Genomic DNA, 115,343 nt, shown 5'->3' on the forward strand with positions numbered 1-115,343 from the left:
CGCAGCCGGTAGTGCGCGGCGAGCGCGTCGTAGTCCCAGTCGCGCCTGCGCGCGACGTTCATCCCTTCATCCATGTGCGTGCCTCGAAATCGATCGCTAGCGTGGCGCCGCCGCCGATGCGACGGAAGGCATCCGGACCGACGCCGAGCAGCGCGGGCACGCCCGCCGCGGCACAGCGGATCGCCATGTGCGAATTGGGCCCGCCGAACGCGGTGAGCAGCGCGCGCGGCTGGCGCTGGAAGATCCAGTCATAGCCGGGGTCCGCGCTCGCGATCGCAACGATCGAGCGCAGCGGCACGCTCGCCGGATGCGTCGTCGCCTCGATGCGCGCGACGCGGCCGTGGATACGGCCGTGGCCGACGTAGTTGGGCTGGCCTGCGGCGTGGTGCACGACGTCGAGGCGCGTACCGTCGATGAGCAGCGGCATGCGCACGCCGGCTTCGACCGCGTGTCGGCGGCGTGCCGCGGCGACCGCGGCGTGCAGGTGGTGCGGATCGGCGAACGGGTCGAGCAGCGCGTCGAGTTCGAGCCAGCCAGCGTCGTCGCGCGCGATACCGCAGATGCGTGCGCGCTCGCCGAGCGCGTCGAGGCCGAGCGAGACCGCGCGCGCGAGCGCGAACTTGCCGAACTCGCGCGTGCGCAGCACGTCGACGTAGTGCGCGCACAGCGCGTGCGCGTCCGCCTCGACGCCGAGCCCGCGCAGGGCCGCGGCAAGGCGCGTCGCGACGGGCGCTCGCGGTGGCGGCGCGGGACCGGCCAGCGCGGGCGCAGCCGCCACGAGCCTCCATTCGCGTCGCGTCGGCGCGGCGATCTCGAAGGTACCTGCACGCACGTGGTCGTCGTCGCCGTCGCCGACGCGGCCGGCCGTCGCGCCGGACCTCAGCTGGCGCAGGATGGCCGCGTCGAGCAGTCCGTGCTCCACCGCCGAGCGCATCATCGCTTCGAGCATGAACGCCTGCCGCGCGGCTTCGGCGAAGCGCGCGGCCGTGCGCAACTCGAGCCGGCCTAGCCAGCGCGCGAGTGCCCCGTCATGCGCGGGAGGTGCCTGCAGCCGCAGGTCGCGCTCGAAACTCGCATGCAGTCGCGCCGTGCGCGAGCGGTCGAGCGCGCGACGCATCGGCTCGCGCAGGGCGCAGGCGAGCGCGGCGACGTCCACGGCGGCGAACGCGCCGGCGTAGCGCGCGGCGAACCACGCGTCGAAACCGAAATGGAGCGCGGCCGGCATCACCTCGAACTCGACCTTGTCGTGCAGGTGCGGCTGCGCGCGCAGGCGCGCGCAGGCCGCGTCGACAAGGCGCGCGCCGAGGTCCGCGTCGAGCGACGCGGGCAGCAGCGAATGGAAGCTCGTGCGCACGTCGACGTACGGGCGCCCCGCGTGGAAGCGCAGCAGGTCGCGTCCACCGCCGGCATGGCCGAGCGCCGCGCGGCCGATCGACCACGCGCGGCGCGTGACGAGGCGGTCGAACAGGGTGCGCGCGAGCGGACGCGGATGCTCGCCCAGCAGTTCGGCCGGATTCCAGTCCGGCATCATGCCGAGCAACGGCGGCGCGACCTCGCGCGCGAGCGCGGATTCGACCGCATGGCGCGCGGTCGTGGTCGCGTGCGCGTCGTGCCGCGGGCATGCGAGTGCGCGCGCCTGCAGTAGCCATGCGCTGCCGCCCACGTCGAGCGCGAGCTCGATCTCGCACGGCTGCATGCCGGTGATCGCTTCGACTTCGCGCAAGGCATCGAGGCAGTCGCGCACCGCGCGCGGCAACGTGACCGCTGCGGCGCGGTCGCGCGCGACGTACCAGGTGTCGACGTCGGCGTCGCCGCGCGTGACCGCGTCGGTGCGCGGGCCCGCGGCGATGCTCACCGCGTAGTACGGCGCGGCGTCGGGCAGTGCGTGCGTGAACGCCACGCAGGCATGGCGCACGGGCGCCACCTGCAGTTGCACGAACACTTCGTCGCGCGGATCGGAACGCGCGTAGCTGGCGAACACCGCATCGATCGCTCGCGCGACCGCGTCGCCGTCGGCGGCGTCGACCGCGAGGACGCTGCGATGGCGCCCCGCGTCGGAGCCGCCGGCCGCGTCCTCGTCGGCGGCGTCGCTGCGCACGGCGATGCGCGCGCCGGCGAACCGGCGTGCGATCGTGTCCAGCGTTTCCCCTCGCGCCGACCGCCAGGACGTGCGCGCCACGCCGATGCCGTCGGCGACGAGGCTGCGTCGCGTCCTCGGTCGCAGCCATTCGAGCATGGCGCGCTTGCCGCGCCAGCGGATGGCATCCGCGGCGTCGCGGGTATCGGCGGTTGCTTGCATGCGCAGGGGTCGGGTCGTGCGTCGGCGAGTCTAGCAGGTGGCGACAATGTACTTTTCTTGCACTTGGGTGACCGCGTGCGGCGTCGTTCGTTCCGGCGCGCCGCTCGCGTGCGCTTCCGACGGATCAGCGCGTCGTATCGTCGCTTCGCGGCGGCGGCCGGCTTCCCCGTGGCGGTCCGTCGCGCGCGCTGTCGACGAAATGGTGCAGCAGGTGCGCGCCGGCGATGCGACCATCGCCGTCATGGTCGAACTCGGGATGCCATTGCACGCCGAGCACGAATGCGTCGGCGTCCGCGCGGACGGCCTCGATGCAGCTGTCCGCCTCGCAGGTCGCCTCGACGACGAGGCCATCGCCGAGGCGTGCGACCGCCTGGCGGTGCGCGGAGCTGACGCGACCGCCGGCGATGCCGTACAGCTGCGCGAGCCGGCCGCCTTCGCTGAAGGACACGCGATGCGCGTGCGCCGCGTAGGCGGGCGGATCGCTGTGGTGCTTCGCCTCGGTCGCGTCGAGGTCGCGCAGCGTCCCGCCGTAGGCGACGTTGATGAGTTGCAGGCCGCGGCAGATGCCGAGCACGGGCTTGCCGAGCGCGCGGAACGCCTCGAGCAGGGCGAACTCGAACGCGTCGCGCGCACGGTCCAGCGGCGTGAGGTCGTCGGCCGAGCGGGCGAGGTTGGTGCCGCCCTGCAGGAGCAGCCCGTCGCAGCATTGCGCATACGCGATCGCCGCGGACGTCGCGCGTGCCGGCGTCGCGGCGAGGCCGGTGCCGACGACGAGTGCGCCCACGTCGGCGAGGCGATCGAGCAACGTGCGCTCGAAGAACACCTGCTGGCGTGTCCACGCACCGCCGGCGGCGGCATCGCCGCCGAACAGGCGCGGCGCCACGGCGATGCGCGCGGCAGGGATGTCGTCTCGTGCTTGCATGGCCGCCTCCGGCGTCGGCGGATCATAGCGCTGCGCGCGCGTCCGGCTCAGAACAGTTCACCCTGCGGCGACGCCGCGCGCGGCGGCGCGAACCGCGACGTGTCGAGGCCGAGCTCGCGTTGCGCGTTGATGCCGTGGCGACGGCAGGCGAGCCGGAAGCGCTGGCGCACGAGCTCGGCGAACTCGCCTTCGCCGCGCATGCGCGAGCCGAAGCGCGCGTCGTTGTCCTTGCCGCCGCGCATCTGGCGGATCAGGCTCATCACGTGCTCGGCGCGTTCGGGCACGTTCAGCGCGAGCCAGTCCTTGAACAGGTCCTTGAGTTCGTGCGGCAGGCGCAGGATCGTGTAGCCCGCGTGGCGCGCGCCGGCCACCGCGGCGCGCCCGAGGATCTGCTCGATCCAGCGGTCGGTCACCATCGGGATGATCGGTGCGACCATCACGCCGCACGGCACGCCCGCCGCGTTCAGCGCGGCGACGGCTTCCAGGCGCCGGTGCGGCGCACTCGCGCGCGGCTCGAGCGTGCTCGACAGGCGGTTGTCGAGCGAGGTCACCGAGACGAACGCGTGCACGAGGCGCGCCTTCGCCATCGGGACGAGCAGGTCGAGGTCGCGCTCGACCAATGCGTTCTTCGTGATGATCGTGCACGGGTGATTGCACTCGGCCAGCACTTCCAGCACCGAACGCGTGATGCGGTAACGACGCTCGATCGGCTGGTACGGATCGGTGTTCGCGCCGAGGTTGATCGGCGAGCAGGCGTAGCCGCGCTTGGCGAGTTCGACGCGCAGGAGTTCGGCGGCGTTGGTCTTGGCGAACAGCTTGGTCTCGAAGTCGATGCCGGCCGAGAGGTTCAGGTACGCGTGCGACGGGCGTGCATAGCAGTAGACGCAGCCGTGTTCGCAGCCGCGGTACGGATTGATCGACTGCTCGAAATGGATGTCGGGCGAATCGTTGCGGCTGATGATCGAGCGCGCGCGCTCCGCGGTGACGACCGTGTCCGGTCGCGGCGCGGGCTCGTCGTCGCGATGCCAGCCGTCGTCCTCGCGCGTCTTCGCGACGCCCTCGAAGCGGCCTTCGGGGTTCGACGCCGCGCCGCGGCCCTTGATGCGTGCGGGCGCATCGAGGCGGTTCGGGTCGGTCGGCGGTCGCGGTTTCATCGCGGCGAGTATGCGCCGGCGCGTCTCAGCGGGTGCGATCGCACGGGGGCGAGGCGGGCGCACCACGAAGGTGAGCCAGGCGCCGATCGCCGCGAAGGACGGCACGGACTGACGGGAGGCGCCCGCCTGCCGATCGCTTTCGGCGCGCTAGTCGCGTGCGTCGCCCGCGCGTGCGTCGCGCGCATCCGCCCGACGCAGGATGCCGTGGCGGCCGAGGTCGGCCGGCTCCTCGCCGACCAGTCCATGCATGAAATCGAGCGCGCGCGCGACCACGCCGCCGACCGGCTCCCAGTACGCCGCGTCGCGCACGCGCACGCGCAGCACCGCGAGATGCGGGTCGTCCTTGCCCTGCGGGAAGAACACGCGTTGCGGCAACGTCCACAGCTCGTCGACCGTCGCGCGCTCGCGGTCGACGCGCGCGCTGCCGCGCACCGACACGTAGCGCTGCCGGCGCGGATCGGAGAACGCGAGGTTGACGTCGGCGTGCTCGTCGAGCTGGGCGACCTTGAAGCTGTCGATCGCCGTGAAGAACACGAATTCGCCGCCGGCGTCGAGTTTCAGTACCTGCAGCGGACGGCTCACCATCGAGCCGTCCTCCGCGTGCGTGGTCATCATCGCGACGTCGATGCCGTCGACGAGTTCGGCGAGCCGGCCGAGCTCGACCGTCCGCTGGTCCTCGATCTTCATGGCCTGCTCCCTGGATGGATTCGCCGCCACCGTCCCACCTTTCGCGTTAATCGCGCGTGACCGGCGCGCCGCCGCGCGCGCGCCGTTCAACGTCGATCAAGGTGCGCTTGCGCGTCAGGCCCCAGCGGTAGCCGCCGAGCGCGCCGTCGCCGCGGATCACCCGATGGCACGGCACCAGCACGGCGACGCGGTTGCTCGCGCAGGCGGAGGCGACCGCGCGCGTCGCGCGCGGTGCGTCGATCGCGGCCGCGGCTTCGGCGTAGGAGACGACCTCGCCGTACGGGATGCGGCGCAGGTAGTTCCACACGCGCACCTGGAACGCGGTGCCGCGCAGGTCGAGCGGCAGGTCGAGATCGGGCGTGCGCCCTTCGAGGTGCTCGTTCAGCGCGATCATCCAGGCGTCGAACGCCTGCCGTGCCTCGTCGCGCATCGGCGCGAGCCGCGCCTGCGGGAACTCCGCGGCGAGTGCGGCGAGCAGCGCGTCGCGGTCCTCGCCGAACTGCAGGAAGCAGATGCCGCGATCGGTCGCGCCGATGCAGGCGAGTCCGAGCGGCGTGCTGCCGGTCGCATGCGAGATCTCGAGGCCGGCGCCGCCGCTGCGGTACTGCTTCGGCGTCATGCCGAGCGAACCCGGCGCGCGCTCGTACAGGCCGCGACTCGAGCCGAGCCCGGCATCGTAGATCGCGTCGGTGACCGAGGCGGAATGGCGCAGCGCGTGGCGCACGCGGCGCATGCGCGCGTTCTCGATGTAGTCGCCGGGCGTGATCGTGAGGTAACGCTTGAACAGGCGGTTGAGCTGGAACACGTCGCGGCCGGCCGCCTGCGCGAGTGCGGCACCGTCGGGGAGTTCGTCCGGCGCGGCGTCGATGCGCCGGCACAGCGCGAGCAGCAGCGCGACTTCGGGGTCGTCCTGCCAGCGCTCGAGCGGGCGGCAGCGCTTGCACGGGCGCAGGCCGGCCGCGGCGGCCGCGGCAGGGTCTTCGAAGAAGCGCACGTTCTCGCGGCGCGGCCGGCGCGAAGCGCAGGACGGCCGGCAGTACACGCCGGTGGTCGTCACGCCGTAGACGAAGCGCCGGTCCATCGTGGCGTCGCGCTCGAGCACCGCCTGCCATTTCATCGTGTCGTTCATGCCGTCTCTCCATCGGGTCGATGGGGGCATGCTCGCGCCGGCGCAAGCCGCCGGCCATCCGCGCCTTGCGCCGCATGTCGGCCGCCGTCACCGATGCCGCGCAAGGCGCGGATGGCCGCGCCGGCCCGCGTTGGCGATGCTGCGGCATCCTTCCACGGAGTGCCGCCATGCTCACCCTGTACGACTACCTTCCTTCGCAGAACGGCTGGAAGGTGCGCCAGCTGCTCGCCCACATCGGCCTGCCGTATCGCAGCGAGTTCGTCGCGATCTTCGACGGCGAGGGCCAGTCCGCGGAGTATCGGCGCATCAATCCGACCGGCACCGTCCCGGCGATCCGCCTCGACGACGGCCGCACGCTCGCCGAATCGAACGCGATCCTCGCCTTCCTCGCCGAAGGCACGCCGTACCTGCCCGGCGACGCCTTTGGCCGCGCCAAGGTGCTGCAGTGGCTGTCGTTCGAACAGGAACGCGTCGAGTCGACGATCGGCGCGCTGCGCCACTGGCGCCTCACCGGCAAGCTCGCGCGGCGCCCGCCCGAGCTCGTCGCGATGAAGCACGACGCTGCGCTGCGCGCGCTCGCGATCCTCGACGCGGAATTCGCCACGCGAGCATTCGCTGCCGGCGACGCCTACACGATCGCCGACATCGCGCTGTTCGCCTACGCCGCGCATGCCGAACAGGCCGGTTGCGCGCTGCAGCCGTTCGCGCATTTCCGGGGCTGGCTCGCGCGCGTGCGCGCACAGCCGGGGCACCTGGCAACGACGCACGCGTACGCGATCGATCCGCATTCGACGCGCGAGCTGCCGCGTGCGCCCTTGCCCGCCGAGGTCCTCGCGCACGAAGTGGACATCGCCGTCGCCGGAGCGGGCTGAGGTTCAGGCGCGCGCGACGCGCGCGAGCAGGCGGTCGAGCTGGTTCGCGAACGCGCGCGCATCGCGTGCGTCGTACGCGGACGGCCCGCCCGTGTCGACGCCGGCGCCGCGCAGGCTGTCCATGAAGTCGCGCATCGACAGCTGCTGGCGCACATTCTCGGCGGTGTAGAGCTCGCCGCGCGGATTGAGCGCGGTGATGCCCTTGTCGACGAGGTCGGCCGCGAGCGGGATGTCGTGGGTGACGACGAGGTCGCCCGGCTCGGCCCAGCCGGCGATCGCGCGATCGGCCGCGTCGAGCGTGCGCTCGACCGTGCGTCGGCTGATCAGCGCCGAGCGCGGCACCGCGATCGGCTGGTTGGCGACGAGCACGAGTTCGATGCGCAGCCGTTCGGCGGCGCGATAGAGGATGTCCTTGACCGCGCGCGGGCACGCGTCGGCGTCGACCCAGATCTTCATGCTTCCCGCCGCATTTCGCTTTAGGATGAGTATGCCCTGCCGCGCGGCGCGTGGTTCGGGAGCGGTAAAGCCAGGCTCTGCTACTCACGCAAGGCCGCGCGGATCGGTGTGCGGCCCGGTTCACGAACAGCGAGGTACCGACATGAAGCGAGTCGCATCGAAGAAGTCCGCGGCGAAGAAGGCGGTGAAGAAGGCCGCGAAGAAGTCCGCCGCCCGCAAGGTCGCGAAGAAGGCGGCGAAGAAGGTCACGCGCAGCCCCGCGCGCGTCGCGGCGAAGAAGGCCGTGAAGAAGGTCGCCCGCAAGGCGGCGAAGAAGGTCGTGAAGAAGGCGGTCGTGCGCAAGCCCGCGCCGAGGAAGGCCGCCGTGAAGAAGGCCGTGAAGAAGGCGGCACCGAAGAAGGTCGTCGCGAAGAAGCCGGTCGCGAAGAAGGCCGTCGTCGCGAAGAAGGCGGTCGTGGCAGCGAAGCCGGCACCGGCCGCACGCCCGATCGCTGCGCCCGTGGTCAAGCCTGCGGCGCCGCCGGCACCCAAGCCCGCGATGGCCGCGCCAGCGCGACCGGTCGCGGCCGCGCCGAAACCCGTCGCACCCAGGCCGGCCGCTGCCGCGGCGCCGAAGCCCGCGCCGATGCCGAAACCGGCGCCACCCGCGCCGCCGGCTGCGATACCGCCTGCGCCGAAGCCGGCCGCGTCGTCGGCCATGCCTGCCGCCGCCGGCGCCGCCGCAGGCGCGATCAGTGCCGAGGTCGCGATGCAGCACTTCCGCGACGCGTTGCGCGCCAAGCAGGAACGCGTGCGCCAGGGGCCGGTCTATCCCGCACCGAATGCGTACACCGGCCGCCATGACACTGCGACGACCGGCGAAGGCGACGACGGCGACGAGTGAGCTGCGTCGATCGGGCCTGGCGGTACCTGCCGCGCGCCGGCGGGTACCGAAGCGACCCTGACCCGCGTTCGATGTCCAGGCACGTCCACGCGGGGACTTGTATCCGGTCGCGGCGTCGCCACGTCGGGGCGACGCCCGGGCCGGCGTGATGCCGGCGCCGCGTCCACCCCGCCGAGGAGCCCCGCATGACGCTGTCGATGTACGAAGCTTCGATCCCCGTGTTCAAACGAGCGCTGACCCAGCTGTCGGCCGTGCTGCACAAGGCCGCGGCGCATGCCGAGGCGAAGAAGTTCGATCCGGCGGTGCTCGTGAACGCACGCCTCGCGCCGGACATGCTGCCACTGTCGCGGCAGATCCAGATCGCCTCCGATCACGCGCGCGGCGCGGCCGCGCGCCTCGCCGGGCTCGCACGCCCGCCCGTGCCCGACAACGAAACCACGCTCGACGACCTGCAGGCGCGCATCGCCGCGACGCTCGCCTACATCGACGGCTTCACGCCGGCGCAGATCGACGGCAGCGAAGCGCGCGAGATCACGTTGCCGCTGCGCACCGGTGAAGTGAAGATCCAGGGGCAGCCGTACCTGCTGCACTTCGCGTTCCCGAACTTCTGGTTCCACGTGACCGTCGCCTACGCGATCCTGCGCCACAACGGCGTCGACATCGGCAAGCAGGATTTCCTCGGCCCGCTGCCGACCTGAGCCCACGAAAAACGACGCCGCGCGCGAGCGCGGCGTCGTCGGGCGCATCGGGCGGCTCGACTACTGCTTGAGCTTGCTCGCCGCCGTCTCGGTATTGTCGAGTTCGGACTTCGCATGCTGGCGCTGCGCGTCGGCATTCGCCTTCGCCATGTCCTTGCACGCGCCCTGCTGGGCGTCCGGCAGCGTGCCGCACTTCTGCACGGCGACGTTGTAGTCGGCGTCGGCCTGGGTCAGCGCGACGTCGTAGCGCGCCTTCGCGTCCTTGATCATCGCGTCGGACTGCTCCTCGGCGACGTCCTGGCCGGTCTTGCGTTCGACCTTCTCGGCGGCCGCGCTCGCGTCGTTGATCTTCGCGCCCGCGTCGGCATTCGCCTTTTCCACTTCGGCGTTCGCCTGCGCGCGCGCCGCGTCGACCTTCTGCCGGGCCTCGGCCGAGACCTCGGCGGCCTTCTGCTGCGCCTTGGCGACGTCCTGCGCGGCCTTGTCCTGCGCCTTGGCGACGTCCTGCTGCGCCTCTTCCGGAGACTTGCCGCAGCCGGCGAGCGCGACCGCCCCGCCGAGCACCATGAGCCAACCGAATCTGTTCATGCGCACACCTCATCCATGCCGACACGTTCGGCGACGATGCATCGTTGAAGCCAGGCGCTTTACGCGAAATGAACACCTCCTCGGCATGCCGGCCAGCGTTCAGCCGCGCCCGTGCGCCCGCTAGAATGCGCGCATGGTCGCCTTCTGGAACTCGCTCGTCGACGGGCTCAACGCACACGCGGTGACACCGTTCCTCGCTTTCGTGCACCTCACCGGGCTCGCCGGCGATCCGCGCGAGATCGCCGAGGCGCTGCTCATCGCGGCCGCGCAGGTGCTCGTCATCGGCCTCGTGTTCCGCCCGCTCGAAAGCCTCGCGCCGGCCGAGCGCTGGCCCGATCGCCGCCTCGCGCGCATCGACCGCACCTACACGCTGCTGATGCTGCTCGGCCTCAACCCGTTGTTCGCCTACCTCGTGCTCACGCCGTTCGCGAACGCGTTCGGCGGTGGCGCCAGCGAGGCGGTCAGCGGCCTGCCGGCGTGGATCCCGTGGTTCCAGCAGCATCCGCTCGCGCTGTTCCTCGCCTACTACGCGATCTACGACTTCGCCTACTACTGGATGCACCGCGTGCAGCACTGGATCCCGTGGTGGTGGGCGCTGCACAGCATGCACCACAGCCAGCGCCAGATGAGCTGCTGGAGCAACGACCGCGGCAGCTACGTCGACGGGTTCCTGCAGTCGATCTTCCTCGCCACGGTCGGCCTCGTCGTCGGCGTCGAGCCGGACCAGTTCGCGCTGCTCATGTTCGTCGGCGAACTCGCGCAGAACTGGTCGCACGCGAACGTGCGGTTCGGCTTCGGCCGCGCGTTCGACAAGCTGTTCGTCGACCCTAAGTTCCACCGCCTGCACCACATGATCGTCGATCCGGAGCGGCCGCGGTTGCACAATTGCAACTATGGACAGGTACTGTCGGTGTGGGACGTGCTGTTCGGCACCGCGCTGTACGGTGAACCCGCGCGGCCGACCGGCGTCGGCGACCCGATGGTGGACGCCGACAACGGCCGCGGCGTCGTCGCGATGCAATGGGGTGCGTTCCGCCGCTTCTGGGGCGCGCTCTGGTGCGCTGCCGGCTGGAAGCCCGGCGACGTCGCGTTCGGCCCGGACCACGTCCCGGTGCCGACCCGCCACATGGACCTGCACCGCTTCGACCGCCCGGCGCAGCTCGCCGACGGGGCGCCCGCGGATGGGCGCGGCGCCGGCGGCGGGCTCGTCGGCGAACCCGCGCGCGAACCGGCTTGAGGCCGCCGGCATGCGGCGTATGATGGCGGCGTGGGATCCGGCATCGCCGCCCCGCGTCCGGTCGCCTCGCGCCGGCGCGTCCGATATCGTGTCCCCGCACGGAAAACGGGATCGAGGATGATCGACGACCGCTCCAGCGCGGCGCTGCAGCGTCTCCAGGGGGAAATCCTGGAAGCGGTCGCGCGCGGCGAATCGTTGCTGCGCGTCGCCGACCTGCTGTGCCGCCGCGTCGAGGTGCTCGCGCCGGACGTGCTCTGCTCGGTGCTCGCCGTCGACGCCCAGGGACGCGTGCATTCGCTCGCCGCGCCGAGCCTGCCCGAACCGTATTCGCATTCGCTGGACGGCATGTCGATCGGGCCCGTCGCGGGTTCGTGCGGCACCGCGGCCTGGCGTGGCGAGCCGGTCGAGGTCGTCGACATCGAGCGCGATCCGCTGTGGGCCGACTATCGCGACCTCGCGTTGCCGCTCGGCCTGCGCGCGTGCTGGTCGAGCCCGATCAAGTCGCGCGACGGCCGCGTGATCGGCACGTTCGCGTTCTACTACCGCACGCGCCGCGGGCCGGCGGCGCTCGAGCGCGCGATCGTCGAGCGCTGCGTCGATCTCTGCGCGATCGCGATCGAGCACGACGCGGTGCAGGCGCACGTGCACCGCCTCGCGTTCCACGATCCGGTCACCGGCCTCGCCAACCGCTCCGCATTCACCGAGCACGCGTCGCGCACGCTCGCCGCGCTCGCGCCGGGCGAGTTCGTCAACGTGCTGTACATCGACCTCGACGACTTCAAGGCGGTCAACGACACGCTCGGCCATCGCGTCGGCGACCAGCTGCTCGCCGGCGTCGCGCAGCGCCTCGCCGCGTGCATGGGCAGCGATGCGTTCGTCGCGCGCCTCGGCGGCGACGAATTCGCCGTGCTGCAGCCGTGCCGCGAGGCGGAGGCGGACGGGCACCAGCTCGCGGCGAAGATCAAGGCCGTGCTCGACGATCCATTCGAGGTCGACGACCAGCGCGTCACGATCGGCGCGAGCGTCGGCATCGCGAACGCGGCCGCGCCCGGACTCGACCTCGACGAACTCGCGCGGCGCGCGGACATGGCGCTGTACGAGGCGAAGGCCGCCGGCCGGCGCACGCACCGCTTCTTCGACGCGGCGATGGACACGCACGTGCAGATGCGCCGCAGCCTCAAGCAGGACCTGCGCGCAGCGATCGACGCGGGCGCGTTCACCCTCGTCTACCAACCGATCATCGCGCTCGAGACGGGCGAGCCGGTCGCGGTCGAGGCACTGCTGCGCTGGTCCCATCCGGCGCGCGGCAACGTGCCGCCGGCGGCGTTCATCCCGGTGGTCGAGGAGATGGGGCTGATCGCCCCGCTCGGCGACTGGGTGCTGCGCGAAGCCTGCAACGCCGCGGCGCGCTGGCGGCGCGAGATCAAGATCGGCGTCAACCTGTCGCCGCTGCAGTTGCGCAAGGCCGGCTTCGTGCTCGACGTGGTCGGCGCGCTGCAGCAGTCGGGCCTTCCCGCCGAGCGCCTGGACCTCGAGGTGACCGAGAGCGCGCTGCTCGCGAGCGACATCGCCACGCGCACCGCGATCAACGAACTGCACGACCTCGGCGTGCGCCTCTCGCTCGACGATTTCGGCACAGGCTACTCGTCGCTGCAGCTGCTGCGCGCGTTCCCGTTCGACAAGATCAAGATCGACATGTCGTTCGTGCGCGACATCGGCATCGACGCCGATTCGGAAGCGATCATCCGCGCGGTGATCCGCCTCGCGCGCGACCTCGGCATCCGCACCGCCGCCGAAGGGGTCGAGACAGCGGCGCAGTACGACTGGCTCGCGCGCCATCGCTGCAGCGAAGTGCAGGGCTTCCATTGCAGCCGCCCGCTGGCGGAACCGGAGCTGCGCGGGCTGCTCGAGCGCGGCATGTCGCGCGAAGCCGCCGCGGGGGCGGGCCTGCGGCCGTCATCCTGAGGCGACGGCTCAGACGACGCCGGTCGCGTGGTACAGCGCGATCACGGCGAACACCGCCAGCGTCTTGATCACGGTGATCGCGAAGATGTCGCGGTACGACTGCCGATGGCTGAGCCCGGTCACCGCGAGCAGGGTGATCACCGCGCCGTTGTGCGGCAGAGTGTCCATGCCGCCGGACGCCATCGCGGCGACGCGGTGCAGCACGTCCATCGGGATGCCGGCCGCCTGCGCGTTGTGCGCGAACGTGTCGGCCATCGCCGCGAGCGCGATGCTCATGCCGCCCGAGGCCGAGCCGGTGATCCCGGCGAGCGTCGTCACCGACACCGCTTCGTTGACGAGCGGGCTCGGGATCGCCTGCAGCGCGTCGGCGACGATGCGGAAGCCGGGCAGCGCCGCGATCACCGCGCCGAAGCCGTACTCGGACGCGGTGTTCATCGAGGCGAGCAGGGCGCCCGCGACCGCCTCGCGGCTGCCGTCGGCGAACGTGCGCGCGATCGTGCGCCACGCGCAGGCGAGCACGCAGGCGATGCCGAGCAGGAGCGCGCCCTCGACCGCCCAGATCGCGGCGAGCTTCGACACCTCCTGCACGACCGGCTTCGCCTCGCCGATCACCGCCGGGACGAAGCTCTGCGTCGCGCCGTACCAGCGCGGGATCGCGTGCGTGAGCGCGAAGTTCGCCGCGCCGACGAGCACGAGCGGCAGCAGCGCGAGCAGCGGGTGGGCGAGGCGCACGCCGTCGAACGCGCGCGGCTCGTTGCGCATTGCGTCGCCGTAGCCTTCGCCCGCGGCGGCCGCGGCGCGCCGCCGCGCATCGAGCCAGGCGAGGCCGGCGACGAGCACGCACAGCGCGCCGAACGTGCCGAGCCAAGGCGCCGCCCACGCGGTCGTGCCGAAGAACGTCGTCGGGATGATGTTCTGGATCTGCGGCGTGCCGGGCAGCGCGTCCATCGTGAACGTGAATGCGCCGAGCGCGATCGTGCCGGGGATGAGGCGCTTGGGGATGTCGGCCTGGCGGAACAGCTCGGCCGCGAACGGATACACCGCGAACACGACCACGAACAGCGACACGCCGCCGTAGGTGAGCAGCGCGCAGACGATCACGATCGACAGCATCGCGCGGCCGCGTCCGAGCACGCCGATCGTCGCCGCGACGATCGACTTCGAGAATCCGGACAGCTCGATCAGCTTGCCGAACACCGCACCGAGCAGGAACACCGGGAAGTACAGCTTGAGGAACGCGACCATGCGGTCCATGAACAGGCCGGTGAAGATCGGTGCGACGAGCGACGGATCGGTCAGCAGCACCGCCCCGAGCGCGGCGACGGGCGCGAACAGGATCACGCTGTGACCGCGGTATGCCGCGAGCATGAGGAATGCGAGCGCGGCCAGTACGACCAGCAGAGCCATCGATGGGTCCTTCGACTGCGGTGCCGCGGGCGCCGGCGGCCACCATGGCCCGCGTCGCGCGATCCTTCGGCACGAGTATGCGCAGCGCGCCGGCGCGGCCCACTGTACGAAGGTACAAGTGCTTGCGCGCGCGCCGGCGCCTAGCCTTGCCGGCATCGCATGGCCGGTGGCCGGCTCGATGCTGGAGGGGACCCGATGAAGCGCCAGAAGCTGTTCGTTGCGATCGCCTGCGCGTTCGCGTTCGCCACCGCGGCCGTCGCCGCCGAGCCGACCGACGCGGCCACCGACGCGGCCGCCGCCGATGCCGCGGATGCGCCCGGCGACGACGCGGCCACCGACCCGACGCGCCTTGAAGGCGTGACCGTGACCGCGCGCAAGCGCGAGGAAACGCTGCAGGACGTGCCCGTAGCGGTGACCGCGTTCACCTCCGACCGGCTCGACACGCTCAACGTGCAGGACCTTTCCGGCCTCGCCGGGCAGGTGCCGAACACGACGATCTACGCCGCGCGCGGCTCGACCAGCACGGTCACCGCCTACATCCGCGGCATCGGCCAGTCCGATCCGCTGTGGGGCGTCGACCCGGGCGTCGGCATCTACCTCGACGACGTCTACATCGCGCGTCCGCAAGGTGCGCTGCTCGACGTGTTCGACGTCGAGCGCGTCGAGGTGCTGCGTGGCCCGCAAGGCACTCTGTACGGCAAGAACACCATCGGCGGCGCGATCAAGTACGTATCGCGCAAGCTCGACAAGGACTTCGGCGGTTACGCGCAGGTCACCGCGGGAACCGACGACGAACTCGACGCGAAGGCCGCGGTCGGCGGGTCGTTCGACGCGAACGGCATGCTGCGTGCGCGCCTCGCGGTGGCGAGCCTCAACCGCGACGGTTTCGGCGAGAACCTCTACACGCGCCAGCCGGTCAGCGACAAGCAGATCGACGCCGCGCGCTTCAACCTCGGCCTGTACGCGACCGAGACGTTCGACGTGCAGTTCGCCTACGACTGGATGAAGGACCAGTCCGGCGTGCGCGGCGCGCAGATGCTCGCGGCCAACCCGCTCGCGCCCGACTACGCGCCGCTCGACGACCGCTACGACATCCGCAGCGCGATGCCGAACGTCAACGACACCGACATGAAGGGCACCTCGCTGACCGCGAACTGGATGCTCGGCGACGCCTGGTTCCTCAAGTACGTGTTCGCGCACCGCACGTCCGACACCGACACCAACATCGACTTCGACACGACGCCGCTGCCGCTCGTCGACGTGCACGCGTTCTACAGCGACAGCCAGAACAGCAACGAGCTGCAGCTCAACTACGACGGCGGCGGCCGTGCGCGCGGCGTGATGGGCGTGTACGCGTTCAACGGTCGTGCCGGCGGCCAGGTGCTCAACCACTTCGAGAACCCGCTGCTGCCGGCCACCGCGACCAACCCGCTGTTCGGCGACACCCAGGGACGCGTCTACACGAGCAGCATCGCCGCCTACGCCGACTGGACCGTCGACCTCGCCGAGGCGTGGAAGCTCGACCTCGGCGCGCGCTACACCGACGAGGAGAAGCACGCGATCGCGCTGAACCGCTTCTACACCGACGGCAGCTACGCCACCGCGTGGGCGACGGCGGCGAACTTCGACAAGAAGGTCAGCTTCAGCAACGTCTCGCCGAAGGCGTCGATCGACTGGCAGGTGACGCCGGACGCGCTGCTGTACGCGTTGTACTCGAAGGGCTTCAAGTCGGGCGGCTTCAACATTCGCGCCAACACCACCGCGGTGCCGCGCTCGGGCGAGCCGTTCAAGGACGAGACCGTCGACAGCTTCGAGGTCGGCAGCAAGCTGTCGTTGCTCGACCAGCGCATGTTCCTCAACGTCGCACTGTTCCACAACAAGTACAAGGACATCCAGCTGTCGGTATTCACCTCGTACACATTGCCGGACGGCACGCAGAGCTTCTTCGGCGACTTCACCAACGCCGGCGCGGGCACGATCAACGGCGCCGAGGTCGAATACCAGTTCCTGCCGACGCCGAACTGGCTGATCAGCGGCAACATCGCCTGGCTCGACGCGAGCTACGACGAATTCTTCGACCGCGGCGTGAACGTCGCCGACAGCCAGCGCTTCACCAACGCGCCGCGCGTGTCGGGCGGCGTCAACGTCGAATACCGCACGCCGCTCGCCAACGGCGGCAATCTGTCCGCCCGCATCGGCTACACGTACCAGAGCGAGGTGTGGCCGACCACCGACCTCAGCCCGGCGATCCGCCAGAAGGGCTACGGCTTGCTCAACGCGGGCGTGATCTGGAAGATCGACGACGCCTGGTCGGTCGCGCTGCAGGGCACGAACCTGACCGACAAGGCGTATCGCACGACCGGCTACAACATCGCCGCCTACGGCGTGCTGACCGGCTTCTACGGACCGCCGCGCCAGGTCACCCTCAGCGCGACCTGGCGCTTCTGAAGGAATCCGCGATGAACCGCCGCATGCTCGCAACGATCGTCCTCGGTGCCGCCGTCGCATCGGCGACGGCGGCGCCATTGCCCACGCTCGAGCTCGACGCGTCGCGCACGACGGTGTCGGGGCTGTCGTCGGGGGCGTACATGGCGCACCAGCTGCACGTCGCCTACTCCGACCACGTCGCCGGAGCCGCGCTGATCGCCGGCGGACCGTACCATTGCGCGGCCGGCGCGCTGCAGACCGCGCTCGCGAGCTGCATGATGCCGGCCGACGACAAGCGTCCCGACGTCGCCGCGCTCGCCGCGCACGCGAAGGACGCGGCGAAGGCAGGACGCATCGCAGCGCTGGCGGGGCTCGCGGGCGATCGCGTGCTCGTGCTGCACGGGCGCGCCGACAAGACGGTCGCCGAATCGCTGAGTGCGGACACGGCCGCGCTCTACCGCGCGCTCGCCGCCGCTGCGAAGAAACCGCTCGATCTGCACGAGGATCTTGCCGGCGCGTACACGCACACGTTCCCGACGCTCGACGCCGGCGCCGCGTGCGACGTGTCGACTGCACCGTATGTCGGCAAGTGCGGCTACGACGCGGCGGGCGCAATCTTCGCCGGCCTGTACGGCAAGCCGAGGCACGCGGTCGCGGCGACGGCTGCGGGCGAGCTGCGCACGTTCGACCAGGACGCGTACCGCGTCGACGGCGTCGATGCGCACCTCGCCGCGACCGGCTACGTCTATGTCCCCAAGGCATGTGCCGCGGGCGCGCGGTGCGCGCTGCACGTCGCGTTCCACGGTTGCCAGCAGAACGCGGAAACCGCCGGCGAGGCATTCGTGCGCGATGCCGGCTACAACCGCTGGGCCGACGCCTACGACACGGTCGTGCTGTATCCGCAGACGCACGCGACGATGGCGCCGCTGAACCCGAAGGGTTGCTGGGACTGGTGGGGCTACGGCGGCGAATCGTACGACACGCGCGACGGCGCGCAGCTGCGCCAGGTCGCCGCGATGGCCGCCGCGCTCGGCGCGCCGCTGCGCTGAAACTTGGCTGGGGTGGATCGAACGCGCAGGGCGGGTCGAGCGCACTGCGCGACTCCCGCATGCCGTGACGCGCTCGATCGCGCGGCGAACCGGCGGCGCGTGCGTCGCGCGTACCGCCCTAGGAGCATCGCGGCGACGCGCGCCGGCGCATCAGGCCTTCTTCACGAATTCCGATTTCAGCTTCATCGCGCCGATGCCGTCGATCCTGCAGTCGATGTCGTGATCGCCGTCGACGAGGCGGATGTTCTTCACGCGCGTGCCGACCTTGACCACGAGCGACGAGCCCTTGACCTTGAGATCCTTGATCACGGTCACGCTGTCGCCGTCGGCGAGCACGGTACCGTGCGCGTCCTTGATCACGCGGTCGTCGGACGCGTCCGACGCGTCGCTGGCGCCGGGCGTCCATTCGTGCGCGCACTCCGGGCAGACCAGTTGCCCGCCGTCCTCGTACGTGAACGTCGACGCGCATTTCGGGCAGGGTGGCAGCTCGCTCATCCGCATTCCTCGTTCGTCTTCGCCGTCGCGCGGTCCGCGACGGGGCGGCGATTATATGCGCCGCGACCTGCCGCCCGTCCGCCCGCGGCGGCTTCGTGCTTCAATCCGCCGCACGCATCCCCGCGCGGGCAACGCATCGGCGCATGACTTATCCGTCCGTCCTCGTCGCGTTCGCGGGCCTCGTCTGGCTCGCCCTGCTGTTCGCGGTCGCGCTGTACGGCGAGCGCCATCCGCAGGTGCTCGCGCGCCGCTGGAACCTCGTCTACGCGTTGTCGCTCGGCGTGCACTGCACCTCGTGGACGTTCTACGGCACGGTGACGCAGGCCGAGCGCTCCGGCTGGTGGCTGCCGCCGACGTTCGTCGGCCTGATCGGGCTCTACCTCGTCGCGGGCGGCGTGCTGGTCAGGCTCGTGCGGCTCGCGCGCGAGCATCACGCGAGTTCGCTCGCCGACTTCGTCGCCGCGCGGCTCGGCCGCAGCGCGGGCCTCGCTGCGCTCGTCACCGCGGTGACCGTGGTCGGCATCGTGCCGTACATCGCGTTGCAGCTGAAGGCGGTCGCGATGAGCTACGCGCTGCTCGCGCGCGGAAACGACCCGACCGCGCCCGCATGGCAGGACAGCGCGCTCTACGTCGCGATCGCGATGGCGTTGTTCGCGATGCTGTTCGGCACGCGCCGCGCGCCGGCCGCCGCGCACAACCGCGGCCTCGTGCTCGCGCTCGCGTTCGAGTCGGTGTTCAAGCTCGCCGCGATGCTCGCGATCGGCGCGCTCGTGCTGCAGCTGCCCGACGTCGAGGCGGCCGCGCGCGCTTCGCCGCGCGACACCAGCGGTTTTCCCGCGCTGATCCTGCTCGGCGCGCTCGCCGCGTTCACCCTGCCGCACCAATTCCACGCGGGCGTGGTCGAATGCCGCGATCCCGCGCACGTGCGCAGCGCACGCTGGCTGCTGCCGCTCTACCTGTGTGCGATCGCGCTGCCGGTGTTGCCGCTCGCCCAGGCCGGCGCGACGCGGCTCGCGCCGCTCGGCGTGTCGTCGGACCTGTACGTGCTCGCGCTGCCGCTCGCGCAGGGCCAGCGCGGCCTCGCCGTGCTCGCGTTCCTCGGCGGCCTGTCCGCGGCGACCAGCATGGTCATCGTCGCGACGCTCGCGCTGAGCCTGATGATCGGCAACCATTGGCTCGCGCCGCTGCGCGTGCGCGCGGACTGGGCGCGCGGCGAACGCGGCGACCTGCGCCCGGCGGTGCTGCGCCAGCGTCGCGTCGCGATCCTCGCGGTCGTGCTGCTCGCGTGGGGCTATTCGCGCGCACTCGCGGGCGGCAACGCGCTCGCCGACATCGGCGCGCTGTCGTTCTCGGCGCTCGCGGGCCTGATGCCGGCAGTGCTCGTCGCGCTGTACCGACCGGCGATCGGCGCGCGCGCGGTCGCCTGCGGCCTCGTCGCCGGCAGCGTGGTCTGGTTGTACGTGCTGCTGCCGAGCCTGTCTCCCGCACTCGCGCCGGCGCTGCGAGCGGGACCGTTCGGCTTCACCGCGCTCGCGCCGGCGACGCTGTTCGGCCTCGGCGGCTGGAGCGAGCTCGCGCGTGCGCTCGGCGCGAGCCTCGCGGTCAACCTCGCCGTGCTCGCGTTCGTCGCGCGCCTGCACCGCTCGCGCGACGGCGATGTCGCCCACGCCGGCGAACTCGCGGTCGACGAACTCGCCGCGCTCGCCGCGCGCTTCCTGCCGGACGAGCGCATCGCCGCGCTCGTCGGTGGACGGCAGGGCCGCGCGGACGCGCCGCTGGTCGCCGCGGTCGAGCACGAGCTCGCCGCGGTCATCGGCGCGGCCTCGGCACGCCTGCTGCTCGAAGTCGCGCGGCGCGAGCGCAGCGGGCAGCTCGACACGGTCGCCGCGATCGTCGGCGAGGCGAGCCAGGACCTGCGCTTCAACCAGCGCGTGCTCGAGGCCGCGCTCGAGAACATGAGCCAGGGCATCTGCGTCGTCGATGCGAACCTCGATGTCGTCGCCTGGAACCGCCGCTACGCCGAACTGTTCGACTACCCGCCCGGGATGCTCGCGATCGGCCGACCCGTAGCCGAGCTCACGCGCCACAACATCGCGCGCGGACTGGTCGGCGACGGCGACATCGGCGCGCGCGTCGAGCGCCGCCTCGCCTGGATGCGCTCGGGCTCGGCGCACCTGTCCGAGCGGCGCCTCCCCGACGGCAGCGTACTCGAGATCCGCGGCAATCCGATGCCCGGCGGCGGCTTCGTCGCGACCTTCACCGACGTCACCGCGTTCCGTGAAGCCGAGCGCGCGCTCACCCGCGCGAACGAGACGCTCGAGCAGCGCGTCGCCGAGCGCACCGGCGAACTCGCGCGCGCGAGCGCCGCGGCCGAACGCGCGAACCGCGCCAAGACGCGGTTGCTCGCCGCGGTCAGCCACGATCTCGCCCAGCCGCTGCACGCGGCGCACCTGTTCACGCACGCGCTCGCGCAGCGCATCGGCGACGCGCCCGCGCGCGAGACGGTCGCGCACATCGACGGCGCCCTGGGCTCGGCCGAGGCGCTGCTCGGCGGCTTGCTCGACATCTCGCGCCTCGACGCCGGCGGCATGCGCGCCGAGCCGCGCGCGTTCGCGGCCGCCGACCTGCTGGTGAACCTCGCCGCCGAGTTCCGCGTGCTCGCCGAGGCGAAGGGACTCACGCTGCATTGCGTGCCGACGCGTGCATGGCTGTGCAGCGATCCGCAGCTGTTGCGCCGCGTGCTGCAGAACTTCCTCTCCAACGCGATCAAGTACACGCGCAACGGCGGCGTGCTGGTCGGTTGCCGCCGCCGTGGCGCGAACCTGCGCATCGAGGTGTGGGACTCGGGCGCGGGCATCGCCGAGGCCGACCGCGCGCTCGTGTTCGAGGAATTCCGCCGGCTCGACCGCGGCGGCACCGGCCTGGGGCTCGGCCTCGCGATCGCCGAACGCGTCGCGCGCCTGCTCGGCCACGCGCTCACGCTGCGCTCGTGGCCGGGTCGCGGCAGCGTGTTCGCGATCGAGGTGCCGCGCACGGCGCCGGTGGGCGCGACTGCGGTCGTCGACGTCGACACGCGCGCCGCGCCCGCGCAGCGCGTGCTCGTCGTCGACAACGACGCGGCCGTGCTCGCCGCGACACGCGCGCTGCTCGAGGGCTGGGACTGCGAAGTCGCGGTCGCGGGCGATGTCGACGCCGCGCGCGCCGCGTGCACCGCGGCGACGCCGGACCTGCTCATCCTCGATTACCACCTGGACGAAGCGACCGGCCTCGAGCTGCGCACCGCGCTCGGCGCGCGCGTCGCCGCGCTGCCGTGCATCGTCGTCACCGCCGACCACGGCGAAGACGTGCGCCGCGCGGTGCTCGCCGCCGGCTGCCGGCTGCTGCACAAGCCGCTCAAGCCGCTCGCGCTGAAGTCGCTGATGGCGGGCCTGCTCGCCGCGCGCGAGCAGGCGTGAACGGAGGCGGGTGACGGCGACCCGACCACACATCGCCGCGCGAGGACGCGTTGGTTCGACCGACGGTCACGGCTCCCATAGCGGCGCGCTGCCGCTGTGGAATATGCCCTCCTCGACGAGCGCCTGCTGTGCGGGCGTGACGTCGGCCGTGACGACGATCTGACCGCAGGACGCGCCTGGCGCGTTCGCGTCCGCCGCGACGACGAGAAAATAGGCGCCGGAGTCGAGCGGGGAGAGATCGATCGTGCCGGCGGTACCGGGGCCGCTCCACGCAGCCGCGCTGCACGGCGCGTCGTCGGCGCACCGCGCGTGGAAAAGAAATGCCGTGGGCGCGTAGTTCGCATCCATCGACTGGATCGAGACGCGACCCTCCGGATACGGCAGATCGAGCCGCACGATCGTCGCCGGGCCCGCGAGCGGCACGACGCCGCAGGCGAGCGCGAGGGACGACTCGCCCTGGCAGGTGTCGAAAGCGATGGGCGTATTGCTGGTGATCGCCGACGGCGACGCGCACGTCTGCGCCGCCGCATGGCCGCAGGACAGTGCGCACGCCGTGGCGCAGCACAGGGACGGGAGATGCACGATGAGCCTCCTGGAACCGGCGGCCTCGGGGCGCGTGGCGGCCATGGTCACGCGCCTTCGAATCCGTTGGCGAAGATCACGTCGTTCGATTCGACCGCGCCGACGTCGGCGGCCGTGCCCACGACGCGTGCAAGACCGCGCTGGTCGACATCGAAGCCGTGCGCGGCGCCGCGGTCGATCGCCGGACTGTCCGGCAGCGGCAGATGGGTCAGGGTGGGGCCGCCGTTGTCCTGCAGCGGACCGAGCCGCGGGTCGGATTCGAAAACCGTGTCGATCGGCACCGGACGATGCGTCCATCCGACGATATCGGTGTCGCCGACGATCGTGAGCGAGGCCGGCCCGTCGATGTCGTCGGCGGCGTAGGGCGGGTCGCCGTCGTCGAAATAGTTGCCGGCGGCGATCGTGCCGGACATCGACACGGCCACCGCATCCTGGCCGAACACGATGCCGGCGCCGAACTTCATCGGGACCTGGTTGGTCTCGCTGTTCGCGGTGATCGTGCAGTTCGTGATCGTGCTCGTGGCCGTGTTCAGGTAAGCCGCCCCGCTGAGCCATTGCGAGGACGCCTGGCTTACGTTGCCGGACATCGTGCTGCTGTAGATGCGGGCCGCCGTATTGTTGTGACCGAGCATGACGATGCCTGCGGTGCCGCCGGACGAGGTATTGCGCGAGACCGTAGAGCGCAGCAATACGCCGCCCTCGCCGACCCAGGCGGCGCCACCGTCGCGCGAGGAAACGTTGCCGTCCAGCGTGCTGTCTTCGATCCAGACGGAACCGTTGGTCAGCAAGCCTCCGCCGGCCACGCTGGCCCCGGCCTGGGCCGAAGACACCCAGTTGTTGGTGATCGTGCTGCGGTACATGGCGACGGAGCCCTGCGCATACACGCCGGCGCCTACCGCGATCCCATGGTCGGTCCGCGCGATGTTGCTGTCGATCGTCGAGTCGTATAGGCGGACGTCGCCGGTTCCATAGGAGGCGATGGCACCGCCGCGCGCGTCGCCGTATTGTCCGACCGGCGTGACCACCGAGCAGGTGCGCATCACCGAGTTGCGAATGCGAAGGTTGCCACCGACCGACCGCAGGCAACCGCCGCCCTTATCGCCGACCGAGGCGTAATGACCGCCCTGGATCGTGACGCCGCTGACGTCGAGGCTGCCGCCTGCGCCGGCATGGTTGAAGATGCGGTGTCCCTGGTTGCCGGTGCCGTCGATCACGAGTTGCGCGGCGCCGGGGCCGGTCAGCTCGACGTCGTGCAGCGTGATCGCACCGGAGGTCACGGAGATCGTGCTGCAGGCGAGTCCGCCCAGGTCGATGCCGTCGCCGCTGTTCGCGTGTGCGGCGGCGTCGCGCAGGCTGCCCGCGCCGGCGTCGTCGCAGTTCGTCACCGGCCAGAGCAGGGACCCGTCCGGTCGCGTCGGAACGGACGCGGCTGCACGGTCGCCGGCGGCGTTCGCCCCGATGGCGACCGCCAGCGCGAGCGCGAGCGGCTGCATGCGCGAGCTCGATGCGGGTGACCGCGGATGCTTCGTAGGGAGGTGCGGCATGGTGGTTTCCTCGCCGGATGGAACGGTTTCTTTCGCCAGGGCGAATCGTGCGCAAGCCCGATGGCGCGCGGCGATGGCAAATGGATTCATGGCGTGCGGCGATCTGCGGTGCGCTGCTCGTCGCACCGAGGCTGCGCCATGGTGCGAGCGAATGCTTGAGGTTTGCATTGGAGATGCGTGAGGCCGCCGCGTGAGGTTTGTGAGGGAGCTGTCCGGACCGCGGCGGAAACGGAGTTTTGCGAGTCACCGCACTACGGAGCACAATCGTGCTGACTGGCCTGGACTACGCGATGGACGACGGCAAATCCGGCCCGACCCGTTACCGTTGCGGCGACATCGAAATCGACACGGGCCGGCATCGCGTGCTGCGTGGCGGAACGGAACTCGCGCTCGAACCGAAGGCGTACGGCGTCCTGCTGGAGCTGGTGCGTCGGCGCGGCGCCGTGGTCGCGCGCGATGCCCTGCTCGATACCGTTTGGGGGCATCGCCATGTCACGCCGGCGGTGCTGAACCGCATCATCGCCCTGCTGCGGCGCGAACTCGGCGACGAGGCGGACCGTCCGCACCTGATCCGCACCGTGCACGGTGTCGGTTACGAATTCATCGGCATCGCCGCTGAAACGAATGACACCGAGCCGGCACGCGCCGTCGAGGCGGTCGCGGGCCCGGCTGCGCCCATGGTCGGTGCGAGCGCGGCGCTGCCGGCGTCCACCGTCGCGATATCGCCGCGAGCAGCCCGTTCGACGCTGTCGAGGACCGCACGCAGCCTGACGCTGGCCCTGCTGCTCCTGGCGGTATCGCTGTTCGTCCTGCTGGCCTGGCCGCCATCGCCGCACTCGCAGTCCGGTGCGGCGGATACCGCGCCGGCCCCGGCGCGCAGCGTGGCGGTACTGCCGCTGGTGAATGTCGGCGGCGAGGCGGATCACGCGTTCTTCGCGGACGGCATTTCCGAGAATCTCATCACCACGTTGTCGCAGTACGAAGGCTTGAAGGTCATCGGGCGCGGCTCCTCGTTCCTGTTCCGCGACAGCACGGAAGATGTCGCGGCGATCGGCGCAAAGCTCGGCGTCGCGCACCTGGTCGAGGGCAGCGTGCAACGCATCGGCGACGACGTGCGCGTGAGCATCGAATTGATCCGCAGTGCCGACGGCACCGTGGCGTGGACGCGGCGCTTCGATCGCGCCTACAAGGACCTGTTCGCGCTGCAGGACGAGATCACGCTGGCCGTCGCCGGTGCATTGCAGGTGAAGCTGCTGCATGCGATGCCGTCGATGGTCGAGGCCGGGCGTCCGGCCAGCGGCAACCTCGATGCCTACGAAGCCTACCTGCGCGCCGCCGCGGAGATGAGCGTCGACGCCAACCCGAGCCGCAAGGCGATCGACGATTTCGAACAGGCGACGCGGATCGATCCCCGTTACGCACAGGCGTGGGCGTGGCTGGGCTTCGCGCGCACGGTGTACGCGCGCGGCAACACGGATCGCGACGCCGTGCGCGCGGCCTACGCGCAGGCGCGCGAGGCCATCGACACCGCGCTGCGACTGCAGCCGGAGTTCGGACAGGCACACGCGATCCGAGCCAACTGGCTGGGCGCGGCCGAGCACGACTGGAACGGCGCACTGGGGGAATTCCGCAATGCGCTGGCGTTCGTACCGGACAATGATCCGACGCACGGTGCGGTGAGTCGGCTGCTGGCCACGTTGGGCAGGGTCGACGAAGCGATCGCCGAGCGCCGCAAATACATCGATGGCGATCCGCTGGGGGCGTTCGCCCGCATCTATCTCGCGGAACTGCTGGCGAGCCGTGGCCGGCTCGACGAAGCCGCGGCGAGCCTGCGCGAAGCGGACGAACGAATCATCGATCCGGCCGCGACCGTGCGCGACTGGTCTACCGACGAAGGTGCGTACCTCGCCATCCTGCGCGGCGACGCGGCATCCGCGCTGGCCGCGGTCGACGCGACGAAGCCGGGCGCCTGGCGCGAGCGCTGGCGCGCGCTCGCCTTGCAGGTCGGCAGCGACCGGACCGCCGCCGACGAGGCGCTGCAGCGCCTCGTCGAAACCGACGAGCGGAGCAAGGGCGAGGCCTACGCGATTGCGCGCGTCTACGCCCTGCGCGGCGATGCCGGCCATGCGTTCGAATGGCTGCAACGCGATCTGGATCGCGGCGGCACCGCCGTGCACTACGCGCTGTTCGATTCACTGCTGCTGCGCTTTCGCGGTGACGCGCGTTTCGCGGCGTACTGCGCGCGCGCCGGCCTGCCGTCCCCGCTAGCCAGCGAAGCCTTCGGCCTCGACGCCATCCGTACTTCGCTCGCCCGGCGCTGAGCCGACGCCGCCGCCGTCGCGCAAGGCCGTTCGCGTGTCGTGTCAGCGCGCGACCGCGTCGGCGTCGCGCGCGAGCGCCGAGCGGACCTCCTCGAGCGCCCCGGCGTCGTCGAGCGTTGACAGGTCGCCGGCATCGCGCGCTTCGGCGAGCGCCTGGATCGAGCGGCGCAGCAGCTTGCCCGAACGCGTCTTCGGCAACGCGGCGACGAGGTAGACGCGCGCCGGACGCGCGATCGCGCCGAGTTGCTCGCACACGCACTGCTGCAGCGCCGTCGCCGTGGCCCGCCGCGCATCGCCTTCGACGGCAGCCTTGAGGGTCGCGAACACGTACGGTACCTGGCCCTTGAGTTCGTCGCGCACGCCGATGACCGCCGCTTCGGCGACCGCCGGGTGCGTCGCGACCGCTTCCTCGATCTCGCGCGTGCCGAGGCGATGGCCGGCGACGTTGATGACGTCGTCGGTGCGGCCGAGGATGAAGGTGTAGCCGTCGTCGTCGCGGATCGCCCAGTCGAGCGAGCTGTACAGCAGCTCCTTGAAATGGCCGAAGTAGCCGCGCAGGAAGCGCGCGTCGTCGTTCCACACGGTCGTCAGGCAGCCCGGCGGCAACGGCGGCTCGGCGACGAGCACGCCTTTCTCGTTCGGCGCGGCGTCCACGCCGGTGACTTCGTCGATGACGCGCAGCTTGTAGCCGAAGTTCGGGAAACCGGGCGAGCCGTAGCGCACCGGCTTCATGTCGAGCCCGGGTTGCAGGCAGAGCACGGGCCAGCCGGTTTCCGTCTGCCAGTAGTTGTCGATGACCGGCTTGCCGAGTCCGTCGGCGATCCAGCGCGCGGTCGGTTCGTCGAGCGGTTCGCCGGCGAGGAACAGCCAGCGCAACGCGTGCAAGTCGTGCCGCCGCAACCACGCAGGATCGTGCTTCTTCAGCACGCGGATCGCGGTCGGCGAGGAGAACATCGTGCGCACGCCGTACTCGGCGCAGAGCTGCCACCAGATGCCGGGATCGGGATTCACCGGCGTGCCTTCGTAGAGCAGCGAGGTCGCGCCGACGAGCAGCGGCCCGTAGATGTTGTAGCTGTGGCCGACCGCCCAGCCGACGTCGGAGGTCGAGAACATCACCTGGCCCGCGCCGACGTCGAACACCGTGCGCATCGACAGCGCGAGCGCGACGGCGTGGCCGCCGACGTCGCGCTGCACGCCCTTCGGCTTGCCGGTCGTGCCGGAGGTGTAGAGCAGGTAGCTCGGCTCGTTCGACTCGAGCCACGCGACCGGCACGTCGGTGCCGGCATGACGCGCGCGCAAGGTCGCGTAGTCGACGTCGCGGCCGTCGACGCGCGCGGGTTCCGGGTCGAGTCCGCGCGAGACGATCAGCACGTGGCGCGGCGGATGCTGCGCCTGTGCGAGCGCCGCATCGACGAGCGGCTTGTACGGGATGACCTTGCCTGCTCGCATGCCGGCGTCCGCGCAGACCAGCAGCGACGCACGCGCATCGTCGATGCGCAGCGCGAGGTTGTGCGCGGCGAAGCCGCCGAACACGACCGAGTGGATCGCGCCGATGCGCGCGCAGGCGAGCACGGCGAACACCGCCTCGGCCATGTTCGGCATGTAGATCACGACGCGGTCGCCGCGGCCGACGCCGAGCGCGACGAGCACTGCGGCGAAGTCGTTCACCTCGCGATGCAGTTCGCGGTAGCTGAAATGGCGGCGCCGGCCGGTCTCGGTCGAGATCGCGGCGAGCGCGAGCTGGTCGCCGCGTTCAGCGAGATGCCGGTCGACCGCGTTGTGGCAGAGGTTGGTCTCGCCGCCGGCGAACCAGCGCCGGAACGGTGGCCGCTCGTACTCGAGCACGCGCGTGTACGGCCGGTGCCAGTGGATCGCCTGCGCCTGCGCGTCCCAGAACGCCTCGGGCTGCTCGATCGACTGGCGGTACAGCGTCTCGTAGTCCATGGCCACTCCGCGCGCGACGCCCACGGCAGGCTAGCGGATGTCGCGCAGTGGCGGGTTGCGACTTTGGTCGAGACGCACGGGCGAGGTGATCCGCAGCGCCGGCGTCGCGGCGCGAGCCTCAGGCGTTCGCAGCGGGTTCGAGCGTGCGCAGCAGCACGCTCGCCTGCGTGCGGTTGCGCACGCCGAGGCGCTCGAAGATCGCGGTCAGGTGCGCCTTCACGGTGCGTTCCTGCACGTCGAGGCGATCGGCGATCTGCTTGTTGAGCAGGCCTTCGGCGACGAGGCCGAGCACGCGCATCTGCTGCGGGCTCAGCGAAGCGAGCCGCGCGGCGAGCGCGCGGTCGTCCGGACCCGGCGCGGCGGCGACGCGGTCGCGCATGTGCGGCGGCAGCCAGGTGCGGCAGTCGAGCACCGTGCGCAGCGCTTCGCCGAGCTCGTCGAGGCCGGCGCGCTTGGAGATGTAGCCGGCCGCGCCGCAGGCGAGCGCGCGCCGGATCGTCCCGGCGTCGTCCTGCGCCGAAACCATCGCGACCGCGATAGCCGGATGCTCCGCGCGCAGGCTCGCCAGGCCGATCAGCCCGTGGCTGCCGGGCATGTCGAGGTCGAGCAGGACGAGATCGGTGTCGGCGTGCGCGGCGAGGTCCGCGCGCGTCTCGTCGAACGTCGCCGCCTCGGCGAGCTGCGCCTCCGGTGCGGCCGCGCGCACCGCCTGCGCGAGCGCGAGGCGGAACAGCGGGTGGTCGTCGGCGAGCAGGATGCGCACGGTCGCACTGTAGCAGCGCCGCCGCTCGCCGCACCGCACTGGACTTTCGTACGATGACGCGCGCGTCCGCACCGCGCTAGGCTGCGCGGATGCGCCGACTCGTGTTGCCGTTCCTGTCCGTCGTGCTCGCCGCGTGCGCGACACGCCCCGTGCCGGAGGTTCCGATGACGATGAGCGAATTCGTCGGCGAGGTCCGCGAAAGCGTGCACCGCGGCCACGACGACCTGCTCAGCGCCGGGCTCGGCCTCGACGGCCTGCGCGCGAAGTCGCCCGCGTTCGCCGATGCCGCCGCGCCGACCGCGGACGAGCTGCGCCGGCGCGCGATCCACGCGAGCTGGAACGGCATCGCCGATCTCGGCCCGCTCGGCGGCTACGGTCGTGTCTACGGTGTGGTGCCGAACGTGCCCGGCCGCGAATACCAGGCGTTCGCGCGCGTGCCGGGTGCGCGATCGCCGCATCGCGTGCTGCTGCAGGCGCCCGATGCGTTCGACGCGCGCGCACGCTGCCTCGTCGTCGCCGCGTCGTCGGGTTCGCGCGGCGTGTACGGCGCGATCGCGCTCGCCGGCGCGTGGGCGCTGCCGCGCGGCTGTGCGGTCGCCTACACCGACAAGGGCGCCGGCTCGGGCTACTTCGACCTCGACAGCGACACTGGCGTCGCGCTCGACGGCACGCGCGCCGCGCGAGGCACCGCGCCGCTCGAATTCGAGCCTGCGCGCATCGCCGCTGCGCGCGGCGTTGCGATCAAGCATGCGCACTCCGGCGACGACCCGGAGGCGGACTGGGGCCGCCACGTGCTGCAGGCCGCGCGCTTCGGCCTCGCGATGCTCGACCGCGCCTATCCCGCGCAGGCACCGTTCACTGCGGCCGACACGCGCGTGATCGTGACCGGTGTGTCGAACGGTGCGGGCGCCGCGCTGCAGGCGGCCGGCCTCGATGCCGACGGTCTCGTCGACGGCGTCGTCGCGCTCGCGCCGAACGTGCACGTCGACGGCGGCCGGCCGCTCTACGACGTCGCGAGCGAAGCGGCGCAGCTGCTGCCGTGCGCGCTCACCGACGCGCGCTTCGACGCGACGCCGTTCGCGCGCACCGAAGGCGCGCCGCCGCCGGCGTGGCTCGCGCGTTGCGCGCACCTGCGCGAACGCGGCCTCGTCGACGGTTCCGATCGCGTCGCGCAGGCGCGCTCGGCGCTCGACCGCCTGCGCGCGGGCGGCTGGGACGAGCGCGCGATCGAAACCGCGGCGAGTTCGACCCGCTTCGACCTCTGGCGCGCGATCGCGGCGACCTACGCCGCGTCGTACCTGCGCGCGACGCCGGCGACGATACCGTGCGGTTTCCACTACGCCACCGTCGACGCGCGCGGCGCACCGGTCGCGGCGGACGCGCCGACGCGCGCGGCGTGGTGGTCCGATGCGAGCGGCATCCCGCCCGGCGCGGGCGTGTCGCTGCTCGGCGGCGTCGACGCGTCGGCGGACCCGACCGCCCTCGGCATCGATTGCCTGCGCGCGCTGTGGAACGGCGACGGCGCAGCCGCGCATGCGCTGCGCGCATCGGTGTCGGCGACCGCAGCGAAACTCCCGCGAGCGGACCTGCCGTTGATCGTCGTGCACGGCGAGGACGACGGCCTCCTGCCTGACGCATTCCATGCGCGCGCCTACGTCGGCGCGCTCGATGCGGCTGCGCGCCACCCAGCCTACTGGCGCGTGCCGAACGCGCAGCATTTCGACGCGTTCCTTGCGCTGCCCGGATTCGGTGATCACTACGTGCCGCTGCTGCCGTATGGCTACGCCGCGCTCGACGCGCTGTGGGCGCGACTCGTCGACGGTGCGCCACTGCCGCCGTCGCGGCGATTCGCGACGACCCCACGCGGCAGCGGCGCGCTCGAACGCGCCGCGCTCGGCCTCGAGCGCTGAGGTTCAGAGCTCCGCGCGCGGCGCCGCGACCTGCAGCCGGTGCGTGTCCTCGGCGAGCAGCTCGGCTGCCGCGGCGTTGATGCGCGCCGCGTCGATGCTCGTCCACGCACGCGTCGCGTCGCCGCCGAACAGGCGCGTGCGCAGCTCGCGCACGATGCGCGCGTTGGCGTGGCTGTGCGGCACGCCGCGATCTTCCGAGGTGTTGCCGCCGAACGCGTCGAGCAGGTCGAGCAGGGTCGCGTGCGCGCTCGCGATCTCGACGAGCTTCGCGCGGTACTCGAGTTCGGGTTGCTCGAGCGTGGGGAAGTGCGTGTTGTCCCAGTAGTGCTCGGCTTCGTGCGCGAGGTAGCTCACGCTGAACTTCTCGCTCGCGGTGTCGTACGCGCCGCGCACCGCGTAGAGTCCCTCGGGCTTGGTCCAGCCGCCGCTGTGCACGCGGTCGCAACTCGCGAAGCCGGCCCAGCCGAGGCTCGCGAAGTCGTCCATGAACACGACCGTCACCGGCTGCGGCCCCTGCGGCAGCGCGACGTCGTAGGGATGCCTGGTCTCGCTCGACCACAACATGAACTCGCGCAGCGGCAAGGTCTGGCCGAACAGCGCGTGGCGGCCGTGCGCCTCGATGCGCCTGTGCAGCAGCGGCTCGACGTCGCCCATCGAGGCGGCGGCGCTGCCGCCGTCGGCGACGACGAGCGCGTTCAGCGCGGCGAGCAGCTGCGCTTCGTTGTCGGCCGCGGGATGCTCGGCACGCAACGACCGCAGCCAGTATTCGCGATACGCCGCGAGCACCGAAGCCGCGAACGCGTCGTCGAGCGTGATCGCCGGCACATGGCGCGCGTCGAGGCGGTCGAGCATGCAGGCGCGCAGCGCACGCGCCGGTTCGGCGAGCGTGGCGGGATCGATCGCCTGCAGTTTCGCGACCGCGTCGCGACCGTCGCCCTGCAGCACCGCGGACATGGCCGCGCGCATCGCGTCGGTGAGGGGGGCAGGCGTCGCTTCCGACGCCGTACCCGCCGCGGGCGGTGCGGTCGACGCGCTGCAGCCTGCGAGTGCCGCCAGGGTGGCGGCCAGCACGGAACGAACGAGGGTGCGCATGGTGGGTGCTCCGGGAAACCGAAACCGTGCTTCTAACAGAAACCGCGCGTGCGCGCGCGCACGCCGGCCGTACCGCGCTCGAGCCGGCAACGCGGGCGCGGCGATCGCGCAGCGGACGCGCCGCCGAGGTCGCATGGCGGCGGCGCCCGGATTGGCGATAATCGCCGTCCTTCCACGAGGCGACCGTGTGACCGCGACACGCAGTGACGACGCAGCGAACCCCGACGACCGCGAGCGCGGACTGCCCGCGGCCGCGCTGCGCCTCGCGCGCGACGCGGCCGCGGCGATCGTCGCGGGTCGCGCAGCCGACGCCGATCGCCTGCTCGGCGACGCGCTGCGCCTCGCTCCCGCTCACGCCGAGCTGCAGCGCCTGCGCGGCGTCGCGCTGAACCAGCTCGGCCGCAACGCCGACGCGGTCGCGCTGCTGCGCGGCGTGGCCGCGCAGCGGCCGCTCGACGGCCTCGTCATCGCCAACCTCGGTTCGGCGCTCGCGAAGGGGGGCGATCTCGATGCGGCGGAACAGGCGTTCCGCCGTGCGAGCGAACTCGAGCCGGGCTTGCTCGATCCTTGGCTCAACCTCGCGCGCGTACTCATGCTGCGCGGCGACGTCGCCGCCGCCTGCGTGGCGTACGACGCCGCGGTCGAGGTCGCCCCGCATCGCACGGCGACGCGCATCCTGCGTGCGGATGCCTTGAAGACGCTCGGCCGCCTCGACGAGGCGGAGGCGGAGCTGCGCGCATTGCTCGACGACGAGACCGCGGCGCCGTCGGCGTGGATCGGCTTGTTCAACCTCAAGGCGATCCGACCCGGTGGCAGCGACGACGCGGCGCTCGCGCGTGTCGTCGCGAGCGGCCGCGGCACGCCCGCGCAGCGCATCGCGCTCGGGTTCGCACGCGCGAACCTGCTCGAAGCGGAACAACGCCATGCCGAGGCGTTCGCCGCGTTCGCCGACGCGAACGCGGCGCGGCGCCGCGAGATCCGCTGGAGCGCATCCGCGGTGAGCGCGCTCATCGACGCGATCCTCGCCGCGTTCTCCGCGCCGCCGCCGCTGCACGACGACGACGCCGGCGGCGGCGACCTCGTCTTCCTCGTCGGCATGCCGCGTTCGGGTTCGACGCTCGTCGAGCAGATCCTCGCCGCGCACCCCGACGTCGTCGGCGGCGGCGAGACCAACCTCGTTGCGCAGGTGCTGCAGGAAGAGTCCGTGCGTCGCGGCGTGCGCTTCCCGCAGTGGGTCGGCGACGCCGATGCGCGCGAATGGCGGCGCCTCGGCGACGACTACCTCTCGCGCATCGCGCCGATGCGGCGCGCGGGCGCACTGTTCACCGACAAGACGCTGCCGAACTGGCAGGTGCTCGGCGCGATCCTGCGCATGTTCCCGGGTGCGCGCATCGTGCATTGCGTGCGCGACCCCCTCGAGACCTGCTGGAGCTGCTGGAAGCACAACTTCGGCGAGGCGCAGTTCTTCGCCTACGACTTCGCCGAACTCGCCGCGTTCCACCGTGACAGCCTGCGCGCGATGGCGCACTGGCGCACGCAGGCACCGGCGTCGATCCACGCGCTCGTCCACGAAGCGCTGCTCGACGCACCCGAGGCGGGCGTGCGCGCGCTGCTCGCGCACTGCGGCCTCGCCTTCGACCCGGCCTGCCTGCGCTTCCATGAAGTCGAGCGCAACGTGCACACCGCGAGCGCCGCGCAGGTGCGCAGACCGTTGCGCCGCGACACCGCCGTCACGGCGGGTTACGGCGCGCTGCTCGATCCGCTGCGGTTGCTGTTGCGCGACTGAAGAGCGAAAGATTGAAACACGGAGCACACGGAGGAAGGACGCTGCACGACGTGCTTGCTCGTTGTTGCATTCTCCGTGTGCTCTGTGTGCCCCGTGTTTCAGGCTTTCCCGCTCTCCGCCGCTGACGATCCTGCCGCGGCGATCGTCTGCAGTCCCGCGGGGCTCCAGCGCGAGCCGGGCAGGGTCCACATCGGCGGGAGCTGGGCGAACGGCGGGCGGCGGTGCACCGCGAGCGCAGCGCCGAGGCGGTCGTCCACGCCGAGTTTCTCGAACACCTGGCGCACGTGGCTCTTGACCGTGTCGAGGCGGATGCCGAGCAGGCGTGCAATCGCTTCGTTCGATTTGCCGTCGGCGATCCAGCGCGCGACGTCGCGCTGGCGCGGCGTGAGGTCGGGGCAGAGGTGGATCAGCCGTTCCACCGGCGGCATCGCCTGCGCGGATCGCTCGAGCGCTTGGCGGTAGACGCGCGCGATGTGCGCGCGCAACGCCTGCATGCGGTCGCGCTCGGCATCGGTGAACGCGGGCGCGCCGAGCACGCGGTGCGCGGAAACCGACAGCGCATAGCCTTCGTGGACGATGACGAAGGCGATCTGCCGATGCGCGCCGCTCGGCAGGAACGCCTCCTGCGCGATCGGCAGCGCCATGAATTCCTCGTCGCTGAAGAAATCCGATTCGCGCAGCGCGCGCTCGCCGAAGAACGCCGGGTCCTTGCTCCAGAACGGATGACTGCGCGAGTGGCGAAGGTACGCCGCGGCCGAACGCGCGCGGCGTTCCGGGTCGGGGTCGATGCGCGAGAACTCGGCACGGAACTCGCCCGTGCCGAGGTGGAATTCGGTGTACGCGACCATGTCGTTGGCGGCGGTCGCGTCGACGCAGCCGAACACCTCGCGCGGCAACCTGTGCAGGTCCGGCTCCGCGGCGTACAGCTCGACCAGCCGGCGCATGAAGCCGGTTTCCGCAACCTCGGCGTCGGCGAGCAGCGTCATCGGATCACTCCAAAGTGTGATTGCGGGAATTTCGCACAGGCTTACGCTGCCGTGGTGGCGCCGCATGCGTGCTCCTTCACAGTTTCATCAGCGCTCCAGCCGAGCGGCAAGGGAGCGCGCGTGCCGGACGCGGAACCGATCGGCGTGAGGCGCCTCTGTCGGTGTCGACCTCGGCCTGCACGCTCGACTTCACGTTCCAGCCTCGGAACGTCCGGCGTTCGCGACGATGCGGCGATCGTGATCTTCCGCGACGGCTTGGACTGCGCCAACGAACAATCCCGGACCTCACCATGAAACCGAACATGCTCCTGCGTCTCCTCGTCGCGTCCGCGGCGTGCGTCGCCACGCCCGCGTTCGCCGACTACGTGATCGCGCCTGCGGGCGGCGACATCACGGGTGCGCGCTTGTCGGCGCAGCTCGCCAGCGGCGACGTCAACCTCGAGGCCGCGTCGGGCGACATCGTCGTCGACGACACGGTGAGCTGGGGGGCGCATACGCTCACGCTCTCGGCGCCGTCGGGCAGCGTCAAGGTGAACGCGGTGATGACCGCCTCGGGTTCGGCCGGCCTGTCGCTTGAAACCGACGCGTCCGTTGCCGACGGCGGCATGGTCATGGCGCTGACGGCCGGCGGCTTCACCGGGCGCGTGGATTTCACGGGAACGGGGCAAAGCTACCGCGTCAACGGCACGGCCTACACGCTGATCCACACGCTCGCCGAACTGGAAGCGATCCGTCCCCCCGCCAACGGCACCATCACCGCCGCCTACGCGCTGGCGGCGGATGTGGACTGGAGCGGCGCGGCCAGCCAGACACCGCTTGGTTTCCTTGGCGCCAGCGGTCGGTTCGACGGCCTCGGCCATCAGCTGCTCGATCTCGTCATTGCCGGTAGCGTCGACGATACCGGACTGTTTTCCTACAACTCGGGCGGCGTGATCCGCAACGTCGGCGTGCGCGGCGGCAGCGTGTCGGGCGGCGGGTGGGTCGGCACGTTGGTCGGCGACAACTTCGGCGTCATCGCCCACGTGTATTCCACGGCCGACGTCTCGGGCACCCTGTTCGTCGGCGGTCTGGTGGGCTTCCACAACGGCAACGGCAGCCTGATCGCCGATGCCTGGGCCAGCGGCAACGTGATCGGCACGGGTGCGGTCGGCGGCCTCGTGGGTACCACCCAATCTGGCGGTGCCGTCAACAACGTCTGGGCGAGCGGCAACGTAACGGGGCAGGACAGCATCGGCGGGCTGGTGGGAGTCACCCAGACCAATGCCACCGCCAGCGAGACCTTGCGCAACGCCTATGCCACCGGCAACGTGACGGGCAGCATCCAGGTCGGCGGCCTCGTGGGCCACAACATGAGCCCCGTCGAGCACGTCTTTGCCACCGGCAGCGTTTCGGCCAGCAGCAACAGCTATGTCGGCGGTCTGGTGGGTCTCAACGATGCCGGCCCTGGCGGCAGCGTCAGCGACGGCTGGTTCGCCAGCGACACGGCCGGCGCGCACCCGGACAATGGCGTCGGCACGGCGATTTCGCTGGTGAATCTGGTTTCGGCGTTGCCGGGCAGTTTCGACGCGGCCGTGTGGGACAACCAGAACCGCAAGACCACGCCGTACCTCAAATCCCTGCCCGGCGCGGTGTACGTGAAGGCGGAAAGCGCCACGCCGGCCGGCGCGCTGGTCTACACGCCGGTGACCACGCTCGATCAGTTGCAGGCCGTCGGCGCCAACCTTGCCGGCAACTTCGCGCTGTTCAACGACATCGACGCCAGCGCCACGGCGAACTGGAACGGCGGCGCGGGCTTCGTGCCGATCGGCAATTGCGCCGGCGGCTTCAACGGTCGCTTCGACGGGCTCGGGCACGTCGTCATCGATCCGACGATCAATCCCGGCGGCAGCAGCCTGTGCGTGGGTCTGTTCGGCGGCCTCGGCATCGGCAGCGTGTTGCGCAACGTGGGCGTGGACGGCGGCTCGGTTACGGGAGGCAACGCGGTGGGCGGCCTGGTGGGCTACAACGACGCGGGCGCCATCAGCAACGCGTTCGCGACCGCACGCGTTTTCGGAACCAACGACTGCGGCGGCTTGGTGGGCTTCACGACCGGCGACGTGAGCGACGCCTACGCCACCGGCAGCGTGACGGCCAGCGGCGGCGGCGCCGGCGGCCTGACCTCCGGCAGCCGCGGCGCGATCCGCCACACTTGGGCCAGCGGCAAGGTGACGGGCAGCGGCAGCAATGTCGGCGGCCTCGTCGGTCTGGCCATGGACGGCACCGTCGAGGACAGCTACTGGGACAGTTTCAGCACCGGCCAGGCCGTCGGGGTTGGCGTCGTCGTCGCCGGCAACGCGACCGTCACCAATCTCAACACCGTCACCAGCAATCCCGCGCAAGCGGCCGCGACCAACTACGCGTTCAAGCAAGGTGCCTACGCCAGCCTCGATTTCGGCAGCACCTGGACGGCCTTCGACGGCACACGCCCGTTCCTGCAAGGCGAATGGCAGACCACGCTCACCAACGCACACCAGCTGCAATTGATGAGCCTGAAGCTGGACGCGGACTACATGCTCGGCAGGAACATCGACGCCGGCGAAACCGGCCGCAACGACGGCACGGCCGCGAACAGCAACGGCATGTGGGCGCAGACGGGCTTCATGCGCGTGGGCACCGATGGTCCTCGCTTCGTTGGCAGCCTGGACGGGCAGCACCACGTCATCAGCGGCTTCGCCATCAACCGGCCGACGATCGACAGCTGGGTGGGCCTGTTCGGCAAGACCGGCGGAGCCGTCGTGAAGAACCTGGGCATGGCCAACGTTTCGATCGTCGGGTCGAGCGCCGTCGGCGGCTTGATCGGCCTGAGCCAAGGCGGCAGCGTCAGCAACGTCTACGTTACCGGCAGCGTATCCGGCGCCGGCGCGGTCGGCGGCATCGTGGGCGGGATGCAGGGCGGCAGCCTCGACAACGCCTACGCGAGCGTCGGCGTGTCCAGCGCCGGCAACGACGTCGGCGGCGTGACGGGCGGCAACCAAGGCGCAAGCATCAGCGACGTCTACGCCAGCGGCAGCGTGTCGGGCCAGAACGCCGCAGGCCTCGTCGGCTACAACGCCGACGCATCGGGCGCGGTCATCAACGACGGCTTCTGGAATACCGACGTGATGGCGCAGGGCATCGGCACCGCCGATACCCCGGGCGGCCTGAGCAATGGCGTCACGGGCCTGTCCACGCTGCATTGGCTCTCGCAAGGTCCGGCCGCGACGGGGCTGTGGAACACGGCCAACGGCTGGGTCACGGGCTATCCGTATCCCGTGCTGAAAGGGTTCCCCTACGTGCTCGTGGTCGCGCAGGGCACGCACGTGACGCAAGGCGTGCCGGCGGTGACGGTCGATTCGTACGCCGTGATCGACCAGGACGGCAATGACGCCAGCGCGCTGGTCGACGGCACGCCGACGTGGTTCGCCGACCCCGGCCTCGCGATCGGAGCGACCGCCAACGTCGGCGGAACGGGCGTGACGATGCTGGATCCGTCCTACCAGTTGACGTACGTCGGCTCGGGCGTGGTGCAGGCGCCGGTGCAACCGAACCTGACGCTCGCGTTGACGCAAGGCGGTCCGGACTACGTGACCTACGGCCAGATCGTCGACTACGTCGTCACGCTGTCCAACAACGGCAACGCCGCGGCGACGAACTACGCCGTGAGCGCGAGTTACGGCGGCGGCGCCGACGTCGGCGCGACGACGTGGCAGTGCATCGCCGGCAGCATCGACGCGAGCTGCGCGGCCGCGGGCAACGGACCGATCGTCGATCACGTGACGGTTCCGCCCGGCGTCTCCATGACCTGGCTGATCCACGTGCCGGTGTCGCCTTCGTCGCCCGCCGGCACGCTCGATTTCGACTTCAATGCCGACGGCCTCGCGCCCCTTTCCGACCACGTCACGATCGTGATCTTCCGCGACGGTTTCGACGGCGCCGGCGCATCGATGGAGGGAACACCCCGATGAAGGCAATCTTCCGTGTCGCACGCGTCGCACTCGCCGCGAGCACGTGCGCATCGGCTGCGACGACGGCCTTCGCGGGTCAGGGTGCGCTCGTGCTCGAGGCGAACGACAACCATGCCTACGCACGCTACGGCCAGACGCTCGCTTACGTCGTCACCTTGACCAACAACGGCACCGTTACCGCGACGGACGTCGCCGTCGCCGCCGTGCTGTCGCCCGCCTGGGACGCGCCGGGCGCGAGCTGGACCTGCTACCCCGGCACCGACGGTGCGACCTGCACCGGGAGCGGCAGCGGGCCGCTCGACGACGTCGCGACCTTGCCGCCCGGCGCGCGCGTGACCTGGGTGCTCGAACTGCCCGTGCGCATCGACGCCACGGACGTCACGGCGACGCTCGACGTGACCGCGACCGGCGCGGCGCTCGTGGCCGATACCAACGAACTCGTCATCTTCAAGGAAGGCTTCGACGTGCCCTACGGCGACGGTACGCAAGGCTCGTCGGAAACTGCCGATGCGTGGCCGCAAGGCGACTGAAGATCAAGAGATAGAAACACGGAGCACACGGAGCACATCAGACGACCGGATCACCCGGCGCGGTCGCGAGCGCCGCGCGCGACCGTCGCTCTTCCTTGCGCTTGCGTCGCCGCTCGCTCATGCGCGCGAAGATGAGATAGATCGCCGGCGTCGACAGCAGGGTCAGGCTCTGCGAGACGATCAAGCCGCCGATCATCGCGATGCCGAGCGGGCGGCGCAGTTCCGAGCCGACGCCGAAGCCGATCGCCAGCGGCAGCGCCGCGCAGATCGCGACCATCGAGGTCATCATGATCGGGCGGAAGCGCACCAGCGACGCCTCGCGGATCGCCTCGAGCGGCGCGAGGCCGTGCTCGCGCTCGGCGACGAGCGCGAAGTCGACCATCATGATCGCGTTCTTCTTGACGATGCCGATCAGCAGCACGATCGCGATCATCGACACGACCGAAAGCTCGGTGCCGGTGACGATCATCGCGAGCAGCGCGCCGACGCCGGCCGACGGCAAGGTCGAGAGGATCGTGACCGGGTGGATCAGGCTCTCGTAGAGCATGCCGAGCACGATGTAGACCACGATGATCGCGCCGAAGATCAGCAGCGAACTGTCGCCCTGCTGCTTCTGGAAGTTGCGGAAGTCGCCGGCGAAGTCGAGACGGATGTCGCCGGGCAGGCGCATGCCCTGGATCGTGCTCTCGATGATCTTCTGCGCCTGGCCCATGCTCACGTCGGGCGCGAGGTTGAAGCTGAGGCTCATCGTCGAGAACTGGCCTTCGTGGCTCACTTCGGTCGGCGCGATGCCGTCCTGCATCTTCGTCACCGCGGTGATCGGCACCATCGCGCCCGAGTTCGAGCGCACGTACAGGCGCTCGAGCGAGCCCGGGTCGGTCGCCTGGTTCGGCAGCGCGCTGAGCACGACCTTGAACTGGTTGACGTCGGAGTAGATCGTCGACACCTGGCGCTGGCCGAACGCGTCGTTGAGCGCGCTGTCGACCGCGGCGACGCTGATGCCGAGTCGCGAGGCGCTGTCGCGGTCGACGACGAGCGTCTGGCGCGGCCCCGATGCGTCGATGTCGCTGCCGACGTCGCGCAGCTGCGGGATCTTCTTCAGCGCTTCGACGAGCTTGGGCGTCCATTCCTGCAAGCTCGCGATGTCGTTGCCCTTGAGCGCGACCTGGTACTGGCCGCCGCTGCCACCGCTGCCGCCACCGCCGCCGCCGCTCGGCAGGTCCTGCACCGGGCGCAGGCGCATCTGCACGCCGGGCATCGCCTCCGCGGCGCGATTGAGCCGCGTCATCACCGCGAACGTCGATTCGCCGTGGCGTTCGGCGAGCGGCTTGAGCGTGATGTAGAGCTGGCCGGAACCGCCGCCGCCGCGGCCGAAGCCGCCGCCGAGGCGCGAGCCGACGCTGTCGACCGCGGGATCCTGCAGCACCAGCCCGGCGAGCTTGCGCGTCTGTTCCATCATGCGCGGCGGCGAGATGTCGGCGCCCGCGCTGATGCGTCCCTGCAGCATGCCGGTGTCCTGCTGCGGGAACAGGCCGCTCTGCAGGAAGCGCATGAGGAACACGGTCAGCACGATCAGCAGCAGCGGCTGCAGCGCGGTCAGGCGCGGCCAGCGCAGCGCATGGTCGAGCAGGCGGCGATAGACGTCGAGCATGCCCGCGTGGAATGCGTCGATGCGCGCGCCGAGGCGCGACGGTTTCGCTTGCGCGTGCGCCGACAGGAAGCGGCCGCACAGCGCGGGCGTCAGGGTCAGCGAGACGACCGCGGAGAACAGGATCGCCGCGATCAGCGTGATGCTGAACTCGCGGAAGAACTGCCCGGTGATGCCGCTGGCGAACATCACGGGCGCGAACACCGCGACCAGCGAGGCGGTGATCGAGACGATCGTGAAGCCGATCTCCTTCGCGCCGACGAGGGTCGCCTCGAGGCGCGACATGCCGGCGTCGACGTGGCGGATCACGTTCTCGATCACCACGATCGCGTCGTCGACGACGAAGCCGATCGCGATCACGAGCGCCATCAGCGACATGTTGTCGAGGGTGAAGCCGAGCACGTACATGACGATGAACGCACCGGCGATCGACAGCGGCACCGCGGTCGCCGCGATCAGCGTCGGCGCGAGCCGGCGCAGGAACAGCGCCATCGTGACGATGACCATGCCGAGGCTGATCAGCAGGCTGACCTGAACTTCGTCGATCGACGCGCGGATGATCGGCGTGCGGTCGAAGAACGGCGTCAGCGCGACGCCGGCCGGCAACCAGGTCTGCAGCAGCGGGATCTCCGCCTTGACGCTGTCGACCGTCGCGATCACGTTCGAATCGGCCTGCTTGCGCACGAACAGCAGGATCGCGCGGCGCGTGCCGTACCAGGCGGCCTGGTACTGGTCCTGCTGGCCGTCGCGCACGCTGGCGACGTCGCTGAGGCGCACCGGCACGCCGTTCTTCACCGCGATGACGAGTTCGGCGAACTCGGCGGCGGTGTGCAGCGAATCGTTCGCCGACACCGCCATCGTCGTGCGGCCGTCGGAGAGGAAACCCTGCGGCGATGTCACGTTCGCCGCGGTCAGCGCGTTGCGCAACTGGTCGGGCGACAGGCCCATCGAGTTGAGCGCGCGCAGGTTGATGTCGACGCGCACGGCCGGCGTCGCCCCGCCGGCGACGTCGACGTCGCTGACGCCGGGCAACTGGCGGATGCGCTGGGCGATCAGCGAGTCGGCGTAGTCGTACAGCTTGGACAGCGGCTCGGTGTCGGAGGTCAGCGCGAGCGCGAGCACGGGCTGGTTGTTCGGGTTCGCCTTGCGGTAGGTCGGCGCGTTGGTGAGCCCGGTCGGCAGGTCCGGCGCGGCGGCGTTGATCGCCGCCTGCACGTCGCGCGCCGCGTCGTCGACCTTGCGACTGCCGTCGAAGATGAGGATCACCGACGCGCTGCTCTCGCTGCTGGTCGAGTTGATCGTGTCGATGCCGGGAATCTGCCCGAGGTGGCGTTCGAGCGGTGCGGCGACGGTCGCCGCCATCACGTCGGCGCTGCCGCCGGGCTGGCTCGCGCTGACGAAGATCACCGGCGGCTCGAGGTTCGGCAACGCGGCGATGCCGAGCAGGAAGTAGCAGATCGCGCCCGCGGCGAACAGGCCGATCGCCAGCAACGAGGTCGCGATCGGGCGGCGGATGAACGGCGCGGAGATGTTCATGGGGCGTGTCCGTGCGTGGCAGCCGAACGCGTCGGGGGCGCGACGGAGCATCCGGGCGTCGACGCCATCATGCCGGTCTCGCTCGCGCGAGCGTGCGTGCATGGGCCTCGCGGCGGTCGCGCACCCATGCCGACAGCCGCTCGAAGTACAGGTAGATCACCGGCGTCGTGTACAGCGTGATCAGCTGCGAAAGCAGCAGGCCGCCGACGATCGACACGCCGAGCGGCTTGCGCAGTTCCGAACCGATGCCATTGCCTAGCGCGAGCGGCAGCGCGCCGAGCAGCGCGGCCGCGGTCGTCATCATGATCGGGCGGAAGCGCAGCAGGCAGGCGCGACGGATCGCGTCGTGCGGCTTCATGCCGTCGCGCTGCGCCTCGATCGCGAAGTCGATCATCATGATCGCGTTCTTCTTGACGATGCCGATCAGCAGCACGATGCCGACGATGCCGTCGACCGACAGGCTCATGCCGCAGACGATCAGCGCGAGCAATGCGCCGACGCCCGCCGGCGGCAGGGTCGAGATGATCGTGATCGGGTGGATGTAGCTCTCGTACAGCACGCCGAGCACGATGTAGATCACGACCACCGCGGCGAGCAGCAGCAGCGCCTCGTCGGTGAGCGAGGCGGAGAACTCGGCCGCCTTGCCGACGAACTGGCCGCGCACCTGCGGCGGGAACGCCTGCTCGGCCTCGACCGCGTGGATCGCCTCGACGGCGTCGGACAACGAGTAGCCGCGCGCGAGGTTGAACGAAATCGTCACCGCGGGCAGCTGGTCCTGGTGGCTGACCACGAGCGGCGCGTTCGTCTCGGTCGCGCTCGCCAGCGCCGACAACGGGATCGCGCCGCCCGCGCCGACCGCGATGCCGACGTTGCCGGCGCTGCCGATGCCGGACGGGGTCGCCGAATTGCTCGACGTAGCCTGGCCGAGCGTGGTCGCGTTGCTGCCGGTCAGCGCACCGTTGCCGTTGCCGCGCACGGTGAGCTGGTCGAGCAGCGCCTTGCTCGTGCGGAACTCGGGCGCCACTTCGAGCACGACGCGGTACTGGTTGAGCTGGGTGAAGATCGTCGAGATCTGGCGCTGGCCGAACGCGTCGTAGAGCGTGTCGTCGATCGTCTGCACCGGCACGCCGAGGCGGCTCGCCTTCTCGCGGTCGATCACCAGGTGCAGCGCGTTGCCCTGCGTCGCGAGGTTGTTGTCGACGTCGGCGAGTTCGGGGCGCTTGCGCAACGCGTCGGTCATGCGCGCAGCGAAGCCGGCGAGCTCGGACGAGTTCACTTCCGACAGCGCGTACTGGTATTCGGTCGGCGCGACGCGCGTGTCGAGCGCGACGTCCTGCACCGGCTTGAGATAGAGCGCGACGCCCGGGATGTGCGCCGCGGCGCGCTGCAGGGCGGGCACGACGTCGGCGAGCCCGCCGCGTTCGCCGCGCGCCTTCAGCACGATGCTGAGCTGGCCCTGGTTGAGCGTCGGGTTGACCGAGCCCGCGCCGACGAACGCGGCGACGCCGGCGACGCCGGGCACCTGCCGCACCGCGTCGGCGACGGCCTTCGTGCGCTCCTCCATCGCCGGGAACGCGATGTTCTGGTCGGCCTGCACGACGCCGGTGACGAGGCCGGTGTCCTGCTCGGGCAGCAGGCTCTTCGGGATCAGCACGTACAACGCGATCGTGACGACGACGGTCGCCGACGCGACGACCAGCATGAGCGGCTGGCGCGCGAGCACCCAGTCGAGGCTGCGCGCGTAGAGCTCGACCGTGCGCGTCCACAGGTCGCGCTCGCCCGCGTGCGAGGTGCCGTCGTGCGCAGAGTCGCCGGCCGGCAGCGCGTCGGCCTTGAGCAGGTACGCGCACATCATCGGCGTCAGGGTCAGCGAGATGAACATCGAGATCGCGACCGCGATCGTCAGCACCCAGGCGAATTCGTGGAACAGGCGGCCGGTCACGCCGGGCATGAGCAGCAGCGGCAGGAACACCGCGATCAGCGACACGGTCAGCGACAGCACGGTGAAGCCGATTTCCTTCGCGCCGATCTCGGCCGCCTCGCGCGGCTGCTTGCCCTGTTCGATGTAGCGGACGATGTTCTCGATCATGACGATCGCGTCGTCGACGACGAAGCCGGTCGCGACGGTGAGCGCCATCAACGAGAGGTTGTCGAGCGAGAAGCCGGCGAACGCCATCACGCCGAACGTGCCGAGCAGCGACAGCGGCACCGCGACGCTCGGGATCACCGTCGCCCACAGCCGGCGCAGGAACACGAAGATCACCGCGATCACGAGCAGCACGGTGAGCACGAGCGTGAACTCGACGTCCTCGACCGAGGCGCGGATCGTCACGGTGCGGTCGGAGAACACGTCGAGGTGCACGTCGGCGGGCAGCAGCGCGCGCAGCGCGGGAAGTTCCTTGCGGATGTCCTCGACCGTCTTGACGATGTTCGCCGACGGCTGGCGGCGGATGTCGAGCAGCACCGCCGGCCTGCTGTTGGCCCACGCGGCGAGCTGGTCGTTCTCGACGCCGTCGACGACGCTCGCGATGTCGGACAGGCGTACCGGCGCGCCGTTCTTGTAGCTGACGATCGTCGAGCGGTACTCCGCGGCGTCGGCGAGCTGGTCGTTCGTGCCGATGCTGTAGCTCTGCACGGTGCCGTTGAGGCTGCCCTTCGGCGCGTTGACGTTGGCCTGGGTCAGCGCGCTGCGCACGTCCTCCATGGTCAGGCCGAGGTTGGCGATCTGCGCCGGGTTCACCTGCACGCGCACCGCGGGGCGCACGTTGCCGGCGATGCTGACGAGGCCGACGCCGCCAATCTGAGACAGGCGCTGCGCGAGGATGCTGTCGGCGTAGTCGTTGACCTCGCGCAGCGGGCGCGAGTCGGAGGTGAGCATGAGGGTCAGGATCGGCGCGTCGGCCGGGTTGACCTTGTTGTAGACGGGCGGGTACGGCAGGTTCGTCGGCAAGGTGCCGCGCGCGGCGTTGATCGCCGACTGCACGTCCTGGCCGGCGGCGTCGATGTCGCGGCCCTGGTCGAACGAAATGATGATCGACGACAGCCCCGCCGAACTGTCCGAGCTCATCGTCGTGATGCCGGAGATCTGCCCGAACTGGCGCTCGAGCGGCGTCGTCACGAGCGCCGCCATCGTCGAGGCGCTCGCGCCCGGATACTGCGTCGTCACGATCAGGCTCGGCGCGTCGACGTCGGGCAGCGCGGCGACCGGCAGCGCGCGCCAGCCGATCACGCCGAGCAGGAGCAGCGCGGCCATCAGCAACGAGGTCGCGATCGGGCGGCGGATGAACAGGGTGGAGAAACTCATGGCGACTTCACTCGGCCGGGATGACGGGGCGGACGCGGCGCGGTGCGGCGCGCATCAGCCGCCTCCGCGTCGTCCGCCGCCGCGGCGCTGGCCCTGCTGCGGCGCGCCCTTGTCCTTCATCTTCGCCAGCTCCTCCGCGCTCGGCGGCGCCGGCGTCTCGCCCGGCGCGAGCGCCTGCACCTTGCTGCCGGGGTTGAGCCGGAACTGGCCTTCGGTGACGACCTTGTCGCCCGCGGCGATGCCGCTCGAGACGAGCACGCCGTCGTCGCCGGCGTCGCCTGCGGTCACCACCGGCTTCATCGCGACCGTGGCGTCGGCCTGCAGCGCGTAGACGTAGTTGCCTTCAGGGCCGCGCTGCACTGCGGTCGCTGGCACGACGAGGCCGCCGGCGACCGTGCGCAGCCTGACTCGCACGTTGACGAACTGGCCCGGCCACAGCGCGTTGTCGGCGTTGCCGAACTCCGATTTCAGCTTGAACGTGCCCGTGGTCGTGTCGATCTGGTTGTCGATGACCTTGAGTGCGCCGGTCGCGAGCACGTGCGCGTCGGTGCGGTCGAGCGCGGCGACTTCGAGGCCGCCGCTCGCCGTGCCCTGCGCGGTGCGCACGCCGTCGAGGCTCTGTTCCGGCAGCGTGAAGATCACGTTGATCGGATGCACCTGGGTCAGCACGACGAGGGTGCTCGCGTTCGCCTGCACGAGGTTGCCGACGTCGACCTGGCGGATGCCGGCGATGCCGGTGATCGGCGCGGTGATGCGCGTGTAGCCGAGCTGGGTGCGCGCGCTCGCGATCGCGGCGTCGTCGGCGGCGATCAGCGCCTGCTGCTGGCGCACGGTCTGGCGCTGGTTCTCCAGATCCTGCGCCGAGACGAAGTTCTTCTTGATGAGCTCCTCGTAGCGCGCGAGCGTGCTCTGCGATGCGCTCAGCTGCGCCGCATCCTGCTTCTTCTTCGCTGCGGCCTGGTCGAGCGCGGCCTGCAGCGTGCGCGGATCGATCTCCGCGAGCAGGTCGCCCTGCTTGACCTCCTGGCCCTCGGCGAAATGCAGCGCGTCGAGCTGGCCGCCGACCTGAGCGTTGACGGTGACCGTGTTGAGCGCCTGCACGGTGCCGAGTGCCGTCAGGTACACCGGCACGTCGCGCGTGGCCGCGGCGACCACGGTGACCGGCACCGGACCGTCGGCCTCGCCGCCCGCGCCACGGCGCCCGGCACCCGCGGGCGCGGCGCCGGAATGGAAGATGCGCCAGCCGACCAGGCCGGCGACGAGCAGGGCGACGACGATGAGCGCGAGCTTCCAACGCGACATGGGGCATTCCTTCGGACAGGGCCAGCGCCGGACTCCGCCCGACGCTGCGCGAAGGCTAGCAGTCGCGCCTGAACGATGGGCCATCGTGCCGCGTAAATCCATCTTTACAACGACCCTGCACGTTTCGTGCATGGCGCGCGCGCTTGCATTCGCGCGTCGCCGCCATCATCTGCTGCGGACCCGCAGGGCGTCTTCCGGCCGCATCGTTCGCGTCGACCATCGTCGCGCCCGGTGCAAGAATCCGTGCCGTCGACCGTTCCTGTTCCGCACCCGGCCGCGTGCACGTCCGCCGTGCCGCGACCGACCCACCGAGGAGTAGCCCATGAATGCCGTTTGCGATATCCCGGGCGCCGGCCTGGCCGTCGACCGTTCCCTCGTTCCCGATGCCGCGTTCGATCCGGCGCCGGCGGACGGCGTGCGCGACGCGCGCGCGGTGCTCGCGGGCGGCTGCTTCTGGTGCGTCGAGGCCGTGTTCCGCGAACTCGACGGCGTGCTCGAGGTGACCTCGGGCTACAGCGGCGACGACGCCGCGAGCGCGAACTACGAGCGCGTCTGCAGCGGCGCGACCGAGCACGCCGAAGCGGTGTCGATCCGCTTCGACCCGCGGCGCGTCAGCTACGGCCGCCTGCTCAAGGTGTTCTTCGCGGTCGCGCACGATCCCACCCAGGTCGATCGCCAGGGCAACGACCGCGGCCGCCAGTATCGCTCGGCGGTGTTCTACGCCGACGACGCGCAGCGCGACGTCGCCGCCGCGTATATCCGCCAGCTCGATGCGGCAAAGGTGTTCAACGCGCCGATCGCGACGCAGCTCGTGCCGCTCGAGGCGTTCCATGACGCCGAGCGCTACCACCAGAACTATGCTGCGCTGCATCCGGAGCAGGCGTACATCGCCGCGGTCGCGGCGCCGAAGGTCGCCAAGCTGCGCAAGCAGTTCGGCGACTGGCTGCGCGCCGACGGCCCGAAGGACGGAGGCCTCGCATGACGACGTCCGCGTCCGGTTACGACCTCACGCCGATCGCCGCGGACGAGCGCGACAAGCTCGCCGCGCGCCTCACGCCGGAGGAGCGCTACGTGTTGTTCGACCACGGCACCGAGCGCCCGTTCTGCGGCGGCTTGCTGCACGAGCACGGCGAGGGCGTGTTCGCCTGCCGGCTGTGCGGCCTGCCGCTGTTCCGCTCGGTGGCGAAGTTCGAGTCGGGCACCGGCTGGCCGAGCTTCTACGCGCCGTTCGACCCGGCGCACGTGCGCGAGATCCGCGATGCGAGCCACGGCATGGTGCGCACCGAGATCCGCTGCGCGCGCTGCGACAGCCATCTCGGCCACGTGTTCCCGGACGGCCCGCCACCGACCGGCAATCGCTACTGCATGAACTCGGCCGCGCTCGAGTTCGCGTCGGCCTGAAGCACCGCCGCGCGCGCGTCAGCGCGCGCGGACTTCCTCGGCGAGCACGCGCAGGAGCTGGTCCGGATCGACCGGCCGGTCGATGAAACGGATGCGCGGCAGCGGCGGCAGGTCGGGTTCGATCGTCGCGCGCTCGGTTGGCGCGGCGATCAGGATCAGCGGGCCGCGGTAGTCCTGCTCGAGCAGGTGCGACGCGGTCATCACGCCGGTCATCAGGGTCATGTGCCCGTCCATGAGCACGACGTCGGGCAGGCCGTCGCGTTCGATCGACTGCATCGCGACGGTGCCGTTGTCCGCGGGCGAGACGACGTAGCCGCTCGATTCGATGATGTCCTGCAGCATGACGAGCTTGCTCTCGCGTTCGATCACGACGAGCACGCGTTCGCCACGGCCGAGCGCGGTCGCGGCCGCGCCGCCGACGGTCGCTTCGGCGGCCGCCATCGGCAGGTAGATCGAGAAGGTCGAACCCTTGCCCGGCGCGCTGTCGATGCGGATCACGCCGCCGTGGTTCGCGAGGATGCGCCGGCACGAGAGCAGGCCGAGCCCTGTGCCCTTTTCCTTGGTGGTGAAGAACGGCTTGAACAGGCGCTCTTGCACCTCCTGCGACATGCCAACCCCGCTGTCGGTGATCGCGATGCGCAGGTAGTCGCCCGGCGCCACGGTTTCGCCCGGCTCGAAGAAGCCGGCATCGAGTGCGAGCGTGCGCGACGCGACGCGCAAGGTGCCGCCACCCGGCATCGCCTGCGCGCCGTTGAGACAGAGGTTGAGCAGGCATTGCTGCAGCTCGGTCGCATTGCCCTCGACTTCGAGCGCGCGATCGGGCGCGTCGACGACGAGCTCGACGTCGCGCGCGAGGCTGCCGCGCAGCAGCATGACGAGGCCGTCGATCAGCGAGGCGATCGAGACGCGATGCACCGCCGCGCGGGAACCGCGCGCGAACGACAGCATTGACGCTACGATCTCCAGGCCGCGCTGGGTCGACTCCTCGATGAGGCGACCGACCTTGCGGATCTCCTCGTTGGGATCGTCACGCAGCATGGCCACGCCCATCGCGATCGGCTGCAGCACGTTGCGCAGGTCGTGGCTGAGTCCGGAGGCGAGCAGGGCGAGGCTCTCGTAGCGTTGAACGCGCAGCAACTCGGCTTCGGCCGCGTCGCGCGCGCGCTTCTCTTCGATCTCGGCGAGCGCGCGACGCACCGCGCTCGCGAGGCGCGTGAGATTGTCCTTGAGCACGTAGTCGGTCGCGCCGCGGCGCAACGCCTCGACCGCGGCATCCTCGCCGATCGTGCCCGACACGAACAGGAACGGCACGCGCGGCGCCGTGTCGCGCGCGATCTCGAGCGCGCGGTAGCCGGAGAACTCCGGCATGCTGAGATCGGAGATGACGATGTCGGGCGCGAACGTCGCGAGCGATCCGACGAAGGCGGGCTCGTCCTCGACGCGCCGCCACTCGAGATCGAGGCCATCGTCGCGCAACTGGTCGAGCACGAGCTCGGCGTCGAGCTCGCTGTCCTCGACCAGCAGCACGCGCAGCACGGGTGGGGCGATCGCCATCAGGCCTCGGGGCGCGCTTCGTTCATGACGGCCCAGAACTGGCCGAGCGTCTGCACGGCGTCGAAGAACTGGCGCGCGTCGACCGGCTTGACCACGTAGGCATTGACGCCGAGGTCCCAGCTCGCGGCGAGGTCGCGTTCCTCGCGCGAGGACGACAGGATCACCACCGGGATCGTGCGCGTGGCTTCGTTCGTGCGGATCTCGCGCAGCACCTCGATGCCGTCCATGCGCGGCATCTTGATGTCGAGCAGGACGACCACCGGATTGCCGTCCCGGCGGCCGGCGAACGCGTTGCGCGCATGCAGGAAGTCGAGCGCGTCGACGCCGTCCTCGACGTGGACGATCGGATTGGCGATGCGCGCCTCGCGCAACGCGTCGATGGTCATCTCGGCGTCGGCGAGGCTGTCCTCGACGAGCAGGATCGTGCGGATTTCGCGGATCAAGGTCGTTACTCCCGGATGGTTTCGTGTCGCGGCAGCGTGAAGTGGATCGTGGCGCCCTTGCCGGCCTCACCCTCGGCCCAGGTATGGCCGCCGTGGCGCGCGATGATGCGGCGCACGGAGGCGAGGCCGATGCCGGTGCCTTCGAACTCGGACGCCTTGTGCAGGCGCTGGAACACGCCGAACAGCTTGTCGGCGTACTTCATGTCGAAGCCGACCCCGTCGTCGCGCACCCAGAACTCGCGCACGTCGCCGTCGTCGCGGAAGCCGATCTCGACCTGCGCTGGATCCCTGCTGGCAGTGTACTTGAGGGCGTTGTCGAGCAGATTCTGCCAGACCAGGCGCAGCATCGCCGCGTCGCCGATGACGACCGGCAGCGGCGCGACCCGCCACTGCACGCGCCGGTCCTCGACCGCCGACAGCAGGGTCGAACGGACCTCCTCGACGAGTGACTGCAGGTCGACCGGCTGCAGCCGCAGGGCATGCCGGCCGAGGCGCGAGTAGGCGAGCAGATCCTCGATCAGCGCGGACATGCGCTGCGCCGACTCGGCGATGATCGAACAGTAGTGGGCGAGTTTCGCGTCGCGTTCGTCGCCGAGCTGGGTCCGCAGCTTGTCGGCGAAGCCGGCGACGTGGCGCAGCGGCGCGCGCAGGTCGTGTGAAACGGAATAGGAGAACGCCTCGAGTTCGCGGTTGACCTCGGTCACCTGCTCGATCTTGCCCGACAGCTGCCGGTTCAGTTCGAGCACCTGTTCTTCGGAGTGCTTGCGCGCGGTGATGTCGCTGACCGTGACGAGCGCGGCCGGGCGCGAGATGTCGGGCAGGTCGATCGCGCGCGCGTTGACGATCACGCGCCGGCGGCTGCCGCCGGCGTCGTCCTGTTCGGTTTCGAAGTCCCACAGCTCGCGCCGCTGGCCGATGACGTCGCGCAGGCGCTGCATGAGGGCGGCGTCGCGCCAGCCCTCGACGCTGGTGAGCGCGGTGCCTTCGGCACGGTCGATGCCGTAGAAGTCGCCGAACGCCTGGTTCGTTTGCAACAGCGAGAGATCGGCGTCGACCACCGCGATCGGTTCGCGCACGGATTCGACGATCAGGCGCGCGCGCCCGACCGCGCTGCGCCGGTCCGCCTCGGCGTCGAGGCGGCGCCGGACCTGCTTCTCGGCGAGCCAGAGCACGATGCCGAGCAGGAGCACCTGCGCGATCGCCGTCGCGATCGTGACCGACTGCGCGAACACGATGCGCCCGTCGGTCTGTCGCTGCCGCTCGAGCGCGAGGCGGTTCTCCTCGGCGAGGAGGTCGTCGGTGACGTCGGCGATCGCGACGCGCGCAAGCGGCGCGGGCGCATCGCGGCCGTCGACGAAGTGGTCGAGTTCGCTGGTCGCCGTGGCGAGGCGCGCGCGCAGGAAGCCGATACGTTCCTGCTGACCGGGGTTGTCGATGGTGAAGTCGCGCAACTGCTGCAGCAGCGGCTCGAAGCGCGCATGCGCATCGGCGTAGCGCGCGCGCACCTCGGCATCGCCCGGCGCGAGCCGGCTCGCGTACGCGGCCGCCTGCAGTTCGGCGAGCGCCGCGTTGAGGTCGTACAGCGTCGAGCGCACCTGGTGCGAGTGGCCGAGCCAGCGGAAGGATTCGATCGTGTCGTCGCTGACGCGCTGGCGCACGACCCAGCCGATGAAGACGATCAGCAAGAGGCTGCCCATCAGCGCGAGGAAGCGCAGGTTCGCGGCTGTCGGTCGCACTCGTTCGTACCTCCCGGAAGACTCGTCGTACAGAGGGTATCTCGCACGGGAAGGCCCGCGCGTCCAGCGGCGCACCCTCGCGTGCGCTCCACCAACCCAAACTGAACGGAACCTCGCGACGCGAGCGCCGCGTTAACGATCCGTTTCACGGAGCGTAGCTACGGTGCCCCGGTCCATCACGACGCATCGCACAGGTCCGACCCAGCACGACCCGCCCTTGCCGGGCGAACCAAAAAAATGGGGATTTCGCCATGGGTTCCATCGCACCGCCTTCCACGTTCGCCGAACGCCGCGCGCAGCGCGCGAAACTCGCGGGGTCGCTCACCGGCGATCTCGGCATCATCGCCCTCAACCTGCATCATGCGCTCAAGCGCAGCGACATCGTGGTCTGGACCGATGCCGCCGCGGAAGTCTACTTCGACGCCGCCGATCGCTGCCCGAACGTCGAGGCCGACCACTTGGTCGGCACCTACGGCCTCGGCGCGAACATCGCCGACATCGAGGCCGACCTCGGTGTCGTGCGCAGCGAGCGCGTATCGAACGCGATGATCCTCTGAGGGCACGCCCATGGGCCTCGGTACCCTGCTTCTGATCATCCTCGTCGTCGTGCTCGTCGCCGGCCTGCCGGCGTGGCCGTACAGCCGTGGCTGGGGCTATTACCCGAGCGGCGGCGCCGGCCTGCTCGTCGCGATCGTCGTGATCCTGCTCCTGCTAGGATACCTCTGACGCCGTCGCGCGCGTCGCGGCCGATGCTTTAGGATGGCGGGCTTCCCCGAGAGCCAGCCTGCGATGCGAACGATCCCGTGGCGGTACCTGCCCGCCGTGGCCTGCCTGTGGCCGGCCGTCGCCCCGTGCGCCGAGACGGACCTGCCTGCCGTCGTGGTCACGGCGACGCGCACGCCGCAGGCCGCGTTCGACGTGCCGGCGTCGATCGACGCGGTCGCGATCGACGACGTCGTCGACGTGTTCGGCGTGAATCCGTCCGACTACCTCGCCGGCATTCCCGGCCTGCTCGCGCGCGACCGGCAGAACTACGCGCAGGACGAACAGATCTCGATCCGCGGCTTCGGCGCGCGCGCGACGTTCGGCGTGCGCGGCGTGCGCCTGTACACCGACGGCATTCCCGCGACGATGCCGGACGGGCAGGGCCAGGTGTCGCATTTCAGCCTCGACTCGGCCGCGCGCATCGAAGTGCTGCGCGGACCGTTCTCGGCGCTGTACGGCAATTCGTCCGGCGGCGTGATCCAGCTGTTCGGCGCCGACGGCAGCGTTCCGCCCGAAGTCTCGCTCGATCTCGTCGGCGGCAGCTGGGGCAGCGCGCGCGCGAGCGCGAACGCGCGCGGCGTCGCCGGCGACCTCGACTACAACCTCGACCTCACGCATTTCCAGACCGACGGCTGGCGCGACCACAGCGCGGCGAAGCGCGAATCGGGCAATGCCAAGCTCGCCTGGAAGATCGGCGACGGCGGCAAGTTGACCGTGCTCGCGAACACGCTCGCGTTGCCGAACGCGGATGATCCGCTCGGCCTCACGCACGCGCAGTTCGACGCCGATCCGCGCAGCGTCGCGGCCGTCGCGACGCAGTTCGACACGCGCAAGAGCGTGCACCAGAACCAGGGCGGCGCGATCTTCGAACAGGATCTCGGCGGCGGCCATGCGCTGCGCGTGCTCGGCTACTACGGCCGGCGCGAGGTCGAGCAGTACCTCGCGATCCCGGTCGCGACGCAGGCGAACCCGAAGCACTCCGGCGGCGTGGTCGACCTCGATTCTGGTTACGGCGGCAGCGATGCGCGCTGGACCTGGAAGGGTGAGCTCGCCGGTCGTGCGTTCGAGCTCGCCGCCGGCCTCAGCTGGGACCGCCAGGCGCAACACCGGCGCGGCTACGAGAACTTCGTCGGCGACCTGCTCGGCGTGCGCGGCGCGCTGCGCCGCGACGAGGACGACAGCGTGCGCGACTTCGACCAGTACGCGCAGGCGACCTGGCAGTTCGCCGATCGCTGGAGCCTCGTCGCCGGCGTGCGCCACAGCGACGTCGCGTTCGACGCGCGCGACCACTACCTCGCGGTCGGCAACCCCGACGACAGCGGTCGCGTCGACTACGGTGCGACCACGCCGGTCGCCGGCCTGCTCTGGCGCGCCGCGCGCGGCGTGAACGTGTACGCGTCCTACGGGCGCGGCTTCGAGACACCGACGTTCAACGAACTCGGCTATCGCGCCGACGGCGGCGCCGGCCTCGCGTTCGATCTCGATCCCGCGCGCAGCCGCAATGCGGAACTCGGCATCAAGCTGCGACCGTCGACGTCGATCGACGCGAGCGTCGCATTGTTCCGCGCCGACACGCGCAACGAACTCGCGGTCGCGACGAGCGCCGGCGGCCGCACCACCTACCAGAACATCGGCAAGGCGCGCCGCGACGGCGCCGAAGCGGCGCTCGCGTGGCGCGTCGACGACGCGTGGACGCTGCAGCTCGCCTGGACCTGGCTCGATGCGACGTTCCGTTCCGCGTTCCTCACCTGCGCCGGCACGCCGTGCACGACGCCGGACACGCCGGTCGCCGCGGGCGCGCGCATCCCCGGCATCCCGCGCAGCGACCTGCATGCGGGCATGCGCTGGGGCGGCGAACACGGCTGGCATGCGGGCGCCGCGGGCGACTACCTCGGCGCGGTCGTCGTCAATGATCTCGGCACCGACCGCGCACCCGCGTACTTCGTCGCCGCGGCCGACGTCGGCTACGCATTCGAACTCGACGCCGGCCGGCTCGACGCGTTCGGGCGCGTCGACAATCTGTTCGACCGCCACTACGCGGGTTCGGTGATCGTCAACGATGCGAACGGGCGCTACTTCGAGCCGGCGCCGGGACGCGCGTTCATGCTGGGCGTGAAGTGGACGTGGATGCGGTGAGGTTCGCCGTTCCCTCTCCCCGGTGCGGGAGAGGGAACGTCACGCGAGAAACCTCGCGCTCGTCACGCAAGCGCACCCCGCAAGGGAAGCAGCGCGTGCGGGAAAAATCAGACGCGCCCGCGCGCCGCGCCACCCAGCATCTGCGATCCGACCTTCAGCAGGTCCGACAGGCCGAGCTGGCCGTCGCCGTCCTGGTCGAGGATCGAGCCGAGCAGGCCGCCGTGCTGGCCCTGGCCGATCGTCTGCAGTTCGCGGCCGAGCACGTCGCCGAGGCCGCCGGCGCCGCCGCCCTGGCGCTGCGTCATGTTGCCGAGCGCGGCCATCACGATCGGCGCGAGCATCGACAGCAGCGCGCCCGCGTTCGCGGTGCCGATGCCGCTGGCCTGGCCGACGTTCTGCGCGGCCTGGCCCTGGCGGTTGCCGAAGATGTGGCCGAGAATCGCGCCACCGTCGCCGCCGCCGCCGAGCACGCTGCCGAGGATCGAGCCGAGGTCGCCGCCGGCGTGATCCTGTGCGGCCTGGTGCAGCGCGTCCGCGCCGGCATCGGTCTGCGCGTTGCGCGCGAGCCCACCGACGACCACGGGCACGGCCTGCTGGATCGCGGCTTCGGCCTGCGACGGGTCGATGCCCAGCTGGGCCGCGATCGCCTCGATGCTCGCGGGATCGAGGTGGCTCAGCACCTGGTTGGTCAGATCGCTCATGGCAACTCTCCTTGGATGTTCGCATGCGCAGGGTCGCATGCCGACCTGTCGGGTACATGTCGGCGGGCGTGAAAGATCGTCACGTCTGTGCGCGACGACGCAACCCGCGGCACCGAACGGGAGCACTATAGTCCCGACCGACGGTGTCGCAGGGTGCCGATGGACGACACGGATCACCGCCTCGAATTGCTGCGCCGGCGCTACGCGCATTCGTTCCCGGCCAAGCGCGCGGCGCTCGCGGACGCCTGGCTCGCCTTCGTCGCCATGCCGGACGACCCGGCGCGCGCGCGCGAGCTGTCGATGCTGGTCCACCGCCTGTGCGGTTCGGCCGCCGCCTACGGCTACACCCGGCTCGGCGAATGCGCATGCGCGGCCGATCGCCTCGTCGGCGACGAACTCGCGGCGCCACGGCTCGCGCCCGCCGCGCGCGTCGGGCATTTCGAGGCGGTGGTGCGCGCGGTGCTCGACGAACTTGCGGCTGCCGTGGCCTGCGATCCGGGCTGAAGGCGCGCCCGGCGCGCCCGCGACCGGGTGTTTTCGTGACGGGACGGCGGTTTTCGCCGAGAATCCGGGTCGAACAAGGACCCGGGTGCGCCGCGGCGCTGCTCACCCCCACGTAGCCCAAGGCCCCCATGCAGACTTTCCCCCCGATTTCCCTCATCGGCGCCCCGACCGACATCGGCGCCGGCCATCGCGGTGCGTCGATGGGGCCGGAGGCGCTGCGCGTCGCCGGGCTCGCCGCCGCGCTCGCCGCGCGCGGCCTCGACGTCGTCGATCGCGGCAACGTCGCCGGTCCGTTCAATCCATGGCTGCCGCCGACCGACGGCTACCGCCACCTTGGTGAAGTCGTCGCGTGGAACCGCGCGGTGATGCAGGCGGTCGCGGCGGAACTCGCGCAGGAGCGCCTGCCGGTCCTGCTCGGTGGCGACCATTGCCTCGCGATCGGTTCGATCACCGCGGTCGCGCGCCACTGCCGCGAACAGGGCAAGCGCCTGACCGTGCTCTGGCTCGATGCGCATGCGGACTTCAACACGAGCGCGATCACGCCGTCGGGCAACGTGCACGGCATGCCGGTCGCCTGCCTGTGCGGCTTCGGCCCGCAGGAGCTGACCGGCCTTGGCGGCAGCGCGCCGGCGCTCTCGCCCGAGCAGATCCGCCAGATCGGCATCCGCTCGGTCGACGCCGGCGAGAAGAAGCTCGTGCGCGACGTCGGCCTGGACATCTACGACATGCGCTACATCGACGAAGTCGGCATGAAGCGCGTGATGGAAGAAGCGCTGCTCAACCTCGGCCCGCGCGACCACCTGCACGTGAGCTTCGACGTCGACTTCCTCGACCCGGGCATCGCGCCGGGCGTCGGCACCACGATCCCGGGCGGGCCGAACTACCGCGAAGCGCAGCTGTGCATGGAGATGATCGCCGACAGCGGTCGCCTCGCCTCGCTCGACATCATGGAACTCAATCCCGCGCTCGACGTGCGCAACCAGACCGCGATGCTCGCGGTCGACCTCGTCGAGAGCCTGTTCGGCAAGTCGACGCTGATGCGCGACTGAGCCGCGCGGCGATGGCGCCCGCGGCGCGCGAAACGCTCGTCGTGCGCTGGTTCGGCGCGTCGTTCGAGCGCCTGCACCCGCTGCTGCAGGCGCTGCATCGCGACGGCGGGCGCCTGCACGGGACGGTGGCGATCCGCAGCGGTCGCGGCATCGCCGGCTGGATCGGCCGGCGTCTCGCGCGCTCGCTCGGCATTCCGCTCGATCGCGCCGAGCGCGGTTTCGAGGTCGAGATCCGGCACCTCGACGATGCGCTCGTCTGGCGCCGTCGCTTCGATGACGGCAACGAGATGGTGTCGCGCTTCGAGCCGGTCGGCGCCTGGCCGGACGGTTGCTGGATCGAGCGTACGGGTGCCGTGCGGCTCGACCTCGCGGTCGACGTTGTCGACGACGGCGGCTGGCGCTGGCGCACGTTGCGCGCGCGTTGGAACGGCGTCCCGCTGCCGCTCGCCCTGCTGCCGCGTGCGCGCGCGGGCAAGCGCATCGTCGACGGCCGCTACGTGTTCGAGGTCGCGTTCGCGCTGCCGCTGTTCGGCGACCTGTTCGGCTACGACGGCGTGCTCGACGCCGAAACGGCGACGCCGGCATGGACAGCGGAGCGCGCGCGCGGTATGAACACGGGCATCGAACCGGGAGACCACGTCGGGGCTGCATGAGCGCTGAGTTCGCGATAGGGCTGATCGTGCTCGTGCTGGCGGCCGTCGTCGTCGTCGTTCTCATGCGCCGTCGGTCGGCAGCGCCGCCGGCGACGACGCAGGCACCGACGCGCGCCGTACCCGCGAGGAATCGCGCCCCGCGCAAGAGCGCTCGTGCGACACCCGTCGACGAGGTCGACGACGAGCTGCGCGAGGTGTTCGTCGCCGAAGCGCGCGGTGAGATCGGCAACCTGCGCCGCAGCCTGCCGCACTGGCGTACCGTGCCCGCCGACCTCGATCGCGCAGTGCCACTGCGCCGCTCGTTCCACACCCTCAAGGGCAGCTCACGCCTCGTCGGCGCCTTCGCGATCGGCGACTTCTGCGCGGCGATCGAGCGCCTGCTGCTCGCGGTCGTGGAAGGCAGCGTGCCTCCCGAACCGGCGGTCATCGACACGGTCGCGCGTGCGGTCGCGGCCTTGCCTGCGCTGCTGGGCGAATACACCGGCGAGCGCACGACGCGCACCGACGTATCCGCGCTCGTGCGCACCGCGGAGCATTTGTTGCGCGACGACGTGCCCGCGACCGCGAAGCGGCGCTGATTGGCACGCTGCTCCTCGATTCGATCTTCTGCCGGTCGCCGACGGGTCAGTCGAAACCGTTCTTGAAGATCACGTCGGCGGTCGCGCTGAGGCACGCGGGCGTGTGCGAAGCGATGTAGCCCATCAGGGTGGTGATCTGCGTCGGATGGAACTGCAGCGCGTTCTGTCCGCAATTCGCGCCGTTCGATCCGCCGGTGTTGCAGTAGCTCATGAGCGAGCCGAGCGGGTGACCCGGTCCGGAAGTCGGGCAGCTCACAGCACCGCCGTAGCAGCCGGAACCGGCCTCGCCCTTGTAGCAGACGTCGATCGTGTTCGACGACACCGGCCAGGTCGCACCATTGGACGCGCTCGTGCAATGCGTGTGCGCGGCGCCGAAATTGTGGCCGAGTTCGTGGCCGACGATGCGTGCGGAGAGGTCGACGCCCACCTGCGAACTCGTGAATACCTTGTTGACGCTGTAGCTGCCGCCGTTGCCGTTCTTGTTGCAGTACGAATTGATCCAGGCGATGCCGGATGCGGAGAAGCCGCTCGTCATCTGCCCCGACAGCAGCATCGTGAAATCACGGTCCACCGCGGCGTGGTTGGCCTGCCAGTAGTTGCCGAAGTTGTTGAGGTCGGTATTGCTCGCGGATGCATTCGCCGCGATCGAATACGGCGTCGCGCCGGTGCGGAAGATCGTCGTGCCCTGCTGCAGCATCACGTCGAGGTCGCGCACGTACATCACGTTCATCGTCGCGAACAGGTCGGCGATCCAGTTGCTCGCGGCGGTGAGGTTCGACGCGCCGGTGCCGCCGAAGCGGTTGACGAGCAGCTCGTGGTCGACATCGACCGCGATCAGCGCGCCGCGTGGCGTGGCCGCGACGTCGCCACCGCCGGCCGACAGCGGCAGGGGATCGGGCGGCGTGCCGAGGCCCATGACGCTGCCGTCGTCGGGCAGCACCTGCGGCACCACGCCCTTCGGCAACGCCTCGTCGGACGGCTGCACGACGAGGTGCAAGCCGCGCGCGTCGGTACGCGCGGATACCGCGAACGCACCGGGCGGACCCGAGCCCGCACCCGTGATGTTGCGCAGACCGGGATCGAACGCGAGCTGCGCGCGCACCTGATCGCCGGCGTCGCGGCCGATCAGCTCGATGCGCGCGCTGCGCGGCAGCTCGTGTTCGCCGCCGGGTCCACGCGTGAGGAGGCGCGCACCCGCGGCGTAGATGTCGATGCGCGTGAAGCGCAGGCTCGCGCGGCCGCCGTAGCCGTCCGGGAAGTCGTCGATCGCGATGGCTTCGCCGGTGCGCAGCGCGCCGAGCGCGTCGACGCGCGTGGGTTGCAGCGCGAGTTCGTGGCGCGCGGCGAGGGCGTCAACACAGCCGAGAACGAAGGTGAGGGCGAGCAGTCTGCGCATGGCCGTTCCTCCTGCAGGCGCGAGGGTGCGGCATCATTCTAGTCCGACCCGTCGCGCGTGGGCGTGACGCGGCGCGCGACTTTGCCGGTACGGTCAGCCGTGCGTGACGAGGATGTCGCGCAGCGCGTTGCCGGCGCGTTCGGCGGCGTCGACGGGCGCGTCGCCGCGGAACAGCACCTGGCGCTGCGCCGAGACCGCGACGCTGCGTCCGGGTGCGAGCCCGCTGCGTGCGAAGCGCGAGCGTTCCCACACCGCGACGAGCGGCTGCGCGAGCGCGGGATGGCGCACTTCGACGCGCATGTTCGCGCCGAGGTCGCGCACCTGTTCGACGCGCGCGCCGCCTTCGCCGGCGCTGAACTCGAGGTCGTGCGGGCGCACGAACGCGACCACGCGCTCGTCGTCGATGCCGGTCCAGCGCGCGTGCAGCGCAGCCGGCAGCTCGTTGACCTCGCCGAGGAAGCGGCACACGAACGGGTTCGCCGGATGCGTGTAGAGCGTTTCCGGGTCGGCGATCTGCTCGATGCGGCCCTTGTTCATGACCGCGATGCGGTCGGCGAGCTCGAACGCTTCCTCCTGGTCGTGCGTGACGAACACACTCGTCACGTGGATGCGGTCGTGCAGGCCGCGCAGCCAGCGACGCAGGTCCGCGCGCACGCGCGCGTCGAGCGCGCCGAACGGTTCGTCGAGCAGGAGGATCTGCGGTTCGACCGCAAGCGCGCGCGCGAGCGCGACGCGTTGGCGCTGGCCGCCGGAGAGCTGCGCCGGATAGCGGCGCGCGAACTCGCCGAGCTGCACGAGCTCGAGCAGTTCGCTCACCGCGCGTTCGAGCTCGGCGCGACGCGGGCGGCGGAACCAGCCGCGCACGCGCAGGCCGAACGCGACGTTCTCGAACACGGTGAGGTGGTTGAACAGCGCGTAATGCTGGAACACGAAGCCGACATGGCGCTTGCGCGCGCTCAGCGCGGTCACGTCGCGTCCCTCGAAGCGCACGCGGCCGCGGTCGGGGAACTCGAGGCCGGCGATCGTGCGCAGCAGCGTCGTCTTGCCGCAGCCGGACGGACCGAGTAGGGCGAGCAACTCACCCGATTCGATCGCGAGATCGATGCCGGCGAGCGCGGTCGCATCGCGGTAGCGGTACTCGATGGCGGACAGTTCGATGCTCATGCGTGGGTTCCGTCGGCGGGTGTCGCGCGGCGCATGCGCCAGCCGACGAGTTGCTTGAGCGCGAGCGTCGCGAGCGCGAGCAAGGCCAGCAGGGATGCGACCGCGAACGCCGCGGTGCGCTGGTATTCGTTGTAGAGGATCTCGACGTGCAGCGGCATCGTGTTGGTGAGGCCGCGGATGTGCCCGGACACGACCGACACCGCACCGAACTCGCCGATCGCGCGTGCGTTGCAGAGGATCACGCCGTAGCCGAGGCCCCAGCCGATCTTCGGCAGCACGACGCGCCAGAACATCGCGAAGCCGCCCGCGCCGAGGGTGATCGCGGCCTGTTCCTGCTCGCTGCCCTGCGCCTGCATGAGCGGGATCAGTTCGCGCGCGACGAACGGGAAGGTGACGAAGATCGTCGCGAGCACGATGCCCGGCACGGCGAAGATGATCTTCACGTCGTGCGCGGCGAGCCACGGCGCGAACAGGCCTTGCGCGCCGAACAGCAGCACGTAGATGAGGCCGGCGATGACCGGCGAGACCGCGAACGGCAGGTCGATGAGGCTGAGCAGCAGGCCACGGCCGGGGAACGAGAAGCGCGTGATGAGCCAGGCCGCGGCGATGCCGAACAGCGTGTTCGCAGGCACCGCGATCGCGGTCACCAGCAGGGTCAGGCGGATCGCCGCGCGCGCGTCCTCGTCGACGAGACTCGCGAAATAGAAATCGACGCCCTTCTCGAACGCGTAGCCGAACACCGCGAGCAGCGGCAGCACGAGGAACAGCGCGACGAACGCGAGCGCGAGCATCAGCAACGGCAGGCGCAGCCACCAGGGATCGCGCAGCGCGTTCGAGGCCAGGCGCGGCGCGCTCATGCGGACCCCGCGGAACGCCGCCGCACGGTGACGAGCTGCAGCAGGTTCAGCGCGAGCAAGGTTGCGAACGAACCGGCGAGCAGGACGAGCGCGATCGCGGTCGCGCCCGCGTAGTCGTACTGGTCGAGCTTGGCGGTGATCAGCAGCGGCGCGATCTCCGACACCATCGGCATGTTGCCGGCGATGAAGATGACCGAACCGTACTCGCCGAGCGCGCGCGCGAACGCGAGCGCGAAGCCGGACAGGATCGCCGGCCACAGGGTCGGCAGCACGACGCGCCACAGGGTCGTGAGGCGGCCCGCGCCGAGCGTCGCCGCGGCTTCCTCGACGTCCGGTTCGAGGTGTTCGAGCACCGGCTGCACGCTGCGCACGAGGAACGGCAGGCTCACGAACACGAGCGCGACGGTGATCCCGCTCGGCGTGTAGGCGATCTTCCAGCCGTGCGCCTCGAGCGCGCGTCCGAGCGGGCCGTTCGACGCGTACAGCGCAGTGAGCGTGATGCCCGCGACCGCGGTCGGCAGCGCGAACGGCAGGTCGACGAGCGCATCGACGAGCGTGCGGCCCGGAAAACGGTAGCGCACGAGCACCCACGCGAGCAGCGGCCCGAACACGAGGTTGACGAGGCCGGCGAGCGCGGCGCAGCCGAACGTGACGCGGTAGGCTGCGAGCGCGCGTGGCGCGGTCACGATCGCCCAGAACTCGCCCGCGCCGAGCGAGGCCGACTTCCACGCGAGCGCGGCGAGCGGCAGCAGCACGATGAGGCCGAGGTACGCGAGGCAGACACCGAGCGTGAGGCCGAAGCCGGGCAGTGCATGGCGGTGCTTCGCGCGCATCGGTGTTCCTGCGTCGCACGGGCGGCCTAGCGGCCGGGCGTGTAGATCTGGTCGAACGTGCCGCCGTCGGCGAAATGCGTCGCCTGTGCCTTCTGCCAGCCGCCGAACGCTTCGTCGACGGTGAACAGCGGCAAGGCCGGGAACTTCGCCGCGACCTTCGTCGCGACCGCGGCGTCGCGCGGCCGATATCCGTTCTTCGCGGCGATCTCCTGTCCCGCCGGCGTGTAGAGGAACTTCAGGTACGCCTCGGCGACCTTGCGCGTGCCATGCTTGTCGACGACCTTGTCGACCACCGTCACGGGTGGCTCGGCGAGGATGCTCACGCTCGGAACGACGATCTCGAAGCGCGCCTTGCCGTCGCCCTCGGCGAGCGCGAGCAACGCTTCGTTCTCCCACGCGAGCAGCACGTCGCCCTGGCCGCGTTCGACGAACGTCGTGGTCGCGCCGCGCGCGCCGGTGTCGAGCACGGGCACGTTCTTGAACAGCTTGCCGACGAAGTCCTTCGCGGCGGCGTCGCCGCCGAACTTCTTCGCGGCGTAACCCCACGCGGCGAGGTAGTTCCAGCGCGCGCCGCCGCTCGTCTTCGGGTTCGGCGTGATCACGCCGATGCCGGGCTTGACGAGGTCTTCCCAGTCCTTGATGCCCTTCGGATTGCCCTTGCGCACGAGGAACACGATCGTCGACGTGTACGGCGCGCTGTTGTCGGGCAGGCGCTTCTGCCAGTCGGCCGGCACGAGGCCGCCGTGCGCGGCGAGCGCGTCGATGTCCCAGGCGAGCGCGAGCGTGACGACATCCGCCTCGAGGCCGTCGATGACGCTACGGCTCTGCTTGCCCGAGCCGCCGTGCGACTGCTTGATCGTGACGGTCTCGCCTGTGCGCTGCTTCCAGTCGGCGGCGAACGCGGCGTTGACGTCGCGGTAGAGCTCGCGCGTCGGGTCGTAGGAGACGTTGAGCAGGCTCGCGTCGGCGCGCGCGGTGCCGGCGTGGCAGAGAGCACCGGCCGCGAGCGCGGCGGCGAGCAGCGAAACGGACCAGCGTCGCATGGCGGTTCCCCGGTCGAAGATCATGGGAACCAGTCTGGCAGCGAATTCGTTATCGAGGTGTTAGGCGCGCATGACGATTCGGCATGCGCATATGCAGCGGCGCCGCGGCGAAAAAAACGGCTGCCATTCCGCGAGGAATGGCAGCCGCATCGTGCAGCCGTCGACAGCGGGACTCAGAACTCGTACGAGGCGCCCGCGTAGAACGTGCGGCCGATCGCCGGCTCAAGGCCGCCGCTGAACACGCGCGCGTAGTACGTGCGGTCGGTGATGTTCGACACGCCGCCGAGCAGGCGCAGCTGCGGCAGCACCCACCAGTCGGCGGAGAAGTCGGCGACCGTGTACGACGGCACCTTGGCGGGAATCGTGACCGTGGTCACGCCGGCGTTGGTGACCGTCGCCGGGAGGTTCGAGTCCTGCCAGTACTGGCTCGCGACCGATACCGCCGACAGCGCGAGCTTGTAGTGCTTGTCTTCGCGCCACGACACGCCGACGCGGGCGAGGTAGTTCGGCGAGAACGCAGGCTTGTTGCCGAGGTTCGCGGGATTGCGCGTCGACGTGAATTCGGCGTTGAGCAGGCTCACGTTCGCGAACACGGACAGGTGCTGCGTCGTCTTCGGATCGCGGGCGGCGAGGAAGTCGTAGTCGATCTGGCCCTCGAAACCGCGATGGCGCGTGTCGCCGGTGTTCACGTTGATCGTGTTGCCGGGCGGCATGTCCGGGATCTGCGCCGACTCGATGCGGTCCTTCACGTTCACCCAGAACAGGCTCGCGTCGTAGAACAGGCCGTCGACCGGCGTGCCGTGCACGCCCGCTTCCCACGACACGACGTGGGTCGGGTCGGGATCGTTGATCGAGCCCGCGGCGGTGTTGCCGAACGGCGAGCCGATGTCGAAATAGCGCACCGGGCGCCAGCCCTGCGAGACGTTGAAGTACGTCTCGTTGCCGCGGCCGAAATCGTTGCCGAGGCCGAGGCCGAACAGCGGCACGGTGTGGTCGACGCTGCGATCGACGAGGTCGCGCGTGAGCGTGACCGGCTTCACCGTCTCGTTGATGTCGACGTTCTCGCGCTCGAGGCGCACCGACGGCACGAAATGCCAGTTGCCGGCGAAACGGAACACGTTCTCGGCGAACACCGCGCCGTAGTCGGTCGAGCGGTCCTGGCGCAGGCGTGCGCAGTTCTTGTCGGCCGGGCTGCCGCACGGGTTGCCGTGGCGGTCGTAGCGATCCGGATACAGCGTGTCGTCGGTCCACTGCCGGAACGGCGCATCGGAGTGGTAGTACGTCGTGCCGATCGTGAACGCGTTGCCGCGGCCCCAGTGGTGCACGAGGCGCGCGTCGAGGCCGCCGAAGCGGAACTGGTCGTCCTGCAGCGTCGCGGTCGTCGGCGGGTTGCCGCGATCCTGCGAGCGCGCGGCGTTGTCCTGGTAGCCATACCAGACCTTCGCGACGAGTTCGGTGTCCGCGTCGAACTTGCGCTCGTGGCCGAGGATCGCGACGTAGCGGTCGGTCCAGAGGCGGTTGTACGGCGTCGTCACGGTTTCCGGGTCGGCGACGAACTGCGGATAGAGGAGCTTGCCCGGATCCCCCGTGTTCAGGCTGTAGGCGTGGAAATCGAACGTGTAGTACGCCGCGTCGTCGGGGCGGTAGCCCAGGTGCAGGTCGCCGCCGCGCAGCTTCGAGTCACCGTTGTCGCGCTCGCCGTCGCTCGTGCGGTAGTGCGCGTCGACGAGGTAGTCCCATGCGCCCGACGTGCCCGACAGCTGGTTGAAGGTCGCGAACAGGCCGTTGCTGCCGGCGACGTTCTCGGTGTAGCCGGCGAGCTCGCGATCGGCGACCGGCTTGCGGCTGACGAGGTTGATCACCGGCGGCGGCTCCGGTCCGTACAGCAGCGAGCTGCCGCCACGGATGAGCTGCACTTCGGACAGGGTCTGCGGCAGCGGGAACGTGTAGATCGTCGGGTAGCCGATCCAATCGGACTCGAGCGGGATGCCGTCGAGCAGGACGGTGACGAACTCCGACTCCTGCGGATTGCCGATGCCGCGGTAGCTGAAGTTCATCTGGCCCGGCGACTGCTGCTCGGAATAGAAGATGCCGGGCGTCTGCGCGAACAGCGCGCGGTTGTTGTTGTCGACCACGGTCGGGATGCTGTCGAGCTTGGTGATCGACGTCTTCTTGGTCACCGTGATGAGCGGGCCGTCGACCTCGCGCATGATGTGCTGCAGCTTCGGTCGCGTGTCGTCGTGCATGCCGCGTTCGCGCACGTTGATCTTCGGCAGTTCGGTGGTGTTGTTCTGTGCGTCGGCAGCGGCCGTGGCATCGGCCGCGGCGACGTCGTCCGCGCGCGCGATCGCGGGCGCGAACAGGACTTGGGCAATCGCCAGGGCGAGCAGGCCCGGCACGAACGGAGTCGTCTTCATGCAACAATCCTCGGAGGGTCTTCGCGCCGCCCCCCTTGGACGTCGCGCAACCCCCTTTATCGCAGGCTTGCGCCGTATCGCGGTACCGCCTGAGGACTTAGGTCCATAGACGGAGTCCGGTGGGCGGGCGGGAATGAAAGGCATGGATCGACGCGGTTTCCTGCATTCGTGTGGTGCGCTCGCGGCCTCGGCCGCGGTGCCGGTCGCGCTCGCGGGCTGTGCGGCGACGCTGCCCATCGCCACGCGGCGCACCGCCGCGGCACCGGATCTGTCGTTTGCGGACGCGTGCGGCATCCCGCCGGTGCACGTCTCGGCCGAGCGCGAGATCCGCACGGTGGTCGGCCTGCGGCCGTACCGGCCGTCCGGTTTCGTCGTGCGGGCCGAGCGGTTCGGCGACACCCTCGTCGTGCACAACTACGGCCACGGCGGCTCCGGCATCACGCTGTCGTGGGGCACCTCGAAGCTCGCGGTCGATCTCGGCGCGCCCGGCCATCGCGGCCCGGTCGCCGTGCTCGGCAGTGGTGCGGTCGGCCTGTCGAACGCGATCCTGCTGCAGGAGGCGGGCTTCGACGTCACGATCCACACGAAGGCGCTGCCGCCCGAGACGACCTCGAACATCGCGGGCGGCCAGTGGTTCCCCGCGTACCTGTCCGAGCGCGCGAAGCGCACGCCCGCGTTCGAGGCGCAACTGCTCGCGGCCGCGCAGTTCGCCTACCGGCGCTACCAAATCATGATGGGACCGCGCTGGGGCGTGCGCTGGATGCGCAACTACTACCTGTCGCACGAGCCGTTCAACGAAGGCGGCTATATCGGCATGGACAGCCCATTACGCGAACTCATGCCCGAGCATCGCGACCTCGCGCCGGGCGAGCATCCGTTTGCCGACTACGCCCACCTGCGCCAGTTCGACACGCCGGTGATCGAGCCGCCGGTCTACCTCGCGGCGATGCTCGACGAGTTCCGCATCGCCGGCGGCCGCGTGCGCGTCGGTGAGATCACCGACCTCGCCGCGCTGCAGGCGTTGCCCGAGAAGCTCGTGTTCAACTGCACCGGGCTCGGCGCGAAGGCGCTGTTCGGCGACGCGGAACTCACGCCCGTGAAAGGACAGCTGACGGTCCTGCTGCCGCAACCGGAAGTCGAATACGCGGTGATCGCAGGCGACTTCTACATGTTCTCGCGTGCCGACGGCATCCTGCTCGGCGGCACGCACGCGGAAGGCGACTGGTCGCTCGAGCCCGACCTCGCGGCGAAGCGGCGCGTGCTCGCGGGCCACAAGTCGCTGTTCGACGGCTTCCGCGCGTGCGGGCGCAAGGCCTGACGCGCGCGTTCCCGGCAGGAGCGACGGACGTCGCGATGCCTTGCTTCGATCGAAGAAAGTGCATCGCGGCGGCCGGCGCGCGCGGAAGAAGCAATCAGCGCCGCGGCGGCGGATCCGGCACGAAGCCGCCCGGGAACGGCTGCGGTTCCGTGCGCGCGACCGGGCGCGCGATGATCCCCTGCGCGACGAGATTGGCGTAGCTGTCGTACCACACCGCGAGCGTTTCGGCGGGCGCGCGCGACGCGCGTTCGAACGTGGTTTCGTCGACGTGGGCGAATTCGCGCGCACCATGGCCGGTGCCGAGGCGTTCGGCCGGCGCAAAGGCGTCGGCCTTCGCGCGCGATTCCGGCTTCGCCTGCGCCATCGACGCGTTCGGTGCGGCCGCGCCCGCCGTCGCGGCGCGTTCGGAACGCTGCATTTCGGCGGCCGGTGCCGCGGCACTCGGGGCGGGCGGCGCAGGCGCCGCGTCCTTGGCGGCGTCGTTCGCGACCTGTTCGCGCTCGCGCCACACCGGCATGCGCTCGGTGAACACGGCGACGCCGATCACGCCGACGTTCTTCGGTCGGCCGGTACGCGCTGCATAGCTGTTCGGCAGCGCGGTGAAATTGAACTGCGCGATCTCGTCGAGGTTCTTGCGCCAGCCGGCGATCTCGGTCGATTCCCACGCGTCGAGCACGTAGCCGGTCTGGCTCGTGTCGGCGGTCTGGCCGCTGACCGCGTTGACGCCGTCGACGCTGAGCACGGCGAGCACGCGCGCGCCGGTGCGGTTGGACAGGCGCACCGAGTAGCGGTGGCCGGGGGTGCCGGCGACGTAGAGCTTGCCGTTGTCGGCGTAGGTCGGCAGGGTCTGGCCGGTGTCGCGGTCGACGACCGCGAGGTCGAGCAGGCTGCCCGCGTGCGCCGTCGAGGCGAGGCCGGCAGCGAGCAGGGCGGCGCAAAGCAGGGTACGCATGACGCATCTCCGTGGGTGGGCAGCGTTCGATCCAACGCCGCAGCGGGTGTCCCGGGGTTGAACGCGTGCCCGCGCGGGAAGCGAACGCCTCTCCGCCCGTCACCGGGCGCTCGGAGCGGGAGCCGAAAGCCTGAAACACGGAGCACACGGGACACGCCGAGGGAAAGCTCTCAGGAAAAAAAAAGCGTCTCGGCACTTGCCTCCTCCGCGTGCTCCGTGTGCTCCGTGTTTCCTCCTTTCGCCTTTGTGTCCCTCGGGCCGCACGCAGGCGACAGTTCCCGTAAACTCGTCGGTCCATCTGCAGCCCGTGCACCCGCGTGAGCCACGACCAGCGCCGGATCCTGACCGGCATCACGACCAGCGGTACGCCGCACCTCGGCAACTACGTCGGTGCGATCCGCCCGGCGATCGCCGCGAGCCGCCGTGCCGACGCGGAATCGTTCTATTTCCTCGCCGACTACCACGCACTGATCAAGACCGGCGATCCCGCGCGCGTGCAGCAGTCGACGCTGGAGATCGCCGCGAGCTGGCTCGCCTGCGGGCTCGACCCGGACACCGTGCACTTCTACCGGCAGTCCGACATCCCGGAGATCCCCGAGCTCACCTGGTTCCTCACCTGCGTGACCGCGAAGGGCCTGCTCAACCGCGCCCACGCGTACAAGGCCGCGGTCGACCAGAACAGCGCGGCCGGCGAGGACGCCGACGCGGGCATCACCGCGGGCCTGTACATGTACCCGGTGCTGATGGCCGCGGACATCCTCATCTTCAACGCGCACGAGGTGCCGGTCGGCCGCGACCAGATCCAGCACATCGAGATGGCGCGCGACATCGGCCAGCGCTTCAACCACCTCTACGGCGGCGACTACTTCACGTTGCCGGAGGCGCGCATCGAGGAGAACGTCGCGACCCTGCCCGGCACCGACGGGCGCAAGATGTCCAAGAGCTACGACAACACGATCCCGCTGTGGTTGCCGGCGAAGGACCTGCGCAAGGCGATCCTCGGCATCGTCACGGATTCGCGCGCGCCGGGCGAGGCGAAGGATCCGGATACGTCGAACATCTTCGCGATCTACCAGGCGTTCGCGGACGCCGACGAGACCGCGGCGATGCGCCGCGCGTTCGCCGACGGCATCGCCTGGGGCGAAGCGAAGCAGGCGCTGTTCGAGCGCGTCGACGCCGAGCTCGCGCCGATGCGCGAACGCTACGACGCGCTCGTCGCCGAGCCCGAACGCATCGAAAAACTGTTGCTCGACGGCGCGCGCCGCGTGCGCGAAATCGGCGTGCCGCTGTTGCGCCGACTGCGCAACGCGGTCGGTATCCGCCCGCTGGACGAAATTCACGGCAGCGCGCGTGGTGAAGCTTCTCGTGATCGAGTGACGTCGAGCGGAAGTGCGTTGCCGCAACTCAAGAGCTATCGCGAGGCCGACGGCAAGTTCTATTTCAAGCTCGAAGCCGCCGACGGCGCGCTGCTGCTGCAGAGCCGAGCGTTCGATGCGCCGAAGGACGCGGGCCGCTTGAGCGCCGCGCTCGTCGAGGCGGGCGACGATGCGACGGCGATCGCCGCGCTGCTGTCGCAATGCGTCCCCGACGCTGCCTCGGTGTTGCCGACGGAAGCGATCATCGCGGCGCTCGCGCGCCTCAAGGCCGACAAGCTCGCGAAGAAGACGCAGAAGAACTGAACGCCGCAGGCGACCGTCGGTCGGCCCGCCAGCTTGGCAACTCGCGCGGCTTGATCCGCGCCCGCGAGGCTCTACATCTTCCCCTGTGGGAGCGGCGGAAGCCGCGATGCTTTCGCCATCCGAGCAGAGCATCGCGGCTTCCGCCGCTCCTACAAAAGACGCCGATCAATAGGCCGCCGGCGCCTGACGGCGTATCCTGAGCGACCCCGAATCCCGAAATCCCCGCGTCCGTGTCCTTCCGCCTGATCCTCGCCGTCGTCGCCGTGCTCTACCTCGCCAGCGTGCTCTACGTGCACTGGCGCGGCCGCGAGCGCCTCTCGTTCCGGCGCCAGCTCGTCGATCACTCCGGCATATTCGCGCCGTACAACGTGCTCATGTACGCGTTCTCGGCGACACCCGCGCGGCCGTACCTCGACCGCGCCGCGTTCGCTCACCTCGACGCGCTGCGCGACGGCTGGCAGGGCATCCGCGAAGAGGCGCTGCGCCTGTTCGACGAGGGCTACATCCGTTCGGCCGAGAAGCACAACGACGCGAGCTTCTCGTCGTTCTTCAAGGAAGGCTGGAAGCGCTTCTACCTCAAGTGGTACGGCGAGCCGCTGCCGTCCGCGCACGCGCTGTGCCCGAACACGGTCGCGTTGCTCGGGACGATCCCGCAGGTGAAGGCGGCGATGTTCGCGCTGCTGCCGCCGGGCGCGAAGCTCAACCCGCACCGCGATCCGTTCGCGGGCTCGTTGCGCTACCACCTCGGTCTCGTCACGCCGAACTCGGATGCCTGCCGCATCTTCGTCGACGGCGAGGAATATTCGTGGCGCGACGGCGAGGACGTCGTGTTCGACGAAACCTACGTGCACTGGGCCGAGAACCGCACCGAGCAGACGCGCGTGATCCTGTTCTGCGACGTCGAACGTCCGCTGCGCACGCCGATCCTGCGCGCCATCAACCGCGTCGTCGGCCGCGTGCTCGGCCAGGCGACCGCGACGCAGAACGTCGGCGGCGAACGCGTCGGCGCGATCAACCGCCTGTACGGTCTCGCGCACGAGGCCGGCGTGCTGCGCAAGCGCTTCAAGCGCGCGACGCCGCGCCTGTACAAGTTCACGCGCATCGTGCTGCCGCTCGTCGTGCTCGCCTGGCTGCTGCTGCCGCTGCTGCGAACGTACGCGCCCTGAGCGCGGTGAACCGAAGGTAGGCCGGACGCGCTTCGCGTGGCCGGCACGTGCGCCGCGAAGCGCCGGCCGACCGATGGTCGCCCCGGCCTGCGGTTCGCGCTATGCCGCCGCGGCGAATTCGTGTGCCGCGTCCGCGGCGAGCGCATCGAAATACTCGCGCGTGAGGCGTTGCTGTTCGCCCGCGCTCTCGGCGCGGTTCGCGACCGCGCGGAATGCGGCGTTCTCGGGGCGGTCCTTCGCATACCAGCCGAGGTGTTTGCGCGCGATGCGCACGCCCTGCGCCTCGCCGTAGAACGCGTAGAGGTCGTCGAGGTGGCCGAGCAGGATGCCTTGCACCTCGCGCGGCGACGGCGGCGCGAGCGTCGCGCCGGTCGCGAGGTGGTGCGCGATTTCGCCGAAGATCCACGGCCGGCCCTGGGCCGCGCGGCCGATCATGACCGCGTCGGCGCCGGTGGCTTCGAGCACGTGTTTCGCCTTCGCGGGTGAATCGACGTCGCCGTTGGCGAACACCGGAATGCGGATCGCGGCCTTGATCGCCGCGATCGTCTCGTATTCCGCTTCGCCCTGGTAGAGGTCCGCGCGCGTACGGCCGTGCACCGCGAGCGCAGCGATGCCGGCGTCCTCGGCGATCTTCGCGATCACGAGGCCGTTGCGGTTGTCGCGGTTCCAGCCGGTGCGGATCTTCAGCGTGACGGGTACGTCGACCGCGTTCACGACGGCGGCAAGGATGCGCGCGACGAGCGGCTCGTCCTGCAGGAGTGCCGAACCCGACCAGACGTTGCAGACCTTCTTCGCCGGGCAGCCCATGTTGATGTCGATGAGCTGCGCGCCGTGGTCGACGTTGTAGCGCGCGGCTTGGGCGAGCATGGCCGGGTCATAGCCGGCGATCTGCACGCTGACGGGATCGGGCTCGCCGACGTGGTCCATGCGCTGGCGCGACTTGCGCGTCGTCCACAGGCGCGGGTCGGCGGTGGTCATCTCGGACACGGCGAGGCCCGCGCCGAGCCGCTTGCACAGCTGGCGGAACGGCTTGTCGGTGACGCCGGCCATCGGCGCGAGCACGACGGGCGGGTCGATCGCGTAGGGACCGATGCGCATGGGGGCGGCATTGTAGCTGCGCGGCGTCCGGCGCGCTCCGACGCCGGATCGGGAGGCGGTGGGCGATGCGGATCACGCCTCAAAGCGCGCACACTCGCACGATCTCGGCTGCCGGGAGGGGCGATGATCGAAGGAACCTGCCACTGTGGCGCCGTTCGCTGGCGATTCGACGGCGAGCCCGACGGCGCGACCGCGTGCAACTGCACGGTGTGCCGTCGCTACGGCGTGCTGTGGGCGTACGACTACGACGGCGAAGGCATCCACGTCACGGGTTCGACGCGTGCGTACGTGCGTGGCGAGGCGCTCGAATTCCATTTCTGCGCGAACTGCGCCTGCGTCGCGTACTGGCGCTCGCGCCGCGTGCAGAACGACGGCCGGCGGCGCATCGCGGTGAACCTGCGCCTGGCCGAGCCCGAGGCGGTCGCGCGCATCCCGATCGACCACTTCGACGGCCTCGACACGTTCGGCGACCTGCCGCGCGACGGCCGTTGCGTCGCCGACTACTGGTTCTAGCGCGGCCGTCGACGAGCGCAGACAAAAAGAGAGGGCGGCCCGCAGGCCGCCCTCTCCAGGCACGCAGCGCGAGCGGATCGCTCCGCCGCGCACTTCTTTACCGCTTCACCTGCTTGCGCAGCTTCGCCGCGGCCGCCTTCTCGAGGTGGCGGCCGAACGCGCGGCGTGCCGGCGTGTTCGTCGCGTCGATGCTGACGTCGTCGACGAAGATATTGCCGTCGAACGTGCCGCCGCCCGGGTAGTCGTACTGGAACTGGATCGTGTGCGGCGCGCCGTCCGCGTAGCTGGAGATGTCGATCGACTGCTGCACGTAGCTCGCGTCCGCGGCGATCGCCGACAGATCGGTCGTCTCGACCGCGGTGCCGTCGACGGTCACCGTGAGCGTGCCGGCGACGTCGGGGATGCCCGCGGCGAAGCGCCAGTAGTTGAGGTACTGCGGGCCGCTCGCCGGCATCGTCACGGTCTGCGCGAGCGTCTGCGTTTCCTGGTCGCCGCCGCCCCAACCGCCGAACCAGACGGTGTAGATGCCGTCGTGCGTCGGCATGCCGCCCGACACGAAGTCGGTGCCGCCGCCCGAATTCGGGTTGCCGTCGAGCGCTTCCCAGTGCGGGTTCGGGCCGTAGTCGCTGGGGGTCTCCTCGAAGCTGCCGTCCGTCACCACGGGCGGCGGCGGTGGCGGATCGAAGCCGTCGGCGAACAGGTGATCGACCGGCGAGTTGGCGCCGTCGACGACGAAGCTGACCATGCCGCCGGTCCCGTAGGTCCAGCCGGCGATCTTCGATGCGTCGCCCGACACGGCGGTGAGGCCGCCCGCGAGCGGCAGGACGAGGTCGCTCGGGATCGCGATGCCGCGGTCGGCGAGGTAGTCGGTGAGGATCTGCGAACCACCCGCTTCGGTCCAGATCAGCAGCGCACGCGGCGGGTTGTCGAAGAAGCCGCTCGCGCCGACGATCATCGCGCCGTCGTCGCTGACGCCGAACGCGAACGGCATGTCCGGGATCTCGGTGATCGCACCGGTCTGCACGTTCATGCGCCAGCCGCTGCCTACCGCCCACTGGCCGTTGCCGCTGATGCCGTCGGTCTCGCCGAGGTCGTTGCCCTGGCCGTCCCTCACGTAGGTCGCGACGCGATCGATCCAGACGACGCCACGGCGGAAGCCGGTGACCGGGTCGTCGCTCCAGCCGCCGACGACGTGGCCGTCCGCGCTGACGACGTTGCCGCGCGAGGCGCTCGTCGTGTTGTCGACGGGCAGGTCGACGACGCCGTCGACGGGGGAGTAGTAGTACGCCTTGGCGACGCTGAAATCGTCGGTCCAGGCCAGACCGACCGCGGTGCCGTCGTCGGCGAGGTCGTAGACGTCGACGTTGTCGATGCCGGCCGGCAGCGGCAGCGGCGTCGAGGTCGTCGCGCCGATCGGCGACACCGCGGGCAGGTCGTGGCCGCCGTTGGCGGAACCGCCGTCGTCGGAGCGCGCGCCCGAGACCGTGCCGAGGTTGTTGATGCCGTTCACGTAGACCATGTCCTGCACGAGGTCTTCCGCGCCCGTCGACGCGGTCCAGCGCAGGCCGCCGGCGCCGAACACGGAGCCGACGAGGTACTCGCCGTTCTGCGAGAACTTCGTCGCCTGGGCGTTCGGCGTCGACAGTTCGATCAGGCTCGCGGCATCGGCGACACCGCCGGCCGAGACGAGGACCGCGGCGAGCGCTGCGGCAATCGGGGAAATACGCATGCTGACTCCTGGACGTATGGATGGCCGGGTCACGTGTCGTGCGCCGGGGTTCCCGACGCTAGTCCGAGCCCGGCGGCGCGGGACTCCCGCGCCATTCGCGCCGCATTCGCGCATGCTTCGCGGAGCGTTTTCGCGAGGCGTGACAGCCACTTGCGGGGGCGAAAGTGCGCAGGCGACCGATCCCCGGCCGAAAAAAAACCTTCCCCGTCGCCGGGGAAGGTTTGCCATGCAAGGCGGTCGCGCGTTCGGGGGAGGGAGAGGGATGGAGCGCGCGAGCCGCCTTTCCCGAGCAGGAGGCTATTTGGAGATATCGACGTCCTTCGTCTCGCGCAGGAACAGCGTGCCGATCACGAAGGTCATCGCGGCGACGATCACCGGGTACCAGAGGCCCGAGTAGATGTCGCCGGTGGCCGCGACGATCGCGAACGCGGTGGTCGGCAGGAAACCGCCGAACCAGCCGTTGCCGATGTGATAGGGCAGGCTCATCGAGGTGTAGCGGATGCGCGTCGGGAACAGTTCGACCAGCCACGCCGCGATCGGGCCGTACACCATCGTCACGTAGATCACGAGGATCGTGAGGATCAGCAGCAGCATGCCCTGGTTGATCTGCGCGGGGTCGGCCTTGTCCGGATAGCCGGCCGTCTTCAGCGCCGCCTTGAGCTGGCCGGTGAACGCTTCGGACTGCGCCTTGAACGCGGCCGGCTCGAGGCCGGCGCCGTTGAACGACGGGATCGTCGTCGAGCCGACCTTCACGCTCGCCGCGTCGGTTCCCGGCGTCGCCTCGTTCGTGTACGGCACGCCGCCCTTGGCGAGCGCGCTCTTGATGATGTCGCACGCGTTCGTGAAGGTTTTCTTGCCGATCGGGTCGAACTGGAACGCGCACTTGTCCGGATCGGCGACGACGACGACCGGCGCCGACTTCGCGGCGGCTTCGATCGCCGGATTGCCGTAGTGGGTGAGCGCCTTGAACAGCGGGAAGTAGGTCAGCACCGCGAGCAGGCAGCCGAGCATGACGATCGGCTTGCGGCCGATGCGGTCGGACAGGCCGCCGAACACGACGAAGAACGGCGTCGCGATGAGCAGCGCGCCGGCGATCAGCAGGTTCGCGGTGACCGCCTCGATCTTCAGCACCTGGGTCAGGTAGAACAGCGCGTAGAACTGGCCGCAGTACCACACGACCGCCTGGCCCGCGGTCGCGCCGAGCAGCGCGAGCAGCACGACCTTGCCGTTGTCCCAGCGCGCGAACGATTCGGTCAGCGGCGCCTTCGAGTGGCGGCCCTCGGCCTTCATCTGCTGGAACAGCGGCGACTCGTTCAGTTGCAGGCGGATGTACACCGAGATCGCGAGCAGCAGCGCCGAGATCACGAACGGGATGCGCCAGCCCCAGGTGTCGAAATCGGCGCCGAGCATCTTGCGGCAGGCGAGGATCACGATCAGCGAGAGGAACAGGCCGAACGTCGCGGTGATCTGGATGAAGCTCGTGTAGAAGCCGCGCTTGCCCGGCGGCGCATGTTCGGCGACGTACGTCGCCGCGCCGCCGTACTCGCCGCCGAGCGCGAGGCCCTGCAGCAGTCGCAACGCGATGAGCAGGATCGGTGCGGCGACGCCGATCGATTCGTAGGTCGGCAGCACGCCGACGAGGAACGTCGACAGGCCCATGATCACGATCGTGATGAGGAACGTGTACTTGCGCCCGATCATGTCGCCGAGGCGGCCGAAGATGATCGCGCCGAACGGACGCACCGCGAAGCCCGCGGCGAACGCGAGCAGCGCGAAGATGAACGCGCTGGTCGGGTTGAGGCCGGAGAAGAACTGCTTGGCGATGATCGCGGCGAGCGATCCGTACAGGTAGAAGTCGTACCACTCGAACACGGTGCCGACGCTCGACGCGATGATCACGCGCTTGTGCCCGGTGCCGAGTGGAGTGGACGACGGGGAAGTGGTCGCTACGGTTGCCATGGTGTGGTCGCCCCCAAGTTGATGACGGCTGTCGCCGGCGAAGTGGATGATCGGCGGCATCGCACGGAGCGTGCGGGGCCCGGGGTCCCGCGCGCGTACGCGCGGGACCCGTGCGATCAGAACGTGTACATCGCGCTCACGGCGATCTGGTTGCCGCTGGTCTCCTTGGTCGTGTCGCCCGCGATCGACTTCAGCGTGTCGTGCAGGAACTCCAGTCCGAGCTGGTATGGCCCGCTCGCGTAGTGCAGGTTGAGCGCGGTCTGCCGGTTGCGCAGCAGGCCGCTCGCGCCGTTGCCGGCCCATGCGAGCACGTCGCCCGAGTCGGGCTTGGCCGAGGCGAAGAACGCGTTGACGCTCCAGTTCTTCGTGAAGTTGTAGCCGACCTGGAAGAAGCCGCCGGTCTCCTGGATGTCGCCGAACTGCGACATCGCGCCGAAGATCGGGCCGAGGCCCTTGCCGGTGTAGACGAGGCCCTTGAGGTTCCACGCACCCGGCTTCCACGAGCCGCCGATCTCGACGCCGGTGCTCTTCACGCCGGACTTGACCGGCGTCGCCGCGGCGCCGTCGACGCCCTTGAGATCGATGTCGGCATAGTGCGCGGCCGCGTAGGCGAGCCAGTTCGAGCCTTCGGCACGGATGCGCGCCTCGAGCTGCGGCCGGAAATCCGGGTTGCCGGCGGTCAGGTGGTTGACCGCAGTGCCCTGGTTGTTCCAGCTGCCTTCGAACGCACCGACGTCGAGGCGCCACTTCGTGCCTTCGGCGCCGTGGTTGAGGTCCTGCATCATCACGACGCCCGGATAACGCCAGCCGATCACGCCCGTGCCATAGCCGAGCGGGAAGGCGAGGTGCGAGAGCGAGGTCGGGACGTTGTCGATCGGGAACATCAGGTCCCACTGCTGGCCGACGCGCACCTTCGTGCCCGAATCGGCGCGCGAAAGATCGAGGTAGGCCTGGCGCAGGCGCGGCGTCGGCTGCGACAGGCTGTACGCGCCGGTGCCGTTGAAGCCGCCGAAGAAGTCCATCTCGATGCGGCCGCCGCCGGTCCAGTCGTCGTTGAGGCGCGCGCCGGTGATGTCGAGCCAGAAGCGCGTGTTGCGGATGTCGACGCCACTCAGCGTGCCCTTCGAGCCGACCACCGGGAATTCCGCGTTCTGGCCGTTGCCGTAGGTGAACGACTTGTTCTGGCTGAACGCGGTCACGTCGACGAAGCCGTGGAACGCGACGCTCATGCCCGGAGCGGTCGTGAACGCGGGCGTCTCCTTCTTCGGCTCGGCCGGCGGCGGAGGCGGCGGTGCCTGCACCACCACCGGCGGCGCTTCGCGTTGCGCCTTGATCTGGTCCATCAAGGCCTGGACCTGGTGCTCGAGTTCGCTGACGCGCTTCTCCAGCGCATCCTCGCGCTTCGAAGCGCCGGATGCGACCGCAGGCAATGCGAGCGCGCAGGCGAGCGCGAGCGCGCTCATGCGCAGGCCGCGACGTAGCTGTGCATGCATGGTGACCGACCCCTCTCTGTAGTGTGGAACCGCAGCGGTTCGACGTCTCCCCATGGCGAGCGCCAGGCGCATCGCCAGCCCCGGGTGCGATCCGCACCAGGCTCGCCGAGCTTGCGCGCGGCCGCGGCGCGGTCTCAATTCGCCAAAGGTCGCGACTCGACTAAAGTCGCAGGCGCGCCGCCGGCCCGCGCGTCGCGGGCTACCATGGCGCCACGCGTAATACGTACCGGAGAGTTCCCGATGGCCAGCCTGCACCCCGTGTCCGCCGACTTCGCCGCCCGTGCGCGCATCGACAAGGCCGCGTACGAGCGCGACTACGCCGAGTCGGTGCGCGACCCGGTCGCGTTCTGGGACCGGATCGGCCGCCGCCTCGACTGGATCCGGCCGTACACGCAGGTGAAGGACGTTTCCTTCGACGCGCGCGACCTGCACATCCGCTGGTACGCCGACGGCGAACTCAACCTCGCCGCGAACTGCCTCGATCGCCATCTCGCCGCGCGCGGCGACAAGACCGCGATCATCTGGGAAGGCGACGACCCCGCGCAGTCGCGTCGCATCAGCTACCGCGAACTGCACGCCGAGGTGTGCAAGGCGGCGAACCTGCTGGCGAACCTCGGCGTCGGCAAGGGCGATCGCGTCGCGATCTACCTGCCGATGATCCCGGAGGCCGCGGTCGCGATGCTCGCCTGCGCGCGCATCGGTGCCGTGCACACGGTCGTGTTCGGCGGCTTCTCGCCCGATTCGCTCGCCGGGCGCATCGCCGACTCCGGCTGCAAGCTCGTCATCACCGCGGACGAAGGCCTGCGCGGCGGCAAGAAGGTGCCGCTCAAGGTCAACGTCGACGAAGCGCTGCAGCGTCCCGGCACGAACAGCGTGGAGACCGTGCTCGTCGTGCGCCACACCGGCGGCGCGGTCGCGATGCAGCCGCCGCGCGACCGCTGGTGGCATGCGCTGATGGAAGGCCAGCCGGCGACGCACGCGGCGGTCGCGATGAACGCGGAGGACCCGCTGTTCATCCTCTACACGTCCGGCAGCACGGGCAAGCCGAAGGGCGTGCTGCACACGACCGGCGGATACCTCGTCTACGTGAGCTACACGCACGAGTGCGTGTTCGACCTGCGCGAGGACGACGTCTACTGGTGCACCGCCGACGTCGGCTGGGTCACCGGCCACAGTTACCTCGTGTACGGCCCGCTCGCCAACGGCGCGACCACCGTGATGTTCGAGGGCGTGCCGAACTGGCCCGACACGAGCCGCTTCTGGCAGGTCGTCGACAAGCATCAGGTGACCTTGTTCTACACCGCGCCGACGGCGATCCGCGCGCTCATGCGCGAAGGCGAGGCGCCGGTGAAGAAGGCCTCGCGCGCGAGCCTGCGCCTGCTCGGCACGGTCGGCGAGCCGATCAATCCCGAGGCATGGGAGTGGTACTGGCGCGTCGTCGGCGACGGCCGTTGCCCGATCGTCGACACCTGGTGGCAGACCGAAACCGGCGGCATCCTCATCACGCCGCTCGCCGGCGCGATCGACCAGAAGCCGGGTTCGGCGACGAAACCGTTCTTCGGCGTGAAGCCCGCGATCGTCGACGCCAACGGCGCGGTCCTCGACGGCGCGACCGAAGGCAACCTCGTCATCACCGATTCCTGGCCGGGCCAGATGCGTACGGTGTACGGCGACCACCAGCGCTTCATCGATACGTACTTCCGCACCTATCCCGGCATGTACTTCACCGGCGACGGCGCGCGTCGCGACGAGGACGGCTACTACTGGATCACCGGCCGCGTCGACGACGTCATCAACGTGTCCGGCCACCGCCTCGGCACGGCCGAGGTCGAGAGCGCGCTCGTCGCGCATCCGAAAGTCGCCGAGGCCGCGGTGGTCGGCTATCCGCACGACATCAAGGGGCAGGGCATCTACGCCTACGTCACGCTGAAGAGCGGCGAGCCGGCGACCGATGCATTGCGCAAGGAACTCGTCGCCTGGGTGCGCAAGGAGATCGGTCCGATCGCGACGCCGGACCAGCTGCAATGGGCGCCCGGCCTGCCGAAGACGCGCTCGGGCAAGATCATGCGGCGCATCCTGCGCAAGATCGCAGAGAACGCGCCGGACCAGCTCGGCGACACCTCGACGCTCGCCGATCCGTCGGTGGTCAAGAACCTCGTCGACGAACGCCTCGTGAAGTGACCGCCGCGGCGACCGAACGGATTCAACCCTCCCATGCGCGAAGTCCTGATCGCCGACGACCATCCGCTGTTCCGCGACGCGCTCAAGCGCGCGGTGCAGACCGAATGGCCGAATGCGCTGCTGCACGAAGCGGACAGCGTGCCCGCGCTGCAGGCGCTCATCGACGTGCACCCGGACGCCGAGCTGCTGCTGCTCGACCTGCACATGCCCGGCGCGAGCGGCTTCTCAGCGCTCGTGCACGTGCGCAGCCAGCATCCGGGCCTGCCGATCGTCGTCGTGTCCGCGCACGAGGAGAGCGCGGTGATCACGCGCGCGGTCGCGCACGGCGCGTCCGGCTACATCCCGAAATCGGCTTCGATCGGCACGATCGTCGATGCGGTGCGCGGCGTGCTCGCCGGCGAGGTGTGGCTGCCCGAATCGCTCGTCGGCTCCGGCGCCGCGCTCGCACCGGCCGAGGCCGACGCCGCCGCGCGCATCGCCGAGCTCACGCCGCAGCAGTTCCGCGTGCTCGCGATGATCGCCGAAGGCCTGCTCAACAAGCAGATCGCCTACGACCTCGGCGTGTCCGAGGCGACCGTGAAGGCGCACATGACCGCGATCATGCGCAAGCTCGGCGTCGGCAACCGCACCCAGGTCGCGCTGCTCGCGAGCCAGCTCGCGCTCGACGGCGAAGTCATCGGCGATAGCATCGGATGATCGCGGCGCCGCGCGCGTAGGCTCGTGCAGGCAAGCCCGGTGCGGCGAATCAGTCCGGCGCCTGCAGGAAGCGGAACATCACGTACACGTCGACGAGGCCGAGTCGACGGTGCTCGAACGCCTTCGGCAACGTGCCGACGACGGCGAAGCCGAGCTTGCGGTACAGCTCGACCGCTGGCGTATTCGTGCTGACCACGTAGTTGAACTGCATCGCCAAGAAGCCTTCGGCTTCCGCCCGCGTGAGGCTGTGCTCGACGAGCGCTCGGCCGATGCCGCGACCCTACACGGCAGGACTCACGACGTACGTCGCACTGGCGATGTGCGAACCGAGGTCGGGATGGTTCGCGCCCATCTTGTACATGCCGACGATCGCGTCGTCCGCCAAGGCGACGTACGCCGGCTGGGAGCCGAACCAGTGCAACCGGAACGTGTCGCGGTCGAACCCTTCCGCGAACGGCAACGCATCGCCGGTCGCGGTGACGGCGCGGAAGATGCGCCACATCGCGTCGAAATCGGCATCCGTCGCGCGACGAACGGCCATGACGGCGGCGTCTCGGCACGACGAATCCGGTGTCACGGCTCATTCCTGGTGGCGAAAACATCATCAACGCAGCGAGCGAGGCCGACCCCGGGGCCGGCGGTCGCCGTGTCGTTTGGTCTCGTCGAGCGCATGGTCCTCAGCGTGCTTCCGTCGCCGCACGCTCGGCATCGGGGTCGATCGTGCGCCGCGAACGACGGCCGAGTTGCGCGATCAGCGCGCGCACCGCGGCGGGACGCACCGGCTTGTGCAGCACGACGTAGCCCGCTTCGCGAGCCTGCGCGTGCAGTTCGGCGCCGTGGTCGGCGGTGATGAGCGCGCCGGGTGGCGCGGGTTCGCATGCGGCGCGCACGCGCGCGAGCGCGTCGATGCCGTTTTCGCCCGCGTCGAGGTGGTAGTCGGCGAGCACGAGGTCGGGCCGCTGCCGGCGCGCGGCGTCGACCGCGGCGGCGATGTCGCCGGCGAGGTCGCAGGCGACGCCCCACTGCGCGAGCACGGTCGCCATGCCGTCGAGGATCGTCGCGTCGTTGTCGATGCACAGCACGCGCAGGTCCGCGGCGAGGCCGATCGCGCGTGGCCGCGCCGGCGCGGCGCTGTTCTCCGTCGCGACCGGCTGCGCGCGCGCGACCGCCACCGAGAACACGCTGCCATGGCCGGGGCGCGAGCGCAGGTCGAGGCGATGGCCGAGCAGGCGCGCCATGCGGTCGCAGATCGACAGGCCGAGGCCGAGGCCCTTCTCGCCCCACGGCGATACCTGCGAGCCGCGATGGAACTCGTCGAAGATCGCGTGCTGCTGCTCGGGCGAGATGCCCGGGCCCGAATCGCGCACCTCGATGCGCCACGCGTCGGCGCCGGCGCGACGCACCCCGAGGAGCACGCTGCCGCTGCGCGTGTAGCGCAGCGCGTTGGCGAGGAAGTTCTGCAGGATGCGCCGCAGCAATTGCGGATCGCTGCGCACCCAGGCGCGCGTCGGCGCGAAGCGCAGGCGGATCGCGCGCGCGTTCGCCTGCACGCCGAACTGGTGGCGCAGCGGTTCGATCACGTCGGCGAGCGCGACCGTGGCGATCTCGGCGCGGTACTTGCCCGCGTCGAGGCGCGACGCCTCGAGCAGCGCGTCGAGCAGTTCCTCAGCGGCCTTGAACGCGGTGTCGATGCGTTCGGCGAGGCGGCCCGACTCGGCGTCGAGCTGCGGTTGCTGGCGCAGCGCCGAGGTGAACAGGCGCGCCGCGTTGAGCGGCTGCAGCAGGTCGTGGCTCGCCGCGGCGAGGAAGCGCGTCTTCGACAGGTTCGCCGATTCGGCGAGGCGCTTGGCCTGCTCCTGCGCGGCGAGCGCCTCGGACAACTCGTGCGTGCGCTGCTCGACGCGCTGCTCGAGCGTCTCGTTCGCCTCGATCAACGCCTGCTCGGCGTGCTTGTACGCGGTCACGTCGTTGAACGTCGTGAGATAGCCGCCGCCGGGCAGCGGTTCGCCGCGCGTCTCGATCACGCGACCGTCGTCGCGCGTGCGCAGCCAGATGTGCGGACGCGCGCGGCGCAGGTGGGCGATGCGCTTGCGCACGTGCGCGTCGACGTCGCCGCCGCCGAGCAGGCCGCGCTCGGCGTTGTGGCGGATCAGGTCGGCGACCGGCCGCCCGACGTAGACGTAGCCTTCCGGGTAGTCGAAGAAGTCGAGGTAGCGACGATTCCAGGCGACGATGCGCAGGTTCACGTCGACCACGCTGATGCCCTGCATCATGTTCTCGAACGTGACCGCCATGAGCTCGCGGTTGAAGCGCAGTTCCTGCGACGTCTCGTCCAGCATCGCGACCGCCTCGGTGAGGTCGAGGCCGGTACCGCGCAGCGCGGTCGTGAGCATGCGCCGCGCGGTCGCGGCACCGACCGCGCTGGCGAGCAAGCGCTCGGTGTGCTGCAGCAGCGCGCGGTCGGCGTAGGCGTCGTTGGCGAGCGGCGCCTGCTCGGCCTGCGCGTAGCTCGCGAACGCGCGCTCGGCGTTGCGCTCGCCGACGATGCGCTCGGCGATCGCGCGCAGCTCGCCGACGCGCACGCGCCCGCGCCATTCGCCCGCGCCCGACGGCCGCGCGAAATCCGGGTCGAGGAACGCGGCCGCGCGCAGGCGCTCGTCGACGCCGGGGCGGAAGCGCAGCGAGACGAACACGAGCAGCGCGACGTTGAACAGCAGCGACCAGAACGCGCCGTGCGTGACCGGCTCCCAGCCCTGCAGGTTGAACAGCGCGTGCGGCCGCAGCCAGCCGATCTCGAACGGGCCGCGCTCCATCCATCGCGTCGACAGCCAGCCCGCGCTCGCCAGCGTCGGCAGCAGCAGCGTGTAGACCCAGACGACGAAGCCGGCGACGAGGCCGCAGATCACGCCGAGCCGGTTGGCGCTGCGCCAGTACAGGCCGCTGACGATCGCCGGCGCGAACTGCGCGACCGCGGCGAACGACAGCAGGCCGATCGCGGCGAGGTTCTGGCTCTGCGTGCTCGCGCGGTAGTAGGCGAACGCGAGCAGCACGAGCGCGACGATCGCCACGCGGCGCACGCCGAGCACGATGCCGGACAGGTCCTCGCGCTGTTCCAGCCGCAGCGCGCGGATGCGCAGCAGCAGCGGCATGACGAGGTCGTTGCTGACCATCGTCGCGAGCGCGACCGAAGCGACGATGACCATGCCGGTCGCGGCCGAATAGCCGCCGATGTAGGCGAAGATCGCGAGCAGGCGGTCGCCGTTGGCGAGCGGCAGCCACAGCACGTAGGCGTCGGGCGCGATCGCGTAGCCGCGCGCGGCGGCGGCGCCGGCGTGCACGATCGGCAGCGCGAACAGGCAGATCACCGCGAGGTAGACCGGGAACAGCCAGCGCGCGCGGCGCACGTCGGCCGGGTCCTCGCATTCGACCACGCCGACCTGGAACTGCCGCGGCAGGCAGAAGATCGCGGTGAACGCGAGCACGGTCTGGGCGAGAAAGCCGGGCGGCAGGCCGTTCGATACGGCCGCCTCGAACGGCTGCACGAACACGTCGAGATCGCGGCTGCTGCCGAGCGCGTACACGCCGACCGCGACGAACGCGAGCAGCTTGACCAGCGATTCGGCGGCGATCGCCAGCATCATGCCGTGGTGGTGCTCGCTCGCGTCGATGCCGCGCGTGCCGAACAGGATCGCGAACGCGGCGAGGATCAGCGCGATGTACAGCGCGGTGTCGCCGAACGGCGACGCGGCGTGGCCGCCGCCGCCGGCGAGCACGGTGAAGCTCATGCCGACCGCCTTCAGCTGCAGCGCGAGGTAGGGCACGATCGCGGTCACCGCGATCAGCGTGACGAGCGCGCCGAGCGCGTGCGACTTGCCGAAGCGCGAGCCGATGAAGTCGGCGATCGAGGTGATGCGCCGCTCCTTGGCGACCGCGACGAGGCGTTCGAACAGGCCGAAGCCGGCGACGAACAGCAGGATCGGGCCGAGGTAGATCGGCAGGTACGCGAGGCCGTCGCGCGCGGCGGTGCCGACCGCGCCGTAGAACGTCCACGACGAGCAGTACACCGCGAGCGCGAGGCTGTAGACGATCGGCCGCAGCCACGCGCGCGTCGGGTAGAGCGGGCGGCGGTCGCCGTAGTAGGCGACGCCGAACAGCGCGCCGACGTACAGCACCGAAGCGAGCAGCAGGATCCAGCGTGGGATCATCCGGGGTCCTCGACGGCGCGTGCGCCGCATCGCCGATCATACGACCGGCGACGCCGCGTGCGCTGCCGCCGTAAAATGCGCGCTCCGTACCCCGTCCGGCTCGGCAATGGCGTTCCTCGACCAGCTCATCGGCCTGTTCATCCAGCACGGCTACCTCGCCGTGTTCGCGGTGCTGCTGATCAGCGGCTTCGGCGTGCCGATCCCGGAGGACCTCTCGCTCGTCGCGGGTGGCATCATCGCCGGGCTCGGCCACGCCGACGTGCGCGTGATGTGCGCGGTCGGGCTCGCCGGCGTGCTGGTCGGTGATTCGATCGTGTTCCTCGTCGGCCGCACGTTCGGGGTGCGCGCGCTGCGCGTTCGCTGGATCGCGCACCTGCTCACGCCGCGGCGCCACGCGCAGGTCAAGGCGAAGTTCACGCGCTACGGCAACCGCCTCATGTTCGTCGCGCGCTTCCTGCCCGGCTTGCGCACCGCGGTGTTCCTCACCGCGGGCATGAGCCATCGCGTGTCGTTCCTGCGCTTCATCGCGCTCGACGGCCTCGCCGCGCTGATCTCGGTGCCGTTCTGGGTCTGGCTCGGCTATTTCGGCGCCGAGCACCGCGAATGGGTGCTCGCCCAGCTGCACCGCGGCCAGGGCGTGCTCGCCGCGCTGCTCGTCGTGCTCGTCGCCTTCGTCGCGGTGTGGGCGTGGCGACGCGGCCGCGAGCGCCTGCGCCGCCTGCACGCGCACCGCGAACGGCGGGCGGAGCGTTCGCGCTCGTGATCGTGGCCGCCGTGAAGGTCGAAAGGGCGCAGAGCACGCGGATTGTAGGGCGGTGCGCGCAACGCGCATGCCGCCGGCCGTGCACCTCCGTGCGATGCGGCGGGACTCGCGCTTCGCGCTCGACCCGCCCTACCCGAAGCGTCGCGTGACGTCGGCGTAGCGCGGCATCGCCTCGGCCGCGCCGCGGCGTTCGGTCGACAGCGCGGCGCAGCGGTTCGCGTGCACGACGGCGTCGCGCAGCGGGCGGTCGCCGCCGCGCAGCAGCGCGGCGACGAGCGCGCCGGAGAACGCGTCGCCGGCGCCGGTCGTGTCGACGACGTCCGCGCGTTCGGCGGCGATGCGGTAGTACGGCTGCGCGTCGCCGCGGAGCTTCGCATCCGCGTGCGAGACGAAGCAGCCGTGCGCACCGAGCGTGACGACGACGCTCGCTGCGCCGAGTCCACGCGCGAGCCGGTGCAGCTCGGCGTCGTCGCGCGCGCCGAGCGTGGCCGCGTCGACGCGCGCGCCGCCGCTGCGCTCCAGCAGCAGCGCGAACTCGCTCTCGTTCGGCGTGACGACGTCGCAGCGCGCGAGCAGCGCGGCGTCGAGCGCGGCATGCACGGGCGCGGGGTTGAGCACGCGCAGCACGCCGTGCGCGTGCGCGAGGTCGAGCGCGGCGCGCGTCGCCTCGATGCCGTTCTCGAGCTGCACGAGCAGCACGTCGGCGGCGGCGAACAGGTTCGCGCGCTCGCGCAGGAACGCGGGCTCGAGGCGTTCGTTGGCGCCGAGCGCGACGATGATGCGGTTCTGCCCGCCCGCCTCGACGACGATGCAGGCGCTGCCCGTGGCCGCGTCGCCGCACACCTGCCAGTGCGCGTCGATGCCTTCGTCGGCGGCGAGCCGGCGCGCGCCGTCGCCGGCGGCATCGGTGCCGATCGCGGCGACGAACGCCGTGGACGCGCCCTGGCGCGCGCAGGCGACCGCCTGGTTGAAGCCCTTGCCGCCGGGCGCGGTGCGGAACGCATCGCCGCGCAGCGTTTCGCCCGCCGACGGCGCGCGCTCGACGCGCCAGGCGTAGTCGTGGTTGTAGCTGCCGACGACGAGCGCGAGCGGTGCGGCCATCGTCGACGCCGCCGCGCTCAGAGCTGTTCGAGCACGCCCGCGATCGTCGCGGTCATGAACGTGGCGAGCGAGCCGCCGAGCACCGCGCGCAGGCCGAAGCGCGCGAGGTCGGCGCGACGGTTCGGCGCGAGCCCGCCGATGCCGCCGATCTGGATCGCGATCGAGGAGAAGTTGGCGAAGCCGCACAGCGCGTAGGTCGCGATGAGCTGGCTCTCCTTCGACAGCTGGGTGATGTGCTTGGACATGTCGACGTAGGCGACGAACTCGTTGATGACGACCTTCTCGCCGATGAAGCTGCCGACCAGCGTCGCGTCGTGCCACGGCACGCCGATCAGCCAGGCGATCGGTGCGAGGATCCAGCCGAAGATCGTCTGCAGCGACAGGTCGACCGGATGGCCCGCGCCCGCGCTCAGCCAGGCATTGATCGACGAAGCCGGGTCCGCGCCCCAGGCGTGCGCGCCGAACCACTGGATCGGGCCGTTGATGAGTGCGATCAGCGCGATGAAGGCGAGCAGCATCGCGCCGACGTTGAGGGCGAGGCGCAGGCCGTCGCCGGCACCGCTCGCGGCCGCGTCGATGACGTTGGCGGTGGTCTTCTCGACGTCGAGCTTGACCGTGCCGCGCGTGAGCGGCTCCTCGGTCTCCGGCACGAGGATCTTCGCGAGCATCAGCGTCGCCGGCGCCGCCATGATGCTCGCGGTCAGCAGGTGCTTGGCGAAGAACTGCTTCTGCACCGGGTCGTCGCCGCCGAGCAGGCCGACGTAGGCGGCCATGACGCTGCCGGCGATGTGCGCCATGCCGCCGATCATCACGGTCATGAGCTCGGACTGCGTCATGCGCTCGATGTACGGCTTGATCGTCAGCGGCGCCTCGGTCTGGCCGATGAACACGCTCGCGCAGACGCTGGTGGTCTCGGCGCCGGACACGTTCATGACCTTGGTGATGACCCAGGCCATGCCCTTGACGATCTTCTGCATGACGCCGAGGTGGTAGAGCACGCCGGTGAGCGAGGCGAAGAAGATGATGGTCGGCAGCACCTGCACGGCGAACACGAAGCCGAACTTCGAGATGTCCATGAAGCTGCCGAAGATGAACTCGGAGCCGACGCGGACGAAATCGAGCAGGCGCACGAAGCCGGTCGCGATCGCGTTGAACACGTCGCGGCCGAGCGGCAGCTTCAGCACGATCGCGGCGAACACGATCTGCAGGGAGACGCCGGTGAGCACGAGGCGCCAGTCGACGGCGCGCTTGTTGTTGGAGAACAGGAACGCGATGCCGACCAGTACGGCGAGGCCGAACAGCCCGAACGCGATGTGCCCAAAGGCCTGCATCATCTGGAAGATCCCCCGGCCCGCGTGACGCGGGCGATCGGGCGAGCGTAGAGCAGCCTTCGCGCGCGGCGCAAGGCGGCGGCCGTGTATGCTCTGCGGCGCAGCGACGATGCTGCGCCGCGGCGACTGCCGGGAGTCGACGGGCCGACATGGCGCCGCCACGAGCCTCTTCCCGACGCGAGTCGACGCCACGGATCGGCCTGCCGCTCGCGATCGTCGCCTACGCCGGCATCGCGCTGCTCGCCGGCGCCGTGCTCGTCGCCTGGCAGGATCCTGCATTCGCCGCCGACGGTGCCGCGCTCGCGGCCGCCGGCATGGTCGCGACGAACGCGATCCCCTCGCTCGTGCTCGCCCTGTTGCTGCTCGCGCTGACGCGGCGGCCACTGCTTGCGCTCGGCCTCGCCCTGCTGCCGTTGTATCTCCTCTACTGCGCCAACGCGATCAAGCTCGACTTGCTCGACACGCCGGTGCTGCCGGCGGACTTCGTCCTGCTCGGCCACCTCGGGGACGGTGGTGCGCTGCTGCTGCGCTACCTGCCTGCCGCGGCGATCGCCGCCGCGCTCGCGTGTGCGCTCGCGATCGCCGCGCTGTTGCGTTGGGAGCCCGTATGGCAGCGGCTGCGCGGCTGGCGGCGTGCCGTGCTCGGTGCGGCCGTGCTCGGCGTCGGCGCGAGCCTGCTCGCCGGCGTGACGCCGTGGTCGCGCGTCTACGCCGCGGCGGAGGCGGACTGGCAGGAATGGTCGCCGGCCGCGTCGGCCGAACACAGCGGCCTGCCGGCGACGCTGCTGCGCTACGCATGGGGCACGACGTTCGTGCTGCCGGCGCCCGACCGCACGCTCGCGCAGCGCTTCATGCGGGAGCACGCGACGGTCGCGGCGGGGCCGTCCGAGCGGCCGGACATCGTCGTCGTGCAGAGCGAATCGTTCTTCGATCCCGCGCGCCTGCGCGGCCTCGAACCGGCACAGGTGCTGCCCGAGTTCCGCCGCGTCGCCGCGCGGTCGCGCCACGGCGACCTGTGGGTGCCGACCTACGGCGGCGGCACGATCCGCACCGAGTTCGAGGTGCTGACCGGCATCGCGATGCGCTATTTCCCGGACGTGCAATACCCGTACTTCCGCCTCACCGCGACCGCGGTGCCGAGCCTCGCCAGCGTGCTCGCCGGGCACGGCTATTCGACGATCGCGGTGCATCCGCACGAACGCGATTTCTGGAACCGCGCCGCCGCGCTCGACCACCTCGGCTTCGCAGAATTCGACGGCGAGGAGACGTTCGGTGACGCCGCGCGCGTCGGCTGGTACATCGGCGACGACGCGCTCGTCGACCACGTACTGCGGCGGCTCGACGCGTCGCCCGGGCCCGCGTTCGTGTTCGCGATCAGCATGGAGAACCACGGCCCGTACGACGGTTTCCCGAACGCGGACCCGCAGGACGTCGCGGCACAACCGGTGCCGCCCGGTGCGACCGGCGCGGCGGCCGATCGCCTGCGCGGTTACCTCTACCATCTTGCGCGCGCCGACCGCGCGCTCGGCCGCCTCGTCGATGCGTTGAAGCAGCGACCGCGGCGCACGCTGCTGCTTTTCTACGGCGACCACCTGCCCGCGTTGCCGCGCATCTACGAAGGCGACGGCTTCGACGACGGCGGGAACGGACCGTCGCAACCGGTACCGTGGCTGCTGTTCGACAGCGCGCACGCCGAATCGGCGCCCGCGGACGAGGCGACCGCCTCGTTCTACCTCCCCGCGCTGCTGCTCGCACAAGCCGGCATCGACGACGCCTACTTCGCCGCGCTCGAATCGGCACGGCGGCTCGACCAGCCGGGGCCGCACTGGACCCCGCGCGAGGACCAGCCGCTCGGCGCGATCATGCAGCTGCGCCAGCGCGGCGACGCCCCCTGAGCAGCGATGCCGCTGCGCGGGCGGCGGCCACGGGTAGAATGCGCGCGGCGGGCGCCGCCTCGCGCCGCAGGGAAACGGGGGAAGCATGTCGAATCCGTCAGTGAGCCGCACGCCGTACGTGGTGCGCGATGCGATTCATGCGCACGTCGAGGTCGCGCGCGCGACCGTCGACGACACCGCGCGGTTCCTCGCCGGCAGCGGTCCGCTCAAGTTCGGCCAGGGCACGATCGCGACGATCGTCGCGTTCTCGCTCGGCTTCCTCTGCCTGCTCGGCGTGCTCGCGTTCCATTTTCCCGAATACCTGACCACGCCGGAGCTGCGCCACAAGTATTCCGTCGACTTGCTGCGCCAGTTGCTGCTCGTCGCGCTGCTCGTCGCCGGCGGCCTGTCGCTCGCGAACCTCGTGCTCGGCATCCGCCGCAACCTCAACCTGGTCTCGTTCGCGTTCGTGATCGTCGCGGTCGCGCTCGGCGGCTCGCGCGTGCCGGTCGGCGACTTCCCCGACCACACGCCTTACATCGGCCTCGACTGGTTCATCCTCGACCTGCTCGGCTCGACCGTCGTGTTCGTCGCGATCGAGAAGCTGTTCCCGCTGTACAAGCAGCAGACCGTGTTCCGGCCGGAGTGGCAGACCGACCTCAAGCACTTCGCGGTCAACCATTTCCTCGTCGGCCTGATCCTGCTCACGGTGAACTTCACCATCCACCACGGCTTCGCCTGGCTCGTCAGCCACGACTTCCAGCTCGCCGTGCAGCGCCTGTGGTTCGTGCCGCAGCTGCTGCTGTGCATCCTCGTCGCCGACCTCGCGCAGTACTGGACGCATCGCGCATACCACGAGGTGCCGTTCCTGTGGAAATTCCACGCGGTGCACCACAGCGCGAAGACGATGGACTGGCTCGCCGGTTCGCGCCAGCACGTCGCCGAGATCGTGTTCACGCGCGTGTGCGTGCTCGCGCCGCTGTTCGTGCTCGGCTTCAGCGAGGCGGTGATCAACACCTACATCATCGTGGTCGGTTTCCAGGCCGTGCTCAACCACGCCAACGTGCACCTGCCGTGGGGGCCGTTGAAGTACCTGATCGTGACGCCGGACTTCCACCACTGGCACCACTCGTCCGACGACGAGGCGATCGACCGCAACTACGCCGCGCACTATTCGTTCCTCGACTACCTGTTCGGCACCGCGGTGAAGGTGCCCGCGCACAAGCCGCTGCCGGCGAAGTACGGCGTGGTCGGCGACTACATGCCGGACGGCTGGCGCGCGCAGCAGGCGTTTCCGTTCCGTGCGACGCGTGCTCCCTGAGCCCGGCGCGACACTTGAACGAAAATCTTCGTAGATATAGTCTTGCATTCGTATCCCATTGGAGCCCAAACGATGTTCAGTCCGCGCCGCGCATTCCTCGCACTGCTCGCTTTCCCTTCGCTCGCCATGGCTGGCTTGTGCGATACGCCGCAGTTTTCCGGCGGCGGCTGCAGCCAGACACGTACAGCGCAGATGCAGGCGGGATGGGTGCCGTCGGCGTTCGGAGAGACCACGGATTTCCGGTGCAGCCTGGATCGGTCCGTGTTCATCAACTGGCACATGAACGTCTACCTCGAGGACATCCCGTTGCCGTCCGACGGCTCCGAGATCACGTTGCTCGAACTGTCGCTCGACGACGAAGCGGCCAAGGATGCCGGGCCGGTGCTGCCGGGCACCACGACGGATGGCGCGTCCGGCACGCCGGTGCGCGACGCGGATGCGGACTCGCCTTCCAGCAAGGGCGTGCTGTCGCTGACGCTGGCGAGGTCGGCCACGGGCATGCGGGCGATCCGCTTCACGTGGCGCGAGGGAGATCCGCTCGCATCGGTCGTGCGCACGAGTCGCTTCGTGGGCGATCTCGGACCGACGGCACTGATCGAGCAGGTGTCCGGCGTATGGCCGTCGGTCGACGTCTACATCACGCCCAACCGGGACTGGTCCTCGCTCGATCTGAGCGTGGAGAGTGACCAACAGGAGCTGATCCACCACGTTCTTACGCCGGCGACGGGCGTGGACCGCGTCCACGTACCGCGGCGCCTGCGCACCGGGCTCCTCGGTGGCGAGCTCGCCGACGGGATGCGTAGCACGTTCTGGTTCTACGAGCAGCCGGGAATCTGCACGAACACCTACTGACGAAGTGGTTGCATCGACGCGACGCAGGTGCGGATCCGTCGCGTCTGCGGGTCCGAGGGCGCGTAGCGGTCGAGGACCTGGAGGGCGCTTTCCAGTTCGGCGGTAGCGGCGGCGTCGGGTCCCTGCGCGAGCGTGTCGCAGGCCAGCTCCGCGCGCGCCATCGCCTTGTTGACGCCGCGCGGCGCCGCCAGCCGTTCGAACGTCGCGAGCGCGTCGCGCAAGGTGCGGCGCGCTTCGTCATGGCGGCCCAGTTCGCGCAGGCTCGAGCCTAGCGCGAGGCGATAGATCGCCAGATTGAAGTGATCGGCAGGCCAGTGCCGGCTGCCGGTCGCGACCGCCGCCTGCAGATGCCGCAAGGCGCCATCCCGATCCTTGCCGGATGTCTGCAACAGCAGGCCGAGGTTGTATTCGAGTACGGCGACCTGGAGCGAATCCGCGCCGTAGACGTCGAGTCGGACGCGCAATGATTTCTCGACGAGGCTGATCGCTTCGTCGACGTTGCCACGCGCCTCGGCGATCGTCGCCAGCGTGTTCAGGGCCGACGATGCCTGCGAACTGTGCTCACCATAGATCGACGCTGAAAGCGTGAGCGCTTCGCGCGCATACCCGTCCGCGCGATCGGTATCGCCTTTGTTGCGCGCCAGCACGGCGAGCGCGGAAAGGATTTCCGCCAAGGCGGGGTCGTCCGCCTCGAGGCGCGATCGCGCTCTGGGCAGTACGCCGGTGAGCAGCGTCGCCGCCTCGTCGAAGGAGCCGATCGTGCGAAGGTTGGTCGCGAGGCGAATGGCCGCGTGCAACGTGCGAGGTTCGTCATTTCCGTGCGCGCCGGAGACGAGGGCGAGGTTCTCGCGCCAGATCGGCGTGGCGTCCTTCGGCTTGGCGAGGCCTTCGAGCGCGGTGGCTTCGGCCTCGAGTAGTGACGACCGATGCTCGGTATCCAGCGTCGCGCCGAGCGCGATCGTCGCGTTCACCAGGTCGAGCGCCTCCTGCGCCTTGCCGTTCGCGTTGGCGAGCCGGGCCAGCTGCAGCCGGCTCTCCGCCAACTCGGTCGCGTCGGCGCCGCCGCTTTCGCGCAACTTCGATGCCTGTTGCGCGAGATCGCGCGACGTCGCGAGATCGTCGACGACGAAGTAGACGTCGCTGAGCGCCGCCAGCATCGTCGCGCGCAGCTCGGGTTGCGCCGCCAGGCCGGCATCAAGGCGCGCCCGCCCGCGGTCGAGCAGCTCGCGGGCGCTGAGCGGATGGCCGCGCGTGCGCTCCGGCGACGTCGATCGGAACAGATCGACGAGGAACTCCGCCGCCGCACGCGCCCGCGACTGCTGGAACAGCGCTTCACGCTCGCGCTGCCGCGCTTCGTCGCGCTGCCGCGCGAGCTCGCGGTTGGCGGCGACGCCGTAGGCGATGAAGCCGACCAGCAAGCCCGCCGCGAGCGCAGCGAAGCCGACGGCCACCGCATGGCGGCGCATGAAGCGCCGCGCGCGGTAGCCGCGCTCGTGCGCCCGGATCGAGATAGGCCGGCGCGCGAGGTGGCGTCCGACGTCGTCGGCGAGCGCGGCGACCGAGACATAGCGTTGTTGCGGGTCCTTCGCGAGGCAGTGCGCGGCGATCGCGTCGATGTCGCCCTGCAGCGCGCGCCGCAACGCGCGCGGATCGGCGCCGCCGCGCCGCCGCGCGGCCTCGTCGTCGACCATCGTGCCCGGCAGCCGTGGCGGCGCGTGCAGGACGCGGTCCATCACGGCGTCCGCATCGAGGCCGTCGACGTCGATCGGGCGTGCGCCGCCGGCAAGCTCGCACAGCAGCACGCCGAGCGCGTAGACGTCGGCCGCGACGCCGACCGGGTCCTGCCGGAACTGTTCCGGGGCGGCCGAATGCGGAGACAGGAAGACACCGGACGCGGACGCCTCGCCGTGATCGGACGCCCCGTCCACGATCCGCATCGCGATGCCGAAGTCGAGCAGCTTGGCGAGGCCGTCGTCCCGCACCAGCACGTTGGCCGCCTTGATGTCGCGATGCACGACGAGCTGTGCGTGTGCGTACTGGACGGCGGCACAGACGTCGAGGAAGAGCGCGAGGCGGGCGCGCAGCGGCAGCGCACGCTCGTCGCAATGGCGCGTGATCGGCGTGCCTTCGACGTACTCCATCGCGAAATACGCGGTGCCGTCCTGTGCGGTGCCGGCGTCGATGAGGCGCGCGATGTGCGGGTGCTCCAGCGCGGCGAGCAAGCGGTACTCGCGCGCGAGGCGCGGCGCGGCGTCGGTGCCGAAACGTGCGCCCGAGACGAGTTTGAGCGCGACCCGTTGCGCGACCGTATCGTCGTCGCGTTCGGCGAGGTAGACCACGCCCATGCCGCCGCGCGCGAGTTCCCGCACGACGCGGAATGCGCCGAAGCGGGCTCCGGGCACCGCCTCGCTCCAGAGCGCGTCGACGCCGGCATCGATGCCGCGCGCGATGCGGTCGTCGCGGGTCGGGGCGAGATCGGCGTGGGTGGCGAGCAGCCGCTCGACCAGCGCGCGCAGCTCCGGTTCCCCGGTGGTCGCGTCGAGCAGTCGGCGGCGCCGCTCGGCGTCGTCGAGGTCGACGCAGGCGTCGAAGAGATCGCGTGCACGCGTCCAGCGCGCCGCTTCGTCGTCGCGATTCACGTTCCGGCAGCCGGCGCGCCGGGTTCGAGGCGCGCGTGCAGCCACGCGCGCGCGAATTGCCAGGAGCGCTTGACCGTGCGTTCGGACACATCGAGCACGTCGCCGACCTCGGGCACGGTCAGTCCGGCGAAATAGCGCAGCTCCACGATCTCGGCGGCGCGCGCATCGATGGACGAGAGTTCGTCGATGAGTCGATCGACCTCGACGAGATCGGCCAGCGATCCGCCGTCGGCGACGTCGACCTCGCCACCGAGTTCGTCGAGGCTGAGCGGCGCCTGCGCGCCCCCGCGCTTCTCGGCGCCGCGTTCGCGGAAGTGGTCGGCGACGACGCGGCGCATCACGCGCGCGGCGATCGCGAGGAAGTGCTGGCGGTTGCGGAAATCGGCGCGCTGACCCGGGAAGAGCCGCGCGTAGGCCTCGCCGATGAGATCGGTCGGCTGCCACGTCATCGGCGCGCTGCGGCGCAGACGATGCGCGGCGAGCTGGCGCAGCAGGGGATAGAGGTGCGTGAACAGCGCGAGCTCGTCGTCCTTGCTGCCTCCGTTGCGCCAGCGGTGGAGGAGGGCGGTGATCTCGTCCGAATCGGGAGTGGGCATCGTCGAAGCCGTGTCGTTGTGCGTCGGGACCGTGGCCCGCTTTTCCAGGAATCGCCGCGTCGTTGAGGCAATGGGCGGATGGACCGCCCAGCCGTACCCGCCCCGGCCCGACCGGCGCGGTGGCCGGCGGACGTCTGCTTTCGGCCGCAGACGGACGAATCCTACTGGAGCCGAGTACCCAAGACGATCGAGGTCACCATGAACCATGCTCTCAGCCGTTTCACCCAGCGCATCGCCAGCGGCTCCTGTGCCGCCGTCCTTGCCGCCGCCGGGTCGCTGTTCGCTGCCGTCGCGATGCCGGCATCGGCACAGGCCGCGCCGACGTTGACCTGCACGATCACGCCCGGCGGGACGCCGAGCACCACAAACTGCGGAACCAGCGTCGTCAACACGGCGTACAACGCGAACTTCGTCGTCACGGGACTGCCGTCAGGCACGTACAGCTACGCGTGGACGGCCACCGGTGCGCTGCCGCAGCCGATCTCGTGCTCCGGCTCGATCTGCAACCAGGCGCTCGATGCCGACCATCAGGATGTGCGCGAGAAGGTGCAGGTCGTCGCGACGAACACCGCGACGAACGCGACGTACACGCTGAGCGTGCGCGTCGGCCTGTTCGCAGTCTGCGGCGCCTACCTCTGCTGAAGACGGGCGATCGACCGTTCCGGCGCCATGCGGCCAGCGTGCCGCATGGCGTGGCCTTCGCCGTGCCGGAGCGCATCCTCGCGGAAGCGGTTCGGGCCCGCGGATGATTCACGCGCGCAGCGGGCGTTCCGGCTTCGCGCCACGCGGATACCGTGAGATCGGCCATCGGAACGACGCGTCCGCGGTGAGCGGCCTTCAGAACAACGCGTCGTCGCGCGCCTCGAGCAGGTCGACGCCGCACTCGAGTCGTTCGATCCAGCCGATGAAGCGTTCGACATGGTCCTTGCCGCGGATCGGCAGGCCGTGTTGCGGCACGATCATGTCGATGTCGAGCCGGCGTGCGCGCCGGGCCCACCAGCGGCAGGCGCGATTGGACGCCATGTAGCGGCGATGGAACGCCGCCATGCGCGGGATGTGTGCGTCGAAATCCTCGACCGGCGCATACGGCGTGTCCGCACCGACCATCGATGCGCCGAGATCGCCGCTGAACAGGATGCGGCTGGCCGGATCGTAGAACTGGAAATTGCCGACGCTGTGCAGGAAATGCGCCGGCACGGCCTGCAGGTGGCTGCGTCCGAGCGGGATCTGCGCGCCCTCGTCCGGCAGCAGCAGGTAGCGGTCGCTGCCGGCATTCTTCTGGTAGTGCGGCACGCTGTGCGGAATGAAGCGTCCCCACAGGCGCGAGCAGACCACGCGCGCGCCCGTGTAGAGCAGCCAGCTGTCGACCGAGCCGATGATGTCCGGGTCCTGGTGCGAAGCGAGCACCCAGGTCAGTTCGCGCGGCTGCACGTAGGTGGTCAGCGCCATGTTGAGCGGCGTGTACAGCAAGGCGCCACCCGGATCGATGAGCGCCGATTCATTGCGGTCGACGACGAGGAACTGGTTCGCCTGCACGCCGTCGTCGCCGCGTACGAGGTCGGTGAAGGCGACGCAGAGGTGGTCGTCGCCGCGGAAGAGTTCGGTGGCCATGCGGGGCAAGCGTCGGAAGAGGCCGCCAGTCTGCACTCGCCCACCGGCGGCTCGGTGATCTGGATCAAGTGCCGTGCCGGCGCTCGTTGCGCCGGTCTCGGTTCGTCGGCGCGCGACCGGCCGCGCCCGACTGCTACAATCCCGCTCTTGTCCAGCCCCCTTCGCCGGTAGCCGCCATGTCCGTCCCCGCCAACCAGATCGAGCCCGTGCTCGTCGACCGCGAGTACACGCTCGAGCACAAGTACACGCGTACCGAAGGTCGCATCTACCTGTCCGGCGTGCAGGCGCTGGTGCGCCTGCCGCTCATGCAGCAGATGCGCGACCGCGCCGCGGGCCAGAACACGGCCGGCTTCATCTCGGGCTACCGCGGTTCACCGCTCGGTGGTTTCGACCTCGAGCTGTGGAAGGCGAAGAAGCATCTCGCGGCGTCGAACATCGAATTCACGCCCGGCCTCAACGAAGACCTCGGCGCGACGATGGTGTGGGGCACGCAGCAGGCGAACCTGTTCCCCGGCGCGAAGTACGACGGCGTGTTCTCGATGTGGTACGGCAAGGGTCCGGGTGTCGATCGCTGCGGCGACGTGTTCAAGCACGGCAACGCGGCCGGCACCTCGGCGTTCGGCGGCGTGCTCGCGCTCGCGGCCGACGACCATGCCTGCCGCTCGTCGACGCTGCCGCACGGCAGCGAGCTCGAGTTCGTCTCGGCGATGATGCCGGTGCTGAACCCCGCCGGCGTGCAGGACATCCTCGACATGGGCCTGCTCGGCTGGGCGATGTCGCGCTTCACCGGGCGTTGGGTCGGCTTCAAGACGATCGCCGAGACGGTCGAGTCGTCGGCGTCGGTCAACGTCAATCCGCACCAGCTCGACATCGTGCTGCCGGAGGACTTCGCGCTGCCCGCGGGTGGCCTCAACATCCGCTGGCCGGATCCGCCGCTGAACCAGGAGATGCGCCTGCACCAGTACGCGGTGCAGGCCTCGCAGGCGTTCGCGCGCGCGAACCGCATCGACCGCGTCGTGCTCGATTCGCCGAAGGCGCGCCTGGGCATCGTCACCACCGGCAAGAGCTACCTCGACGTGCTGCAGGCGCTCGAGTACCTCGGCATCAGCGCCGCGATGGCGCGCGACATCGGTATCCGCGTCTACAAGGTCGGCATGACCTGGCCGCTCGAACCGATCGGCATCCGCGCGTTCGCGCGCGGCCTCGAGGACGTCATCGTCGTCGAGGAGAAGCGTTCCTTCATCGAGTCGCAGATGAAGGAATACATGTTCAACTGGGACGCTCGCCCGCACATCGTCGGCAAGTACGACGAGGAAGGGAACTGGATCCTGCCGTCGACGAACGAACTGACGCCGGCGATGATCGCGCTGGTGATCGCCAAGCGCCTCGGCCGCTTCTTCACCAGCGAGGCGATGACCTCGCGCGTCGCGTGGATCGAGGCGAAGGAAAAGGAACTCACGCTGCCGCGCGCGAACTTCCCGCGTGCCGCGCACTACTGCTCGGGCTGCCCGCACAACACCTCCACCGCGGTGCCGGAAGGCTCGCGCGCGCTCGGCGGCATCGGCTGCCACTACATGGTCACCTGGATGGACCGGCGCACCGACACCTTCACGCAGATGGGCGGCGAAGGCGTCACCTGGTGCGGCCAGGCGCCGTTCACCGAGACCAAGCACGTGTTCCAGAACCTCGGTGACGGCACCTACTTCCATTCCGGCTCGCTGGCGATCCGCCAGGCGATCGCGGCGAAGGTCAACATCACCTACAAGATCCTCTACAACGACGCCGTCGCGATGACCGGCGGCCAGCCCGTCGACGGCACGCTCACCGTGCCCGACATCGCGCACCAGGTGCGCAGCGAGGGCGTGCAGACGATCATCGTGATGTCCGACGACATCGCCAAGTGGAGCCAGCCGGAGATCTTCCCGACCGGCGTCGAGTTCATCCACCGCGACGAGCTCGACGCGGTGCAGAAGCGCCTGCGCGACGTGCCGGGCGTGTCCGTGCTCATCTACGACCAGACCTGCGCGACCGAGAAGCGCCGCCGCCGCAAGCGCGGCAAGATGGTCGACCCGAACAAGCGCATCTTCATCAACTCGCTCGTCTGCGAAGGCTGCGGCGACTGCGGCGAGAAGTCGTTCTGCGTGTCGGTGTTGCCGAAGGACACCGAGTACGGGCGCAAGCGCGAGATCGACCAGAGCAACTGCAACAAGGACTTCTCCTGCGTGAAGGGCTTCTGCCCGAGCTTCGTCTCGGTCGTCGGCGGCGGCCTCAGGAAGAAGAAGGGCAAGGGCGCGGTCGACTTCTCGGCGTTGCCGTCGCCGGCGTTCGCGAGCGACCTCGCCCAGCCGTGGAACATCCTCGTCACCGGCATCGGCGGCACCGGCGTCGTCACGATCGGCGCGCTGATCGGCATGGCCGCTCACCTCGAAGGCAAGGGCGGCACCGTGCTCGACCAGACCGGCCTCGCGCAGAAGGGCGGCGCGGTCACCTGCCACCTGCGCATCGCGAAGACGCCGGCGGACATCCACGCGGTGCGCATCGCCGCGGGCGAGGCCGACCTCGTGCTCGGCTGCGACATGGTCGTGGTCAACGACTACTGGGCGCTGTCGAAGATCCGCGCCGGCCGCGCGCGCGTCGTGCTGAACAGCTACGAGGCGATGCCCGGCACGTTCACCACCAAGCCGGACATGCAGTTCCCGGCGCAGGGCATCATCGACGCGGTGCGCACCGCGCTCGGCGGCGAATCGCCCGAGGTCGTCGACGCGACCGAGCTCGCGACCGCGCTGCTCGGCGACACGATCGCGGCGAACCTGTTCATGCTCGGCTACGCCTGGCAGAAGGGCTGGGTGCCGCTCTCGCACGACGCGCTCATGCGCGCGATCGAGCTCAATGGCGCCGCGATCGAGATGAACAAGGCCGCGTTCGCGTGGGGCCGCATGGGCGCGCACGACATCGCGAGCGTGCGCGAAGCCGCGGGCATCGCGCCGCACCGGACGTCGGGTGCGATCCCGCTCGCGCTGCCGTCGCGCAGCGTCGCCGCCGATCCGCTCGACGACGCGACGCTGAGCGCGAGCCTCGACGAGCAGGTCGCGCGGCGCGTGAAGTTCCTCACCGGTTACCAGAACGCGGCCTACGCGGCGAAGTACAAGGCGCTCGTCGACAAGGTGCGCGCGGCCGAACAGGCGAAGGCACCGGGTTCGGGCAAGCTCGCCGAAGCGGTCGCGCGCTACGCATTCAAGTTGATGGCGTACAAGGACGAGTACGAGGTCGCGCGCCTGTACACGAGCGGCGAGTTCGAACAGCGCATCAAGGACACGTTCGACGGCGACTACAAGCTGCACTTCAACCTCGCGCCGCCGTTGTTCGCGAAGAAGGACGCCGAAGGCAAGCTGCGCAAGGCCGAGTACGGGCCGTGGGTGTTCTCCGCGTTCCGCTTGCTCGCGAAACTGCGCGGACTGCGCGGCAGCGCGCTCGACGTGTTCGGCTACACCGCCGAGCGGCGCATGGAGCGCCGCCTGATCGCCGACTACGGCAAGACCGTCGACGAGCTGCTCGCCGGCCTCTCGCCCGGCAATCTCGCGCTCGCGGTCGACATCGCCTCGGTGCCCGAACAGATCCGCGGTTACGGCCACGTCAAGGAACGCCACCACGCCGCCGCGATGAAGCGCCAGGACGACCTGCTCGCGGCCTGGCGCAATCCGCTCGGTTCGCGCGTCGCCGCCTAAGGCCGACCGCCCGCGCCGGCGTGCGCGCCGGCACGGCGGTCGCGCGCGCCGCCCGGCGCTTGGCGTCGCGCGTCGTCCCGCGCTGGACGCCGATGCGTCGATGCGTGCACCATGCAAGGTTGGACTGCTCCGGTCATCCGCATGGACGAGACCACCTTCCGCGATCTGCTGGCGCGCCACTGGACCACGCTGTTCGATCCGCACACGATCGAGAAGGGCGCGGACTACCTGCGGCGCGGCTATGTGCTCGGCGCGCACTACGAGGCCGGCGACGGCGAGGGCGCGCTGGTCGGCATGGTCGAGGGCACCGCGCGCGATCCGTACGCAGCCGGCGTGCGCCTCAAGTGGGACGGGCAGAACGCGCGGCTCGACAGCTACTGCACCTGTCCGCTCGAGTTCGAATGCAAGCACGTCGCCGCGACCGTGCTGTACGAACTCAAGGGCAAGCCGGCCGGGCAGCCGCGCACCGAACTCGAGCCGCCGACGCCGCAACTCGGCGCGTGGAAGGCATGGCTCGACGGCCTGCGCGCGCCGAGCGGCGATGCGCGCCTCGCGCGCGCGAACGACGACGCGCGCGGCGCGCGAGCGAACGACTCGGAAGGGTCGGTCTGCGCGATCATGCTGCGCGCGGACAACAGCCATCCGCTGCCGTCGCTGCAGGCGCAGGTCGTGCGCGTGAAGCCGGGCAAGAAGGGCGGCTACGCGACGCCGCAGCCGCTGCAGCCCTCGTGGGCCGATCCGGCGCCGTGGAGCGGCCTCGATGCCGACACGTTCCAGCTCGTCGCGGGCCTGCGCATGCGCGCGCCCGCGTTCGGCGGCAGCGGCGGCTGGTTCCAGCTCGCCAGCGGTGGCGACGAGCCGCTGCTCGAAACGCTGCTCGGCGCACTGCCGTGCTTCTTCGAAAAGGCGTCCGCGGGACGCCTCGTGCAGGGGCCGCTGCGCGCATTGCGCATCGGCTGGGAAGCGCGCGACGACGGCACGCAGAAGCTCGCGCTGAGTGTCGACGGTGCCGCCGCGAAGACGCGCCTGTTGCGTGTCGGCGGCCTCTGGTACTTCGATCCGGTCGCGCGCGAGCTCGGCCGCATCGACGGCAACACGCGCCTCGCCGAAGCGGTGCTGCGCGCGCCGCCGCTGCTGCCCGAGCAGGTGCCGCTGCTGATGGAGCGCTGGCGCGACACGCCGCTGCTCGCCGCGTTGCCGCCGCCGCTGGAGACCGCGGTCGAGCGCCGCACGGTCGCGCCGGTGCCGGTGCTCACCTTGCGCGCGGCGCCCGCGGTGACCGCGGCCGGTGCGCGTTACCAGGCCGGTTTCGCGCGCCTGGGCTACGACTACGGTGGCGTGCGCCTGCCGATGTTCCCCGCGCCCGCGCGCGAACGCCGCCGCGTCGGCGAACGCGTGGTCGAGATCGCGCGCGATCGCGCAAGCGAAGTCGCCGCGAGCGATCGCCTCGAGGAAGTCGGCCTGGTGCCCGCCGAGACGCTCGGTCGCCTGCCCGGCGTTCCCGCCGACGCGGTCACCGACAACGATTTCGTGCTCGAGCACGGCCGCGGCCAGGTCGGCGGTGCCGACCAGTTGTTCGCGCTCGCACCACGCCTGCGCGACCTCGGCTTCCGGCTCGAATCCGACGAAGGTTTCCCGTTCGCGCTGCTCGACGAGCCGAGCGACTGGTATGCCGAAGTCGACGAACAGACCGGCAATCCGTGGTTCGACCTGCGCCTCGGCATCGACGTCGGCGGCGAACGCATCGACCTGCTGCCCGTGCTGCACCGCCTGCTCACCGATCCCGCGTTCCCGCTCGTCGCGCGCAAGGGCGAGCCCGAGGACGCGATGTGGCTGGTGCCGATCGATGCGCGCCGGCGCGTGCCGCTGCCGCTGGCGAAGCTGCGCGCGTTGATCGCGCCGCTGCTCGAATGGCTGCAGGTACCGCTGCGCGAGGACGATGGCGCGCTGCGCCTGCGCCTGCGCCGCGCGCAGGCCGACGTGCTCGAGAAGGTCGCGAGCGGCATCGAGCGACCTTGGCGAGGCGGTGAACGTCTGCGCGCGCAACTCGAACGCCTGCGCGCACCGCGCGAGCCCGCGCGCGAGCCGGAAGGCTTTCGCGCGACCTTGCGCGGCTACCAGCGCGACGGCCTCGCCTGGCTCGGCTTCCTCGCCGACGCGGGCCTCGGCGGTATCCTCGCCGACGACATGGGCCTCGGCAAGACGGTGCAGGTGCTCGCCCACCTGCTCGCCGAGAAGCGTCGCGAGCGGCTCGACCGGCCAGCGCTCGTGCTGGCGCCGACCAGCCTCGTCGCGAACTGGGCCGACGAAGCCGCGCGGTTCGCGCCCGACCTCGACGTGCTCGTCGTGCACGGGCCGGAGCGGCACGGGCTGCATGAAGCGATCCCGCAGCACGACCTCGTCATCACGACCTACCCGTTGCTGCTGCGCGACCGCGACGCGCTCGTCGCGCACGCGTACTCGGTGCTCGTGCTCGACGAGGCGCAGGCGATCAAGAACGCGAAGAGCCAGGTCGCCAAGCTCGTGCGGGAGATCGACGCGCGCCAGCGCATCGCGATGACCGGCACGCCGCTGGAGAACCACCTCGGCGAACTGTGGGCCGAGTTCGACGCGGTCGAGCCGGGCCTGCTCGGCGACGAGAAGCATTTCACGCGCTTCTTCCGCACGCCGATCGAGAAGCACGGCGACGTCGAGCGGCGCGAGCGGCTGAACCGGCGCATCGCGCCGCTGCTGCTGCGCCGGCGCAAGGAGGACGTGCTGTCCGAGCTGCCGCCGAAGACCGAGATCGCGCGACGCATCGAACTCGAGGGCGACCAGCGCGAACTGTACGAAACCCTGCGCCTGACCCAGCACGAGCGCGTGCTCGACGAAGTGCGCCGGCGCGGCCTCGCGCAGAGCGGCATCGTCGTGCTCGACGCATTGCTCAAGCTGCGCCAGGCCTGCTGCGATCCGCGCCTGGTCAAGCTCGAAGGCGCGCGCGGCGTGCAGGGCTCGGCCAAGCTCGAGTACCTGCTCGACCTGCTCGGCAGCCTGGTCGAGGAAGGTCGGCGCGTGCTCGTGTTCAGCCAGTTCGCCGAGATGCTAGGGCTCGTCGCGCACGCGCTCGACGAACGCGGCCTCGCCTACCAGAGCCTCACCGGCGACACGCCGGGCACGCAACGCGCGGCACTGGTCGAACGCTTCCAGGCCGGCGAAGTGCCGGTGTTCCTGATCAGCCTCAAGGCCGGCGGCGTCGGTCTCAACCTCACCGCGGCCGATACCGTCATCCATTACGACCCGTGGTGGAATCCCGCGGTCGAGGCGCAGGCGACCGATCGGGCGCACCGCATCGGCCAGGACAAGCCCGTGTTCGTCTACAAGCTCATCTGCGCAGGCACGGTCGAAGAGAAGATCCAGGGCCTGCAGCAGCGCAAGGCCGAACTCGCGCGCGCCGTGCTCGAAGGCGGCAGCACGCAGGCATTGCGCTTCGACGAGGCCGACGTCGCCGAGCTGTTCGCGCCGCTGTAGGCGACGCGGCGCGCTCCGACCGGCCGCCTCAACGCGTGCGTTGCGGCGCGAGCTCGACGAACGCGTCGATCGCCGCGCTCGCGCGCCGGCGGTCGCCGCCCGCGAGCACGGCAATGAACAGACCGTCGAACACGCCGCAACACAGCGTCGCGAGCGCGGCGCGCCGCTTCGACCGCGGCAACGCGCGCTCGAACAGTCCGAGCCGCTCGAACGTGCCGCGCTCGAGGTGGCGCGCCGGGCCGCCGTCGCGCGCGGCGAGCACCTGCAACTCGTACCAGAGCCGCAGGTAGGCGAAGTTGCGCTGCTTCAGTGCCCAGTCCCACAGGGTGCGCAGCAGCGTCACGCGCGGCGTGCGCTCGACCGCGCGCAGGAATGAATCATGCAGCTGCCGCTGGATCACCTGCAGCACTTCGCCGAGCAGGCCATCCTTGGAGCCGTAGTGGTAGACGAGCAGGCGCGCACTCGTGCCCGCGCGCGCGGCGAGCGGTCGCAGCGAAAGATCGGCGACGCCGCGCTCGAGCAGGCACTCGACCAGCGTCGCCGTGAGTTCGTCCTTGCGCGTCGCGCCGGCGCGACGCGCGGCGGCCGCAGTCACGACCGCGCCGGCGCCGCACCGTCGACGGGCGGAGGCGGGCGACGATCGCCGTCGTGCGCGTCGTCGCCGCGGCGCGCGTGCGGCAGCAGCCATTGCGCGTAGCGGCGATAGCCTTCGTCGCCGAGCAGCTTGCGGATGCGCTCGCCGCTCTGGTCGTCGATCCGCTCCGCCTCGTCGCGGTCGTGCCTGCGCTGCGTTTCGAACGCCGCGTGCGACTTGTCGCGCAGCGCTTCCAGCGCGTCGCGGCGTTCGCGCAGGATCCTGCGCAGTTCGGCCTGCTGCGCGGCGTCGACGCCGGGGATCGCGGCGAGGGCTTCGGCCGGCGGCACGTCGGCGCGGCCGCGCGGCGGCGGGCCGGGCTCGGGCGGCATCGGTTGCGCGCCTGCGCTGGCCGCGAGCATCGTGGTCAACAGGGCGGCCAAGGTCTGCGTCTTCATCGAACGGCTCCAGGGATGCGGCGGATCGCCGGAGCATGACGATCGCAACGGAATGCGCAGCGCGAACGCAGGGATCGTGGAGAAATCGAGGATTCACGCGCGCGCGCCTTGCGGTGCGCGGGGCCGGCGCTATCGTGGCGGCATGTCCGGACCGCGTTCGAAGCTGCGCCTGCGCCTGTGGCAACGCCTGTTCATCGCGTTCGCGCTGCTCAGCGGCGCGGTGCTGCTCGGCTTCCTCGCGTGGCAGCAGCATGCGTTCCGCGGCGCCTTCCTCGACTACCTCGATGCGGTCGCGCTGCGGCGCCTCGCGCCGTCGGCGGAGCGGCTCGCCACGGCGTACGCGGAGCACGGCGACTGGCAGTTCCTGCGCAGCGCGCCGCGGCGGCTGGGCGACTATGTCGAGCTCGACCGCTGGCGCCCGCGCGGGCGCCCCGATGCCGCGCCGCCACCCGGCGACGTGCCGCCACCGCCCGCCGACCTGCCGCCGCCGCCGGGCGACATGCCACCGCCGCCGCCCGGCGACATGCCGCCGCCCGACGATGCCGCACGTGAACCGCGCCGAGGGCCGCCGCGCGGGCCGCCCGACCTCATGCAACGGCTGCTGCTCGTCGACGCGCAGGGCGAACGCGTCGTCGGCAATCCGCACGTGTCGGCCGACGCACCGTCGATCGCGGTGATGCTCGACGGCCGCGAGGTCGGTCGCTTGCGGCTCGGCCGCCAGCCCGAGCTCGGCGACGCGATCGACAGCGCGTTCGCACGCGCGCAAGCGCGCGACGCGCTGATCGCGGGCCTGGCGATCCTCGCACTCGCGCTGCCGCTCGCGTTCGCGCTCGCGCGCCGCCTGCTCGCGCCGGTGCGCGCACTCGCGCAGGCGACGCGCGCGCTCGCCGACGGCGACTACGCGCGCCGCGTCGACGCCTCGCGCAGCGACGAACTCGGCGAACTCGCCGGCGATTTCAACCACCTCGCGCTGACGCTCGACCGTAATCGCGAGGCGCGCCGCGCCTGGGGCGCGGACATCGCGCACGAGTTGCGCACGCCGCTGAGCGTCCTGCGCGGCGAGGTGCAGGCGCTGCAGGACGGCGTGCGGCTGCCGACGCCGGCCGCGTTCGATTCGCTGCAGGCCGAATGCGAGCGCCTCGGCGGGCTCGTCGAAGACCTGTACCAGCTCGCGCTCGCCGACGCGGGCGCGCTCGAGTACCGCTTCGAGCCGCTCGATTTCGCCGAGCTCGTGCAACAGGCCGCAGCGATGCAGGTGGCCGGCTGCGCCGACGACGGCCTCGCGCTCGAACTACCCGCGGCGAGTCGCATCGTCGTGCGCGGCGACGCGCGCCGCCTCGCCCAGCTCGTCGACAACCTGCTCGCGAACGCACGCCGCCACACCGAATCGCCGGGGCGCATCCGCCTCGCGCTGTCGGCGCGCGACGGCTCGGTCCGGCTGGTCGTCGACGACACGCCGCCGGGCGTGCCCTCGCAGGCGCTGCCGAAGCTGTTCGATCGCCTCTATCGCGTCGACGCCGCGCGTTCGCGCGTGCATGGCGGCGCCGGTCTCGGCCTGGCGATCTGCCGCGCGATCGTCGACGCGCACGAAGGCCGCATCGACGCGCAGCCGTCGCCGCTCGGCGGCCTGCGCATCGTGGTCGAGTTGCCGCTCGCGGCGGAGGGCCGCGCGTGAGCGCGCTCGTGCTCGTGATCGAGGACGAGCCGAAGATCGCCGCGTTGCTGCGCGACTACCTCGTCGCGGCCGGCTATCGCGTCGGCGTGCGCGAGACCGGCGAGGGCGCGATCGAGTGGGTGCGCGCGCAGGCCGCCGACGCGCTGCTGCTCGATCTCATGCTGCCCGGTATGGACGGCCTCGCGATCTGCCGCGGCGTGCGCGCGCAGTCGGACCTGCCGATCCTCATGATCACCGCGCGCGTCGAGGAGATCGACCGCCTGCTCGGCCTCGAACTCGGCGCCGACGACTACATCTGCAAGCCGTTCAGCCCGCGCGAGGTGGTCGCGCGCGTGCGCGCGGTGCTGCGTCGCGCGGCCGCGCGCGGCCAGCCGCAGGCGAGCGCGGTCGAACTCGACGACGACCGCTTCGAGGCGCGCGTGCGCGGCCGCCGGCTCGAACTGACGCCGGTCGAACTGCGCCTGCTGCGCAAGCTGAGCCAGCAGCCCGGCCGCGTCTATTCGCGCGCGCAACTCATCGACGCCGCCTACGAGGACCATCGCGTGGTGAGCGAGCGCACCGTCGACAGCCACATCAAGAACCTGCGCCGCAAGCTCGCCGACGCGGGCGTCGATCCGATCGCGTCGGTGTACGGCGTCGGCTACCGCTACGAGCCGGACGCCGCAGAGGACGCCTCGACGAGGTCGACGTAGGCGAAGCGGTCTTCGCGCAGCACGCGCTCGCCGCGCACGAGCTCGAGCGAGCGGGCGAACAGCGGTCCGCCGTGCACGCAGGTGTGGAATTCGCCGTGCTCGCCGCACGGGTCGCATCCCGCCGGCAGGTCGGCGAGCAGCGCCGCGTCGTAGTCGCGCCCGCAGAACGCGCCGTCGAGCTGCTGCGTGTCGACGCAGCAGAGGATCGCGCGATGGCCGCGCGCGACGAACGCACGCGCGAGCCGACGCGTGTCTTCGCCCCACAGCGGAAAAACGCCGCGCCAGCCGAGCCGCGCGAGCAGCGCCTCGCGGTACGCGCGCACGTCGGCGAGGAACAGGTCGCCGAACGCGATCGCGTCGAGGCCGGGTTCGGCCGCGCGCGCCCGCGCGAGCGCCGCGGCGAACGACGCCTCGTACGTCGCGTTGTCGGCCTGCGGGGGCATCGCCGCCTCGAACAGCGGCAGGTCGAGCGCGGCCGCCTGCGCGTGCAGGATCGAGCGGCGCACGCCGTGGATGCTGATGCGGTCGTACGCTTCGGTCACGCTCGTGAGCAGGCCGACGACGCGCCAGGCAGGGTCGCTGCGCAGGCGTTCGAGCGCGAGCGTCGAATCCTTGCCGCCACTCCAGCCGACCAGCAGCGGCCGGCTCATGCGCCCGCCGTCCGCGCCCGCGCGATCCGCGTGCGGCGATGCGGAAAGTCGACGTCGTCCGCATCCGTTGCCCGCGCGCGGGCGTATAAACCGAACGTGGCGCGCCGGATGCCGGCGCAACGAACGCAGGAGGCGCGGATGCCGGCCGGACTCAGGAAACGCGTGCTCGCCGGCATGGTGGTGGCCTCGCTGGTCATGGCGTTCGTCGCGATCGCGGTGTGGCTCGGCACGAGCCGCTTCCTCGACAGCTTCGACTGGGTCGACCACACCAATGCGGTGCTGCGCGCGCTCGAGCGCGACCATGCGGCGATCCGCGAGGTCGAAGCGTCGCAGCGCGGCTACCTCGTCACCGGCCAGGTCGACTACGAACAGGAATTCTACGCGGCGACGCGCCTTGCGCGCGATGCGCTCGCGGACACGCGCAAGCTCGTCGCCGACAACGCGGAGCAGTCCGAGCGCGTGCACCGCCTGGCCGAACTGACCGAGCAGCGCATGCAGATCGCGATGGCGACCGCGCAGGCGTTCCGCTCGGACGGCTACGACGCGGCGCGCAAGCTCGTCGTCGCGGGCAAGGGCCGCGATCTCATGGCGCGGATCGCCGCGCTGCATGCGGAAACGGTCGAAGCGGAGGAAGCGCTGATGGCGACGCGCCAGGCGCGTGCGGTCGCCGACGCGACGCGACTGCGCCTGCTCACGCTGCTCGGCCTCGCCTCGAGCATCGGCATCCTCGCGCTCGTCGGGCGGCGCATGCTCGTCGAGACGCGCTCGCGCGCGCGCGCCGAGGCGCACACCCAGGAAGCCAACCTCGCCCTGCACGAGAAGGTCGACGAGCTGCACCTGCGCGCGAGCCAGACGCGCGAGATGAGCCGGTACGCGGGCATGCTGCAGAGCTGCCGCAACACCGCCGAAGCGATCGCGGTCACGCGCGATGCGTGCCAGCGCCTGCTGCCCGACCTCGGCGGCGCGGTCTACCTCGTGCGTGCCTCGCAGGACCTCGTCGAAGGCATCGGCGTGTGGGGCGCGCACGTCGTGCCGAGCGCGTCGCTGCTGTCGCCGCAGGAATGCTGGGCACTGCGCCGCGGGCGCACCTACGAGGTCGCGGACGTGCACGCCGGCATGTGCTGCGCGCACGCGAGCGTGCCGCCGGCCGAGGTGCCCGCGTCGTGCCTGTGCGTGCCACTCGCGGCGCAGGGCGACGTGATGGGGTTCCTGTACTTTTCCGGCCGCGACCGCCTCGCGGTCGCCGCGCGCGACATCGTGGTCGCGGTCGCCGAGCAATTGTCGTTGTCGCTGTCGAACCTGCGCCTGCAGGAGACGCTGCGCGTGCAGTCGATCCGCGATCCGCTGACCGGCCTGTTCAACCGACGTTATCTCGAGGAGTCGCTCGAGCGCGAACTCGCGCGCTGCCAGCGCCGTTCGCTGCCGCTCGCGGTGCTGATGATCGATCTCGACCATTTCAAGCGTTTCAACGACACGCACGGGCACGACGGCGGCGACGCCCTGCTGAGCCAGGTCGGCCGCCTGCTGCAGTGGCAGAGTCGCGCCGAGGACATCGCCTGCCGCTTCGGCGGCGAGGAGTTCACGCTGATCCTGCCCGAGATGGACGCCGACGGCGCGTACGAGCGCGCGCAGCGCATGCGTGAACTCGTCGAGGGACTGCAGGTGTGGCACCTGCGCGAGACGCTGACGCCGGTCACCGCGTCGATCGGCCTCGCCTGGTGTCCCGGCGACGCGCGCGCGTCGGCCGACCTGCTGCGCGTCGCCGACATGGCGCTCTATCGCGCCAAGCGCGAAGGGCGCAACCGCGTCGTCCGCGCGGCCGATGTCGGGGATGCCTGAGCGGCGCGCTCAGGCCCGTTGCCAGAGCAGCAGGCGGTTGTTCGCCGGCATCGCGACGTCGGCGACGAACGCGAAGCCCGCGGCGCGCGCGAGCGCGTCGACGGCGGCGACGTCGCGCAGGCCCATGTGCGGTGCGCGTGACCTCAGCAACGCGTCGAAGTCCGCGTTGCTCTCGCTGGTGTGGTGGCCGTCGACGTCGAACGGGCCGTAGATCGCGAGCTTGGCGTCGCGCGTCGCCAGCGCCGGCAGCGCTTCGAACAGCGCCTCCACCTCCACCCAGGCCATGATGTGCAGCGTGTTCGCGCTGAACAGCGCGTCGAACGGACCGCTCGGCCACGGCCCGCTCGCGACGTCGAGCAGCAGCGGTGCGGGCGTGTTCTGCAGCGCCGCCGCGGCGAGCCAGGCACCGATCCCGGGCAGGTTCTCGACGCGGTCGGAACATTGCCAGGCGAGCGCGGGCAGTGCCCCGGCGAAATGCACGGCGTGCTGCCCGGTACCGCTGCCGATCTCCAGCACGCGGCGCCGATCGGCGAACCAGTCGCGCAGCACGCCGAGGATCGGCTCGCGGTTGCGCTCGCAGGCGGCCGAGTACGGTTTGTCGTCGCTCGCGTTGTCGTCCATCACGCGAGTGTGCCCGACGCGGCCCGCGCGGGACAGTTCCTGTGCGATGCTTGCCGCGGTCCCGTCGACGGTGCGCGCATGCTCAACCGGCTCTGGTTCGGCTTCTTCCTCGTCGCGGCGCTCGCCGCGCTCGCGCAATGGCTGCTCGGCGGCAACCCCGGCGTGTTCGCCGCGATGGTGGCGAGCCTGTTCGACATGGCCAAGCTCGCGGTCGAAGTGATGATCCTGCTGTTCGGCACGCTCACGCTCTGGCTCGGCTTCCTGCGCATCGCCGAACAGGCCGGGCTCATCGAGCGCCTCGCACGGCTGCTCGGCCCGTTGTTCGCGCGCCTCATGCCGGGCGTACCGCGCGGCCACCCGGCGATCGGCCTGATCACGCTCAACTTCGCCGCCAACGTGCTCGGCCTCGACAACGCGGCGACGCCGATCGGCCTGCGCGCGATGCGCGAATTGCAGACGCTCAATCCGAGCGAGACGACCGCGAGCGACGCGCAGATCCTGTTCATCGTGCTGAATGCGTCGTCGCTGACCCTGCTGCCGGTGTCGGTCTTCATGTACCGCGCGCAGGCCGGCGCGCACGATCCGACCCTCGTGTTCGTGCCGATCCTGCTCGCGACGAGTGCGTCGACCCTGGCCGGCCTGCTCGCCGTCGCGTTCATGCAGAAGATCAAGCTGCGCGATCCGCTCGTGCTGGTCTGCCTGCTCGCAGTCGCGGTGCTGCTCAGCGCGTTCATCAGCGTGCTGCTCGCGCTGCCGGCGGCGGCGCTCGCGCCGCTGTCGTCGCTGCTCGGCAACTTCACCCTCTTCGCGATCGTGTTCGCGTTTCTCGCGGTCGGCGCGTGGCGCAAGGTGCCGGTGTACGAGAGTTTCGTCGAGGGCGCGCGCCAGGGCTTCGAGGTCGCGCGCGACCTGCTGCCGTACCTCGTCGCGATGCTCTGCGCGGTCGGCGTGCTGCGTGCTTCGGGTGCGCTCGACTTCGCCCTCGACGGCGTGCGCGGGTGCGTGCAGGCGCTCGGCCTCGACGCGCGCTTCGTCGACGCGTTGCCGACCGCGCTGGTCAAGCCGTTCTCCGGCAGCGCCGCGCGCGCGATGCTGATCGAGACGATGAAGACGCACGGTGCGGACAGCTTCCCCGCGCTACTCGCGGCGACGGTGCAGGGCAGCACCGAGACGACGTTCTACGTGCTCGCGGTCTACTTCGGCGCAGTCGGCATCCGCCGTACGCGGCATGCGGTCGGCTGCGCGCTGCTGGCCGACCTCGCCGGGGTGCTCGCGTCGATCGCGGTGTGCTACTGGTTCTTCGGCTGAACATTGCATGTGCAACGCCCTACGCGGATAATTGCAGCTGAACGAGACCGCCACCGGCGCCACCGCGATGAATCCGTCCGCTGCCCGCAAGTCCGCCGCCGCGCCCGACCCGGGCCGCGTGCTCACCCGGGCCGCCCTGCGCGCGGCGGAAATCCTCGACGTGCCTCAGCGCACGCTCGCCGAGATCATCGGCGTGAGTCCCTCGACGATCTCGCGCGCGGCGCGCGCGCCGCTCGACCCGGCGAGCAAGCCCGGCCAGCTCGCCGCACTGTGGGTGCGCGTGTTCCGTTCGCTCGACGCGATCGTCGGCTCGAACGATGCCGCGGCACGCGCGTGGCTCACCACCGCGAACGCGGCCTTCGGCGGCACGCGCCCGCTCGAACGCATGCGCGACGCCGAAGGCCTCGTGCACGTGCTGCACTACCTCGACAGCGCGCGCGCGCGCCTGTGAGCGCGTCGCGGCTCCTGCGACGGGACCTCGCCAGGATGCCGCGTGAGCCGAGGTCCCTCGCATGAACATCCCGACCCTCGACGCGCTGCGCAAGGCGGCGCGCCGCATCAGCATGAAGCCGTGGCGCGTGGTCGAAGCGCAGCACCGCGCGTCGACGATGCGCCTGGTCGACACGCTCGCCGAGCAGCGCGTGCTCGAGGACCTGCTCGAGGCGGGCAAGCCGCCGCTGCCGGCCGAGGCGGCACATCTGCACTACCTGCTGGCCACGCCGTTCCGCTATCCGGCGCCGCCGCCCGCGGGTTCGCGCTTCCGCGGCATCGGCGATCCCGGCGTCTGGTACGGCGCCGCGGCCGTGCACACCGCGCTCGCCGAGGTCGCCTACTGGCGCCTGCGCTTCCTCGCCGATTCGCCCGCGACGCCGGACCTGCCGCCGGTGCCGCACACGGTGTTCCGGGCCGCGGTCGCCGGCCAGGCGATCGTGCTCGGCGACGCGCCGTTCGCGCGCCAGAGCACATTGTGGCAAGACCCGGCCAGCTACGTCGCGACGCAGGCACTCGCGCGCGGCGCGCGCGAGGCGGGCATCGCGCTGATCCGCTACGCGTCGGTGCGCGATCCGCAGCACCGCGCGTGTGCCGCGGTGCTCACGCCGAAGGCGTTCCGCGCGAGCGAGCCGCTCGAGCAGCACGGTTGGCTCATCAAGGTCACGCGCGCCCGCGTGCTCGCGCAGACGAGCTTCGGCACCGAGCGTGTCGCGTTCGAGGCGAGCGAGCTCGGCTTCGCCGTCGGCGCGGGGATGAAGGCGGAAGAGCGGAGCTGAAAGATTTCAGGCTTTCGCCGTTTCCACTGCCGGTTACTCCGCGCGCACACGCGCTTGCAGGTCGCGCAACGGTCGGCGGTACTGATCGCCGAGTTCCGGCTGCGCCGCATGGATCGACGCGGCATCGGCGGCGAGCACGCGTGCGGCGGCGCGGTCGCCGTGGTCGAGTTCGGCGCCGGCGAGCGCGATCATCGCCTCGGCCAGCTTCGGGCTCGCGGGGAGCAGCAGCTTGCGACGCAGATCGAGCGCGCGGTGCAGTGACGGCAGCGCGGTCGCGGTATCGCGGGCGAGCAGTGCGGCGCGGCCCGCGTCGAGCGCGGCGCGCGCGCTCCATGCGTCGAGCGCGTCGGTCTGGCCGCTGCGCGCGATCGCCTGCACGGCGGCGTCGGCCTCGACCGCGGCGCCCGTGGCATCGCCCGCGGCGAGCGCGACTTCGGCGGCGAGCAGGCGCCGGTCGAGGCGGTCGAACGACACGGCCGCGTCGCCCAGGTCGGCCTGCAGTTCGCCGAGGCGCTCGCGCGCGCGCGCCAGGTCGCCGCGCGCGAGCGCGAGCGTGGTCTGCAGGCGCAGGTTCGCCGCGAACGCCTCGCTGCCGCGCGGCTGCTTCGCCTGCGTGCGCAGCGCGGCGGCTTCGTCGAGGTCGGCTTGCGCGGGCGCATCGCGCCCGAGTTCGATCAGCACGGCAGCTTCGCGTTCGAGGCGCAGCGCGAGGTCGAGGCTGCCGGGCCGGTTCTTGCGATCGATCGCGGTCGCCGCCTGCGCGTCGGCGAGCGCGGCCGCGAGGTCGCCCGCGTTCGCCTCGCAGCGGCCGAGCGCGCTCAGCACCGCGCGGGTGTGGAACGGGTCATCGGCGCCGCGCAGCTTGATCGCGAGCTGCTTCGCGCCGCGCAGCAGCTCGAGGCCTTCCTGCATGCGCCCCATGTCGCAGAGCAGGCCGCCGAGGCGCTGCTGGGTCTGCAGCACGTCGATGTGTTCGGCACCACTGTCGCGCCTGGCCATCGTCCAGGCCGCGCGCAGGCTGCGCTCCGCGCCGGCGAGGTCGAGCTGCTGCGATTGCGCTTCGCCGAGGTAGGCGTAGTACTTCACCGCGTTCGGCGCGGCGTCGGGCACGACTTTCGCGATTTCGATCGCGTGCGCGAACGCGGCCGTCGCTTCGGCCAGCTTGTGCAGCTGCAATGCCTGGATACCCGCGCTGAGCAGCGAGTCGGCGAGGTCGACCGACGGCGGCTTCGCTTCGAACAGGCGCACCGCGCGCCGTGCGTAGTCGTACGCGCGCGGTGGATCGTAGTTCCAGTAATACTCGGCCTGGCGGCGCAGCCATGCGCCGCGCGTCGGCGAGTCGACGTCGCCTTGCGCATCGAGGATGCGGCCGGCTTCCTCGAGCACCGCCTTGCGCTCGTCGCCGGTCGCGCGCGAACTCTGCATCGCGCTCGCGAGGTGGACGAGCTCGTCGGCCACCTGCGGCGACGACGCGCCGTACACGCCGCGCGCGAGCTCGACCGCCTGGCGGCGCACGCGCAGCGCTTCGTCGGCGAGCTCGAGGTCGTCGTAGAGCTGGGCGAACAACTGCAGCACGCTGAGTTTCGCCTCGGGCACGTCGGTCATCGCGCCGTCGACGCGCTGCGCACCGAGGTCGAGCAGCTCGCGCGCGGTGGTCTGGCGCGCCTTCGCCGCGTCGGGCTGGTTGCGCGAGTTGGCGCGGAACACGTCGCCGAGGAACGCCTGCACCGCTTCGGCGCGGCGCGCCTGCACCTGCGCGCGCTGC

Annotated in this window: 88 protein-coding genes and 2 pseudogenes (2 of these 90 running past the window's edge); 42 read left to right on the forward strand and 48 right to left on the reverse strand. The window is 70.8% G+C overall.

Annotated elements, in window-relative coordinates; genetic code table 11:
- From FHW12_RS08660 to ada, 6 genes are all read right to left on the reverse strand, one after another.
- Positions 1-62: the 5' end (the start) of a class I SAM-dependent methyltransferase gene (locus FHW12_RS08660; protein ID WP_182530601.1), read on the reverse strand. The gene continues 691 nt to the left of window position 1, outside the view; the window shows 62 of its 753 coding nt (coding positions 1-62); the start codon lies at positions 60-62; its stop codon lies off the left edge, out of view.
- Positions 59-2,299 (reverse strand): PEP-utilizing enzyme, encoded by a 2,241-nt coding sequence (locus tag FHW12_RS08665; RefSeq protein WP_182530602.1) that lies wholly within the window; start codon positions 2,297-2,299, stop codon positions 59-61. Before FHW12_RS08665 ends, FHW12_RS08660 begins: the two co-directional genes overlap by 4 nt.
- A 124-nt stretch (positions 2,300-2,423) precedes the next feature.
- A complete protein-coding gene (locus tag FHW12_RS08670; protein ID WP_182530603.1) occupies positions 2,424-3,221 on the reverse strand; it encodes a gamma-glutamyl-gamma-aminobutyrate hydrolase family protein in 798 nt (265 codons plus the stop codon).
- 47 nt (positions 3,222-3,268) lie between these two features.
- Complete coding sequence (locus tag FHW12_RS08675) at positions 3,269-4,375, reverse strand: PA0069 family radical SAM protein (RefSeq protein WP_182530604.1); 1,107 nt, start codon at positions 4,373-4,375, stop codon at positions 3,269-3,271.
- 147 nt (positions 4,376-4,522) lie between these two features.
- Positions 4,523-5,062, reverse strand: coding sequence for a pyridoxamine 5'-phosphate oxidase family protein (locus tag FHW12_RS08680; RefSeq protein ID WP_182530605.1), 540 nt, complete (start codon positions 5,060-5,062; stop codon positions 4,523-4,525).
- Positions 5,063-5,108: 46 nt separating this feature from the next.
- The gene (gene ada / locus FHW12_RS08685) at positions 5,109-6,191 is read right to left on the reverse strand and encodes a bifunctional DNA-binding transcriptional regulator/O6-methylguanine-DNA methyltransferase Ada (RefSeq protein WP_182530606.1); all 1,083 of its coding nucleotides are present in this window, start codon (positions 6,189-6,191) and stop codon (positions 5,109-5,111) included.
- A gap of 167 nt (positions 6,192-6,358) precedes the next feature.
- Between ada and FHW12_RS08690 the strand changes: the two genes are divergently transcribed.
- Positions 6,359-7,063, forward strand: a complete 705-nt coding sequence (locus FHW12_RS08690) for a glutathione S-transferase family protein (RefSeq protein ID WP_182530607.1) — start codon at positions 6,359-6,361, stop codon at positions 7,061-7,063.
- A 3-nt stretch (positions 7,064-7,066) separates the two neighbouring features.
- On the opposite strand, the gene FHW12_RS08695 is transcribed toward FHW12_RS08690, so the two are convergent.
- On the reverse strand, positions 7,067-7,519 hold the full coding sequence (locus FHW12_RS08695; RefSeq protein WP_182530608.1) for a YaiI/YqxD family protein: 453 nt from the start codon (positions 7,517-7,519) through the stop codon (positions 7,067-7,069).
- A 120-nt stretch (positions 7,520-7,639) separates the two neighbouring features.
- Complete coding sequence (locus FHW12_RS08700) at positions 7,640-8,218, reverse strand: hypothetical protein (RefSeq protein ID WP_182530609.1); 579 nt, start codon at positions 8,216-8,218, stop codon at positions 7,640-7,642.
- On the opposite strand from FHW12_RS08700, the gene FHW12_RS08705 reads away from it, so the two are divergent.
- Entirely contained in the window at positions 8,217-8,402 is a 186-nt protein-coding gene (locus FHW12_RS08705) for a hypothetical protein (RefSeq protein ID WP_182530610.1), read from the forward strand. The two genes, FHW12_RS08700 and FHW12_RS08705, sit on opposite strands and share 2 nt — an antisense overlap.
- Positions 8,403-8,587: 185 nt before the next feature.
- On the forward strand, positions 8,588-9,100 hold the full coding sequence (locus FHW12_RS08710) for a DUF1993 domain-containing protein (protein ID WP_182530611.1): 513 nt from the start codon (positions 8,588-8,590) through the stop codon (positions 9,098-9,100).
- Positions 9,101-9,160: 60 nt separating this feature from the next.
- Here FHW12_RS08710 and FHW12_RS08715 read toward each other — a convergent pair whose 3' ends face one another.
- A complete protein-coding gene (locus FHW12_RS08715) occupies positions 9,161-9,688 on the reverse strand; it encodes a hypothetical protein (RefSeq protein WP_182530612.1) in 528 nt (175 codons plus the stop codon).
- Between the two features lie 133 nt (positions 9,689-9,821).
- On the opposite strand from FHW12_RS08715, the gene FHW12_RS08720 reads away from it, so the two are divergent.
- Together FHW12_RS08720 and FHW12_RS08725 are read left to right on the forward strand one after the other, a co-directional pair.
- On the forward strand, positions 9,822-10,925 hold the full coding sequence (locus FHW12_RS08720; RefSeq protein WP_182530613.1) for a sterol desaturase family protein: 1,104 nt from the start codon (positions 9,822-9,824) through the stop codon (positions 10,923-10,925).
- Positions 10,926-11,042: 117 nt separating this feature from the next.
- The gene (locus FHW12_RS08725) at positions 11,043-12,890 is read left to right on the forward strand and encodes a putative bifunctional diguanylate cyclase/phosphodiesterase (RefSeq protein ID WP_182530614.1); all 1,848 of its coding nucleotides are present in this window, start codon (positions 11,043-11,045) and stop codon (positions 12,888-12,890) included.
- 9 nt (positions 12,891-12,899) lie between these two features.
- On the opposite strand, the gene FHW12_RS08730 is transcribed toward FHW12_RS08725, so the two are convergent.
- Positions 12,900-14,297 carry a GntP family permease gene (locus FHW12_RS08730; RefSeq protein WP_182530615.1) on the reverse strand — a complete coding sequence of 466 codons (1,398 nt, stop codon included), beginning with the start codon at positions 14,295-14,297 and terminating at the stop codon, positions 12,900-12,902.
- Between the two features lie 195 nt (positions 14,298-14,492).
- On the opposite strand from FHW12_RS08730, the gene FHW12_RS08735 reads away from it, so the two are divergent.
- On the forward strand, positions 14,493-16,745 hold the full coding sequence (locus tag FHW12_RS08735; RefSeq protein ID WP_182530616.1) for a TonB-dependent receptor: 2,253 nt from the start codon (positions 14,493-14,495) through the stop codon (positions 16,743-16,745).
- Positions 16,746-16,756: 11 nt separating this feature from the next.
- On the forward strand, positions 16,757-17,773 hold the full coding sequence (locus FHW12_RS08740) for an extracellular catalytic domain type 2 short-chain-length polyhydroxyalkanoate depolymerase (RefSeq protein ID WP_182530617.1): 1,017 nt from the start codon (positions 16,757-16,759) through the stop codon (positions 17,771-17,773).
- A 150-nt stretch (positions 17,774-17,923) separates the two neighbouring features.
- On the opposite strand, the gene FHW12_RS08745 is transcribed toward FHW12_RS08740, so the two are convergent.
- Positions 17,924-18,268: a zinc ribbon domain-containing protein YjdM gene (locus FHW12_RS08745; protein ID WP_182530618.1), complete on the reverse strand. Its 345-nt coding sequence runs from the start codon at positions 18,266-18,268 to the stop codon at positions 17,924-17,926.
- Between the two features lie 143 nt (positions 18,269-18,411).
- Between FHW12_RS08745 and FHW12_RS08750 the strand changes: the two genes are divergently transcribed.
- On the forward strand, positions 18,412-21,723 hold the full coding sequence (locus tag FHW12_RS08750) for a hybrid sensor histidine kinase/response regulator (protein WP_182530619.1): 3,312 nt from the start codon (positions 18,412-18,414) through the stop codon (positions 21,721-21,723).
- A 66-nt stretch (positions 21,724-21,789) separates the two neighbouring features.
- On the opposite strand, the gene FHW12_RS08755 is transcribed toward FHW12_RS08750, so the two are convergent.
- Positions 21,790-22,305: a hypothetical protein gene (locus FHW12_RS08755; protein WP_182530620.1), complete on the reverse strand. Its 516-nt coding sequence runs from the start codon at positions 22,303-22,305 to the stop codon at positions 21,790-21,792.
- 47 nt (positions 22,306-22,352) lie between these two features.
- Positions 22,353-23,849, reverse strand: a complete 1,497-nt coding sequence (locus FHW12_RS08760) for a choice-of-anchor Q domain-containing protein (RefSeq protein WP_220484378.1) — start codon at positions 23,847-23,849, stop codon at positions 22,353-22,355.
- 266 nt (positions 23,850-24,115) lie between these two features.
- Between FHW12_RS08760 and FHW12_RS08765 the strand changes: the two genes are divergently transcribed.
- Positions 24,116-26,170 (forward strand): winged helix-turn-helix domain-containing protein, encoded by a 2,055-nt coding sequence (locus FHW12_RS08765; protein WP_182530622.1) that lies wholly within the window; start codon positions 24,116-24,118, stop codon positions 26,168-26,170.
- A 42-nt stretch (positions 26,171-26,212) separates the two neighbouring features.
- Here the strand turns inward: FHW12_RS08765 and prpE are convergent, their stop codons facing one another.
- Together prpE and FHW12_RS08775 are read right to left on the reverse strand one after the other, a co-directional pair.
- On the reverse strand, positions 26,213-28,114 hold the full coding sequence (gene prpE, locus FHW12_RS08770) for a propionate--CoA ligase (RefSeq protein ID WP_182530623.1): 1,902 nt from the start codon (positions 28,112-28,114) through the stop codon (positions 26,213-26,215).
- 118 nt (positions 28,115-28,232) lie between these two features.
- Positions 28,233-28,877: a response regulator gene (locus FHW12_RS08775; protein WP_182530624.1), complete on the reverse strand. Its 645-nt coding sequence runs from the start codon at positions 28,875-28,877 to the stop codon at positions 28,233-28,235.
- 89 nt (positions 28,878-28,966) lie between these two features.
- Between FHW12_RS08775 and FHW12_RS08780 the strand changes: the two genes are divergently transcribed.
- Positions 28,967-30,787, forward strand: coding sequence for a 3-hydroxybutyrate oligomer hydrolase family protein (locus FHW12_RS08780; RefSeq protein ID WP_182530625.1), 1,821 nt, complete (start codon positions 28,967-28,969; stop codon positions 30,785-30,787).
- 3 nt (positions 30,788-30,790) lie between these two features.
- On the opposite strand, the gene FHW12_RS08785 is transcribed toward FHW12_RS08780, so the two are convergent.
- Positions 30,791-31,879, reverse strand: a complete 1,089-nt coding sequence (locus FHW12_RS08785) for a hypothetical protein (protein WP_182530626.1) — start codon at positions 31,877-31,879, stop codon at positions 30,791-30,793.
- A gap of 187 nt (positions 31,880-32,066) precedes the next feature.
- On the opposite strand from FHW12_RS08785, the gene FHW12_RS08790 reads away from it, so the two are divergent.
- Positions 32,067-33,665: a tetratricopeptide repeat-containing sulfotransferase family protein gene (locus FHW12_RS08790; protein ID WP_182530627.1), complete on the forward strand. Its 1,599-nt coding sequence runs from the start codon at positions 32,067-32,069 to the stop codon at positions 33,663-33,665.
- A gap of 98 nt (positions 33,666-33,763) precedes the next feature.
- Here FHW12_RS08790 and FHW12_RS08795 read toward each other — a convergent pair whose 3' ends face one another.
- Positions 33,764-34,651 carry a helix-turn-helix transcriptional regulator gene (locus FHW12_RS08795; RefSeq protein ID WP_182530628.1) on the reverse strand — a complete coding sequence of 296 codons (888 nt, stop codon included), beginning with the start codon at positions 34,649-34,651 and terminating at the stop codon, positions 33,764-33,766.
- A gap of 20 nt (positions 34,652-34,671) precedes the next feature.
- Between FHW12_RS08795 and FHW12_RS08800 the strand changes: the two genes are divergently transcribed.
- Both FHW12_RS08800 and FHW12_RS08805 read left to right on the forward strand, forming a co-directional pair.
- A complete protein-coding gene (locus FHW12_RS08800) occupies positions 34,672-38,634 on the forward strand; it encodes a beta strand repeat-containing protein (RefSeq protein WP_182530629.1) in 3,963 nt (1,320 codons plus the stop codon).
- On the forward strand, positions 38,631-39,164 hold the full coding sequence (locus FHW12_RS08805) for a DUF11 domain-containing protein (RefSeq protein WP_182530630.1): 534 nt from the start codon (positions 38,631-38,633) through the stop codon (positions 39,162-39,164). The genes FHW12_RS08800 and FHW12_RS08805 overlap by 4 nt, the downstream gene beginning before the upstream one ends.
- Positions 39,165-39,201: 37 nt before the next feature.
- Here FHW12_RS08805 and FHW12_RS08810 read toward each other — a convergent pair whose 3' ends face one another.
- From FHW12_RS08810 to FHW12_RS08820, 3 genes are all read right to left on the reverse strand, one after another.
- Complete coding sequence (locus tag FHW12_RS08810; RefSeq protein WP_182530631.1) at positions 39,202-42,348, reverse strand: efflux RND transporter permease subunit; 3,147 nt, start codon at positions 42,346-42,348, stop codon at positions 39,202-39,204.
- A gap of 67 nt (positions 42,349-42,415) precedes the next feature.
- Complete coding sequence (locus FHW12_RS08815; RefSeq protein ID WP_182530632.1) at positions 42,416-45,652, reverse strand: efflux RND transporter permease subunit; 3,237 nt, start codon at positions 45,650-45,652, stop codon at positions 42,416-42,418.
- Between the two features lie 54 nt (positions 45,653-45,706).
- Positions 45,707-46,954 carry an efflux RND transporter periplasmic adaptor subunit gene (locus tag FHW12_RS08820; protein ID WP_182530633.1) on the reverse strand — a complete coding sequence of 416 codons (1,248 nt, stop codon included), beginning with the start codon at positions 46,952-46,954 and terminating at the stop codon, positions 45,707-45,709.
- A 322-nt stretch (positions 46,955-47,276) separates the two neighbouring features.
- Between FHW12_RS08820 and msrA the strand changes: the two genes are divergently transcribed.
- Both msrA and msrB read left to right on the forward strand, forming a co-directional pair.
- The gene (gene msrA, locus FHW12_RS08825; RefSeq protein WP_182530634.1) at positions 47,277-47,936 is read left to right on the forward strand and encodes a peptide-methionine (S)-S-oxide reductase MsrA; all 660 of its coding nucleotides are present in this window, start codon (positions 47,277-47,279) and stop codon (positions 47,934-47,936) included.
- Positions 47,933-48,343: pseudogene (msrB, locus tag FHW12_RS08830) on the forward strand (peptide-methionine (R)-S-oxide reductase MsrB); the annotation flags it as partial. The gene msrA and the pseudogene msrB, both read left to right, overlap by 4 nt.
- 30 nt (positions 48,344-48,373) lie before the next feature.
- On the opposite strand, the gene FHW12_RS08835 reads toward msrB, so the two are convergent.
- The 3 genes from FHW12_RS08835 to FHW12_RS08845 are packed head-to-tail and all read right to left on the reverse strand — an operon-like array spanning position 48,374 to position 52,088.
- Complete coding sequence (locus FHW12_RS08835; RefSeq protein ID WP_182530636.1) at positions 48,374-49,909, reverse strand: ATP-binding response regulator; 1,536 nt, start codon at positions 49,907-49,909, stop codon at positions 48,374-48,376.
- Positions 49,909-50,349 (reverse strand): response regulator, encoded by a 441-nt coding sequence (locus FHW12_RS08840; protein ID WP_182530946.1) that lies wholly within the window; start codon positions 50,347-50,349, stop codon positions 49,909-49,911. The genes FHW12_RS08835 and FHW12_RS08840 overlap by 1 nt, the downstream gene beginning before the upstream one ends.
- Positions 50,350-50,357: 8 nt before the next feature.
- Entirely contained in the window at positions 50,358-52,088 is a 1,731-nt protein-coding gene (locus tag FHW12_RS08845; RefSeq protein WP_310735191.1) for a sensor histidine kinase, read from the reverse strand.
- A 251-nt stretch (positions 52,089-52,339) separates the two neighbouring features.
- Between FHW12_RS08845 and FHW12_RS08850 the strand changes: the two genes are divergently transcribed.
- From FHW12_RS08850 to FHW12_RS08860, 3 genes are all read left to right on the forward strand, one after another.
- On the forward strand, positions 52,340-52,645 hold the full coding sequence (locus FHW12_RS08850; protein ID WP_182530637.1) for a hypothetical protein: 306 nt from the start codon (positions 52,340-52,342) through the stop codon (positions 52,643-52,645).
- Between the two features lie 10 nt (positions 52,646-52,655).
- Positions 52,656-52,814: a DUF3309 family protein gene (locus tag FHW12_RS08855; protein ID WP_182530638.1), complete on the forward strand. Its 159-nt coding sequence runs from the start codon at positions 52,656-52,658 to the stop codon at positions 52,812-52,814.
- Between the two features lie 63 nt (positions 52,815-52,877).
- A complete protein-coding gene (locus tag FHW12_RS08860) occupies positions 52,878-54,989 on the forward strand; it encodes a TonB-dependent receptor family protein (protein ID WP_182530639.1) in 2,112 nt (703 codons plus the stop codon).
- A 107-nt stretch (positions 54,990-55,096) separates the two neighbouring features.
- Here FHW12_RS08860 and FHW12_RS08865 read toward each other — a convergent pair whose 3' ends face one another.
- A complete protein-coding gene (locus FHW12_RS08865) occupies positions 55,097-55,690 on the reverse strand; it encodes a DUF937 domain-containing protein (protein ID WP_182530640.1) in 594 nt (197 codons plus the stop codon).
- 159 nt (positions 55,691-55,849) lie between these two features.
- Between FHW12_RS08865 and FHW12_RS08870 the strand changes: the two genes are divergently transcribed.
- From FHW12_RS08870 to FHW12_RS08885, 4 genes are all read left to right on the forward strand, one after another.
- Positions 55,850-56,194, forward strand: a complete 345-nt coding sequence (locus FHW12_RS08870) for a hypothetical protein (RefSeq protein ID WP_182530641.1) — start codon at positions 55,850-55,852, stop codon at positions 56,192-56,194.
- A 128-nt stretch (positions 56,195-56,322) separates the two neighbouring features.
- Entirely contained in the window at positions 56,323-57,243 is a 921-nt protein-coding gene (gene rocF / locus FHW12_RS08875) for an arginase (RefSeq protein WP_182530642.1), read from the forward strand.
- A gap of 11 nt (positions 57,244-57,254) precedes the next feature.
- A complete protein-coding gene (locus tag FHW12_RS08880; RefSeq protein WP_182530643.1) occupies positions 57,255-57,896 on the forward strand; it encodes a DUF4166 domain-containing protein in 642 nt (213 codons plus the stop codon).
- On the forward strand, positions 57,893-58,474 hold the full coding sequence (locus FHW12_RS08885) for an Hpt domain-containing protein (RefSeq protein ID WP_182530644.1): 582 nt from the start codon (positions 57,893-57,895) through the stop codon (positions 58,472-58,474). Before FHW12_RS08880 ends, FHW12_RS08885 begins: the two co-directional genes overlap by 4 nt.
- A 46-nt stretch (positions 58,475-58,520) precedes the next feature.
- On the opposite strand, the gene FHW12_RS08890 is transcribed toward FHW12_RS08885, so the two are convergent.
- From FHW12_RS08890 to FHW12_RS08915, 6 genes are all read right to left on the reverse strand, one after another.
- A complete protein-coding gene (locus FHW12_RS08890) occupies positions 58,521-59,870 on the reverse strand; it encodes a M12 family metallo-peptidase (protein ID WP_182530645.1) in 1,350 nt (449 codons plus the stop codon).
- Positions 59,871-59,963: 93 nt separating this feature from the next.
- Positions 59,964-61,034, reverse strand: coding sequence for a sulfate/molybdate ABC transporter ATP-binding protein (locus FHW12_RS08895; RefSeq protein ID WP_182530646.1), 1,071 nt, complete (start codon positions 61,032-61,034; stop codon positions 59,964-59,966).
- Positions 61,031-61,891 (reverse strand): sulfate ABC transporter permease subunit CysW, encoded by an 861-nt coding sequence (gene cysW, locus FHW12_RS08900; protein ID WP_182530647.1) that lies wholly within the window; start codon positions 61,889-61,891, stop codon positions 61,031-61,033. Before cysW ends, FHW12_RS08895 begins: the two co-directional genes overlap by 4 nt.
- Complete coding sequence (cysT, locus tag FHW12_RS08905) at positions 61,888-62,724, reverse strand: sulfate ABC transporter permease subunit CysT (protein WP_182530648.1); 837 nt, start codon at positions 62,722-62,724, stop codon at positions 61,888-61,890. The genes cysW and cysT overlap by 4 nt, the downstream gene beginning before the upstream one ends.
- A gap of 26 nt (positions 62,725-62,750) precedes the next feature.
- A complete protein-coding gene (locus FHW12_RS08910; RefSeq protein WP_182530649.1) occupies positions 62,751-63,767 on the reverse strand; it encodes a sulfate ABC transporter substrate-binding protein in 1,017 nt (338 codons plus the stop codon).
- A 173-nt stretch (positions 63,768-63,940) separates the two neighbouring features.
- Entirely contained in the window at positions 63,941-66,184 is a 2,244-nt protein-coding gene (locus FHW12_RS08915) for a TonB-dependent receptor family protein (protein WP_182530650.1), read from the reverse strand.
- A 142-nt stretch (positions 66,185-66,326) separates the two neighbouring features.
- Here FHW12_RS08915 and FHW12_RS08920 point away from each other — a divergent pair, with 142 nt between their 5' ends.
- Positions 66,327-67,502, forward strand: a complete 1,176-nt coding sequence (locus FHW12_RS08920; RefSeq protein WP_182530651.1) for an FAD-dependent oxidoreductase — start codon at positions 66,327-66,329, stop codon at positions 67,500-67,502.
- A 94-nt stretch (positions 67,503-67,596) separates the two neighbouring features.
- On the opposite strand, the gene FHW12_RS08925 is transcribed toward FHW12_RS08920, so the two are convergent.
- Positions 67,597-68,454: a hypothetical protein gene (locus FHW12_RS08925; protein ID WP_182530652.1), complete on the reverse strand. Its 858-nt coding sequence runs from the start codon at positions 68,452-68,454 to the stop codon at positions 67,597-67,599.
- Positions 68,455-68,771: 317 nt separating this feature from the next.
- On the opposite strand from FHW12_RS08925, the gene FHW12_RS08930 reads away from it, so the two are divergent.
- Both FHW12_RS08930 and FHW12_RS08935 read left to right on the forward strand, forming a co-directional pair.
- Entirely contained in the window at positions 68,772-70,133 is a 1,362-nt protein-coding gene (locus tag FHW12_RS08930; protein ID WP_182530653.1) for a tryptophan--tRNA ligase, read from the forward strand.
- Between the two features lie 230 nt (positions 70,134-70,363).
- A complete protein-coding gene (locus FHW12_RS08935) occupies positions 70,364-71,299 on the forward strand; it encodes an aspartyl/asparaginyl beta-hydroxylase domain-containing protein (protein ID WP_182530654.1) in 936 nt (311 codons plus the stop codon).
- Between the two features lie 99 nt (positions 71,300-71,398).
- Here FHW12_RS08935 and dusB read toward each other — a convergent pair whose 3' ends face one another.
- A complete protein-coding gene (gene dusB, locus FHW12_RS08940; protein WP_182530655.1) occupies positions 71,399-72,397 on the reverse strand; it encodes a tRNA dihydrouridine synthase DusB in 999 nt (332 codons plus the stop codon).
- Positions 72,398-72,520: 123 nt separating this feature from the next.
- Between dusB and FHW12_RS08945 the strand changes: the two genes are divergently transcribed.
- Complete coding sequence (locus tag FHW12_RS08945) at positions 72,521-72,910, forward strand: GFA family protein (RefSeq protein WP_182530656.1); 390 nt, start codon at positions 72,521-72,523, stop codon at positions 72,908-72,910.
- A 97-nt stretch (positions 72,911-73,007) separates the two neighbouring features.
- Here the strand turns inward: FHW12_RS08945 and FHW12_RS08950 are convergent, their stop codons facing one another.
- The 3 genes from FHW12_RS08950 to FHW12_RS08960 form a co-directional block, all read right to left on the reverse strand.
- Complete coding sequence (locus FHW12_RS08950; protein WP_182530657.1) at positions 73,008-74,639, reverse strand: hypothetical protein; 1,632 nt, start codon at positions 74,637-74,639, stop codon at positions 73,008-73,010.
- Positions 74,640-74,936: 297 nt separating this feature from the next.
- On the reverse strand, positions 74,937-76,598 hold the full coding sequence (locus FHW12_RS08955) for an MFS transporter (protein WP_182530658.1): 1,662 nt from the start codon (positions 76,596-76,598) through the stop codon (positions 74,937-74,939).
- Between the two features lie 116 nt (positions 76,599-76,714).
- Positions 76,715-78,091, reverse strand: a complete 1,377-nt coding sequence (locus tag FHW12_RS08960) for a hypothetical protein (RefSeq protein ID WP_182530659.1) — start codon at positions 78,089-78,091, stop codon at positions 76,715-76,717.
- Positions 78,092-78,331: 240 nt separating this feature from the next.
- Here FHW12_RS08960 and acs point away from each other — a divergent pair, with 240 nt between their 5' ends.
- Together acs and FHW12_RS08970 are read left to right on the forward strand one after the other, a co-directional pair.
- A complete protein-coding gene (gene acs, locus FHW12_RS08965; protein WP_182530660.1) occupies positions 78,332-80,272 on the forward strand; it encodes an acetate--CoA ligase in 1,941 nt (646 codons plus the stop codon).
- A 33-nt stretch (positions 80,273-80,305) separates the two neighbouring features.
- Positions 80,306-80,968 (forward strand): response regulator transcription factor, encoded by a 663-nt coding sequence (locus FHW12_RS08970; RefSeq protein WP_182530661.1) that lies wholly within the window; start codon positions 80,306-80,308, stop codon positions 80,966-80,968.
- 49 nt (positions 80,969-81,017) lie between these two features.
- On the opposite strand, the gene FHW12_RS21795 is transcribed toward FHW12_RS08970, so the two are convergent.
- The 3 genes from FHW12_RS21795 to FHW12_RS08980 form a co-directional block, all read right to left on the reverse strand.
- Positions 81,018-81,239: an N-acetyltransferase family protein gene (locus FHW12_RS21795; RefSeq protein WP_428993625.1), complete on the reverse strand. Its 222-nt coding sequence runs from the start codon at positions 81,237-81,239 to the stop codon at positions 81,018-81,020.
- Positions 81,240-81,248: 9 nt separating this feature from the next.
- Positions 81,249-81,509 (reverse strand): hypothetical protein, encoded by a 261-nt coding sequence (locus tag FHW12_RS21800; protein ID WP_259392938.1) that lies wholly within the window; start codon positions 81,507-81,509, stop codon positions 81,249-81,251.
- A 136-nt stretch (positions 81,510-81,645) separates the two neighbouring features.
- Positions 81,646-85,173 carry a hybrid sensor histidine kinase/response regulator gene (locus tag FHW12_RS08980; protein WP_182530662.1) on the reverse strand — a complete coding sequence of 1,176 codons (3,528 nt, stop codon included), beginning with the start codon at positions 85,171-85,173 and terminating at the stop codon, positions 81,646-81,648.
- A gap of 106 nt (positions 85,174-85,279) precedes the next feature.
- Here FHW12_RS08980 and FHW12_RS08985 point away from each other — a divergent pair, with 106 nt between their 5' ends.
- The gene (locus FHW12_RS08985) at positions 85,280-85,936 is read left to right on the forward strand and encodes a DedA family protein (protein ID WP_182530663.1); all 657 of its coding nucleotides are present in this window, start codon (positions 85,280-85,282) and stop codon (positions 85,934-85,936) included.
- A 129-nt stretch (positions 85,937-86,065) separates the two neighbouring features.
- Here FHW12_RS08985 and FHW12_RS21235 read toward each other — a convergent pair whose 3' ends face one another.
- Both FHW12_RS21235 and FHW12_RS21240 read right to left on the reverse strand, forming a co-directional pair.
- Positions 86,066-87,037, reverse strand: coding sequence for a ribokinase (locus FHW12_RS21235; protein WP_259392939.1), 972 nt, complete (start codon positions 87,035-87,037; stop codon positions 86,066-86,068).
- Between the two features lie 17 nt (positions 87,038-87,054).
- On the reverse strand, positions 87,055-88,371 hold the full coding sequence (locus FHW12_RS21240; RefSeq protein ID WP_259392940.1) for a NupC/NupG family nucleoside CNT transporter: 1,317 nt from the start codon (positions 88,369-88,371) through the stop codon (positions 87,055-87,057).
- A gap of 146 nt (positions 88,372-88,517) precedes the next feature.
- Here FHW12_RS21240 and FHW12_RS08995 point away from each other — a divergent pair, with 146 nt between their 5' ends.
- From FHW12_RS08995 to FHW12_RS21805, 4 genes are all read left to right on the forward strand, one after another.
- Positions 88,518-90,263: an LTA synthase family protein gene (locus FHW12_RS08995; RefSeq protein WP_182530664.1), complete on the forward strand. Its 1,746-nt coding sequence runs from the start codon at positions 88,518-88,520 to the stop codon at positions 90,261-90,263.
- Between the two features lie 85 nt (positions 90,264-90,348).
- Complete coding sequence (locus FHW12_RS09000; protein WP_182530665.1) at positions 90,349-91,563, forward strand: sterol desaturase family protein; 1,215 nt, start codon at positions 90,349-90,351, stop codon at positions 91,561-91,563.
- 72 nt (positions 91,564-91,635) lie between these two features.
- Positions 91,636-92,415: a hypothetical protein gene (locus FHW12_RS09005; protein ID WP_182530666.1), complete on the forward strand. Its 780-nt coding sequence runs from the start codon at positions 91,636-91,638 to the stop codon at positions 92,413-92,415.
- Positions 92,416-92,423: 8 nt separating this feature from the next.
- Entirely contained in the window at positions 92,424-92,687 is a 264-nt protein-coding gene (locus FHW12_RS21805) for a hypothetical protein (protein ID WP_428993626.1), read from the forward strand.
- A gap of 69 nt (positions 92,688-92,756) precedes the next feature.
- Here FHW12_RS21805 and FHW12_RS09010 read toward each other — a convergent pair.
- Together FHW12_RS09010 and FHW12_RS09015 are read right to left on the reverse strand one after the other, a co-directional pair.
- A pseudogene (locus FHW12_RS09010) lies at positions 92,757-94,760 on the reverse strand (protein kinase domain-containing protein); the annotation flags it as partial.
- Between the two features lie 290 nt (positions 94,761-95,050).
- Complete coding sequence (locus FHW12_RS09015) at positions 95,051-95,650, reverse strand: ECF-type sigma factor (protein ID WP_182530668.1); 600 nt, start codon at positions 95,648-95,650, stop codon at positions 95,051-95,053.
- 198 nt (positions 95,651-95,848) lie between these two features.
- On the opposite strand from FHW12_RS09015, the gene FHW12_RS09020 reads away from it, so the two are divergent.
- On the forward strand, positions 95,849-96,292 hold the full coding sequence (locus FHW12_RS09020; protein WP_182530669.1) for a hypothetical protein: 444 nt from the start codon (positions 95,849-95,851) through the stop codon (positions 96,290-96,292).
- A gap of 195 nt (positions 96,293-96,487) precedes the next feature.
- Here the strand turns inward: FHW12_RS09020 and FHW12_RS09025 are convergent, their stop codons facing one another.
- Positions 96,488-97,261, reverse strand: a complete 774-nt coding sequence (locus FHW12_RS09025) for an MBL fold metallo-hydrolase (RefSeq protein WP_182530670.1) — start codon at positions 97,259-97,261, stop codon at positions 96,488-96,490.
- Between the two features lie 176 nt (positions 97,262-97,437).
- Here FHW12_RS09025 and FHW12_RS09030 point away from each other — a divergent pair, with 176 nt between their 5' ends.
- Entirely contained in the window at positions 97,438-100,986 is a 3,549-nt protein-coding gene (locus FHW12_RS09030) for an indolepyruvate ferredoxin oxidoreductase family protein (protein WP_182530671.1), read from the forward strand.
- Between the two features lie 141 nt (positions 100,987-101,127).
- Positions 101,128-104,493 carry a DEAD/DEAH box helicase gene (locus tag FHW12_RS09035; RefSeq protein ID WP_182530672.1) on the forward strand — a complete coding sequence of 1,122 codons (3,366 nt, stop codon included), beginning with the start codon at positions 101,128-101,130 and terminating at the stop codon, positions 104,491-104,493.
- 28 nt (positions 104,494-104,521) lie between these two features.
- On the opposite strand, the gene FHW12_RS09040 is transcribed toward FHW12_RS09035, so the two are convergent.
- A complete protein-coding gene (locus tag FHW12_RS09040) occupies positions 104,522-105,088 on the reverse strand; it encodes a TetR/AcrR family transcriptional regulator (RefSeq protein ID WP_182530673.1) in 567 nt (188 codons plus the stop codon).
- A complete protein-coding gene (locus FHW12_RS09045; RefSeq protein WP_182530674.1) occupies positions 105,085-105,525 on the reverse strand; it encodes a periplasmic heavy metal sensor in 441 nt (146 codons plus the stop codon). The genes FHW12_RS09040 and FHW12_RS09045 overlap by 4 nt, the downstream gene beginning before the upstream one ends.
- Before the next feature lie 142 nt (positions 105,526-105,667).
- On the opposite strand from FHW12_RS09045, the gene FHW12_RS09050 reads away from it, so the two are divergent.
- Both FHW12_RS09050 and FHW12_RS09055 read left to right on the forward strand, forming a co-directional pair.
- Positions 105,668-107,200: an ATP-binding protein gene (locus FHW12_RS09050; protein WP_182530675.1), complete on the forward strand. Its 1,533-nt coding sequence runs from the start codon at positions 105,668-105,670 to the stop codon at positions 107,198-107,200.
- Positions 107,197-107,892, forward strand: a complete 696-nt coding sequence (locus tag FHW12_RS09055; RefSeq protein ID WP_182530969.1) for a response regulator — start codon at positions 107,197-107,199, stop codon at positions 107,890-107,892. The genes FHW12_RS09050 and FHW12_RS09055 overlap by 4 nt, the downstream gene beginning before the upstream one ends.
- Here FHW12_RS09055 and FHW12_RS09060 read toward each other — a convergent pair.
- Positions 107,847-108,542, reverse strand: coding sequence for an ATP-binding protein (locus tag FHW12_RS09060; RefSeq protein WP_182530676.1), 696 nt, complete (start codon positions 108,540-108,542; stop codon positions 107,847-107,849). The genes FHW12_RS09055 and FHW12_RS09060 overlap by 46 nt on opposite strands.
- Positions 108,543-108,680: 138 nt before the next feature.
- On the opposite strand from FHW12_RS09060, the gene FHW12_RS09065 reads away from it, so the two are divergent.
- Complete coding sequence (locus tag FHW12_RS09065; protein ID WP_182530677.1) at positions 108,681-110,381, forward strand: sensor domain-containing diguanylate cyclase; 1,701 nt, start codon at positions 108,681-108,683, stop codon at positions 110,379-110,381.
- A 9-nt stretch (positions 110,382-110,390) separates the two neighbouring features.
- Here the strand turns inward: FHW12_RS09065 and FHW12_RS09070 are convergent, their stop codons facing one another.
- On the reverse strand, positions 110,391-111,002 hold the full coding sequence (locus FHW12_RS09070; RefSeq protein ID WP_182530678.1) for a DUF938 domain-containing protein: 612 nt from the start codon (positions 111,000-111,002) through the stop codon (positions 110,391-110,393).
- A gap of 78 nt (positions 111,003-111,080) precedes the next feature.
- Between FHW12_RS09070 and FHW12_RS09075 the strand changes: the two genes are divergently transcribed.
- From FHW12_RS09075 to FHW12_RS09085, 3 genes are all read left to right on the forward strand, one after another.
- Positions 111,081-112,310, forward strand: a complete 1,230-nt coding sequence (locus FHW12_RS09075; protein ID WP_182530679.1) for a nucleoside recognition domain-containing protein — start codon at positions 111,081-111,083, stop codon at positions 112,308-112,310.
- A gap of 67 nt (positions 112,311-112,377) precedes the next feature.
- Positions 112,378-112,761 (forward strand): MbcA/ParS/Xre antitoxin family protein, encoded by a 384-nt coding sequence (locus FHW12_RS09080; protein WP_182530680.1) that lies wholly within the window; start codon positions 112,378-112,380, stop codon positions 112,759-112,761.
- Between the two features lie 61 nt (positions 112,762-112,822).
- The gene (locus FHW12_RS09085) at positions 112,823-113,578 is read left to right on the forward strand and encodes an RES family NAD+ phosphorylase (RefSeq protein ID WP_182530681.1); all 756 of its coding nucleotides are present in this window, start codon (positions 112,823-112,825) and stop codon (positions 113,576-113,578) included.
- Positions 113,579-113,611: 33 nt separating this feature from the next.
- Here the strand turns inward: FHW12_RS09085 and FHW12_RS09090 are convergent, their stop codons facing one another.
- A protein-coding gene (locus FHW12_RS09090; protein ID WP_182530682.1) for a serine/threonine-protein kinase crosses the window boundary here: on the reverse strand, positions 113,612-115,343 show its 3' portion. Its footprint extends 1,217 nt past the window's final position; only the last 1,732 of its 2,949 coding nucleotides appear in the window; its start codon lies beyond the right edge, outside the window; it ends in the stop codon at positions 113,612-113,614.

The organism is Dokdonella fugitiva, from assembly GCF_014138265.1.
In the GTDB taxonomy this organism is placed as follows: domain Bacteria; phylum Pseudomonadota; class Gammaproteobacteria; order Xanthomonadales; family Rhodanobacteraceae; genus Dokdonella_A; species Dokdonella_A fugitiva_A.

What these genes read in the sequence shown, in the direction of transcription:
- FHW12_RS09060 (WP_182530676.1), bottom strand. Translation starts at nt 108,542, where the DNA reads ATGAGCCGGCCGCTGCTGGTCGGCTGGAGTGGCGGCAAGGATTCGACG.
- FHW12_RS21240 (WP_259392940.1), bottom strand. Translation starts at nt 88,371, where the DNA reads ATGATGCAGGCCTTTGGGCACATCGCGTTCGGGCTGTTCGGCCTCGCC.
- FHW12_RS08890 (WP_182530645.1), bottom strand. Translation starts at nt 59,870, where the DNA reads ATGCGCAGACTGCTCGCCCTCACCTTCGTTCTCGGCTGTGTTGACGCC.
- FHW12_RS08785 (WP_182530626.1), bottom strand. Translation starts at nt 31,879, where the DNA reads ATGCGCACCCTCGTTCGTTCCGTGCTGGCCGCCACCCTGGCGGCACTC.
- dusB (WP_182530655.1), bottom strand. Translation starts at nt 72,397, where the DNA reads ATGCGCATCGGTCCCTACGCGATCGACCCGCCCGTCGTGCTCGCGCCG.
- FHW12_RS08710 (WP_182530611.1), top strand. Translation starts at nt 8,588, where the DNA reads ATGACGCTGTCGATGTACGAAGCTTCGATCCCCGTGTTCAAACGAGCG.
- FHW12_RS08670 (WP_182530603.1), bottom strand. Translation starts at nt 3,221, where the DNA reads ATGCAAGCACGAGACGACATCCCTGCCGCGCGCATCGCCGTGGCGCCG.
- cysW (WP_182530647.1), bottom strand. Translation starts at nt 61,891, where the DNA reads ATGAGCGCGCCGCGCCTGGCCTCGAACGCGCTGCGCGATCCCTGGTGG.
- FHW12_RS08955 (WP_182530658.1), bottom strand. Translation starts at nt 76,598, where the DNA reads ATGGCAACCGTAGCGACCACTTCCCCGTCGTCCACTCCACTCGGCACC.
- FHW12_RS08795 (WP_182530628.1), bottom strand. Translation starts at nt 34,651, where the DNA reads ATGACGCTGCTCGCCGACGCCGAGGTTGCGGAAACCGGCTTCATGCGC.
- FHW12_RS08960 (WP_182530659.1), bottom strand. Translation starts at nt 78,091, where the DNA reads ATGCATGCACAGCTACGTCGCGGCCTGCGCATGAGCGCGCTCGCGCTC.
- FHW12_RS08665 (WP_182530602.1), bottom strand. Translation starts at nt 2,299, where the DNA reads ATGCAAGCAACCGCCGATACCCGCGACGCCGCGGATGCCATCCGCTGG.
- FHW12_RS08980 (WP_182530662.1), bottom strand. Translation starts at nt 85,173, where the DNA reads ATGATCCCACGCTGGATCCTGCTGCTCGCTTCGGTGCTGTACGTCGGC.
- FHW12_RS08675 (WP_182530604.1), bottom strand. Translation starts at nt 4,375, where the DNA reads ATGAAACCGCGACCGCCGACCGACCCGAACCGCCTCGATGCGCCCGCA.
- FHW12_RS08970 (WP_182530661.1), top strand. Translation starts at nt 80,306, where the DNA reads ATGCGCGAAGTCCTGATCGCCGACGACCATCCGCTGTTCCGCGACGCG.
- FHW12_RS09045 (WP_182530674.1), bottom strand. Translation starts at nt 105,525, where the DNA reads ATGAAGACGCAGACCTTGGCCGCCCTGTTGACCACGATGCTCGCGGCC.
- FHW12_RS08915 (WP_182530650.1), bottom strand. Translation starts at nt 66,184, where the DNA reads ATGAAGACGACTCCGTTCGTGCCGGGCCTGCTCGCCCTGGCGATTGCC.
- FHW12_RS08925 (WP_182530652.1), bottom strand. Translation starts at nt 68,454, where the DNA reads ATGCGTACCCTGCTTTGCGCCGCCCTGCTCGCTGCCGGCCTCGCCTCG.
- FHW12_RS08855 (WP_182530638.1), top strand. Translation starts at nt 52,656, where the DNA reads ATGGGCCTCGGTACCCTGCTTCTGATCATCCTCGTCGTCGTGCTCGTC.
- FHW12_RS08735 (WP_182530616.1), top strand. Translation starts at nt 14,493, where the DNA reads ATGAAGCGCCAGAAGCTGTTCGTTGCGATCGCCTGCGCGTTCGCGTTC.
- FHW12_RS08815 (WP_182530632.1), bottom strand. Translation starts at nt 45,652, where the DNA reads ATGAGTTTCTCCACCCTGTTCATCCGCCGCCCGATCGCGACCTCGTTG.
- FHW12_RS09065 (WP_182530677.1), top strand. Translation starts at nt 108,681, where the DNA reads ATGCCGGCCGGACTCAGGAAACGCGTGCTCGCCGGCATGGTGGTGGCC.
- FHW12_RS08680 (WP_182530605.1), bottom strand. Translation starts at nt 5,062, where the DNA reads ATGAAGATCGAGGACCAGCGGACGGTCGAGCTCGGCCGGCTCGCCGAA.
- FHW12_RS08860 (WP_182530639.1), top strand. Translation starts at nt 52,878, where the DNA reads ATGCGAACGATCCCGTGGCGGTACCTGCCCGCCGTGGCCTGCCTGTGG.
- FHW12_RS08690 (WP_182530607.1), top strand. Translation starts at nt 6,359, where the DNA reads ATGCTCACCCTGTACGACTACCTTCCTTCGCAGAACGGCTGGAAGGTG.
- FHW12_RS21235 (WP_259392939.1), bottom strand. Translation starts at nt 87,037, where the DNA reads ATGGCCGCACCGCTCGCGCTCGTCGTCGGCAGCTACAACCACGACTAC.
- FHW12_RS09075 (WP_182530679.1), top strand. Translation starts at nt 111,081, where the DNA reads ATGCTCAACCGGCTCTGGTTCGGCTTCTTCCTCGTCGCGGCGCTCGCC.
- msrA (WP_182530634.1), top strand. Translation starts at nt 47,277, where the DNA reads ATGAATGCCGTTTGCGATATCCCGGGCGCCGGCCTGGCCGTCGACCGT.
- FHW12_RS09050 (WP_182530675.1), top strand. Translation starts at nt 105,668, where the DNA reads ATGTCCGGACCGCGTTCGAAGCTGCGCCTGCGCCTGTGGCAACGCCTG.
- FHW12_RS09000 (WP_182530665.1), top strand. Translation starts at nt 90,349, where the DNA reads ATGTCGAATCCGTCAGTGAGCCGCACGCCGTACGTGGTGCGCGATGCG.
- FHW12_RS08995 (WP_182530664.1), top strand. Translation starts at nt 88,518, where the DNA reads ATGGCGCCGCCACGAGCCTCTTCCCGACGCGAGTCGACGCCACGGATC.
- FHW12_RS08920 (WP_182530651.1), top strand. Translation starts at nt 66,327, where the DNA reads ATGGATCGACGCGGTTTCCTGCATTCGTGTGGTGCGCTCGCGGCCTCG.
- FHW12_RS09080 (WP_182530680.1), top strand. Translation starts at nt 112,378, where the DNA reads ATGAATCCGTCCGCTGCCCGCAAGTCCGCCGCCGCGCCCGACCCGGGC.
- FHW12_RS08835 (WP_182530636.1), bottom strand. Translation starts at nt 49,909, where the DNA reads ATGGCGATCGCCCCACCCGTGCTGCGCGTGCTGCTGGTCGAGGACAGC.
- FHW12_RS08895 (WP_182530646.1), bottom strand. Translation starts at nt 61,034, where the DNA reads ATGAGCATCGAACTGTCCGCCATCGAGTACCGCTACCGCGATGCGACC.
- FHW12_RS08705 (WP_182530610.1), top strand. Translation starts at nt 8,217, where the DNA reads ATGCCTGCCGCCGCCGGCGCCGCCGCAGGCGCGATCAGTGCCGAGGTC.
- FHW12_RS08950 (WP_182530657.1), bottom strand. Translation starts at nt 74,639, where the DNA reads ATGCGTATTTCCCCGATTGCCGCAGCGCTCGCCGCGGTCCTCGTCTCG.
- FHW12_RS08750 (WP_182530619.1), top strand. Translation starts at nt 18,412, where the DNA reads ATGACTTATCCGTCCGTCCTCGTCGCGTTCGCGGGCCTCGTCTGGCTC.
- FHW12_RS08730 (WP_182530615.1), bottom strand. Translation starts at nt 14,297, where the DNA reads ATGGCTCTGCTGGTCGTACTGGCCGCGCTCGCATTCCTCATGCTCGCG.
- FHW12_RS08820 (WP_182530633.1), bottom strand. Translation starts at nt 46,954, where the DNA reads ATGTCGCGTTGGAAGCTCGCGCTCATCGTCGTCGCCCTGCTCGTCGCC.
- ada (WP_182530606.1), bottom strand. Translation starts at nt 6,191, where the DNA reads ATGAACGACACGATGAAATGGCAGGCGGTGCTCGAGCGCGACGCCACG.
- FHW12_RS21800 (WP_259392938.1), bottom strand. Translation starts at nt 81,509, where the DNA reads ATGGCCGTTCGTCGCGCGACGGATGCCGATTTCGACGCGATGTGGCGC.
- FHW12_RS08810 (WP_182530631.1), bottom strand. Translation starts at nt 42,348, where the DNA reads ATGAACATCTCCGCGCCGTTCATCCGCCGCCCGATCGCGACCTCGTTG.
- FHW12_RS09035 (WP_182530672.1), top strand. Translation starts at nt 101,128, where the DNA reads ATGGACGAGACCACCTTCCGCGATCTGCTGGCGCGCCACTGGACCACG.
- FHW12_RS09085 (WP_182530681.1), top strand. Translation starts at nt 112,823, where the DNA reads ATGAACATCCCGACCCTCGACGCGCTGCGCAAGGCGGCGCGCCGCATC.
- FHW12_RS08850 (WP_182530637.1), top strand. Translation starts at nt 52,340, where the DNA reads ATGGGTTCCATCGCACCGCCTTCCACGTTCGCCGAACGCCGCGCGCAG.
- FHW12_RS08885 (WP_182530644.1), top strand. Translation starts at nt 57,893, where the DNA reads ATGAGCGCTGAGTTCGCGATAGGGCTGATCGTGCTCGTGCTGGCGGCC.
- FHW12_RS08805 (WP_182530630.1), top strand. Translation starts at nt 38,631, where the DNA reads ATGAAGGCAATCTTCCGTGTCGCACGCGTCGCACTCGCCGCGAGCACG.
- rocF (WP_182530642.1), top strand. Translation starts at nt 56,323, where the DNA reads ATGCAGACTTTCCCCCCGATTTCCCTCATCGGCGCCCCGACCGACATC.
- FHW12_RS08715 (WP_182530612.1), bottom strand. Translation starts at nt 9,688, where the DNA reads ATGAACAGATTCGGTTGGCTCATGGTGCTCGGCGGGGCGGTCGCGCTC.
- FHW12_RS09020 (WP_182530669.1), top strand. Translation starts at nt 95,849, where the DNA reads ATGAACCATGCTCTCAGCCGTTTCACCCAGCGCATCGCCAGCGGCTCC.
- FHW12_RS09030 (WP_182530671.1), top strand. Translation starts at nt 97,438, where the DNA reads ATGTCCGTCCCCGCCAACCAGATCGAGCCCGTGCTCGTCGACCGCGAG.
- FHW12_RS08880 (WP_182530643.1), top strand. Translation starts at nt 57,255, where the DNA reads ATGGCGCCCGCGGCGCGCGAAACGCTCGTCGTGCGCTGGTTCGGCGCG.
- FHW12_RS08985 (WP_182530663.1), top strand. Translation starts at nt 85,280, where the DNA reads ATGGCGTTCCTCGACCAGCTCATCGGCCTGTTCATCCAGCACGGCTAC.
- FHW12_RS09005 (WP_182530666.1), top strand. Translation starts at nt 91,636, where the DNA reads ATGTTCAGTCCGCGCCGCGCATTCCTCGCACTGCTCGCTTTCCCTTCG.
- FHW12_RS08945 (WP_182530656.1), top strand. Translation starts at nt 72,521, where the DNA reads ATGATCGAAGGAACCTGCCACTGTGGCGCCGTTCGCTGGCGATTCGAC.
- FHW12_RS08760 (WP_220484378.1), bottom strand. Translation starts at nt 23,849, where the DNA reads ATGCCGCACCTCCCTACGAAGCATCCGCGGTCACCCGCATCGAGCTCG.
- acs (WP_182530660.1), top strand. Translation starts at nt 78,332, where the DNA reads ATGGCCAGCCTGCACCCCGTGTCCGCCGACTTCGCCGCCCGTGCGCGC.
- cysT (WP_182530648.1), bottom strand. Translation starts at nt 62,724, where the DNA reads ATGCGCGCGAAGCACCGCCATGCACTGCCCGGCTTCGGCCTCACGCTC.
- FHW12_RS08910 (WP_182530649.1), bottom strand. Translation starts at nt 63,767, where the DNA reads ATGCGACGCTGGTCCGTTTCGCTGCTCGCCGCCGCGCTCGCGGCCGGT.
- FHW12_RS08865 (WP_182530640.1), bottom strand. Translation starts at nt 55,690, where the DNA reads ATGAGCGATCTGACCAACCAGGTGCTGAGCCACCTCGATCCCGCGAGC.
- FHW12_RS08695 (WP_182530608.1), bottom strand. Translation starts at nt 7,519, where the DNA reads ATGAAGATCTGGGTCGACGCCGACGCGTGCCCGCGCGCGGTCAAGGAC.
- prpE (WP_182530623.1), bottom strand. Translation starts at nt 28,114, where the DNA reads ATGGACTACGAGACGCTGTACCGCCAGTCGATCGAGCAGCCCGAGGCG.
- FHW12_RS08870 (WP_182530641.1), top strand. Translation starts at nt 55,850, where the DNA reads ATGGACGACACGGATCACCGCCTCGAATTGCTGCGCCGGCGCTACGCG.
- FHW12_RS08700 (WP_182530609.1), bottom strand. Translation starts at nt 8,218, where the DNA reads ATGGCCGACGACGCGGCCGGCTTCGGCGCAGGCGGTATCGCAGCCGGC.
- FHW12_RS09025 (WP_182530670.1), bottom strand. Translation starts at nt 97,261, where the DNA reads ATGGCCACCGAACTCTTCCGCGGCGACGACCACCTCTGCGTCGCCTTC.
- FHW12_RS08725 (WP_182530614.1), top strand. Translation starts at nt 11,043, where the DNA reads ATGATCGACGACCGCTCCAGCGCGGCGCTGCAGCGTCTCCAGGGGGAA.
- FHW12_RS08745 (WP_182530618.1), bottom strand. Translation starts at nt 18,268, where the DNA reads ATGAGCGAGCTGCCACCCTGCCCGAAATGCGCGTCGACGTTCACGTAC.
- FHW12_RS08740 (WP_182530617.1), top strand. Translation starts at nt 16,757, where the DNA reads ATGAACCGCCGCATGCTCGCAACGATCGTCCTCGGTGCCGCCGTCGCA.
- FHW12_RS08780 (WP_182530625.1), top strand. Translation starts at nt 28,967, where the DNA reads ATGCGCCGACTCGTGTTGCCGTTCCTGTCCGTCGTGCTCGCCGCGTGC.
- FHW12_RS09070 (WP_182530678.1), bottom strand. Translation starts at nt 111,002, where the DNA reads ATGGACGACAACGCGAGCGACGACAAACCGTACTCGGCCGCCTGCGAG.
- FHW12_RS09015 (WP_182530668.1), bottom strand. Translation starts at nt 95,650, where the DNA reads ATGCCCACTCCCGATTCGGACGAGATCACCGCCCTCCTCCACCGCTGG.
- FHW12_RS08720 (WP_182530613.1), top strand. Translation starts at nt 9,822, where the DNA reads ATGGTCGCCTTCTGGAACTCGCTCGTCGACGGGCTCAACGCACACGCG.